The sequence below is a fragment of the Paenibacillus sp. B2(2019) genome (assembly GCF_008370385.1).
Classification (GTDB): Bacteria; Bacillota; Bacilli; order Paenibacillales; family Paenibacillaceae; genus Paenibacillus_AQ.
In genome coordinates, this window is record NZ_VTZR01000028.1 from 1 (window position 1) to 115,343 (window position 115,343).

Sequence of the window (115,343 nt, forward strand, 5' to 3'; positions counted from 1 at the left end):
CTTTACGGCCCGACAAAAGAGCAGTGGGCCGAGTACGGAGCGCTATCTCCAGTAATTTAGAGTAAGATTATATCCGCTTTGGCCGTTTGGCTATAGTGGGATTTATAAGTATTTTATCATAGGATTGAAAGTGGTGGCTTGAATCATAGACAAGAGGATACCATCGGACTGAAACTGTTGATTCTATTGAACTAACGGGTAAGTTGCCTCTGTATAATTGATGGCATATGTTTCCTTGCCTGAGATGTTTAATCGTCTTTCTACGGCCGTTGACAGAATTGAAAATGAACTTAATAAATTCGCAGAAAAGCAGCTTGAACCTGTGGAATAGAAGTCTCGTTAGCAAATCGGTTAGCAAGCTCCAAAATATGACCTTTCCCCACTCTCACCCGTTTGCTTCAGCGAGCCTATAGACAGCAAAAAACCCTTACAAAGTAAGGGTTTTTGATAAGTGGGCCCTGAGGGACTCGAACCCCCGACCAATCGGTTATGAGCCGACCGCTCTAACCAACTGAGCTAAGGGCCCGGATCTAAAAATATCCGAATGTAGAATTGCTGTTGTAAATAAATTGGTTGCGGGGGCAGGATTTGAACCTGCGGCCTTCGGGTTATGAGCCCGACGAGCTACCGGGCTGCTCCACCCCGCGTCAGAAAAAATATTCAAACAGCGACAATAAATAATATACAGTACAAATTGGGTCTACGTCAAGGAAGAATTTATAAAAGTTCTCAAGGCAGAAATCTAACCCCGTACCTTCCCTTACGGGATCGATAAATTTCTACAAAACGTGGGTCATGATAACCGTAAATCCAGCCATCTTGCTCCAATCTTTTAGCCAAACAACCTGCTTGAAATCTGGTCCTGAACAGTTTCGCGAAGTATATCCAATTCATGATGCCCTCTTCTCCTTTTCGCAAATTTATGATACACCGCTCTGAACTTATCATGCCCAAGTTCCACAAAATAAGCCACCAGAAAACTGGTGGCTTAGGGCATATTCCAGAGTCATTCACCGATCGAGTTGAAATAGACCGTAGGATCTTTTTCAAGTGTATCCAGCATGGTATTCCCTTGCTTCTCCCAAGATTTGAGTGCATTCTCGACGGTTTTCTTCCCCTGATAAACATCAATGAATAGTTGTCGTCCAACATCCCCAATCTGGCTAATCCCAGGCTTCTGCATCTGTAAACTGATCAATAAAGGATCCGTTGCAGGTAAAGGCTTAAGCGTATAAAATGCCTCTAAATTTACAGAAGGGGTTTGAGCGATAATATAATCCTTACGGGAAGTCAGTTCACTCTTGTTATGGGCTTTAATTTTCGCAACCTCATTACTGTTGACGAACTTAATCAAATCCCAAGCATCTTCCTTATTAGTAGCCGTAGAAGTAATAGCCATCATATTACCAAGCCATGTTCCAATCGCAACATCCGGTTTTTCCTGAAAGGTAGGTACAGTAACCACGCCCCATTTGATGGGACTGTAATTTTTGATCTTAGCAGCATTACGAGCCACTCCCGCCAGTTCATTGAGATAACCATATTCTCCAACGACCATTGCTGCTTTACCTGTGAGGAACAGATCACCTTGGATTGGACTATAGGTATTCCCTTCTGTTCCTGCAAAATCCAACCCATTTAACTCAGGTACAATTTGTTTCTTAACCAACTGGCTGTAAGTAGTCCAAGCCTGATTCCACTGCGTAGTATTTACAGTCATGTGCTGACCCTTATTATCGTACATCTTAAGTTCTAGCGGTGCGACATAGCTCTGCATATCCCAGAATGGATCACTTAAGTAACGATTCATCGAGAACCCGTATATCCGTGTTTCTTTATTAGATGACTTCTTCGTCACCTTATCTGCCAGCGTAAACAGTTCATTCCAAGTCATCTTGTCCGTTGGATAGCCCACACCAGCAGCATCAAAGATTCCCTTGTTATAAAAAAGTGCGCTAGACGAGAAGATCGGCGCCAACGCAAAAAGACTTCCTCTACCCAGCTCACGAACTCCATTCAGCATTGTAGGCGCCATATTGCTTAAATCATATTGATCACGCGCTATAAGCGGCTCCAGCGATTGGACAAGATTATGATCTACTAAACTCTTCACTAATGCGCTATCACCGATGATCACATCAACAGGCTTATCCCCGCCCATAATCGCTCGGATATATTCCAAATTGTCAGAGCTTGCGTCTGAGGGGGTGTTATTGTACCGAAGGTCATTCGTATCTATAGCCGGAATAATCTCCAATTTGATTTCTGGATGCTGCAATTCATACATATCCGTAAACTGCTGACGAAAAAACCAATCGTCCTCCCCAGACCATAGACTCCCAATACGCAATACACGTTGCTCCACTGAAGCCTTAGAAGGCTCAGCCCAAGCCGTATTCCACCCATCAGAGATTAAGGGTAGTATCAGCGCAGCGCATACCCCAAGGCTTAACCAGCGGCGCCACAGCCGTTTATTGTTGTTTTTATGATTCATTATTATATCCTCCCATAAAATACTTGATTCTTCTACATCTTATGGATAAATAATCCATAATCCTAGTAACAGTATAAAGCTTTAATCAAGAAGGGAAGTTACAGGACGTTTAAAGTTATACTACGATTTCTTCATATTATTCTCATAAAAATGTTACTAGGAGCTTTTGCAGATACACGATCTCCATCTTCCCACTCACACTTGCTCACTTGCTACATCTCCATTGAGCGACACAATCCTATCCTCTACAACTGGATAGTTTCACTTTCTGCAACTATTAGAGCCAAGTTTATTTTGTTTCTCCTTTTAATTGCACTCTGTACAGTTAAAAACCAAGTGCAACTATAGTGCCAATTCCTCTAAGAAAAGTTAGTTTAAGTGTACAAAATACAACTGTTCGTGTCTTGGATGACAGTTGAGTATGTTGTGTCTGTTAAAAAATAAAAGCCCCTCACTGAAAAGTGAGAGGCTCGCCTAAACTATACTCATTTATTTAAGCTTAAACACCAAATGATGAAGGATCTTTTCTCCAAGACTTCAGTACTTCTACGTCCGTCGATTCAATTTTACCTTGTGCAAGAGCCACATCAATCAATGTGCTGTAGTTGGACAAGCTTTGTAATGGCATTTCAGCTGCAGCAAAAGCATCCACTGCACGGTCCAGCTCATAGCTGAAGATTGCGAGTACAGCCAGCACTTCTGCGCCAGCTTCTTGCACGGCCTGAGCCGCTTTGATGGAGCTTCCACCTGTGGAGATCAGATCTTCAATAACAACAACCTTTTGTCCCGGTTTAATCAGACCTTCGATCTGATTCTGCTTGCCGTGGCCTTTAGCTTTATCACGGATATAAGCCATTGGCAGGTTCAGTTTATCTGCTACCCAAGCCGCGTGTGGAATACCCGCGGTTGCTGTACCTGCGATCACTTCAGCGTCCGGATACTCGCTCTTAATAAGCTGCGCGAAGGCATCTGCAATATAGTTACGAACTTCTGGGTAAGCCATAGTCAGACGATTGTCGCAATAGATCGGCGATTTGATACCAGAGGTCCATGTAAAAGGCTCCTGGGGACGCAGTGCTACTGCTCCAATCTCCAACAGATAACTTGCTACTTGTTCACTTCTATTTAATGAGCTCATGCTAGGGTCATCTCCTCAATAATGTTTAGTGCTGCTTGACGTGGATCTGGTGAAGCTGTAATCGGCCGTCCTACAACAAGGTAGTGACTACCCTGACGAATGGCTTTTCCAGGTGTCATAACCCGGGACTGATCGTCCAAGGAAGCACCTGCTGGCCGGATACCCGGTGTAACCGTGCAAAATGCTGGGCCGCAAGCTTCTGCGATAGCTGCGGACTCTTGTGGCGATGCTACTACACCATCTAGACCCGCATCGGCAGCCAGCTTGGCGTATCTTACCACAGTATCCGCTACCTCTCCAGCGATCCCAATTTCGTTATTCATCACTTCTTGACTCGTACTGGTTAGCTGGGTAACTGCAATAATCAAAGGCATCTTAAGGGCAGCATTAGCACTAACTGCTGAAGCCGCTCCATCGCGTGCTGCAGCCAACATGGCTGAGCCCCCTGCCGCGTGTACGTTAAACATATCAGCGCCAAGATTCGTAAGACTTTGAGCGCCACCTTTTACCGTGTTAGGGATATCATGCATTTTCACGTCAACGAACACAGAATAGCCACGAGATTTCAGCTCTTGAATAAATTCTGGTCCTGCCGCATAGAACAGCTGCATGCCTACCTTCATATAGCAAGGAATTCCTTCCAGCTTATCTATTAAGGCTCTTGCTCCAGTCACATCAGGATAATCCAAAGCGATCATCAGACGATTCGCCATTGCTTTCCACTCTACTTCTCCTACTCCCATAACCATGCTCCTATCCAGTGCAGACTACATCCACACCCTTTATTTATTAGACCCTAGGCATAGCGGAACGGTCTGCGTAAACGCAAACCGCCCTATGCATCTTTATGAGATTAGTTCAATTGTCCGACAAAAGCAGGCATGGACTGTGACGAGAAGTTAATCGTCTGCAGCATTCTGAGAAGTGCCGTCACTGTATCCAGTGAAGTCATACATACGACGCCATTCTCAACCGCTTCACGGCGGATTCGGAATCCGTCACGTTCTGGCGTTTTGCCTTTAGTCAGTGTATTAAAGACGAAGTTAGCTTGCCCACCACGAATCAAGTCGAGAATGTTTGGCGCACCTTCATCCAGCTTGTTTACATTCATTACGTTGAGGCCTGCTTCTTCAAGCGCTTGTGCCGTGCCTCCAGTTGCAATGATTTTGTAACCCATGGAGTGGAAGCCCTTCATAAGTTCCACAGCTTCTGCTTTATCTTTATCTGCCACCGTAACGATGATAGCGCCTGTGGCTGGAATTTTCATCCCTGCTCCGATCAGACCTTTGTATAAAGCTTTTGCGTACAATTTATCACGGCCCATAACCTCACCGGTTGATTTCATTTCAGGTCCGAGTGTAGGTTCTACTCTACGCAGTTTGGCAAAAGAGAACACTGGCACTTTAACCGATACATAATCGCTTTCCGGCCACAAACCTTCTGTATAACCGTCATCCTTCAGCTTGCTGCCGAGAATGATTTTGGTTGCCAAATGCGCCATTGGAATTCCTGTCACCTTACTCAGGAAAGGAACCGTACGCGAGGAGCGTGGATTTACTTCGATTACGTATACTTCGTTCTGATAGATAACAAACTGGATGTTGACCAGTCCAATCGTCTTCAGTTCCTTAGCGATTTTAATAGTGATCTCAGCGATTTTCTCTTTTAGACCTTCATCCAGATATTGCGGAGGATATACGGCGATAGAGTCACCGGAGTGAACACCTGCGCGTTCGACATGTTCCATGATGCCCGGAATAACTACTGTCTCACCATCACAAATCGCGTCTACCTCAACCTCTTTACCTAGCATGTAACGGTCAATCAATACCGGATGCTCCGGATTCACTTTCACCGCTTCTACCATGTAGCTAAGCAGTTCAGTATCGTTATATACGATTTCCATTGCACGTCCGCCTAGTACGTAGGAAGGACGTACCAGCACCGGATACCCAAGGGATTGTGCAGTTTCTACAGCTTGATCCACGTCGGTAACCGTTTTTCCTTTCGGTTGAGCGATATCAAGGCGTGCCAGCAAAGCTTCGAATTTCTTACGGTTCTCAGCTTCATCAATGCTATCAAGGCTAGTTCCAAGAATCTTCACACCAGCAGCACTTAGAGGTGCCGCAAGGTTAATCGCTGTTTGACCTCCGAATTGAACAATAACTCCAATCGGATTCTCTTGCGCAATTACGTTCATGACATCTTCGAAGAATAATGGTTCAAAGTACAACCGGTCCGAAGTATTAAAGTCTGTAGATACAGTCTCAGGGTTATTATTGATGATAACCGCTTCATATCCAGCCTTTTGAATGGCCCATACCGCATGGACTGTGGAGTAATCGAACTCAATCCCTTGACCGATCCGGATTGGACCAGATCCCAGCACGATAACCTTTTGCTTATCAGAATGAATGACCTCGTTCTCAGTCTCATAAGTCGAGTAGTAATAAGGTGTAGAAGCTTCGAACTCGGCCGCACAAGTATCTACCATTTTGAACACAGGTGTTAATCCTTGCTCCAAACGTAGCGCGCGCACATCAGCTTCTTTGGTGAATTTCCCGTTCGCTTGTCCTTCTGCACGAATCTCAGCAATCGCACGGTCTGTAAAGCCTTTACGTTTCGCTTGGTATAGAGTTTCCGCAGACAACGTTTCTTCGCCGCGAATAACCTCTTCAAAGTTAATCAAACCTTCAATTTTGGAGAGGAACCACCAGTCTACGTTCGTAATATCCTGGATTTCTTGCAAACCGTAACCACGGCGGAAAGCTTCAGCAATCAGGAACAGACGCTCATCGTCAGGCTTCGCAAGACGTTCACGCAGCACGCTCTCTTCCAGTGTCTCTGCACCTGGCAGACGGAACCGGTGAACACCAATTTCCAAGGAACGGATCGCTTTATGAATCGACTCTTCAAAAGTACGGCCGATCGCCATTACTTCGCCTGTCGCTTTCATTTGCGTACCCAGCTTACGGTTCGCATGAATGAACTTGTCGAACGGCCAGCGTGGAATTTTACTTACAATATAGTCAAGTGTTGGCTCGAAGCATGCATAAGTCTGTCCGGTTACCGGATTGACGATTTCATCCAGCGTGTAACCCATCGCGATTTTGGCAGCCATTTTGGCAATTGGATATCCAGTTGCTTTGGAAGCCAGAGCCGAGGAACGGCTGACACGCGGGTTTACTTCGATTACATAATATTGATAACTTTGCGGATCAAGTGCGAATTGTACGTTACATCCACCTTCAATATTCAGGGCGCGGATGATTTTGAGTGAAGCTGTGCGCAGCATTTGGTATTCGCGATCCGATAACGTCTGGCTAGGTGCCACAACGATACTGTCACCTGTATGTACGCCTACAGGATCAAAGTTTTCCATGTTGCAGACAACGATACAGTTGTCATTAGCATCACGCATAACCTCGTATTCAACTTCCTTCATGCCGGCAATACTCTTCTCAACCAGACATTGTCCGATCGGGCTGTAACGAATTCCTGCTTTGACGGTTTCACGCAGCTCTTCTTCGTTATCACAGATCCCGCCGCCTGTGCCGCCAAGTGTATAAGCTGGACGTACAATCAGAGGGAATCCAATTTCCTCAGCGAAATTCATTGCTTCATCTACAGTAGTGATAATGGTGCTATCCGGTACAGGTTGATCCAATTCACGCATTAGATCACGGAACAAATCGCGATCTTCTGCTTTCTCAATGGAATCAAGCTGTGTACCGAGAAGCTTAACATTCTCTTGCTCAAGTACACCTGCACGAGCCAATTCTACAGCCATATTTAGGCCAGTTTGACCGCCCAGCGTTGGAAGCAATCCATCTGGACGCTCTTGGCGAATAATCGCAGTTACGAATTCAAGCGTAATAGGCTCGATGTACACTTTATCTGCAATATTTGTATCTGTCATAATCGTTGCTGGATTGCTGTTAATCAGTACGACTTCCACGCCTTCTTCTTTAAGAGCTTGGCAAGCCTGAGTTCCTGCGTAGTCAAACTCCGCTGCTTGGCCGATGACGATCGGTCCGGAACCGATCACTAGTATTTTTTTAAGTTTATCGTTCTTTGGCATGTTATAGAGCTCCTTTCACGGCTTCAAGCTGTAAGTTAGTTTTTGGCGCCGTGATTCTGGCGTTTGCCGCAAGTTGTGCCTGACGTGAAACAACAGGTGTCTTTGCTTTATGATCGGCAATCAATTGGAGGAAGCGATCGAATAAGTAGCTGCTGTCATGTGGTCCTGGCGCCGCTTCTGGATGATATTGCACCGAAAATGCTGGGTAACGTGTATGTTTAATACCTTCAACAGTCTTATCATTATTATTAATGTGAGTAACTTCTAGTTCAGTGTTCTTCACAGATTCCTCATTCACGGTATAACCATGGTTCTGGGAAGTGATGAAGCAGCGTCCGCTTTCCAGTTCCTTCACAGGGTGATTCCCACCGCGGTGACCGAATTTCAGCTTCTCTGTATCCGCTCCACAAGCAAGTGCAAACAACTGATGACCAAGGCAGATGCCGAAGATCGGATATTCACCAAGCAATTCGGAAATCGTCTTGACAGCGTGAGGCACATCTTTCGGGTCCCCAGGGCCGTTGGACAGTAGGATACCATCTGGGTTCAGACGGCGAACTTCTTCCGCTTTTACATCATGTGGCACTACAACAACATCACAACCACGTTCGTTAAGCTCACGTAGAATACCAGCCTTCGCACCGTAATCCACAAGTACAATTCTTTCTTTGTTGCCTGGGCTGCTGTACGAACTTGCAGTTGATGTACGAGCTACCTGATTGCGCAATTCCTCAATCGTAGTATTTCCCATCATTTCCATCAGTTCCTCTACACGTTTGTTAGAGGTGGTCAGGATCGCTTTCATTGTTCCGTAGTGGCGAATAATCCGAGTCAACATCCGAGTATCAATCTCGCTGATCCCTGGAATATCGTATTCTTTCAACAAGTCGTCCACACTATATTCAGCACGCCAGTTACTAGGTACTTCTTCATGACGGCGCACTACAAAGCCGTGTACGAAAGGTCGAATAGATTCAAAGTCATCCCGAGTAATCCCGTAGTTCCCGATCAATGGGTAAGTCATTGTAACGATTTGTCCGCAATATGAAGGGTCAGACAGCACCTCTTGATATCCTGTAATTCCTGTATTAAAAACAACCTCGCCTGTCTTCTCGCCCTCAGCGCCAAATGCGGTACCTGTAAATAAAGTTCCGTCTTGCAGCAGCAATCTCGCCTGCATTCCATTCCACTCCTTCTTGTTTCTGTAGTCTAATGCTTATGCCTTACAAGCCTTCCGGAGTGAACGTGTACACAATCGCTGCATCCGTAAAGATTGCAACTCCGCCCCACCAGTCCGCTAGTTTTTCTCAGTCCATACGGCTTTGCCGTCTACCCATGTCATTACTGGCCAGCCCTTAAGCTTCCAGCCACCGAAAGGAGTATTCCGTCCTTTACTTGCGAAAGATCCTGGGTCTACTTCTTTCTCCTGCTCCAAATCAATCAGTGTCAAATCTGCAGGAGCTCCGATATCCATCACACCGGTGTTCAGTCTGAATACCCGTGCAGGATCAGCAGTCATTCTTTGTACTAGTAAGGATAAATCCCATTTCCCTGTTGCTACAAACGCTGTGTATAGTAGTGGGAAAGCTGTTTCGAATCCAACGATACCAAAAGGTGCAAGTTGCATGCCTTTAGCCTTCTCTTCCTCACTATGCGGCGCATGATCCGTAACAATCATATCTAGTGTGCCGTCAAGCAAACCTTCGATACATGCTTCAACATCGCGGCGGGAGCGAAGCGGCGGGTTCATTTTCCAATTGGCATCAAGGCCTGGAATATCTTCTTCAGAGAGCAGCAAGTGATGCGGACACACTTCAGCAGTTACTTTAATGCCGATTTCTTTCGCTTGGCGAATCAGTCGCACCGATTGTTCAGTACTTACATGGCACACATGGTAATGAACGCCTGTCGCTTCAGCCAGCAAAATATCGCGTCCAACATGGATGGCTTCTGACTCATTTGGAATTCCTTTCAGGCCATGCTTTCTTGCGAACTCACCTTCGGCTACACAGCAGCCTTCAACCAGTGAATTATCCTCGCAGTGAGCAATGACTGGCATATCCAGTGCTGCGGCGATGTTCATAGCATCTTTCATCATTTGAGCACTTTGCACGCCCACGCCGTCGTCGGTATAACCAATAGCTCCAGCTTCTTTAAGCGCTGCAAAATCAGTCAGCTCACGTCCGAGCTCATTTTTTGTAATGGCTGCATAAGGAAGTACTTTAACGAGTCCTGCTTCACGCGCTTTGTCTTTGACAAATTGTACAATTTCCGGGGTATCTGTTACTGGACGGGTATTAGGCATACAAGCGATGGTTGTAAATCCGCCTTTGGCAGCCGAACGACTTCCGGTTTCCACTGTTTCCTTGTGTTCAAATCCCGGTTCGCGTAAGTGCACATGCATATCAATGAGTCCTGGAATGAGCAGCTTGCCTTCAGCATCAATGATCTCTCCAGCTTCTGGAGCAGCTTCATTTCCATCGATTAAGGCCGAGATAACACCTTCTTCAAGTACAATATGTTTCCGCTCTAACAAGCCTTCCTTATTCAATACGCTGGCGTTTCTAATAATCACTGTCATGATTCTACCTTTACCCACAGATCCCGGCTGCGGGCCCTCTCGTTATTATATAATAAAAATTCATGTTTGTGTATATTTATTAGTCCTTATTCATCATCATTCTTTTAACTTTATAGTAAAGCTCTTTCGAGAACTGCCATCCGAACCGGAACCCCATTAGACATTTGCGGGAAAATCCTTGATTGACTGCTCTCTACAACTGCATCATCAATCTCGACATTCCGGTTAACCGGAGCTGGGTGCATAATGATTGTATCTTTTGCGAGCTTAGCTGCGCGTTCTTCCGTTAAACCATAATGTCTGCGGTAATCTTCCGCGGAAAGTACGATGCCAGAAGAATGACGTTCCAGCTGCACACGAAGCATCATGACTACATCTGCTTTAAGAGCTTCTTCTATGGTTACATAAGGTGCGTATTCCATAAGCTCAGGAGCCTTCATATTCTCCGGTGCACAGAATTGCACTTTAGCCCCTAGCTTTGTAAGACCCCACAGATTGGAGCGTGCTACCCGGCTATGCATGATGTCCCCGATAATAGAAACCGTGAGACCCTTTAAATCTCCAAACGTTTTGGTCATGGTGTAAAGATCAAGCAGCGCTTGTGTTGGATGTTCATTGTTGCCGTCACCCGCATTAATAAGCGGTATGGACACCTTCTCAGCTAATTGCTGCAGCACACCTGCAGGCTTCAAACGCACAACTCCGGCATCGATCCCCATCGATTCCAGTGTGCGTACTGTATCGTAGATCGACTCCCCTTTTTCTACACTAGAAGCTGCAGCTGTAAAATTCAGTACTTGTGCACCCAATCGTTTCTCTGCCATTTCAAAGGAGAAACGTGTGCGTGTGCTGTTCTCAAAGAACATGTTAGAAATAAAATGCGAGTTCAAAATGGGAGTTAGCTTCTTACTTTGATTGTCCCAGTACGCTGTTCTGTCCAGCAGCCCAGTGATTTCCGACCGATCAAGCTCTTTTATTCCCAGCAGACTACGTTCCTTTACCTTGGTAAGTGTCATGATGTTATCGTTCCTCCCGGTTTGAAATAATGTAGACCTCGTCTTTGCCGTCGTATTCCTTCAGCGCCACTTCAATCTGCTCATGCTTTGAGGTAGGTACATTCTTACCGATGTAGTCTGGTCGGATCGGCAGCTCACGGTGTCCGCGGTCAGCCAGTACTGCCAGTTGAATCATTCGTGGGCGTCCACAATCCATCAAAGCGTCCATCGCCGCGCGGATGGTGCGTCCGGTGTAAAGCACATCGTCGAACAAAATGACCTTCTTATCATGGATGCCATCATTGCCGGAAGTAATAATGACGTTACTCTTCACTACTGCTTCACTGCCTCCTACTTCACGGTCATCTCGATAATGCGTGATGTCGAGTTCGCCGTAAGGAATCTCGACGCCTTCAATTTCCTTGATCCGCTCAGCGATGCGCTGTGCTAGGTATACGCCACGTGTCCGGATACCGACCAGCAGACAATTCTCAATCCCTTTGTTCTTCTCCAAAATCTCATGAGCAATACGCGATAATGCCCGGCGGATCGCCGTTTCGTCCATAATTACATTTTTCTCAGTAACCATAATCTTGTCACCCTCCACTTGTTTCGCCTGTTCAAGTTCCTGGAAATCAAAAAACTCCTTGCCTATAACAGGCAAGGAGTGAAATCCGCAGATGAAGAAGATGGTGGCCGCGCGCATAAAAAGACAGTCCGGTGTATACACACGGATACCTTTCTAAGAGTCGCGAACCTCGATTCACGTTACCTTGCCAGCCTCACAGGACTGAATTAAAGGCGCTATTCATTTAATCAGAATTATGACAGAACAAACCCTGCATGTCAACTTTATCTGCCTAAACTACAACGCTTTCCAAGCCTGCTTCTATTAACAACAAAAGGAAGGCGGTATTATAGGGAAAACCTCCCTATAATTAGGCCATAATAGTCATTATGATCAGGTTATGCGGAATTCCTCCCTATAAATTGAAAGATTTCCTTGAATACAACCAAATATGCTGAAATAGAGGGGGAAATTCCCTATATTCTAGCGGATTGAAGCTAAAACACAAAATTAGAGGGAAGAATTCCCTATCTTACAGTAGCTCTATTCTACAGTAGTCTAATCCACAGTAGACTAGCCACTACATAAAGAAAAGCCACCCAAGGTTTCCCTTAGGCGGCTTCAATGTCTAACTAATGTTTAAAATTCAAACTCCACATCGCTTAAGCGTCTTTGGATTTCAGAGATGACACGTCTTTCTTCCTCTTCCCCTTTAGCAATAAAGGTAACAGAGAAACGTACAAACGGACCTGCATCATCCCAAGGCACGGTGGAGATTAGCTTTTCACGGATCAGGAATTGCGAGAAATCCTCACCGGATTCGAAACGGCGACCACCTTTGACCCCCTTAGGTGCTGCAACATAAAGGAAGAAGGAGCCCTTTGGTTTCTCAGCTTGGAAGCCCAGGCTGTTCAGTGCATCTACCAACAGGTTGTGACGACGAGAATACTTGGCAGCAATCGCTTCAGTAATCTCTGGATGAGCAAGACCGTAAGCCGCAGCTTTTTGAATTGCGATAAATTGACCGGAATCATTATTATCCTTCACATCACTGAAGGCTTTAACAACTAAAGGATTCCCAGCAACAAAGCCGATTCTCCAGCCTGTCATATTGTAGGACTTGGACAAGGAATGCAGCTCCACGCCAACATCCTTAGCACCCGGAACTGACAAGAAGCTAAGCGGCTTCAAACCGTCATAGGTCAAGGCAGCATATGGTGCATCGTGGATAACGACTACATCATATTTTTTAGCCCATGCAACTACCTCAGCAAAAAACTCAGGAGTCGCACTAGCGCCCGTCGGATTGTTTGGATAGTTCAAGTAAAGAAGCTTGGCTTTATGAGCAACTTCTTCTGGAATTTCGTTCAGATCTGGAAGGAAGTTATTCTCTTTCTTCAGCTCTACTGTAAACACTTGTCCACCCAAGTATTTAGTGTGTGTACCCAGCACTGGATAACCCGGCACCGTCATGATCGTAATATCTCCTGGGTTAATGAAGCAAGAAGGCAACATCGCCAGTGCAGGCTTAGAACCGATAGAGTGAACTACCTCCGTAACGGGATCAATGCCTTCAACACGGAATACTTCCCGCAAATAATCAGCAGCAGCTGTCTTAAACTCAGCAATTCCATTGTCCGCATAACCACGGTTCTCTTCCTTAGCTGCTTCTTCAGCAAGCTTAGCCACGATACCTGCATCAGCCATCTCATCTGGCTCGCCTACGCCCATATCGATCAATTCAATATCAGGAAAATCCTGTTTTGCGGATGCTTTAGCACGTTTGATTTTCTCGAATTTATAAATCGAAGTGTCCTTGCCGTAGTTCGCACCGCCGATGCGGTCTGCAAAATTAGTCTGAATGAAGCTGTCTTGGTATTGTTCAATACTCATACTTTCATCTCATCTCCTGGATATCTATTCTAATTTTAGAAGAAACGGCTTCGCCGTCCCTTGGATGGCTTATGTTTCTAGAGATCCGTTTCTGTGATAAAAAATAAGGATAAAGAATAAGGCATAACCTTCTCTTTATCCTTATGTTATTAAATATGATGGAAAGCAGAGTTCAATACCATAGACTAATTATCACTTCATTTGTACTTATCTGCTGCGCAATGTGAACAGAACATCTTCCATGTCTTCCGGAATAGGTCTGCTGAATTCTTTATATTCACCTGTCGTAGGATGAATAAATCCAAGCACCGCCGCATGTAACGCCTGTCCATTCATAGCTGTTCCTTTACTGCGTCCATAAATCGGATCACCCACAAGCGGATGACCAATGAATTTCATATGCACTCTGATCTGATGCGTGCGGCCAGTCTCCAGCTGCAGCTCCAGTAGTGTACAGTCACCGAAACGTTCCATCACCGTAAAATGGGTCACAGATTTCTTGCTGTTCTTTTCCGTTACAGTATATAGCTTGCGATCATGTGGATCTCTACCGATCGGAGCGTCAACCGTTCCTTTGTCATGCGACAAATTGCCGTGTACAACTGCTATATAGCGGCGTGTTACACTGTGCTCTTTAAGCTGTGCTGCGAGCGACGCGTGACTGGCATCATTTTTAGCCACCATAATAAGACCAGAGGTATCCTTATCAATACGGTGTACAATACCTGGACGAATCTCACCATTAATACCGGACAGATCCTTGCAGTGATACATCAGTGCATTTACCAAGGTGCCTGACGGGTGCCCGGCAGCCGGATGTACAACCATACCACGCGGCTTATTTATAACAATGACATCGCTGTCTTCGTATACAACTTCAAGAGGAATATTCTCTGGGATCAAGTCCGTAACTTCCGCTTCTGGTACGACAATGGAAACTTTATCGCCTTCTGAGAGCTTATAGTTAGCTTTAACCGGTGCCCCATTAACCGTAACATGGCCACCACTGATCCACAGCTGCACCTGAGAACGAGAAATATCCTCTTCCCAAGATTCCGTTATATATTTATCGATTCGCTCCCGCGCGTTCTCTGCTGAAACGGTCCACTCCGTGACGTCCCTCTCTTCTTCGCTCGTAGATGCCGCTTGGTGATTGACGTCTTTACTCAAATCATTCATTCCCTTCTTTTACTTCCTTTGCTTCTTTTACTTCTTTGATTTCCGTGATTTCTTCACCATTCTTAAGATCGCGGAAGGAGTCCAAAAGAATCAACCCAACCCCAATGACGATACATGAATCCGCAACGTTAAAAATCGGGAAGCTATAGCTTCCAAAATTAAACAGAAGGAAATCGACAACCTCACCACTGATCATCCGGTCTAGGAAGTTACCTATCGCTCCACCCAGAACAAGTCCAAGGGCAACCGATAGCATCTTCCGCGAATGTCTAGTTTTGTTCAAGTACCAAACGATACCTGCAACCACTACAACCGTAACTAAAAAGAAGAACCATTGCTGACCTTGTAGAATCCCAAAAGCAGCCCCGCGATTACGATGTGAGGTAATTAGGAAGAAATTCCCGATCACCGGAATCTGTTCCCCAAGCTCCAGACGTGTGGCAATGAGATACTTCGTTCCCTGATCCACCAAAAATACAATAAGAGCAATCAAATAGTACACCACAGAAGTTGTCACTCCGTTCTTATTTTTCCCGCCAAATGCGGTACGAATACTGTTATAAGACTTGTATATTGTAGCACAGCCCTTAGAAGATCGTCTATTGCGTGACACCTCTCGGGCGCTTAATCTTGGGGACTATTTTCCATCGCTAAAATAACGCCTCTCAGGTCAACCTAACAAAGAACCATCCGGTGCAAATCGGTTTGTCGGAAGGATTCTTAATAAAGTACAGAAAGGAGCTTACTCATCATGACGCACCTGACAGTACAGCAGCTCTCAGAGCTACGCGCCCGATTAGAAAAAGACCGTGATACTATTCAGCACAGGCTTCAGAATAATGAAAATTACGGCTTACAGGAATCCATGCGGGATGGCACCGGAGAACTTTCCGAGAATGACAACCATCCAGGCGATGCAGCCACCGATTTGTATAATCGCTCCATGGATATTTCACTGCTAGAGCGGGACGAGCATGAGCTGGATGATATTGAAGCTGCTCTCAACGCTATGGATGAAGGCACCTATGGGATATGTAAAGCTAGCGGTAAACCGATCCCTTTTGAGCGTCTATCCGCTATTCCCTCCACGCTTTATTGTAAAGAGCATGCCCCACGTCAAAATGCACCTTTTACTCGGCCAATTGAAGAAGAATTTTTGTCTCCTCCATTTGGGCGTACGAGTCTCGATGAACGAGAGGATCAAAACGGCTTTGACGGTGAGGATGCCTGGCAGATTGTAGAAAGCTATGGAAACTCCGATTCCCCCGCCATGGCGGAGGGCAGCAACATTGACTCCTATAATGATATGGAGATTGAAGCCGATGAGCTTGAAGGCTGCGTAGAGCCTTGGGAGAACTTTATCGCCACCGATATTACAGGCAACAATGTAGTTGTAGTACCGGGACGTAGCTACGAGCGTTACAAGGATAGTGGCGAGGGAAGTTACATGCTTGATCCGCTCGAAGGCGAGGAGTAAAAGCATCGTCCCCACAAAAAAATGAACAGCGTGCGGTTCCAGTTTCATTGTGGAATGGCCCGCTGTTTTTTTATTTTTTCTGCGCTATGTCATTTTGTTAAGAAAATGTTCAGATTCAGCTGGTAAACTGATCTAACGCATGCTGAAATCGACATACAAGGAGTGTAACGTAAGTGAATCACGACTATTTTAAAAATGTACAACAACTCAGTCATGAAGATGACCGACGATATTTATTATTAATGAGAGGCTTACGCATCTTACACGAGGAAAAAAAGCAGCGCAGCCCTCTCCAAAGATTAAAGAAGGAATGGTACGGACTCGGGAGAAACATAGAAGCCCAAGGCTGGATAAATCCACCAAAGAAGATTGACCGAACCCCACTCTCTCCTACAAACCAAGTAAAGATAGCTACGCCTTAAAAAGCTATTTGAATTCCAGCTGACGCTGAACAATTCGTACAATATCCGCAATATAATCTCCGATGATCGGTAGATTCAAGGCTCCAAGAACCTGAAGAACATAGATGATCGTTGCCGCAAAAAAAGTAAAGCCCAGCGCGATCCCTACTCCACGAGCCGCTCCATATAAAATATTTTTCCAAATTAGTGTCCAAGGTGAATATAACAGCTCCGTATACTGATAAATTCGTGATTTCTCTAAGATATGGGCCCATTCAAAGGTTAATCGATACATTGTATTCATTTTTTCTTCCAGTGGAATGTCTTCTGGATTGCGATGATCTGCTGTTAAACGCTCAGGGTTTTCCTCAGGAATAACCTTTTTCTCCACTCCCTTATCTGGGCTGTTCTTGTTGCCGGATGTCTTGACGGAGATTCTGTTCTTCTGATCCTCCACAGCCACAGCTCCTCTCATACGTCTATATTCGCCACAAAGTAAACGAGCCCGGTCAAAGAGAATACATCTCCTTGAGCACGAGGCTCGTTATTTTCGCGGGCGAAATATAAAGACTATATTTCCCGCATAAACAGAAGTTCTCTGTTTACACTTGTGCCGCTAGTATATGCTGTTTTGGGACAGGTAATGCAGATTTACACTTCAATATGGATACCGATGGATTTACCACCGACATCTACCGTTTCAAAAGCGTGTTCTCCGTCAAAATCAACCGTAGTCACAAGTACATTGTCTCGCAATACATTCTCAAAGGCTGTAACTGCTGCTTTAAGCTCATCGTCTACACTCAGCGTGAGTGCGATCCGTTTCTCGATCGGCAGATCCAAACGTTTACGGTAATCTTGAACCGCACGAATGATCTCACGAACCCAGCCTTCTTGTTCAAGCTCAGGTGTGATTTCGGTATTGAGCGCAACCGTAATTCCATATCCGGAAGCTGCGGCGAAACCTGCTTTAGCTTCTTTTTCAACGAGTAGCTCTTCAGAAGTGATCACCAGCTCTTCTCCCTCTGGCGTCGCAATCGCGATTGAGCCATCTTGCACCGCTTTGCGGGTAGAGTTACTGTCCAAAGCTTTTAGGAAGCCTTGCAGGAAGCCGACGTTTTTACCGTATTTTTTACCGGCAACTTTAAGATTCAGCTTGAGTGTGAAGTCAACAAATCCACTGTCGCTAGTCTCTAGCACGATGTTCTTGATGTTGATCTCGTCTTTGATGATCTCTTCATACTCAGCCAAATGGAAGTCACGGTTCATCGAAACGATCAGCTCAGACAGCGGTTGACGATTCTTAATGCCTGTTTCGTTACGCACATTACGCGCCAGCTCAACGATTTGTCTCGCACTTTCCATATCCTCTTCCAGCTCTTTATCGATCAAGCTCTCATCAGCAACCGGATAATCTGCTAAATGCACACTTTCTCCACCGCCAAGATTCGTGAAGATATCTTCAGACAACATCGGTGTAAATGGAGCCATCAAAGACGCTGTCTTCAAAAGCACATGGGTCAGTGTACGGTAAGCATCCAGCTTATCTTCACCTAGACCACTACCCCAGAAACGATCACGGGAACGACGGATATACCAGTTACTCAGCTCATCTATAAAGTTCTCAATACCTTTGGATGTATTCACGAAGTCATTAACTGCAAGTCCTTTGTCTACCAAAAGAATCAAGCTGTTCAGACGGGACAAAATCCAGCGGTCCAACTTATGTTCCGATACTTTAAAAGGATGATCGGCAGGATCATAACCATCGATGCCTGCATAAAGCGTCAAGAACGCATGCGTATTCACCAGTGTATCTACAACTTTGGATTTGGTTTCACCTACAAGGCCACGAGAGAAACGTTTGTTATTCCACGGTGCACTATCGGATAGAATCGCCCAACGGAAAGCATCCGTGCCGTAATCGTTCATGATATCCCAAGGATCAATAACATTGCCTTTTGATTTGGACATTTTTTGACCATTCTCATCAAGGATATGACCGTGAGCAATAACAGCTTTATATGGAGCTTTACCTTTAAACAAGGTAGATACAGCTAGTAAGCTGTAGAACCATCCACGTGTCTGGTCGATCCCTTCACAGATCATATCCGCTGGATATTGATCATTCAGCTTATCCTCGTTCTCAAATGGATAATGACTTTGCGCAAATGGCATCGAACCACTATCGAACCAAACATCGATAACTTCTGGTGTGCGAACCATCTCTGCCCCTTCGCTGAAAGGACTGCGTAGCTTGATCTTATCTACAAAAGGCTTATGCAGCTCGATATCCTCAGGTACATCGCCAATCGCCATCGCTCTCAGTTCTTCAATGCTGTGTGGAGCGAACTCTTTGCCCGTTTCTTGACATACCCAAACATTAAGCGGTGTGCCCCAGTAACGATTACGGCTGATATTCCAGTCCACCAGTTCATCCAGGAACTTCCCGAAACGGCCTTCACGTACATGATCAGGATACCAATCTACACTGTTGTTGTTAGCAATCAGCTGATCTTTGATCGCTGTAGTGTTTATGAACCAGCTGTCTGTTGCGTAGTACAAGAGTGGTGTATCACAACGCCAGCAGAACGGATAGCTGTGCTCGTATTTTTCTTTGCCGTAAAGCAGTCCTTTTTCAGACAAAGCTTTAACGATATCCAAATCGCAATCTTTCACGAAGCGTCCAGCAAAATCAGACACTACATCCGTATACTTACCGGAATTATCAACCACGTTCACGAAGCTGATGCCGTTCTCGCGGCAAGTCTTATAGTCATCTTCACCATGCGCTGGTGCCATGTGTACGATCCCAGTACCACTGGAATCTGTAACGAAGGAAGCACCTACGATGACATTGCTTTTCTCTGCCTTGATGTATCCGAATGGAGGAGCGTAGGTTTTGCCGATAAACTCGGAACCTTTATGTGTAGAAAGGACTGTGTGCTCGCCTTTCATTACTTCCTCCACCAAATTTTTGGCAACAATGTAGATACCGTCTTCTTGTTGTACACGTACATAATCCATGTCAGGGTTCATGGCTAACGCCATATGTGCTGGCAGCGTCCAAGGTGTAGTCGTCCAAGCTAGTACGTAGTCTCCACTGTCATCCAGTTTGAACTTTGCAGTCGCACTGAGATCCTTGACAGTCTTGTAGCCTTGGGCTACTTCATGGGAGCTTAGGGTAGTCTGACAGCTTGGGCAGTAAGGACTAACCCGATGTCCGCGGTAGAGCAACCCTTTGTCATGTACAGTAGCCAAGATGTTCCACACGCTCTCGATATACGTGTTATCCAAAGTTACGTAAGGATTATCTAGATCCGTCCAGTATCCGATACCCTCTGTAAACTCGCGCCATTGCTTCTCATAACCGAAGACGCTGTCTTTACATTCCTGAATGAATTTTTCTACGCCATATTCCTCGATCTCTTGTTTGCCGGAGATGCCAAGCTTCTTTTGTACGCCTAGTTCTACTGGCAAACCGTGTGTATCCCAGCCCGCTTTACGTACCACGCGGTAACCTTTCATCGTTTGGTAACGACCGATGAAATCCTTGATTACACGGCCCAGCACGTGCCCGATATGCGGTGCACCGTTCGCTGTTGGAGGACCTTCGTAAAATACATAGTTCGGACGTCCTTCACGATTCTCCATCGATTTACGGAACGTATTTTCGTCGCTCCATTTCTTGAGTATGCGGACATCTCTTGCCCGCGCTTTTTCTTTGACATCTACTTTTTGCATGTGTTGGTCAATCCTTTCATGGTTTAGTCTGTAAAGCTCTTTTCGATCCTTGGGCAGTCTGGTTCAGCTCTTGCCTTCGGTACCCGAGCCGCGATCCCGCAGGGCAGCACTGGCTCGGGGTGCCACTGGGACCGGCGAGTGAAACGCCGGTCTGCTCTAGCAGTGAAGGCCCCGCAGGCGAACCCGCCAGGGGAGCCTAAGAAGGGCCGCTCCTTCAGCCACCTGAGTCCGTTCGCTTCCACCACCGTACCCGTTTGCACAAGCCTTTACATTACGGGTGTCCAGAGGGCGGCAGCCCTTTGGGGTCCCCCTTAGAAAGAGGGATGGCCACCCCGGAACAACAAAATAAGCGTCATCTCACCCCCAAAGGGGCGAGACAACGCTCGCGATACCACCCTAATTCTGCGCATGAGCACATCCTTAAGGGGAGTGTATTCAGCACAATCTCAGTCCTGCGCGTAAATCTCATGCACAGGTCCGGTGTAACGTCCGGCGGACGGCTAAGCTTACGCACGATCAACGCTTCAGCTTAACTTCTAGGGGAAGATCTTCCGGCAGGGTTCGAACAATCGGCTCTCAGCAATCGCCGACTCTCTGGAGAACGTTACCTTGTCGTACTTGTCCCGTCATCGAATACATATAAACATTATACAGATATGTTCTATTTATAGACTTTTTAAGTCTAAATGTCAACAACCGCTAGCCAAATCCGCAATTAGGAGTATACATGTGCAGGCGGAATACTTTATTATGATCGATTTTAGCGGAAAATAAAAATAGAGGGAATAACTCCCTCTATTTAGCCGATTATAGCATGAAATTATAAATTAGAGGGAATTCCCCCCTATAAATTCAATCAGCATTCATTCATCATAATGCATTAGATACGATGTAGAACATCATCCTTAAAGGTTACGTTCTCGCTTGCCTCACGACTCTCCAAGGCATTCCAGTCATCCTGTGACAACAGCTCGAGCTGTGCTTCCACCAATGTGCGGAAACGAGTGCGATAGATCGAAGCTTGCTTACGCAATTCTTCAGTCTCAATAGCAACCTTACGGGATTTGGATAACGCTTCGTTAATAATCCGATCCGCGTTCTTTTCCGCTTCCTTGATAATGAGCTGCGATTCCTTCTTGGAGTTGTTCTTCACATCATCCGCCGCTTCCTGAGCGACTAAGATCGTTTTCGATAAACTCTCTTCAATATTCACAAAATGATCTAAACGCTCTTGAATGGACAAAAGCTGATTCTGCAGCTCTTTGTTCTCACGGATGACACTTTCGTAATCCTTAATTACTTGATCCAGAAATTCGTTGACCTCGTCCTCATCATAACCGCGAAGTCTCCGAGAGAACTCCTTGTTATGTATATCGAGCGGTGTTAATGGCATGCTGTGCACCTCCTAGAAATTTCGGACCTTCTAAGTCTCTGAACCATACCTGCGCAGCAGACAAAGAAGAAAGACTGTACTTCAAGTAAAGGCAGAGGATGTATCGACGTTCCAACTGCCATTCATGGTTCGCCTCTTTTATAAAATATCGGCGTCCTGCTTTAAAAATGTTTGATTCCCTCGAAATAATCAATTTCGACAAGTAAAGCCGGATTCCTGCAAGGGATTCACACAAATTTACCAACCTGAACACGGTATCGGCCCTTTTTCGTCAAACTACCAACCTCTAGAACCTTGAATCGACCAAATCCTTGAATAGATACCATGTCACCATCTTTAAGTCCGCAGGAAGGGTCTTCTTCCACTTTCCAATTTACCCGAACGCGCCCAGCCTTGATGGGAGCAAGAATTTTGCTTCGACTAAGCCGTGTTACATCTGCGGCTATGCCATCCAATCGTAGGGACGCTACAGTCAAATCCATCATTTCCAGCTTCACCTCACTATTACGCAAGGCAGAAAGTGGCAATACCTCCGTGCTCACCTGTATTCGGTGTACTCCAGTTAAATTCATGTCTAAATAATCTGCAATATCTGCAGCTACTACCACATGACAACCATCGTCCAGAACATGAATATCACCGATTTTTCCACGTTTTACTCCAAGACCCAGAATAGAGCCCATGTAGTCCCCATGCTCTAACGCCAGAAACTTTTGCTCACCAGAGGTTATCGCAAGAACGCTCAGCTCCATGTCCTCATGATCCAGATCACGGTAATCAGGCGCAATGAGTGCTCGCTTCCGCTCTGCCTCAGGGTGGCCGCCTTCCCATCTAACGATAACATCTGGATGTCGATTGACCAGACTTTGCAGAATAAATCCTTGGCGCGGATCTAGAAATTCGGTCAGTTTCGTCTCATGATATTCTCCAGCATGGGTAACCCATTCCCAAGCCTTGTCCACAAATTGTCTTTCATCGGGATGAAAATGCCCGTAAACTTCTGTCTTCATCACTTCTGCCTAAAAAATTAAGTGCAAAATGGATTTGAGTCCACCTGCCGCAAATTCCAAGACGAATAGTGCAATGATCGGGGAAATATCAAGCGTACCAAAGAGTGGCGGAATAAACCGACGAAATGGTGTCAAATACGGCTCAACAAGCTTGCTCAGCAGTTCTCCGATAAAGTTCTCACGAACGTTTGGTAACCACGACATCAGTACGTAGAAAATAATCATGTAAAAATAAATATTAAACAGCATATCAATAATGTAATCAATTTGGGGCAAAGCTCATTCACCTCATTCTGTTATAGTCTGGATCGTCACCTAGGATTTCCGTAATGGCACCTTGAATTTCAACGGTATCTGGCGTGCACATAAATATATTGCCCCCAATTTTAGAGATTCCTCCCCCAAGGGCATAAACGGTTCCACTTAAAAAATCAATAATTCTCATTGCCTGATCATTACGGACACGCTGAAGATTGATCACTACCGTCCGGTGAGAACGGAGATGGTCCGCAATTTCCTGAGCCTCATCGTACGAACGTGGCTCATAAAGTACAACTTTTACATTCTTCTGCGAATGGATACTGACAACGTTGCCCCTTTGATTTTTGCGGGTTTCGACAGGGGCTGGCTCATACTCATCCTCTTCGTGGATTTGCTCCCGCTCCACAACTTCTTCTTCCTCCTGCAAGCCCAAAAAACTCATAAATCGGTTCATAACGCTCATCACGATCCCTCCTAATGGCCTACTAACACCGTACCTAGGCGTACCCAGGTGGCTCCTTCCTGTATCGCCACTTCAAAATCATTCGACATTCCCATTGATAGCTCCGTAATCGGTTCAGGTGTCAAAGCAAGTTGATTGAGCTCATCGCGCAGCTCACGAAGTCCGCGAAATACAGGGCGGGTAAGCTCCGGATCACCTTCTAAAGGTGCCATCGTCATTAGTCCAATTACTTTTACACGGTCTAGACTAGCAATTTCACGCAAAAATCCAGGTACCGCCTCAGGCGACAGACCAAATTTCGTATCTTCTCCAGAGATGTTTACTTGAAGAAAGACATTCACTTCTTGATCTGCGGCAATCGCCTTTTTGTGTAATTCTTGTGCCAGAGATATCCGGTCCAAAGAGTGTATATATTGAAACTTGCCAATAACGTCTTTAACCTTATTGGTCTGCAAATGCCCGATAAAATGCCATGTCCCTTGGTCCCCTAAAACCTTCCATTTGTGCTCAGCATCCTGCCAGCGACTCTCGGCAATATGCTCCAGGCCTGCCTCCAATACGGAGGACACCATTTCCAGAGAAACATATTTCGTCACTGCAATTACCTTGACGTCATTTCGATCCCGGCCGCTTGCCGCGCAGGCACGTGCTACACGTTCCTCTACCTCAGCAATTCTCTCCTGCAGTGTTAAAGCCAACTTTCAACTCTCCTTTATTCCGATCCAGCTCGTCATCCTGCCTGTAACCCCATCTTCTTTACGATAAGAAAAGAACAAATCTTGATTACAGCTTGTACACCAAGATGTACATTCGATATGAGTCGGCAATATTCCTGCTTTAATCATAATGCGTCGATTCATTTCTTTCAAGTTTAGCATGTATTTGTTCTCATCTGTGTCAGATGTTCTGTACAGCTCCACAGTACTGGCTGTTTCTGTTGGCTTACTCAGATCACCTTCCAGTCGATGAACATGCTCCATCACATAATCGTCCACCTCATAACAGCAGTCACCAATGGATGGTCCGATCGCTGCAATAATGTCCTGCGCATGGCTTCCGTAAATGGTCTCCATTTTACTCACCATAGCGGCTGCAATCTGGGCCACAGTTCCCTTCCAGCCAGCATGGGCAAGACCGACGACTTGGTGCACAGGATCATAAAAATAAAGGGGTACACAATCCGCATAAAAAGAAGTCAGCAAAACTCCCGGTACATCTGTAAGCAAACCATCGGTTGCCTGAAATGCCGAGGTTCTATCCTTTTGACCCCGCCCACGATCGTCTTCCCTTACCACTGCTATTTCTGCTCCATGGGTTTGTTCCCCACAGGTCCAAGCTTCCGGCTTGAAATCAAGAGCTTCCGCAAGCACCCTACGATTCGTTAAGACATCTTCCGGAGCATCCCCAACATGAAATGCACAATTCAGGCTGTCATAAGGCTTTTTGCTAGCCCCTCCCTGTCTACCCGTAAAACCCGCTGTAATTTCTCTATGCTCCACACGCCAAGGCTCCAGATGGAGCAGCATAAGTGTTTCCTTCCCCTGCACAAACGGTTCCATATCCTCACCTCCGCCTTAGTGTACCACATGTAAATACCCCTACAAAATGCCGCTTAAGCTAGAACATCAAATTTACTAACTTTTAAGTCATGCCATTTCGAATCATTTTATAAAAAACAAAAAACGCACCTAATTAATAAGTGCGCCGTTCGCCTCGGTCCCCTCGTTCCAAATACATCGTTTCTCGCTCGTCCTGCCCTTGAGGCATTCTTGATTCTTCAATCTTCACAAGCACTACATCAGATCCGATTTTGACAATATTTCGCCATGGAATAATCAGATCGGTTCCGCCTCCGAACAACCCCATAAACCGAGTGTATCCGGGAATTACGATTGCATCAATGACACCTCGGCGTAAATCAAGCTCTAAGTCACTGATTTGGCCCAGCCGCTTGCCGTCCACAATGTTAATAACGTCCTTAGTCTGAAAATCAGAGATTTTCATTTTTTTGGCTGATCCTAAATAATCCTCGTTCATCTCACCACCCCTGTACAATCAGACCTATAGTCCAATATATGTTATGAAAGCTTGGCCACATGCATGAAATATCCCCACAAAGTGAGGCTATGCTTAGATGCTTACCAAGGTACTTTTCGTGGGGCTCAATATATACTTCCTGAAACATTAAAAAGAGGAGATCACCCAAAATCCTTATCACGGATTCTGGATATCTCCTCATTTCAGACGATTTAAGACTTCACATGCTTTTGCATTTGCTGAATCGCAGATTTCTCTAGACGTGAGACCTGTGCCTGTGAGATGCCAATCTCATCTGCGACCTCCATCTGTGTTTTCCCTTCGAAAAACCGCATGGATAAAATTCGTTTCTCCCTTTGACCTAACTTACGCATCGCTTCACGTAAGGCGATTTCTTCGATCCACGACACATCCTTATTCTTATCATCGCTAATCTGGTCCATTACATAAATAGGATCGCCACCGTCATGATAGATCGGTTCGAATAAGGACACTGGATCCTGAATAGCATCAAGGGCAAAGACTACATCTTCCTTCGGTACGCCAAGTGCTTCAGAGATTTCGAATATCGTCGGTTCCCGCGAATTCTGATTGGTCAGACTATCGCGTACCTGCAGCGCCTTATAAGCAATGTCTCTGAGTGAACGCGATACTCGAATCGGATTGTTATCACGCAAGTAACGGCGGATCTCACCAATAATCATCGGAACCGCATATGTGGAGAACTTAACGTTTTGTGATAAATCGAAATTATCGATGGCTTTCATCAGACCGATGCAGCCCACCTGGAACAAATCGTCAACAAATTCTCCCCTATTATTGAACCTCTGGATAACACTTAGAACGAGCCTAAGATTACCATTTACCAATTTCTCTCTGGCGGATCGCTCGCCCAGCTGCTGCAGCGAAGTGAACAGTTGCCGCATTTCCACATTCGTTAGAACAGGCAGCTTAGCAGTATCCACACCGCAAATCTCGACTTTATTTCGGGTCATGATGATTTACCTCCCAAGGAGAAACATTACTGTACATTATCTCCCGGGTTGGCCATTTTATTCCTTGCTAATTTCACCTTACACCATCTTGTTAAACTCCTTACGCAGCCGCTTAATAATTCGTTTCTCCAGACGAGAAATGTAGGATTGGGAAATTCCGAGCAGATCCGCCACATCTTTTTGCGTCTTTTCTTCGCCCCCACGCAGTCCGAAACGCAGCTCCATAATGAGTCTTTCCCGTTCGCTCAGCTTTTCCAGCGCCTTTTGCAGCAGCTTGCGATCGACCTGTTCTTCAATGTTCCGATAGATGGTATCATTTTCCGTCCCTAAAACATCTGAGAGCAGCAACTCATTACCATCCCAATCGATATTAAGAGGCTCATCAAAAGAAACCTCACTCCGTGTCTTGCTATTACGCCGCAGATACATCAAAATTTCATTCTCTATGCAACGTGATGCATATGTTGCTAGTTTTATTTTTTTCTCGGGATCAAAAGTGTTAACCGCCTTAATTAATCCGATAGCCCCTATCGAAACCAGGTCTTCAATATTGATTCCGGTATTCTCAAATTTACGAGCGATATACACTACGAGGCGCAGGTTACGCTCAATCAGCATCGCACGAACAGCAGCATCGCCGCTAGATAGCCGCTGAAGCAGATACTCTTCTTCTTCCCGTGTCAGGGGTGGAGGTAGAGCCTCGCTCCCGCCGATATAATAGATTTCCTGACTCTTCAGCCCCAGTAGAAACAGCATGCGGTAATATTGCAGCTGCAGAGCAATTTTCCATTTGACCATTATTGTTCCTCCTCCAAGAAGTACACGGTTAGCGTATGAAGCTTTTAATTCCCGCTTTCAGCCATCAGAAGTTTGGTTCAGCTAGCTTTAAAGATTAGGAAGGTAGTGCTGCATCAGTGGCGCTCTCTTTTTGAGTTAAATCCGGATGTATGACCGCCCGATAGGCTCCATCTCCTGAGAGTGTCCCGCCATCCAGCCCAATTAAGACTCTTTTACTATAAAAGATATCTTCACCGAGCTTTATCGTCACAAGGTCTGGCTTCAGTGCGAGCATAAATGATGCCCCTCGGTTAATCCCCCTGTAAGGTACTAGTCGCATCCTATCCTGCCAAGCAAACGACTGCCCGTCCGTTTCTAGCAAAAGTCTGTCCGCACCATCCTGAGTGAGTCTCCCTTTCCATGCAGCAGGCAGATGCCCCTCCCAGAGCGTCGATTCCATCACCATCACCGGTATGCGGGTCAAAGGATCACAGAGACGATTACCTGTGTCTAACAGGCCAGGACAGGAAACACTTACACCATCAATTTCAACAACCACCTCACCGATATAGGTTTCAAGCTGCTCCCTTCTGATTCGTGAAGAATGCACTGCCTTGAAGCAGATTAACACCAGGGGGAATACTGCAATGACAAACCAAAAGCCGATCTTTAAGCCGTAGGCATGCCCTCCTGAAGCAGTGAACATAATACCATTCCAAATGTCGCTGGAGCTCTGCAGCAAATAGTGAATACCAACAATTCCACCTGCGGCTGCAAAATTGATAATATAGAAAGCTCCCATAGTGCGAAGGTAGCTTTGCAGACTCCCAAAACCAAAGGCAATCCATAACATAACCACCGACAATCCAAACTTGATAAGGAAGGTATACATGAAAGACAGCTCCGGTACAAACATCATCACTACATACAGTGCGCCAACGAGAGCTGAGAGGATTAAACGCCACCATGAGATTCTCAGCTTAACCATCCAGCCTGTCAGCCACAAAAGAATTCCGTCGATCACTAGATTGGCGGCGAATATCAAGTCAATATAAACAACCAGTGCATTCACCTGCTTAATGGCGGAATCTATCCTCTAGCCAAATTGGATCAGGCTCTGTTTTTGGACGATATGATTAGTATAGAAAGTCTCGCATTCAAAGTCTGTCTAAACTTGGGGGGCATTCTTACGGTTTTTTTGTCGAGTTATAGCGCGTGGGGATTTATTCCTTCTTTATGGAATTTCTTATATCTTTTATTCACTGCGTCATTCGCTCCATCATTCGCTGGATCATTTAATGGAATAGAGGAATCCTGCAAATATACAACTTTTTGTGCAAAACTCCGCTTCATGAAGTCCAAAAACTGCAAATATACAGGATTATCCACACTTTTGGCTAGAAATCTTTATTTGGCGCAGGAATTACTGCAGATTCGCAGGAATCAACGCTTCAACCATCTACTTATTATTAAATACTGTATTTTTGCAGGATTATCCGATGGTTAATGGTTGCCGCTTTCCGCTCTCCGACTACCAGTTACCACCTACTGTAACTACTTAGTCAACCATCACCCCCTTGGAGCTACACAGTCCCGTTCATAGTCTTGCTTGATCCTTATTACATTTACGCAAAAAAACACCGTACCGCTATAGCTAATCAGCTAAGCGATACGGTGTTCTCGTATAATCTTGATTCTATTTAATTAGTCATTGTTGCCCCGAGTACGATTACGCAGGAACGTCGGAATATCGAGCTGGTCAGAAGAACTCTGATTGCCGAAAGGACGTAAATTAGCTGAACTCTTATCCGGTGCTGCCGCAGGCTCGTTATTCGTCGAGACCGGACGACGTCCTGGAGTTTCAGGCGATGGTTTATGTTCAAAGCCAGTAGCAATTACTGTTACTTTGATATCATCCTTCAGGCCTTCATCAATAATCGCACCAAAGATCATATTCACTTCAGGATCAGAGGCGGATGTAACGATCTCAGCCGCTTCATTAACTTCATATAGAGAGAGGTTGGATCCTCCCGTAATGTTCATGATTACGCCGCGGGCGCCTTCAATAGACGTTTCCAAGAGTGGGCTCATGATGGCTTTACGTGCTGCTTCAGACGCACGGTTCTCACCATTTGCAATACCAATACCCATAAGCGCTGAACCGCGCTCTGTCATGATCGTCTTTACATCCGCAAAGTCAAGGTTAATCAGACCAGGAACCTTAATTAGGTCAGAGATACCTTGAACAGCCTGCCGGAGAACATTATCTGCTTCACGGAAAGCTTCCAACATCGGTGTTTTCTTATCAACGATCTCAAGCAAACGGTCATTTGGAATGACGATTAGCGTGTCGACTTTTTCTTTCAAAGCTTCGATTCCAAGCATTGCCTGGTTATAACGTTTTCTTCCTTCAAAAGTGAACGGGCGAGTAACTACCCCCACAGTCAAGGCTCCACACTCTCTAGCAATCTCAGCTATAACTGGTGCTGCACCTGTTCCTGTACCGCCACCCATCCCTGCAGTAACAAACACCATATCTGCGCCCTTAAGGGTATTAGAGATCAAGTCACGGGATTCTTCCGCTGCTTTCTTACCGACTTCAGGATTAGCTCCTGCACCCAACCCGCGGGTCAGCTTGTCCCCGATTTGCAGCTTGTGCTCCGATTTGGCCATATGCAACGCTTGGGCGTCTGTATTAACCGTAATAAATTCTACACCCTGAACGCCATTTTCAATCATCCGGTTGACAGCATTACTACCTCCGCCGCCTACGCCGATGACTTTTATTTGCGCCAAGCTCTCCATTTCAAAATCAAATTCTAACATATTGTTCCATCTCCCCCTCAATGTGCTTGGATGGCCGGTCCAAGTATATCTGGACTTACACTTATATAAACTCGCTGAACATGTTCTTTAGACGCTCGACAAACCCGGTCTTCTGAACCGTTTCCTGATTTGGAGTGGCGTTCTGCTTACTCCGGTTGACCGTCTTTTTGTTGCTGCTTCCACCACTGCTTCTTCCACGGAAGCTACGGACAACATTATGCAGGATACCAACACCTCCGGTAAACCCAGGGTCCCGTACACCGATATAATCCGGTACAGCGATGCGTACAGATGCAGCCAGTTCAGTCTGAGCCGCCTTTAATACGCCAGGCATCGAAACAGTTCCACCCGTTAATATATAACCTCCAGGTAGTTCACTGTAACCAAGCCGTTTCACTTCCTGTTTAATCAGATGGAAGATTTCTTGCACCCGTGGTTCGATAATTGCCGCTAAATCCTCTTGGTTAAATTCCTTCTCTACATTACTGCCAATGCGCAGCACCTTGAAGACAACGTCAGAGGCTGCATCGTCAATCCATGCGCAACCATACTTTAGCTTTACTTTCTCCGCTTGATCAGTAAGTGTACGTAGTCCGTATGCAATGTCATTAGTTACAAATTCTCCGCCGATCGGAATCGTAGAGGTTGCACAAAGGGAACTTTCTTCGTATATGGCTATCGTTGTCGACCCGGCCCCGATATCAACCAGAACAGATCCCATCGATTTCTCGTCTTTGGACAGCGCCAATCCACCAGCACCAAGAGACATCAGCACAAGATCCTTCACTTTCAGCCCTGATTTCTCAACACATCGTAGTAGATTATGTATTGGCGTCTTAGCACCCGTAATGATGGTTGCGTCCACTTCTAGTCGAACACCAATCATCCCGCGCGGGTCCTGAATACCTTCGAGACCATCGACGATAAATTGTTTAGGAACAACATCAATCACTTCTCGCTCCGGAGGCATAGCGATGACTTCCGCAGCTTTAATAACGCGATCGATATCATCCTCACCGATTTCACGATCCTCATTCTGAACGGCCACGACACCGTGGCTGGATTGCAGGCCAATATGATTACCGGAAATGCCTACATAAACTTCTGATATTTGAATACCCACCATTTGCTCTGCATGATCTATAGCACTTTTGATCGATTGCACAGTTTGGTCGATATCTACAATCGCGCCTTTACGTATTCCTTCCGAATCAGCAGATCCAACGCCAATAATATTAAAGGTTCCATTGGTAACTTCCCCAATTATTGCCCGAACTTTGGATGTACCGATGTCCAAACTAACAATGATGTCATTGTTGCTCAAGTCCTATGGCACCTCCTGTTATAATCGAAATAATTTGCATAACCTTTTCCCGGTCCCGGGAAACTTCTCTGTACATATTCAACATACCTAACCCTTTCCCTCTTTTTTCTACAAATTTTTTGAACGGAATAATATTCCAACATCCCTAAATGTGATTAGTTACTCATAATTTTTATAAGAATGATAATTATCACAAGAAATATATACCTATTTGGTTATTACTAACCATATAAAAGATTATATTTCAAAAAAATCGAAGAAAAAAGAGGGATATAGCTTCTTGCCCGTAACTCCGATTGTAGCATTTTTTGAACTCTATTAGTAGGGACTATTTACCTCTACTCTACTCTTGCACATCTTTTTGCTCATCGCCCTTTTGCTCCTCACTTTCGACCTGAAAAGGAACATACGAGTCGGCTTCAAGCATCGTGATAAGTCCAGGCTCCTTTGTCTCTATTACCTGATTCAAGTATGACACTTTGCTCTTCAATAAAGAGATGGAAGTGATCACCTCGAAACGGGATCTAGTATAGAGCTTGATACGATCCGGAAATGACAAGGTTGGCGAGGGAACAATCTCAGAGATATCACTTGTCAATTCATTAGAAATGCTTCCAAGCGTTTGGCATAGGATAGCCTTATTAGGATCAGCTGGATCCCAGTTGGTTAATATAGGTTTCTCTACAGCAATACCAGTCTCATTAACAGTCACCGCTGCTCCACTCGACAGAATCGCCTTCAAGATGCCGCCCTGTTCCAGTTCATAGGCCACCGCAGGGAATTCTTCAATCTTCACTGTGATTACCCCGGGGAAATCCTTCTTTACGGCCACAGCCTTAACCGTCTTAAGCTCCAGCAGAGATTGTTCCACAGACTTCGTAGAAACGGCAAAGAATTGTCCACCTATATGAATTCCACTTTGCGAGAGTAATTCCTCACTAGTAGAATACTTGCTTCCCTGAAAATCTATCACTGTAATGTGACTAATAGACGATCTGAAAAAAATCACAGCAAGAAGCGCAGTGAACAGTAGCAGCAGGATCGCCGTAATCTTACGGCTCATTTTTTTCTTAGGCTTGTCCTCTTTAAGAAGAGGTAATCGGGTTGTTGTCATTCTCATATCTCCGTAATAAGGCCCTGTCTCCTTCCTTGGTAGAACTGAAGGAGACAGGGAGCTTTAATTGGCCAAATCAAGTGGATCCGGTACGGGTACCTTGCGGCTTATGCGCGCGCCAAGCTTCTGAAACAGCTTCTCTATTCCATCATACCCGCGGTCAATATGGTGTGCTTGCTCAACGACTGTAGTCCCTTGTGCAGCAAGCCCAGCAATGACCAGAGCCGCACCTGCACGCAAGTCAGTAGCTTCCACAGTAGCACCATACAATCTCTGAACGCCGCGAATAAACGCACGATTCAAATCAATAGAAATATCAGCGCCCATCCGCGCCATTTCTTCAACATGCTTGAATCGTCCCTCAAACACCGTCTCCTTGATTACACTGAAGCCATCAGCGAGAGACAACAGCACCATGACCTGAGATTGCAGATCGGTTGGGAAAGAAGGATAAGGAGAAGTCACAATTCTCTCAACAGCACGTGGACGCCCCATACAACTGATATTAATTATATCATTGCACACTGTGATTTGAACACCAGCCCGCTTGAGCACATGAATAAGCGAAGTCAGATGCCCCGCATTGGCATGTGTCAAAGTCACATTTCCTCGTGTAGCTGCCGCAGCAATCATTACGGTTCCAGCCACAATCCGATCAGGTATCACCTCGTACGTACAGGGATATAGGTTTTTCACCCCTTGAATTGTGATGGTGTCCGTACCTGCACCGATAATCTGAGCACCCATGCTATTTAGAAACTGCTGTAGGTCCTGTATCTCCGGCTCTCTCGCTGCCCCCGATATTGTTGTTGTTCCCTCTGCCTTTGCGGCAGCCATCATAATATTCTCCGTTGCTCCTACACTTGGATAGTCGAGATGAATATCACTCCCTATAAGCTTAGAACCCCGACAGAATATTCTTCCGTTGCTTTCCTCGATCTCCGCCCCTAACGCCTTAAGTCCCTGTAGATGAAGATCGATTTTACGCTCTCCGATCGCACAGCCCCCAGGCTGATAGATCGTTACCTCTCCAAATCTGGATAACAGCGGTCCCATTAGAAAAATGGAAGATCTCATCTGCCGCATTAAATCCTCAGGGATATGAGATGTCCCGACGGCAGACGTATCTATCGTCACCGTATCCTCTTGATGCACGCACCTGCAGCCCAGCCGATCTAGGATGTCTAGCATAGTCTCGATGTCCAGCAGCTTCGGCACATTATGCAGTGAGTGAACTCCTTCGGCCAGCAGGCTTGCCGCTAGAATCGGCAGCGCCGCATTTTTTGCTCCATGGATACGAATGGTGCCTGACAGGGGACTTCCACCCTCAATCACCAATTTGTCCAATGTATCACCTCCGAGATTACCGCTCACCCACCACAAACACTTCCGTTACAAGCTCATATGAAATGTACAAGAATATCCTGCACTACATCTCAGGTTTGGAAGTGTCCTGGGTGATTGTCACGATTATAGGATTATCCTATGTTCGTTCCTCCAAGTGTGTGACAGAGAGCTGCCAATAAGGAAAACCCGTATGGAAAACGATGATATCTTAAGACTTCTTACCCGCAAGTCTTCGGAGCTCGCTTGTGATTACTGCCGCAGAATCTCTTTTGCCGAGTCGTTTGGAGGCCACGGACATCTGCTCACGCACGGCTTCAGTTCCGATGATTTTTTGAACCGCCTCATATAGTGCCGTGCCGTTTAAATCTTTCTCAAGCAGCACCACAGCAGCACCTTCACGCTCCAACTGTCTTGCATTCGCCTCCTGATGGTTATTCGTCACATTAGGAGATGGAATGAGTACAGAGGGAATACCCAGCGCTGTAATCTCAGCGAGAAAAGAGGCTCCCGCCCGATTAACGATCAAGGAGGTACAAGCCAACACCTCTGGCATATTATGAACGTAAGGAAGGACATGCAACCAGTTTGGTATGCTACCCAGCTTTTGACGCAATTCCGCCCGAGTCTCTTCGAAATAAGGTTCACCTGTAACATACACATAATGAACACCATTACCCTTACCCACTTTTGGGGCCATTTCAATCATGGCTCTATTAATAGCCTTAGCTCCCTGACTGCCACCAACCACCAAAACAACAGTACTGCCATCCGAAATCCCCAGCGATGCGAATCCTCGTTGCGGACTTGCTGTAGTAACTGTTGTGGCACGTGGATTGCCAGTATAGATCACATTTTTGCTGCCCGGAAAAGAGGACTCTGTTCCTTCAAAGCTAACGGCGACTGTACTCGCATACCGACTCAGAAAGCGATTGGTTAGACCTGGTATGGCATTTTGTTCATGGATCAAAGTAGGGATGCCCAACCGGGATGCAGCATAAACGACTGGACCACACACATAACCGCCTGTTCCAATCACAACATCTGGTTTGAATTCTCTTAACATTTCTTTGGAAGCCTTAACACCCTTCAAGAAACGCATCACGGTCTTGACATTGTCTATGGATAGCTTGCGCCGAAAACCAGTGATGTCGATAGATTTGAAAGGGATATTCTCTTGAGGAACAAGCTTGCTCTCTAAGCCACGCGTTCCACCAATATACAGGAAGGTAGATTTGCTATCTTCCAACTCCATTTGCCTAGCAACAGCGACCGCAGGATAGATATGTCCACCCGTGCCTCCGCCGCTTAATACGATACGCATCTCTTTCACCTCGCAAAACGGGATAAGTTCAATAGAATGCCAAGGGATGTTAGCATCAGTGTAAGTGAAGATCCGCCATAGCTAATCAGAGGAAGCGTGATGCCCGTTACAGGCATTAGACCAATAACAACACCAATATTAATAATGACTTGCACAGCCACCATACAGACGATGCCAACGGCCAGATAGCTCCCAAAACGGTCAGGCAGACTCATCGCCACCTTCATCCCGCGCCAGATTAGAATAAGAAATAGGATCAACACAGCCAAACCACCGATAAACCCCAGCTCCTCGGCCAATATAGAAAAAATAAAATCTGTTTGTGGCTCAGGTACATAGCTGTACTTCTGCCGACTCATTCCTAATCCAAGGCCACCGAGCCCACCAGGACCAATCGCATATAACGACTGAATGATCTGGTAGCCTGCACCAAGGGGGTCGGACCAAGGATCAAGAAAAGCGGTAATCCGCTGCAACCGGTAAGGCGCTGCTGCAATCAAAGCAACAAACCCTGCCGCACCAGCTACTCCAAGTGAAAGTAAATGCTTCATTCTAGCCCCTGCTGTGAAGACCATCATCAAGGCTGCACCAAACATGACGGTACCTGTACCCAAATCCGGCTGGAGCATGATCAGCGCGAAAGCTGACCCAATAAGCGCAAGTGGTGGGAGCAAGCCGCGTGTGAAGGAAGTGATGTCGTATTCCTCTTTTCCTAGCCAATTGGCTAAGAATAGAATCATACCCATCTTCATGAATTCGGAAGGCTGGATCCCGAAGGAGCTAATTCCTAGCCAGCTGCGCGCTCCCCCGCGTACTACACCAATACCAGGGATAAGCACAATAACAAGTAAGAAAAAGCAGATCAGAAGTGCCGGCTTAGCCAGCTTTTTCAGCACCCTGTAATCGGTATTCGCCGTAACGAACATTGCGACTAGTCCCAGTCCTGCAAACAAAAGCTGTCTTTTTACAAAGTAAAACGAATCTCCATAATTGCGGAAGCCCAGAACGGACCCGGCGCTGTATACCATCACCATGCCGATCACCAGCAAAGATAGAATAGGAATCAGCAACCAAATATCGGGAGCATGACGAGTTTTGTTCATCAGGAGCACACCTCTTGCATCCGTAGTAGGGATGGGGCTTATCCACCCCCCTACTTAAAGGTTATGCACCGCCTCTTTAAAAATACGCCCGCGCTCTTCATAGGATGTAAACATATCCCAACTTGCACAGGCAGGAGACAAAAGAACGATATCTCCTTCTTCCGCCAGAGCGGAAGCTTCCTGCACAGCTTGCTCAAGCACGGCAGCGGCACTCTCCCCATTATCGACGGAGATAATCTGCTTTAATCCTGCCAGCTGCGCTACATTCGTTAGCTTGTCCTTAGTTTCCCCTAACGCCACTAGCGCTTTAACACGACCGCTCAGGACAGGCAGCAGCTCCAAATAATCGGAACCACGGTCTAATCCACCAGCGATCAGCACTACAGGGCGCTCAAAGGACGTTAATGCCATAATCGTCGCTTTGGAGTTCGTTGCTTTGGAGTTATTATAATAAGTGGCTCCAGCCTTATCAGCCACATACTCCAGCCGGTGCTCCACACCGCGAAATGAAGCAAGCACTTCACCCAATAAAGAGGGGTCAGCTCCAGCAGCAATGGCAATTCCACATGCAGCCAGTGCATTTCCCACGTTGAACCGTCCCGGAATGCTAATGGAATCTACATCAGCAATGATTGTTTCTTGGTCTGCAGATTCGCGATAGATGATGCGGCGCTTCAGATCGTCATCTTGACCCGTAATATAGGATGGGCTAACAAACACACCATGAGTGAGCTCCTCGGACATAGAGAACGGAAGAATAGTAGCTTTCATATACGGCACAAGTTCCCGGCAAAAAGGATCGTCCCAGTTCAGCACAGCCGTATCCGTATCTACTTGATTGGCGAACAGCTTTGCTTTGGAATCGACATAATCCTTCATGCTCCCATGATAATCCAGGTGGGTCTCCGCAATATTCAACAAACAACCTATTTTGGGGCGGAAAGTCTCCGTACCTTTGAGCTGGAAGCTGCTGAGTTCGACCACCATCCAGTTATCCTCTGTAGCTTCTTGCGCAGCCTCACAGAGAGGCGTGCCAATGTTACCTGCAACAATCGGATTCATACCTGCAGCGTCCAGCATTTGACCTACCCAGGTCGTCGTTGTCGTCTTGCCATTGGATCCCGTGATGCCAATCATCGGCGCTGCACAAAGACGGTAAGCAACCTCTACCTCTGTAACTACTTCAATGCCAAGCTCAAGAGCCTTTTGCACAGGAGGCGCAGAATAAGGAATGCCTGGATTCTTAATGACCAGACTTACACCTTCATGAATCAGTCCATCCGGATGCCCACCGCTTATAACACAAATTCCCAAAGATTCCAATTCGGAAGCTTCGGGACTTTGATCTCTTTCCTTTTTATCGTTCACCGTAACTACAGCGCCTCGATCATGCAGCACTTTAGCAACCTGGACACCGCTTTTTGCGAGCCCAAGAACCACAACTTCTTCACCACGATACATATCTGGATGTTTCATTCGCTACAACCCCTTGCTAATAAATAGTCCAACAGCGGCTAATATCAAGCTTACCGCCCAGAACGAAATTACCACACGCCATTCCGACCAGCCACCAAGTTCAAAATGATGGTGAATCGGGCTCATTCTGAATACACGTTTGCCACGGGTTTTGAAAGAAACCACCTGTATCACGACAGATAACATTTCCACCACAAACACACCGCCAATAATTAAAAACAGCAGTTCGCTCTTTGTGACAATCGCAATCGCACCTATCGCGCCGCCAATACCAAATGAACCGGTATCCCCCATGAACACCTTAGCTGGATGGGCATTAAAGACCAGAAATCCAAGAACGGCCCCGATCATTGCCGCTGCACACACGCCAGCTGCAATTGACGTAGCCTGCATCGCTACAACAGCATAAGCGGCCAAAGCAATAGCACTTACTCCAGACAGCAAACCATCTACTCCATCGGTAAAGTTAACAGCATTCGTTACTGCCATCATCATAATAATAATGAATGGATAGTAGAAAAATCCTCCCCAGTCAAAGCTGAAGTCAGTACCCGGAACGCTGATACTTGTGCTATGTCCTGCAGAAATCAGCAGACCGCACATCACAGCACCTACCAACAGCTGCCCGAACAATTTTTGACGCGCCGTAAGGCCCAAAGAACGCTTGAATACGATTTTGATATAATCATCCAAAAATCCGATCAGTCCAAAACCAAGCGTAGCCACTAGTAGTACGTAGAAATCGTTATTCACCACGGAAAATTTCAGATAAGCCAATGTAAAAGCCACGATGATTACGATACCACCCATCGTCGGCGTTCCCGCTTTCTTTAAATGGGATTGCGGTCCGTCATCTCGCACCTGCTGTCCGAATTTCATCCTGCGCAGTAGCGGAATGAAGAGCGGAGCGGCAATGACCGCAAGGATAAAGGAAACAGCAATAGTCAATAACAATAGTTGATAATCCATGGGTGCACCCCCTCCATTTTTTTAGGTCTCTTTAATCTCTTTATTAAGGCTCTGAAGCACTTCCTCAAGCCTCATCCCTCTAGATCCTTTGAATAGTACAATATCCTTGGAGCTGCTTTTCTCGATAAGGACGGCTGTTAATTCTGACTTATCCGTAAAAGCCAGCACACGCTCGTTTCCGAATCTTTCCTTTGCAGCTTCTGCAATATGGACTGACAATGGACCATAGGTATATACAAAATCAGTCACTGCGGGGTCTAGGTAGTAGCCAATTTCTTTATGAAACTGTATTTCATCCGGCCCAAGTTCCAGCATGTCCCCCAGTACTGCGATTTTTTTGCCACTGCATTTCATAGTTTGAAGCACATCAATGGCCGCCTTCATAGAAGTCGGACTGGCATTATAAGCATCATTCAAAAGTGTAAGCCCGGAAGAAGTCCGAATCACTTCAATCCGCATGCCCGTCAACTTAAGATTACTTAACCCATTCCCTACATTTTGTTCTGTAATTCCAAAATGGCGAGCAACCGCTAGTGCAGCCAACGCGTTAACAACGTTATGCTGGCCTGGCAGCGGTAATGTAAAAGCATGTTCCTTATGAAGGCTTGACGTAAACGTCATACCACCACTATGGGACATCATCCCAGTTGGATAATCATCATTATCTCCATTCAGACCGAAACGGAAGGACACCATCCCCTCCGGAGCTTCAAAAGTGGACTCTTGCATTACCTCAGTCAGCAGCGGTTCATCACCGTTATAAATTAGCAGTCCACCTGGCTTTAGCCCTTCGACTATTTCCAGCTTGGCACGGGCGATTTCTTTGCGGGATCCCAGTTGCAGCAGATGTGACTCACCTACATTAGTAATGACTGCAACATCTGGTGCAGCCAAAGAAGCCAGCAGAGCAATTTCTCCCCGCGAGCTCATACCCATTTCAAGCACTGCAATCTCTGTATCCTCAGCCATGGATAGAATCGTGAGCGGAAGACCAATATGATTATTGAAGTTTCCCTCTGTCTTGTGCACCTTGTACTGCATTTCGAGCAAGGCCATAATGATATCTTTTGTCGTAGTTTTGCCATTACTGCCCGTAACAGCGACAACCTTCGGAGCGACCTCATTTAAATACGCAGCGGACAGCTTCTGAAGCGCCTCTAGCGTATCTTCAACAATTATGACTCCGCCACCCTCAGGCGCAGGACCTTTATCACGTTGCCATAAGGTCCCTGCAGCACCAGCAGCCATAGCTGTAGCTGCATAATGATGACCGTCAAATTTGTCTCCCGTTAGAGGAACAAACAGGCAACCTGTAGTTATCTTACGGGAGTCAGTAACGACGCCCGTAAGTGGTATATTCATAGCTTCGGCAGCAGGAAGTTCCCCTGCGCACATCACAGCAATTTGTCCCAGTGTTCTTGTAATCAATAGCTTCGACCCCTTATAACTTCTTTAGCGACGATGCGGTCATCGAAATCGTGAACCACTCCGCCAATCAGTTGATAGGTCTCATGACCTTTCCCCGCAATCAATACTACATCGCCAGAGCTTGCCATTTCAATAGCCTTCCCAATTGCTTCTCGGCGATCAACAATCATATGATACCGGTCAGAGGTGACTCCATCCTCTACTAGTCCTGCTTCTATATCCTTCAGAATTAGCCCAGGGTCCTCCGTCCGAGGGTTGTCAGAGGTTACGAATATCATGTCGCTATATTTTGCAGCTATCTTACCCATTAAAGGACGTTTCGTGCGGTCTCTGTCTCCTCCGCAGCCAAACACAGTAAGCACTTTACCTGTAGCAAATTCGCAGACCGTTCTTAATACATTTTCCAGCCCGTCTGGTGTATGTGCATAGTCAACGATAACGGCATATTCTTGCCCCTCATCTACTGACTCCACCCGTCCAGCTACCCCATCAATCGCCTCAAGACTAGTCTTGATATCTGACAGTGACACATCTTCCAACAACGCTGCCGTAATCGCCGCAAGTGCATTATAGACATTGAACTTACCAACCATACGAAGCGAAATGTCCGTCTCACCCTTAAACGTATCTACATGGAAAAAAGTTCCTTTTGCAGTGATCGAGATTTGCGAAGCTCGGACATTAGCGTTGTTATCAATGCCATATGTAATCACTTCCGCTGCAGTTTGGGTTGCAAAATAGTGGCTTGCCTCATCATCAGCATTAAGCACCGCATATTTGCGTTCTTCTTTCCAAGGAGAGATCACATTTCCCAGTCTAGAGAAGAATAGACCTTTAACCGCCCGATACTCCTCCATTGTATGATGATAATCCAGATGATCCTGGGTTAAGTTCGTAAATATTGCTGTACGGAAGTCCGCACCCTTCACTCGTCCTTGCTGAAGCGCATGGGAGGAGACTTCCATTACGCAACATTCCACACCTTTGGAAGCCATATCATGAAGCGAGCGCTGCAGATCTAGCGATTCTGGAGTAGTCCCTGACATAGGGTAGCTTTTGCCGTCATAGCGCATTTGAATGGTCCCAATCAGACCCGTCTTCATATTCTGGTCTTGCATAATTCGCTCAATAAGATAAGTCGTTGTTGTCTTCCCATTTGTACCCGTAACCCCGATCATTCTCATTCGGCTGCTAGGTGAGCCAAAGAATGCATTCGACATGACAGACATCGCAAAACGGCAGTCATCCACAACGATCTGTGGGATATCAAGCTCTAGCTTATGCTCACATACGATAGCAGATGCTCCAGAGGCTACGGCTTGCGGCGCAAATTTATGTCCGTCTACGGTGTGACCCGGTAAACAGATAAACAGATCACCCGGACTTACACGGCGGGAATCCGTTTGAAGATCAGTAATCTCCACTTCCCCGTTCCCATATAGACGCGAAGTGGCAAGACAAGCAGATAATTCATTAACTTTCATAGTAATCCCTCACTCTACATTTTCGGATACAAACTGAACCCTTATACCTTTATCATTATTCACTAGAAGCTCCCATATAAATCCTGATGGTTGAGCCCTGTTCTACTCTTGCCCCAGCTTTCGGAGCCTGATTGATGACCGTATTGCCAGAGCCTGAACGCGCCAGATTAAAATTCATATTTAAATCCTCATAGATATCTTGTACGGTTGCACCTGTAAGGTCAGGCACGGTCACAATCGGAGTTTCACCATACTTATAAGTTTTTGGAAGCTGATCACTGCGCTCAGGAACCTTCATATAGTGCAGTGAGTCTTCCAAAATATTTTGCACGATTGGAGCTGCAACTACACCCCCAAATTGAATCCCTTTCGGATTATCCACTGCAGTGTAGACAACGATCTGTGGATCATCTGCCGGCGCAAAACCAATAAAAGAAACAATATGCTCTGTCGGAGAATAACGTCCATTTACAACCTTCTGTGCAGTACCCGTCTTGCCACCTACACGATAGCCGTCGATAAAAGCCGGCCGTCCCGTGCCTTTGGCAACCACGCTCTCAAGTGCTGCCCGCACCTTCTTGGATGTCTCCTCCGAAATGACCTGCCGCACAAGCTCAGGCTTCACCTCTGATACAGTCTCTCCCGTTTCAGGATTAACCCATGATTTTGTTACATGTGGTTTATAGAGATTGCCACCATTGATAGCCGCGGATACCGCAGCAATCTGCTGGATAGGTGTAACCGAGACCCCTTGGCCGAAGGCCGTAGTCGAAAGCTCCACCGGACCTACTTGACTAAGCTTGAACAGAATCCCATTAGATTCTCCGTTTAGATCAATTCCTGTTTTGCTGCCGAAACCAAAATCACGAATATATTTGAAGAGGGTTTCTTTGCCCAGCCGTTGCCCAAGAGCAACAAAACCAGGGTTACAGGAGTTCTCAACTACCTGAAGGAAGGTCTGGCTGCCATGGCCGCCTTTTTTCCAACAGCGCAGCTTGGCACCCGCCACTTCGATAAACCCAGGATCATAGAAATGATCATTTTGCAGGTCTACCTTACCTTCTTGCAGTGCTGCAGCAAGTGTGATGATTTTGAACGTCGAACCAGGCTCGTAAGTCATCCAAATGGGCAAATTCCGATTATAGATCTGCGGATCATATTCCTTATATAAACCCGGTTCATAACCCGGTCTACTAGCCATGGCCAGAATTTCACCATTCTTCGGATTCATCGCTATAGCCCAAGCACCCTGCGCCTGATATTTTACCATAGCTTGATCCAGCTCACGTTCCATAATGGATTGAATCTGTTTATCAATCGTCAATTGCAGATTAAGTCCATCCTGAGGGGCAGAATACTTCTCCGATGATCCAGGCATGAGTCTTCCACCTGCGTCAGACAAATACGAAATATTGCCTGCTATTCCTTTAAGTAAATTATCGTATATGTTCTCGACCCCGGTAATTCCTTGGTTATCAATACCTGTAAAGCCTAGTATATGCGCGGCAAGATCGCCGTACGGATAATATCTTTTGCTATCCTCAGCGACAACGATGCCCGGCAACTGCAAATCACGGATGCTCGCGGCAAGTTCCATCGTAATTTTGCGGCCGCCGGGCTGTAGTTTCACCGACATTGATTTTTTAGTCAGCAAGCTCATCAGCTTCTCCTCGGTCATCCCAAGCAGAGGCGCCAATTGCTGCGCTGTCTTTTGCTTCTCCTTCACCTGCACAGGCACCGCATAAACCGTAGGCGTACTGATATTATAGGCCAGCGGTATACCTTCACGATCCAAAATTTCACCACGCTTGGCTGTAAAAGGAATATTGCGGCGCAAGGAATCTTCTACCTTGTCACTTAATTTCTCGCCTTGGGATAATTGCACAAAGCCAAGACGCACGACCAGCGAACCGAATAACACTGCCAGTCCCAGCAGCGTCCACAACATTCTCCGCCGTGTTACGACCTTCGAAACCTTCATTCCGTTCTCCCCCGCTTTCACCTATAGACATGAGCTCTTATCTTCATGACTATTCGGGACAAACAGGGGTTAGAACAAGCCTATGGCCCACTCTCCGATTCCGTACCCTCATCAGCAGTCGAAGTTGCAGGATCATCTTCACTCTTATCATTTAATGGTTTCAGCTTCAAAGTAACCAATGTTTTGCCGTTCTTTGTTCCTTCAATCTGTTCCGAGACATATCCTTCGCCTTCTACCGCAATCTCCACTTTTAGAAGTGTTAGAATCTCAAGCGCATCACGCAGCGACTCTCTTTGTAAATTTGGAATGGTAGGCTTGTCCCCTTGCTTGCTTAATAGGTATATACGCTGACCTTGAGCAAGCTTCGTTCCAGCCTCTGGATATTGGGTTTCCACAGAAGCTTCTTCACCGACAACTTCAAAATCAAATCCTTGATCCAGAAGCGTCTCTCTTGCTTCCTTCATCGTTTTGCCCATCAGATCAGGTGTGGTCCGGAGCACAGGCGCTTCAGATTCAACTGTTTTTTTACTATCCTTATCGCTAGTTTCAGTCGCTAACTTTGGAACTCCCATGTATTGCAGAGACTGAGATACGATTTCTTTAAATACAGGAGCTGCAGCTTTACCGCCGCCAACCTCAACGTTCGGTTCATCAATAATAACAATAACAGCGATCTTTGGATCATTCACAGGCGCATAACCAATAAAGGAGACCAGTACTTTGGACTTCACGTAGTCCTTACCTTCAACCTTGATAGCCGTTCCTGTCTTACCTGCGACACGGTAACCTTCTATGTGAGCGTTGCGTCCTGTACCTTTGACTTGGTCGGCAACTACCTGCTCCAAGTATTCACCGGTTTTCTTGGCGCTTGCCTCATCAATCACCTGACGCACTACACTAGGCTGAGTAACCTTAGTGTCACCGGTGTTTGGGTCCGTAACCTCTTTTACCACATATGGAGTCATCAGTTTCCCACCATTGGCGATAGCAGATACAGCAACCAATTGTTGAAGCGGGGTAACTAGCACTTTACCATGCCCATATGCAAGTGTAGCAATTTCGATAGGACGTCCAAGGTTAGGGTTAACGACCCCACTGGCTTCCCCTGGCAAATCGATTCCTGTCTTCCCATTAAAGCCAAAATCATCAATATACTGTAAAAGTCTATCTTGTCCGAGCATTTCATAAAGTTTTACAAAAAGAACGTTACTAGACCGCTTCACACCTTCCAGGAAACTGATTTGCCCCCAGCCGGCACGATTAATATCATGCAATGCCTTACTGTATCCCTTAATTCTGATAGATCCTGACAGAAATGTAGCTACGGGATCAAAAAGCTTCTCTTCTACAGCTGCAGCAAGTGTTACAATTTTGAAGGTCGAACCGGGCTCATAAGTTGATTTGATAGCATGATTGTAGAAACCCGCTGCATCAGCACCCGTATCCATATATTTATTAGGATCAAAGGTAGGCATATTCGCCATCCCCAAAATCTCCATCGTATTCGGATCAGCAGCAATGACACTCATACTTTTCGGCTTATATTGCGCATATGCCTTTTCCATGGCCGCTTGTATATATTGCTGGATTGTACTGTCGATTGTAAGTTTGAAATTACTGCCATTTACTACAGGTTTATAAGTATCTTTTGAATCCGGCAGCTTAACCCCTTGACCGTCACTTTGATAAAGCAGCTTGCCATCGGCACCCTTAAGCTGTTCATCTAGGGATTTTTCCAGACCCATAATCGCCTTGCCATCTCGATCTGTATAGCCTAATATATGCGCAGCAAGCGAACCCTTAGGGTAATATCGTTTCTGCTCTCTAACAAGACCAATCCCAGTCTCTTGAATTTTATGCTCTTTACCTAGGGCTACATAAAATTCTTTCACCTTATCCGCAAGTTCCTGATCGATCTTCCAGCCTTCGTTACGAACCTCACGATTCTTGAGGTATTTACCGTTCTCGTCTTTCGCTTCAACCAGTTTCCGCAGCTCATCTTCTGGCTTGCCGAGCAGCTCATGCAATCCCTTGACGACCTCATCACCAATTCCCTTTTCAGCAATGACTGCCGGGTTTACAACCACAGTATAAGCAGGGACATCACTTGCGAGCACACTCCCATTACGGTCAGAAATCGTTCCTCGCTCTGCTTTGATAGTCGAAGTGTGCGCCCAAAGTGTAGCAGCCTTTTCTTGCCATTCTGAGCCCTCCATAACTTGAATCCAGAACACTCTAGCTATCAAAACAAGAAAAAAGAGGGTAATACACCCTCCTATAAACAGCGTGCGAAGTTTTATTCTCTTTACCATAAGCGAACCTCACAATTTTTTTATTGCGATCTTGCCAATCGCTCACTAATTATCGCCTTCTGTCGATATCGGATTCGCCGGAATAAAGATTGTAGCATTTTCATCCGGTGCTACGTATCCAAGATCCTTTGCCTTTTGGGCAACCTTCTGCTCCAAGTTCTGCTTCTCCATCTCAAACGTGGAAATTTGCTTCTTAGCAGTCGCTATATCCTTATCTAATTTCTGGGCCTGCAAGTTCAAATCATAAATATGAACGTAACGTGAAATCAGGGTGATAGCCACCAAAACGCATACTCCTAGCGTCAGCATATACAAAAGTTTCTCTTGCAGCGGAAGTACTCTTCGTTTAGTAACTACTTTTGTCTTCTCGCGGTAAAGGGGGTTTACCTCTTCTTTTCTTTTGGGCTGAACTGCTAAATTGCCGCGGGTATAGGCCATCTCTGACTCTCCTTTATCGTCAATTACAATTTTTCTGCAATGCGCAGCTTAGCTGAACGGGCTCGAGTATTAAGCTCAAGCTCTTCTTCAGAAGGCACAAGCGGTTTGCGGTTGATTAACTTAAGCGTGCCTTTCGCGCCACATACACAAAACGGAAAGTCAGGCGGGCATGTACATCTGCTTAAATAGCTGCTTAGTATTTGCTTGCAAATTCGGTCCTCGAGTGAATGAAAAGTGATAACGGATACTCTACCTTCTGGTGCAAGGCAACGTACTGCGCTATGTAATCCTTCTTCAAAAGCACCCAACTCGTCGTTTACAGCAATCCGTAAACCTTGGAAGCTACGTTTAGCGGGGTGTCCTCCCGTTCTTCGTGCAGCCGCCGGAATACCTTCCTTGATAAGCTCAGCTAATTCTCCTGTGGTCTCCACAGGACTTTCTTCTCTTCTGTCTACAATTTTCTTAGCGATTCTCCGCGAGAACTTCTCTTCTCCATATTGGAAAAGCACACGGGCAATCTCCTGCTCAGACCACGTATTCACAATATCAGCAGCCGTTAATAGCGCTGTCTGATCCATCCGCATGTCCAGCGGAGCATCATGATTGTAACTAAATCCGCGTTCTCCCTCATCAAACTGGGGAGAGGATACGCCAAGATCAAAGAGGACTCCATCCACTTGGGGAATGCCATCTTTTTGTGGTACAAAGGGCACATCCTTAAGTACACTCTCCAGATCACGGAAATTGGTCTTAATGAGTACAACCTTGTCTCCGTATTCAGCTAGTCTTTCTTTTGCGTTCTCCAGAGCCCAATCATCTTGATCCAAACAGATTAATCGGCCTTCGCCGCTAAGTTTGGAAGCAATTAGTGCGCTGTGGCCTGCTCCACCGAGAGTGCAATCTACATAGATTCCGTCTTTTTTGATGTGCAGCCCTTCTGTCGCTTCTTCTTTAAGCACCGTGATGTGGTGAAACAAGCTGCATCCCTCCAGGACAGTATTCGATATTGTGTTTTATAGATCAAAATTGAAATCCACCAATTTTTCGGCAATTTCGTTGAACGATTCCTCGGACTGTTCGAAGTACTGCTCCCATAGCTCTTTGTTCCAGATTTCCACCCGGTTCGAAACGCCCAGAATAACACAGTCTTTGTCCAGTTTGGCATACTGCCTTAAATTGGCCGGCAGATTTACCCTTCCCTGCTTATCCCATACACATTCTGTTGCGCCTGAGAAAAAAAAGCGACTGAATGCACGGGCATCTGATTTCATCAGTGAAAGGCTTTTTAGCTTTTGTTCCATGATTGCCCATTCTTCCATGGGATAAACAAATAAACAGGAGTCTAGACCACGGGTCGTCACAAAGGAGGTTCCAAGCAATTCACGGAGTTTAGCCGGAATAATAATTCGGCCTTTGTCGTCAATGCTGTGTTGATACTCTCCCATGAACATCCTTTTTCCCACCCCTAATCCCCGAATCCCCACTTTACCCCACTTTTCACCACTTAAGCATAATAGATTCGCCATTAAAAATCAAAAACCTTTTTCTGGTGAAAGGAATTTTTTGCTAAATCAGATGGATCGTTACCCAAAAAACATTTCGCCACAGAAAAAAGCCATACAATCGGAATCTTGTCCGCTGCATGGCTTTTCAAGCATAAACGTCTTCGGTGTCCTTATAAGGACGCCGAAGCGTTTAAGCGAGAAATATAAGGATAATGTATAGCGTAAAACTTATACTCTCTTATATTTTACAAAAGTTGCTTCAGTTCAAGGTACACTTGGTTAATATACTTTATTGTTGTGCGTTCCGTAATTAATCGTTCAGATTCCAGCTGTCCAAATAATCCACTTGTGCTGGAGTCAGACTATCAATGTTAATGCCCAGACTTTGCAGCTTGTAGCGTGCTACCTGCTCATCCAGCTCATAAGGAACATTCTCAACTTTTACGCCAATGCTCTTATAATTATCATTTACATATTTCAACGACAGCGCTTGTAGCGCAAAGGTCGTATCCATAATTTCGGCAGGGTGTCCATCCGCAGCACCCAGATTTACAAGTCTGCCTTCTGCAAGCAGATAAAGTTTACGTCCGTCGCGAAGCTGGTACTCTTCGATATTTTTGCGAACAGTACGCTGAGATACGGATCTTTCAGACAATTCAGGCTTATTCACTTCAACATCGAAATGGCCTGCATTGCACATAATTGCGCCATCCTTCATCACATCATAATGTTCACCGCGAATGACATAACGATTACCAGTTACTGTAACGAAGAAATCACCAACCTTAGCAGCTTCCAGCATAGGCATAACTTCGAAACCGTCCATATGTGCTTCAACGGCTTTAATAGCATCCACTTCTGTGACAACCACTTTTGCGCCCAAACCTTTGGCACGCATAGCAACACCTTTACCGCACCAGCCGTATCCGACAACAACTACGGTTTTGCCCGCAACGATCAGGTTGGTTGTTCGAATAATTCCATCCCATGCGGATTGGCCCGTGCCATAGCGGTTATCAAACAAATATTTGCAATAAGCATCATTTACTGCGACCATTGGGAACTTCAACACACCTTGCTTTTGAAGAGCTTTTAGACGAATGATGCCGGTTGTTGTTTCTTCAGCACCCCCACGAATATTCTCCATTAGATCAGGACGCTCCGAATGTAGCAATGTAGCAAAATCCCCACCATCATCAATAATCAAATCCGGTTTGCTTTCCAGCGCCTTGATATTAAGAGCTTTGAACTCTTCAGGTGACGGGTTGTATTTAGCAAATACGGTAATTCCGTCCTCTACAAGCGCCGCACATACATCATCCTGTGTAGACAGTGGATTCGATCCAGTAATGGTTACTTCTGCACCGCCTGCTTTGACTACCTTCGCCAGATAAGCGGTTTTAGCTTCCAAATGAAGTGTAATAGATACTTTTAGTCCTTTGAATGGCTGTTCAGCTTCGAACTGCTCACGGATACGGTTCAATACCGGCATATGTTGACGAACCCAGTCGATTTTCAAATGACCTTCGGGTGCGAGTGACATATCAGCCACGATACTATTTTGTTTTGATGAACTCATAATGAAACCTCCTAAAAGTTTTGTGAGCGTTACTACATTGAATCTACTTCGTACAAAACTTGCATCGTAAGCATACGCTTTGTTTTATGGAGCAATACTTCTATGTTTTATGGAGCAATACTTCTCTACATATAAATGATACGATGCGTCCCACTATAATCCGGTTCAATAGCCATCAGCTCATCTAACCATGGAAGTCCGTAGCGGTTCAAGTAATACATGATATTGTACACTCTTTCTTGCAGTTTACCCAGTGGCATTAACGACAGCTCGATTCGCTCCCATTGACGGATTGCAGCTTCATTCTGTTTTGCCATTGCATCTTGGGCTTTCGCTTGTAAAAAAGTGATCTGATCTAAAATCTTATCTTTATTGTTATTCCCTAGTTTTAGCAGACCTGCCTGAATGGTTCCAAGCTGCTCAATCAGTGGTTCGTACATGGCGGAGAAAGTAGCTTTAGTTTCTTCGAAACGTTGTTCAATCCCCAGCTCATCCTGTGCAGCCAACCACTCATGTCTTTTACGATCTAGTCCCTGTCTTACATCCTCAAAGCTTAGTTGATATTTATCCATATGCTTATGAAGCGTACCTTCCACCACAGTGAAAGACATTCTCGGGATGATCAGGGGCATTTGTCCCCCAATGGTCTCAAACGCACGATGCGGAATGGCCCAATAAGCAATCTCACCTTGACCTAGCACCGTTGCTAGAACCGGCAACACATAATCCTGCATAAGCGGACGTGTCAGCACGTTGTTACTGAATAGTTCCGGATGAACCTTCACTTCCTCCAGTAGTTCATCCCGGGTGAACGATACCTGGCCCTTGCGATCGGCAAAAACGCCATCTTTCTTATGAAGCAATAATCGTACACCTTCATGTATATAAAAGAGATTGGCATTGCCTGCCGTAACGTCAGCTTGAAGCTCATACCCAGCGTTCACGATATCAGAAGCAGAATTCATGTACGCTGTTTCCAGTGCATCATTCTGCATAATTAGCGAAGTAAAGAAAGGCTCTTCTAACTTACGAAGGTTAGGATCAGCAGAATCAAGCAGGATCAGACCAAATTTACCAAATAAAGAACCCATCAGTTTGGCAAAAGCATCCGTCATACTATCTGCTCTAAACGAAGAAGATCGAATAAATTCCATAATTTGCGGTTTAAAGTCACTATCTTGAAGTAGCGCATCCAGCTGTTCCACTACTTGCTGCCAGCTTTCATCTTCTACACGAATATTACTCACCGAGGAACGTTTCTCCTCTGATTTCTCTATCTTAATCTTTGTAATCTCTTGCGTACGATTCAATACATACGTATGATTCACTTCATCCCAGTCATGATCCTCTCCTGCAATCCAGAATAATGGGACTACAGGTCGACCGAGCTGTTCTGCTGCTTCTTTTGCTGCCATAATGGTTGTCATTGCTTTATATACTACAAGTAGTGGTCCTGTAAATAATCCGCTTTGCTGTCCGCCAGTAACCACTAACGTTCCCGGCTGTTCTAAAAGTGCCAGGGAAGACATCACCGCATCATGTGAATTATGCTTTTCATTATATTGCCGTAGACATGCAGCAACTTGTGTCCGGTCTGCACGGAGACCCTCACTACGATCCAGCCATTCTGCCCGAATGCTTCTACTCTCTTTGCTTCGGAAATCCCCACCATACAAATGATTAACCTTCTCAAAATTTTCTATATAGTCGCGCGCGAGTGCAGATCCACCCGGGAGCGGTTCCTTAACAATATTCATTTGCTAGTGCCTCCAGTTCTACTGAGCAGTTATATGTAAATCCAAGTTCGTAAACTCTATATGATTGTATCCAAAGTCAGGGGCCGCGTCAAAAGAATTACATACCTGCAAAAAAGCAATGCAAGAGCAGCCGTTTTATTTTCTTATCCATTAAAATGATTATTAAATATCCCCACTACATACAAGAGGCGAGAGCATAACGCTCCCGCCTGTCTAATACTCGCTATAGATTTAAGCAAATTTTTTGCTTACCCAGTGTCCTTTGGATACTTCTACTAATTCAAAGTCACTATCATTGCTCTTTTCGTTAGCAGAATAAATAGGACTACCAAGCTCATCATGCAAGTGAATACGTTTCTTGTTCACTTCAATTTCCGGATCCGGAATTGGAATAGCTGACAAGAGAGATTTGGTATAAGGGTGGATAGGATTTGCATAAAGCTCTTCACTTTCCGCCAATTCTACCATTTTACCCAAATACATAACTGCTACGCGATCACTGATATGTTTAACCATGGACAGATCATGCGCGATGAAAAGATAAGTCAATCCCAGACGATCTTGCAATTCTTTAAGCAAGTTTACGACCTGAGCCTGAATGGATACGTCAAGCGCGGAAATCGGCTCATCACAAACGATGAACTTAGGATTTACCGCTAACGAACGGGCAATCCCAATACGTTGGCGTTGTCCACCAGAGAATTCATGCGGATAACGAGTAGCGTGATCATGGTTAAGACCAACCATATCGAGCAGCTCTTCGATCCGTTTTTTACGTTCTGCACGACTCCCAGCCATTCCGTGAATGTCCAGTGCCTCGCCGATGATATCAGAAACCGTAAAACGCGGGTTAAGTGATGCGTACGGATCTTGGAAAATCATCTGCATGTCACGGCGCATTGCTTTCATTTTGTTAGAAGGCAATTTATAAATGTCTGTACCATTATATTTCACACTTCCGGCAGTTGGCTCATACAAGCGAAGAATTGTACGTCCAGCAGTAGTCTTACCACAACCGGATTCTCCTACCATTCCAAGCGTCTCGCCCTCACGGATGGAGAAGTTAATATTATCAACAGCCTTAAGAACCTTGCCTTGACCTACATTAAAATATTTCTTAAGACCTTCTACCTCTATTAGGTTCTTACTCAAGAGTACTGCACCTCCTTGGCCATCGAATGCAGATTCCAGCAACGCGCCATATGCGTTTCGCTGAATTCTGTGGCGCCGGGATCGATTTGTTCGCAAACATGCATTGCTTCATTGCAACGCGCGGTGAACGGACAGCCGATCGGCGGCTTGATCAGATCTGGCGGTGTGCCGATGATCGGAATGAGCGGCTCGCCCTTCTTTTGGTCCAGACGCGGCATCGAGCGCAGCAGACCTTTGGTATATGGATGCTGTGGATTCTTAAAGATTTCCCATCTTGTTCCGGTCTCCACAACTTCACCTGCATACATTACAATAACCCGATCACACATACCGGCAACGACGCCAAGATCATGGGTAATCAAAATGATGGAGGTACCTAGTTTTTGCTGCATCTCTCTCATAACTTCCATGATCTGCGCCTGAATGGTTACGTCAAGAGCCGTTGTAGGCTCGTCCGCTATGAGTAAAGCCGGACGGCAGGCTAGCGCGATTGCAATCATTACACGCTGGCGCATACCGCCTGAAAACTCGTGGGGATATTGGTTAAAGCGAGCCTCAGCATTTGTGATGCCAACTAATTTGAGCATCTCAATACCTTGCTTTTTCGCTTCGGCCGCTGACATTTTCTGATGTTTAATCAAAACTTCAGTGATCTGTTTGCCCACTTTGATGGTTGGGTTCAAAGAAGTCATCGGGTCTTGAAAAATCATGCCAATATCTTTACCGCGAATGGATTCCATTTCTTTCATGCTTTTGTCTAGCAGATTTTGTCCTTGGAAAATAATTTCTCCCTTTTTCACTTTAGAGGGTGGGGAAGGGATCAACCGCATAATCGATTGTGCAGTTACACTCTTACCGCTGCCGGACTCACCGACGATGGCAACCGTTTCACCTTTGCCAATTTCAAAATTCATACCACGGACAGCTTGCACTTCTCCGCCTTTAACAAAAAACGAAACATGCAAATCTTTGACTTGTAAAATAGGTTCCATCCATAACCCTCCTATTTTTTCAGCTTAGGATCAAGCGCGTCACGAAGACCATCACCGAAAATGTTGAAAGAAAGCATGGTTAAACTGATCAGAATGGCAGGGAACAGGAAGCGCCATGGATAGTACAACCAACCGGTGAGTGAATCGTTAATCATAGATCCAAGTGAAGCGATAGGAGCTTGTACACCAAGACCCAAGAAGCTTAGGAAAGCCTCAGCAAAAATTGCATTTGGTACAGAAAGTGTAATCGTTACAATAATCGGACCCACTGCGTTCGGCAGAAGGTGTTTGAACAACAGTCTCGCAGAACCTGCACCCATGGAACGAGAAGCCAATACGAACTCGCGATTCTTGAGCTGCATAATTTCACCGCGTACAATCCACGACATCGTAATCCAACCCGTAATGGTTAAGGCCAGGATGATGGTACCAAGACTTGGTTCAAGCACAACCAAAAGCAAAATTACAACAAGCAGATAAGGAATGGAGTACAAAATTTCAGAGAATTTGTTCATGATATTATCTACACGGCCGCCGAAGAAGCCCATAATACCTCCATAGATAACACCGATAAACAAGTCGATGGCTGCCGCAGCTAGACCAACGATCAAGGAGATCCGTGCGCCGTACCAAGTACGAACGAAAATATCACGTCCAAGATCATCCGTTCCAAACCAGTGATCGGAGGAAGGGGGCTTATTGGTATTCATCAAGTCATTGGAGTAATAGTTATATTTCGAGAATAAGGGAGCGATAATCGCTGCAAGCACGATCAAGCCTAGAATCCCAAGCGCGGTCATCGCCATTTTGTTTTGACGCAACCGTTGCCAAGAATCTTTCCAGGCAGAGAGACTCTCCCGCTGAATAACCTCGGCTTCTTTTTCATCTACACCGACTTTTTGAAAGTCTTCCGGTTTTAGATTCATGTTCTTTAACAAGTTATTATCAGATGCCACTCTTTAGCCCTCCTTTCCTCCACTTAATTTCATACGTGGGTCAATCAATACATAAGCAATATCAGTAATGAAACGGGCCACCATGAGTAGTACACCATAGAAAATGGTTATCCCCATAATAACGGTATAGTCACGGACACCAATCGCTTCCACGAACTGTTTACCAATACCCCCAACACCAAAGATCTGCTCGATAACAACCGAACCAGTTACGATGTTAGCTGTCATAGGTCCCATGTAAGTAACAACCGGCAGGATACCATTACGAAGTACGTGACGGCTTAGAATAGCCATCCAGCTTAATCCCTTAGCCTTAGCCGTTTTGATATAATCCGCATTCAGAACTTCAAGCATACTTGAACGTGTCAAGCGCGCTATAAATGCTATTGGCTGAGCCGAGAGCGCTGCTACAGGAAGGAAATAATAGATTGGCCCTTTAAAACCTGAAACCGGTACCCAACCCAATTTGAAAGCGAACACATACTGTAATAATGACGCGACTACAAAGCTCGGAACCGCAATCCCCAGAACTGCCAACACCATCGCGGCGCTGTCAAGAAACTTTCTGTGATAGAGTGCCGCTAACATGCCGAGAAGAACCCCAACAATAACCGCCACAACAATTGCGACGAGTCCCAGCTTCAGCGACGCTGAAAAGGTTTGACCGATCAAATGTGATACATCTTGATTCAGGCGTTTCATGGATACACCCAGATCACCTTGGATAATATCACCTAAATACTTAAAATACTGATGAGAGAGCGGCTTGTCCAGACCATATTGCTCCATCAAACGCGCTTTAATTTCTGGCGGTACTTTTTTCTCAGAAGTAAACGGATCCCCTGGAATAGCTTTCATCAAGAAAAAAGTTGCTGAAATCAGTACAAATAATGAAACCAACATATAGAAGAATTTATTTGCGACATAACGAACCATCCCCATCACACCTCCTCCGACAAATTTTTTGAGAGCATTATATTGATTTTATGAAAAAAACGGATTTTTGTCCATTTTCTAAATATGTTATAAATAACAATAAATAACAAATAGACGGAAATACAAAAAAAAGGGATATATATGGAGTTCCACATATATATCCCGAAGTATTGTGTTACTTCAGTCAACTAACTATTCTGTTTAAATTACATGAGCTAAATCTTAGTGCTCAAGCAAGTATCCACGAGTCAAGTCAATTGCACCACTGAAGTCAAGAGTAACACCTTTGAGGTACTCTTTAGTCAGGGAGTTGTTAGTGTAGTAGTACAATGGAATCAAGACCATGTCTTGTTCAATAAGCAATTTTTCAGCTGCTGCAAACTTGTCTTGACGTACTTTCAAGTCAGAAGTTGCTTTAGCTTCTTCGATCAGTTTGTCATACTCAGGGTTAGCGTAACCAGTATCATTGTTACCGCCACCTGTCACCCACATATCAAGGAAAGTCATTGGATCATTGTAATCCGCAGTCCAACCAGCACGTGCAACTTGGTAGTTCAGGTTTTGACGGTTTTCAATAAATACAGCCCACTCTTGGTTAACGGTTTGTACATCGACACCAAGATTGTTTTTCCACATATCAGCAATCGCTAAAGCGATTTTCTTGTGGCCTTCACTTGTGTTGTAAGTCAAAGAGAATGTAGGCAGTTTATCAAGACCTTCTTCTTTCAGACCTTCAGCAAGCAAAGTTTTAGCTTGTTCTAGATCTTCAGTGAAGTAACTATCTTTAACTGCTGTACGGTATTCACCATCAGCACCAGCGATACCCGGAGGTACATAACCGAATGCTGGGAATTGTCCACCTTGTACTACATTGTCAATCAAAGCTTGACGGTTAATGGACATTGCAAGAGCTTTACGGATTTTAGCGTTTGTGAAAGGTTTTTCAGTGATATTGAATTCGTAGTAGTATACTGAAGCAATACCTTTACGGCTGAATTCTTTAGGAAGTTCTTTTTGCACGATTGGAATTTGTTCTGATGGAATTTCACCAGTTGGTCCACCGGCACGATCGTATTCACCGTTCTTGTAGCTGAGCAGTTCAGTTGCACCGCTGTTTACAAGGGAGAAGTCGATTTTGCTAAGTTTAATGGAATCTTTATCCCAATATTTATCATTTTTAGTTACAACAAGAGTTTGTCCAGTAGTCCACTCAGTAAGAGTGAAAGCACCGTTAACGATCATAGATTCTTTCTTGGTTGCCCATTTAGGATTACCCTCAATAGATTTGTGTACAGGGTAATAAGTATAGAAGGAAAGCAATCCAAGGAAGTAAGGAGTTGGCGCTTCTAGAGTAACTTCTAGAGTTTTCTCATCAACCGCTTTGACACCTACTTGACTGAAATCAGTAATTTCCTTTTTGAAGTAATTCTTAGCATTTTTGATGTAATACAATTGACCAGCGTAAGGTGCAATAGATGCAGCATTAGGATCAAGCACGCGTTTCCAAGCGCGAACGAAGTCTTCTGATGTTACAGGATCACCATTGCTCCATTGTGAGTCACGCAGTTTGAAAGTATATACCAGACCGTCAGCGGAAATATCCCAGCTTTCAGCAACACCTGGTTCAGCCTGACCTGTTTCTGCATTCATGCGAGTCAAACCTTCGTACATTGTTGTCAGGACAGTGTGTGCTTGGCTATCTTGTGCCAATCCTGGGTCAAATGTTGGAGGCTCAGCACTTAAGTTGATTCTCAACGTTTGATCTGCAGCCAATTTCTCTTCTGTAGCCGCATTACCAGTTCCTGTGTTACCAGCGTTACCTTTATTGCCGCTGTTTGCGTTGTTTCCACCGCAGCCAGCAAGCACTGTGCCGATAACAAGTACTAATGCAAGCATAAGCAATAGACTTTTACTCTTCTTCATCTAGCAGTTCCCCCTAAATAGAATGTGGTATATGGTTTATGATTATACAACCAGTGGTCAAAAAAATCTAGTGGTATGTTTTCAGAAAATTCTTTTTTTATTAAAACTTTAAACTTTTGTGACGTTGCCGCTTCACCGGAGCAGTGGAACATTACATCGCTTGTGATATGTACTTAATTAGCCCTACAAACATAAATAATAAATATCCGACGCTCATAAAAAAGAAGGAAAGTCTCCAAACTGCCCGAAATAACCGCTTCCCATCTACTTTTCCTTTCAGTCGATTCTGAGCGCCGCCAATCAATCCAGTGGATATTAATACAATAAGTAGTATAAGATAAAACCCAAAACCGTTATTAAACAAGTTGTTAAATAATGCGGAGACCGATAATAATAAAAAAAATGTAGTCACGTCCATAGCGAGCATAAAAGTTTTCTTTTTATCTTTTTTCAAGCCTCTTCCAATGAAATAAACAATTAAAAACGGTATTATTGGAATCAAACTTAAAGTACCGACCGAATTCATCAGCAATCCCATAGCTTCACCTCTCCTCCGAGATCATACCTATATTCCCTCTACTAATTGGCAGATCAAGCGATGTAAAGGAACCAATGTTCCAGTGCGTTCTGCCATTTCCACAAGACTTCCATTGATCCAATGAATTTCTGTGCTTCTTGAAGCTAGAACATCTGCCAGCATGGATGAAGTATTGCCAGCCGTTGTCCTGCACACTTTAAGGATGTTATCCCACGCATCATGGTCATAAGTAATTCCGCAGGCATCATATACCATAGTAGCTTCTCTAAAAAGTTCTCTCATTAACTGCAGGCGCTCTTCTGAAGCAAGCAGTTCACCATTTGGAATACGCCAAATCGCTGTGAGCGGATTAATAACGGCATTGATTAGGAGCTTCCGGTAAATCATGGTATCCACTTCATTCGACAAAAAGGCTGAGAATCCTGCCATAATGAGAACTTCTATTAAATAATTCACTTGTAAATCAGTATGTATACTATGGGCTTGTCCATTCTTTAAGCTCCATTTCCCTATCCATACGTCCCCCGCACCTGCATGAATGACCTCAGTTAAAGACTTTCGCTTCGCAGCTTCTGTTGTTACGGCAGCATATAAATTTGCTTTCGGCAGCAAGTTACTGAGCATCTCCATATGTCCAATGCCATTTTGAAAACAAATGATGTGTACCTGTTGTTCCCTAAGAGGGGATAGAAATTCAGGTAAAACATTATGTAGTATGTCCTGTTTAACCGTTACTATGATCCAATCACTGGGCTCACGGAGATAGGCATCTGCAAATCCCTCTATTGGTGCGGACACAAATCGATCCCCCGAAATCGAAATTGGATCGCGCCCATCCTCATAGCTCACAGTTAAGCCCTCATCTTTTAATTTCCGGTACTGCTCTACCCCTCGACACCACAATCTCACTTCATTCCCGGACTGGGTCAGCCTCCCTGCCAAAAGCAGCCCAAGTGAACCCGCACCGATTATATCGATTTTCATCTGATCCTCCTGTTGATCTCAAACGCAAATTTTCTAAGTATAGCCTTAATATACCAAGAAGAACCGCCGTTGTCGTCCTCCATAAATGACAATACAAAACCAAAACGCCCGCAAATGGCGCTAATAAAGCGAACCACTTACGGGTGTTTTAGTTTGCCTATCTTTTATTCAATACGTTCTAAATTTCCATTCCCATCCATTTTGAAACGAGTCTTCATTTCTTCTTCTTCTTCGTTTAAGAAAGCTAGCCTACGCGCACGATCCATAATCTGAATTAAAGCTTTGTAATCATCATTGACTACCCGGTAGTCACTTTGAGCAAGATTAACCTCTTTTGACAACCGCTCATTCTCAGATCTTAATTCTGTTAATTCATCTTCCTTCTCGCGCAAATCTCTCTCCAGCATTTTCAGCTGGCGTCCTGCCTCCTGGATCGTACCTTTCCATTGTCTCAGGAAACGTATAACCGCATCAATGGATAATGTGTTTTCACTTAATCCTTCGCCTCGTCCGAATTCCTCATCGGTATCCCCGAGAATCAGACCCGCTACCTGCGCACCTCTTACCGACGGTTGCTTTTTCAGGTAACTTCTCTTTTGACGTTGCCCTTTAGCGATTCCAATTGCACTTTCATAGCTTTTTCGAACACAGCTGTTCCAGCGGAATCCGCAAGCAGCCGACGTTCTGCCGATTTTCTCACCCACTTCTTCAAAAGCAGCAAGTTGTGTACTGCCCTCCCGAATGTGGCGCAAGGTTACTTCTGCCAGTATTAGATCATCTTCTGCACTCCAAGCATCCTGTCTAACGGCTGTCATCCAACCAAACCTCCTAACAACATCTTGAAATAACCATCTCCATAACCGACAGCTCTGCCGGGTAGTGAATAGGGATAAAAGCTGCTTACTCCATTTCTATGCTTCTCATAGAGTTCATAGAATCTATTTGATACTAAATTGTATTTCCATTATCTGCCCACATCATACGCTTTAAGTAATAAATTCTCTTTTTTCAAGCACTAATCACTTCAGTCAATTATAAAAATCACATTTTTTCAAGATTAGTGTATTTTTTTCAATGAATTCGTTTACACATTTTTACTGAACGGGTATAATAAGTCGAAGGAATATTCGTGAGATACATACTGGAAGGGGGACTCTCTCTTGGACCGCATGTTTCGGGTATTAGGTTTTTTTACATTGGCTATTGGATTGATGGCTTTCGCCGGAGGTCTGACAGAAATGGCCTTGCTTTTCTTTTTGCAAACCGCTTTTTTCGTGATTCTCGGTTATTTGAAGTTTACTGAAAAAACTTATGTCCTACTTTTCTGGGCATACATGATTTTGACTTTCACCGGTTTCAGCTATTGGACGATCTTTCAAATGGGTCTTCCACTATAAATTGCAGTGCTCTCTTGAAGCGGATGAGGTCCTTATCTAATAAGGATCACTTCCGTTTTTTTGTTTATCAGATAATATATTATATATGAGGTCCCCCAAATACCTGTGTACGCATTGAAGGATAGCCTCACTTTGTGGGGATTTTTTGTATGTATGCTATTTTAGAAGGGTTAAACATATTATTAGTACATACATATATCCATTCAAGATGAACCGGTTCTGCCGTCTTTTACGGACAGTTTCCGTTTCTACGAGAAATAGAAGGATGATTTATGGAGTGAAACAGATAAATTCTTATCTTAAATTTCAAAAAAAGGTGGTGGTGTGGTGCGCTCCCGCAATGCCCAAAGCCGCATGATGGCAACCATACTAATTCTCTTCTGCTGTACATTGTTTCCGTTACAATCTACGATGTACCTGTCTGCCGATCCTAGCGGTTCTTTTTTCAATTCCTCTATACCAGATAATGAAGAAACCCGTAAACTTCTGGAGCAGACCTTATCTTCCGCAGAAATCGAACGGGAGATCATCAAGATTACAGCCGAACAAAAAGCGCTTGAAGAAAAGGTAGATTACCTAGAAGAGCAAGCTATCCAGAAAAAATCTGCCATCGCAAACCAACAAGAGCGTGCAGGCGCGGTCCTTCGTTCTTATTATATGGGGGATAGAGACGGTCTCTTAGCCGCATTTCTATCCGCGAAGAGCATTAGCAGATTCCTGGCACTATTCGATTATTATGAAATTATTATCGGAAATGACCGCAACATTCTCACACAATACGAGGACCAATATAAGGATCTAAAGAAGACCCTCCAGACTGCACAGCGCAGCTCGAAGGATCTTGCACAGCTGCGAACCGCTCTGGAGGAACAGAAAATTCGGGTAGCCGCGCTCAATAAAGAAATTGAAGGTGGGATTAAAGACAGTAGTGATCCTGATAATATGAGCGCTCTACTTCAAGAATTCACATTATATTGGGAGAATATTGGTTTGCGCGAGGTAAAGACCTACTTCAAAGCATTGTCTTCCGCAATGAATAAATTACCGCAGTTTGTCCAGAATCGAGAGGGAGTTCTCACTCGTAAGGGGATGACTTATGTTCTGAATCTGAAGGAAGAGGATCTAAACGAATTCCTTCAGTCCCAGAATAAGCTATTTAACGATTTCGCATTTCATTTTAATGACGGAACGATTACTGCCACAGGAAAAAGTGGAGCTTTAGCCCTTTCATTAACCGGTCACTACATCATACAGGAAGAACCCATCAACGGACTTATATTCCAAGTAGATCATGTTGTATTTAATGGTCTCGAATTACCTGACACCACTAGAAGAACACTTGAGGAGGAATTTGATTTAGGCTTCTACCCTGGAAAAATTGTTTCTTTCCTCCGCGCCACAGAAGTAGATAGTAAAGAAGGCGTCCTCCAAGTTAAACTTTCTATCTCATTCTAAGCCTTCCTTGATGAAATCTTTGTACCCGGCCGCATCCATTTTTCCTGTAAGCAGTAAGGATACTGCTTCAACAATCTTACTCCAGCCGCCTTGGAATTCAACCTCCGGGGCGGTTTCTTCTGTCAGTAGTAATTCGACTCCAAAAGGAAGCCTATATTTGAAATCATGTTCTGAACGATATAGGACATCCAGCGCAGGCAAGCTTCCCGTGTTCTCCAGCCAATCCATTTGAGAATCCTCAGAAGTGATAAACGTCAGCCAATTCACGGCTTCCTTTGGATTTGGGGATTGAGCTGGAAGTGCAAAGGAACGGCTGTAATAAGATTCAAGTCCTCTCCCGTTACTTGCGGTCAGTGGTGCTTCAGCAACTAAAGACGAATTTCCATGTTTTTTCCACTCAGATAGCGGTAGAGCAGCAACAGCAACGCTTCCGCTCTGAATCATATCCCAAACATCTTTGTTATATCGACTGGTAAGGTAAAAATAACTGCGAGCATTCTGAGTCCAATTTATCACTTCTTGGTTATCCGATAGCAAGCTGCTGTTCATACTCTCCATAACAGCGGACAATCCATATGGATTACGTGTATCCATTGCGAGCAAATATTTTCCTTGCTCTTTAAGCACATTCTGAAGCAATGTGTTCCACTGTTCCAGACTTCTTGGTAAGGTAGTGAATCCCAGTTCCGCAAGACGCTGTGGTGAATAAACAAGTACATAAGGATCAATATCCAGCGGCACTCCCCAATTATATCCGTTCCATTGCATCCATGGGATTAACTGAGTTAACGGTGCAGTTCCCGGAATGCTCTGATACACATCCACCGGCAATAAATATCCACGTGTAGCCCAGTCGAGAATACTTCGTCCATCCGCCATAACGATATCCGGGCTATCCCCGATGGTTAGATCATGCTTCAAAACTTCGTCTGCATCCTCGCTATCAATATTTCTTAATATTACCTTTACTCCACTTTCTAAAGTATAACGATTGCTTAAAAGCTCCAGTTCATTGAATTCCTCACTATTTAACGATACTGTTATGCGCAGGCTATCTATAGTTCCCTCTTCCCCTGAAGAGGGGTTTGTCGACTGACTTTGTGGTTTTTTCATAGGATGTGGGTCGTTATTGGTATTCAATTCCATACTGGGTGACAAGCTTGTCAGCGATAGTAGTAAAATTGCAAAAAGCAGCCAATAATTTTTGCGTTTCAGCACAATTCCCCACCTTCCCCATGATTCGTCACCCCTATTTTACCAAACCCGCAGCTGCTTGTCTTTAGAATGTGAAAACGTTCTCTTTCTATTATATAGGGGGAAACGACGAAGACAATTAAAAGCTTAGGGTGATCCATCCGCCATTACAAGAAAGCTTTGGACTTCCGATCGCTGTTATCCTCAGATTTCCTGATTTAATTACGCCATATTGCGGCTGAAATCCGAGGATAAAGGCGAACGCTTCGCTTCTACAGTTCCAAACTTTCTTTCCATGGCTCAAATCACCAACACAACCTTTTATTCCTCCGCCGTTTCTGGGCGGGCAGGAAAAAGCCGGGAGTGTATGCTTCTCCCGGCTGAAAAGAGGATTGAAGGTTAGAGTAGGTCTGCTGCCAATTGGGCCAGGCGGGAACGCTCGCCTTTTTCCAAAGTAATATGTCCGCTAATCCCTTGCTGCTTAAACTTCTCAACAATATAGCTAAGTCCGTTACTCGCAGCATCCAAATATGGATGATCGATTTGCTCCGGATCCCCCATAAGAATCACTTTGCTTCCTTCACCCGCTCTGGAGACGATTGTCTTCACCTCATGACGGGAAAGGTTCTGAGCTTCATCAATAATAATGAACTGCGAAGGGATTGAACGGCCACGAATATAAGTTAAGGCTTCTACCTGTATGCTGCCTAAGCCCATTAAGATTTTATCGATATCACCAGCTTTTTTGGTGTCAAACAGAAACTCCAGATTATCATAAATAGGCTGCATCCAGGGTCTGAGCTTCTCATCCTTCTCTCCGGGTAAATAACCAATGTCTTTACCCATAGGAACTACTGGACGAGCAATAAGCAGTTTTTTGTATTTATGCTCATCCTCAACTTTGAATAGTCCGGCAGCAAGCGCCAATAATGTCTTCCCTGTACCAGCCTTACCCGTAATGGTTACAAGCGGGATTTCATCATTGAGAAGCAGCTCCAATGCCATTCGTTGCTGAGCATTTCGGGCACTGATCCCCCAAACTGAATCATTGCCCAGATAAAGCGGCTCCAGACGGGTCGCATCACTATTCACTTTGAGAAGAGCTGATTTGCCCGTGCCTATCTCATCCTTGAGGATCACAAATTCATGAGGGTACAAGGGATACGACAACCCGAGCTGTTTAACCGTTAAAGAGCGGTGACTGTAATATTCATCAATCAATGCCGGATGTACCTGCAGAGATTGGTAACCAGTGTAAAGTTCATTTAAATCTCCAGTGCGATCTGACAAGTAATCCTCTGGCGTAATTCCTAGCACATCCGCTTTAATACGAACCAGCACATCCTTACTCACAAGCACTACGGGACGCGGATCAGGCTTCTCTTTCTCTTCGATTAAATAGTTGAGAGCTACAGCCAAAATCCGATTGTCGTTAGATACCTCACCAAACATTTCCTGTACCTTCACAAAACTGCGATGGTTAAGTTCTACCTTCAGCTTGCCTCCATGCTCCAGCTCCACACCACTATGCAAATGACCTAGCTCACGAAGTCCATCGAGCAATCGGGAAACCGTGCGGGCATTTCGACCGATTTCGTCAGCGTTGCGCTTTTTGGAGTCGATTTCTTCCAGCACAACCGCCGGAATAACCACCTCATGCTCCTTGAAAGAGAAAATCGAATTGGGGTCGTGCAAAAGCACGTTGGTATCTAGCACAAATATCTTGTTCATATTATCCCCTCCACAGCGCCTGGTTTGATTGATCATACATAACTCTTTCCGCCAAGGGAAAAGATAAGGTACAGAAACGATCTTGGCTGAAAGGAGTAATCACATATGAGAAAATCAATGTGTCTGTTGCTGGTACTGCTGCTATTGACAAGCTGCGGTATCGCTAATAAAAAGACATCACCCTCTCCTCAGAATAAACAATCTGCGAATGCTGTAAAGGGTACGGGAAACCATGAGGTTCGGCAATTGGCCAACGATGGTGCAACTAATCCTAAGGCCACCTCAAAAGCTGGTCACACCGTCAGTGTTAAGGGCGAAAGTGAAATTGCACTTAAGGACCATTTTGAACAGTTGGCCAAAAGAGTTCCTGGTGTGAATGGTGCACACTGTGTAGTCATGAACAAGGTAGCCATTGTAGGTCTTGACGTAGAAGGTTCTCTAGACCGATCACGTGTTGGAAGCATTAAATATTCTGTAGCGGAAGCTATCCGCAAAGACCCGAGAAGCGTACGTGCACTTGTCACTGCCGATATGGATCTCTCCAGCCGCTTAGCGGACATGAGCCGTCATATCTCTCAGGGACATCCAATTTCCGGATTCTCATCCGAACTGGCTGATATCATCGGTCGAATCATGCCGCAGCTGCCAGAGGATACTAAGCCGATTAAAAATGCACAGTAGAGGACAAAAAAAGCCCAGTGATATTCTCACTAGGCTTTTTTCATGGCAGCAAATACTTGTCCGTCCAGCTTCTCAGCGGCACGTCCATCATAAACCTTTGCATATCTTGGGGCGGATTCAAGCTGCGCTCCATAAAAAAGCGCGTTACGCACCGCCATAATTTCAACATCAAAGCAGCACATCTTGAAAGGTACATCCTGAAGTGGATCCTGCTTTACAACGGCACTGCCGTTAATAGCATAGACAGTACCCTCACCGAACACAGTGACGGTTACTAACGGGTTGACCTTCATGTTGTTCACGAGTCTGGAACGATGATCTACAGCCAGACGCACAGTACTAGGACTAACTGCATAAATCCACGAAATGGCCGTGGACGTTGGACCTCCTGATTCCGCATCAACTGTGTTGAGAAGAACAAAAGTTTCCGATTGCAGCATCGATAACAAGGTTTCGTTCAGCTGAGCAACGGCTTCGGACATAAGTACTGGCCCCCTATGCGGCGTAAATTCATTCAATTTATTATATTATAGCACAGGCTGAAACTTGCATTCAATTTTAGGGCGAAGTGTTATTAAGGACTTTAAGGCGCCTCAGTGGATTCTGAAGTGGAATTAGCAGAAACTCCTGCTAATCGATCCTGCAAGCTTTTCTTGGCAGCCTCAAGCTCCTCATCATTAATATATACATACGGACTTCGCCACGTTCCAGTCACGGGCTTGAATTCGATATCATCTTTGGAAATCTTCCAATAAGTCGCAATCATATCTTTAATCTGCGAATTTTCGATATCAGTCTTCATATTACTATCCACTGCGTCAAGCACCTTGCCTATCTTTAATACTCCACCAAGCGATTGCATCTGATCCACCAGTGAATGAAGGACCTCATTCTGACGTTTGTTCCGATCAAAATCGTCTGAACCCTTAGTCTTAGGCTTGCAATTAGATTTACGGTATCGCACATAATCTAGCGCTTTATCTCCATCAAGCTCCGCCGGACCTTTTTTCAAATTGATATTCGTACCGTCAACGCTGTCTGTATAACACATATTATCGCTAATGTTGACTTTGACTCCACCAAGCTCGTCCACCACATCGCGGAAGCCTTGAAAATCCAGAATCGTTGTATAATCTACGTCAATATCTAGATATTTGCCCATCATTGTCTTCATCTCATCTTCTGCCAAAATGCCAGAAGAATCTTCTTTCCCCTTAAAGCGAGCATAGAATTCGTTAATCTTCGTTTGCTTGTATCCATTGAGCTCAACTAAGGTATCGCGTGGAAGAGAGACAATGGTTGCTGATTTCGTCTTAGGATTAAGCGCTGCAACCATAATAACATCTGTCAATCTAGATTGATGTTTTGGTCTATTATCCGTACCCAGGATAAGCATCGTCAGTGGTTTTTCTGTAGCCGAATGTCCTGGGGCAACCGTTCCTTTACTACCTGCATTAAAGACCCCATTTTCAAGTTTCCAATACAGATAGCCCCCGTAGCCCAATACGCCAAGAATCGCAATAATGAGTAAGGTTAACAGGATTCTAACTAATCTGCCAAAAAAGCCTCTCTTTTGCGGTTTCTTCTTTTTTTTCTTAGGAGCACCCTTCACAGGCTGTTTTCTATTATTCGGTTGTTGACCACTTGCTCGTGGAGGTAAACTGCTGTTTCGTGTACTCATAGTAGAATAAAGTCCTCTTCATTTCATTTGGAATTAAAATTGCTACACTTAAATAGACGTTGCATAAGCAGTAAAAGTTTCGATTACTGTCTTTTTGCTGCAGCTGCAGCCTTTCTCTTCTGTCGAGCTTCTACGATATAACGTATCCGTACCATCAGCATTAATCCGACGGCGACCAGCAGACACTGAATGATCGGTAGCTTATCATGTTGAAAAATGAGGAGCATGCCGGAGCCGATTGCCATCATTATGTACAGCATAATCTCTTTGCCAATCGATAACTTTTGATTCACACGAAATACCTGATTATACACAAATGTAAGCAATATAAAAATAACAATATAAGCGACGATTGGATGCTCAGCAAACCAGACTTGCATAGATACCGCACTCCTCCCAAATTTAAGATACGTTTACATTATATCATCAGTAAGGGAAGTTTTTGTTATAAAAAAAACCGCCGAAAGTTACACCTCCGACGGCTCTTTACTATAATAAGCTGATCTTACGCGTTTGCTTGTGCCATTTTACGTTGCTTCTCTACACGTTCGCGTTCGCCTTTGTTCAGAATCTTTTTACGCAAGCGAATGGATTTAGGTGTGATTTCACAATATTCATCATCATTCAAATATTCAAGTGCGCCTTCCAAAGAGAAGGTACGTGGTGTCTTCATTTTTACAGTATCGTCCTTACCTGAGGTACGCATGTTGGTAAGTGCTTTTTCTCTACAGATGTTAACGATAATATCGTTATCACGGGTATGCTCGCCTACGATCATACCTTCATAAATTTCTGTACCTGCATCCAAGAAGAGAATACCACGATCCTCAACGCCCACTATTCCATATTGTGTTGTTGATCCAGTCTCACTGGCTACAAGCACACCTTGATGACGTCCGCCAACTTGACCAGCAACCAGTGGAGCGTAGCTGTCAAAAGCATGGTTCATAACGCCGTAACCACGTGTCAAAGTCAAGAAGTAAGTGTTGTAACCAATCAAACCACGTGCAGGAATCAGGAACTCCAGACGTACTTGACCCGTACCGTTGTTAATCATGTTGACCATTTCGGCTTTGCGAGTGCCCAGACTTTCCATAACAGAGCCCATGCTTTCTTCAGGAATGTCAATCATAAGACGCTCAAGTGGCTCCGATTTAACACCATCGATTTCTTTAATGATTACTTGTGGTTTAGAAACTTGCATTTCATAACCTTCACGACGCATATTCTCGATCAGAATACCAAGGTGAAGCTCACCGCGTCCAGAAACGATAAATGCATCAGGACTATCCGTTTCATCCACACGCAAACTTACATCTGTCTCAAGTTCTTTAAAGAGACGCTCACGCAGTTTACGGGAAGTTACCCATTTACCTTCTTTACCAGCAAAAGGACTGTTATTCACAAGGAAAGTCATTTGCATCGTAGGCTCGTCGATCTTAAGAACAGGCAGTGCTTCTGGATTCGCTGGATCAGCAATGGTCTCACCAATGTTAATGTCCTTGATCCCTGCGATAGCAACGATATCCCCTGCGCCCGCTTCTTCTGTTTCAATACGTTTTAAACCTTGGAACCCGAACAATTTCTCAATACGTGCGGTTTTACTCTTACCGTCACGCATAATTACAGTTACAGATTGACCTTGTTTGATCACACCGCGGTTTACACGGCCAATAGCAATACGACCCAAGTATTCGTTATAATCCATCAACGTTACGAGGAATTGAAGCGGGTCTTCTACACTTTCAGTTGGAGCTGGGATATGCTCAACGATTGTTTCGTAAAGTGAAAGCATTGTCTCATCTTGCTTCTCAGGAACCATGCTTGATGTACCATTAAGAGCAGATGCATAGACAACCGGGAATTCCAATTGTTCGTCATTTGCTTCAAGTTCGATGAACAAATCGAGCACTTCATCAATAACTTCCTTAGGACGAGCAGCTGGACGGTCAATCTTGTTCACGACAACGATCGGTGTAAGTTTTTGTTCCAATGCTTTACGCAGAACGAATTTCGTTTGCGGCATGCAGCCTTCATAAGCATCAACAACCAGCAATACACCGTCAACCATTTTCATAATCCGTTCTACTTCGCCACCGAAGTCAGCGTGTCCAGGTGTATCCACAATATTGATCAAAAACTCTTTATAAGTAATTGCTGTATTTTTAGCTAGGATTGTAATTCCGCGTTCCCGCTCGATATCGTTAGAGTCCATAGCGCGTTCTTGTACGTGTTCGTGTGCGCTGAAGATCCCCGATTGCTGAAGAAGCTGATCGACGAGTGTTGTTTTGCCATGGTCAACGTGGGCAATGATCGCAATGTTGCGAATATCTTTTCTTGAATGCATGATTTGTATCCAAATCCTCTCATTTATCAAATTAAAACTGTTAAAATTCTTAGCATGTCACGGCAGTCTCACAAAAGAAGCGCCAGGCAGAAAGCCGACGCTTCAACATAACATTAATATTATAGTGAAAGCACTATGAAAAGCAAGTCTTTTTATGAAAAAAACAGTTGGCAAATTCCGTTTTTTTTCACAAGATCCAACATTAATTAACTTCGATACCATCTATTTCGGCCACGAGTTCTACCCCGACCTGTAATCAGCCAAATTCCTGCCACGATGAATACAATACCAATTAGATAGATCACACCCGTACCCATAAGACTGAAAATACAAAGCGCTATGCTTAGAACGCCTAATATTACAGCAATTGCAGATAGTCCCCCTGACCGTCTTGGAGAATTTATGGAATATTCATACAGACCTACGGCAATGCCGAGCAGAAGCACTGGCCATAAATATTTCATAAGCCCCCATCCCCATATATTGCAAAGACCAAACAATAAACCATATACCGTTAATATTCCCGCGGGAATCAATACTGTTGCCGAAGCGCGGCGGCTAAAAAATAACATATGTAGAACCAATCCTGGAAGTAGAATCACTAGCGGCCAAAGGGCTCGTCCCAAAAATCCGAAGACCCCCAGCTTACCGAATAAAATCAAGACGCCCGCAGCTACAATGAATAAACCTAGTCTCATGTCATTCTTGGAAGACATCCTTCACCCATCCCTTCAAATTCACGTCTACCTCATTACCTTGCCGTCTCATACCCAGAAAACGACAGGATTCTTATTCATATATTATCTGAAACATACACAAAATGCCATCACTGACCATGCAAAATATCCCCACAAAGTGGCGCTTTGCTTCGATGCGTACTCAGGTACTTTGCGGGGGCCCCAAATATATACTTTCTGATACGTCAAAAAAGGACGATTCCAATTTATGGAGATGTCCTTGTAGTATTGCCTTTTATTGCAATTTATTAACCTACTGATGTTGTTCTTCGTTTAATTGCTCCTGTAACAACTACTAATATTCCTAAAGCGATCGGCAGTATGTAATGCGTGGATGGGAGCAAAAAGGAGAGCATTGTCCCTAATTTTGCATCCTGAAGCATCATATCACCTGCTGTAAAGGCTAAAATATAAGCGCCGATAAATACGAGTATCGGAAATCTATGCAGCCACCCCACAATGAGGCCACTTCCCCATACTACAATCGGAATGCTGAGCGCAATCCCGATGACAATTAAAGCCAAATCCCCTTTGGCTAGACCGGCAATTGCCAGGACATTATCAAGACTCATAATAAAATCAGCCACGAGAATCGTTCGGATGGATTTCCATACGGAGGATGTTTCCGCGACTCTAAGGTCCTCCTCTTCTTCCAGCAGCAGCTTGAACGCAATCCATAGCAGCAGAATTCCTCCTCCAGCCTGGATATAAGGGATTTTCAACAGTAATACCGCAGCAAAAGTTAGCAAGCAGCGCAGAATAACAGCTCCCGCAGCTCCCCACCATACCGCAATCTTCCGGTGCTTCTCCGGAAGGTCCTTACTGGCCATCGCGATGACCATAGCATTATCTCCACTCAGCACAAGATTGATCATCAATATTTCACCAAGGAGCAATAATGATTCCATTCGCTTTTACCTCCCCGAATCACATGTAACTACATGTATGTTCGGAAGTGACAAGCTATGCTTCCTGTCCAACTTTTTTTTGAGGATGAAAGCATGTATGCCCCTTTTTTTGCGTATACAAAACTAAGCATATCTTAGTGCTCATCTTAACTAACTTTAGGGGTGACTATGCCTTGAATACATCCATATGGGAGTTTGTATTATCACTGCTCAATATTATTTTTCTAGATCTCATTCTGGCGGGAGACAATGCCATAGTCATCGGACTTGCTGCGCGTAATTTGCCGAACAGCACTCAAAAAAAAGCAATTGTGCTTGGAACAGCAGGTGCCGTCGTATTACGGATTTTCGCAACGGTTCTGGTCGTATGGTTATTAAAAATCCCTTGGTTACTGCTGGCAGGCGGGATATTACTTATTCTAATTGCCTATAAGCTGTTAACAGATGAGAACAATTCAACGAATATCAAGGCTGGTCAAAGCTTAGGGGCCGCTGTGGGTACAATCATTCTAGCCGATGCTGCGATGGGACTGGATAATGTCATCGCCATTGCGGGAGTCGCTAAGCACAATATCTCTCTAGTTGTCATAGGACTGTTAATCAGCGTTCCAATTGTGGTCTGGGGAAGCACTCTCTTTATTAAATTAATCAACAAATATCCATGGATTATTTATATTGGCTCAGCAGTCCTAGGGTTTACAGCCTCAAGCATGATTACAGATGAGCAGCAGCTATCCCCATTTTTTGAGCAGCATCCACTATTGAGAGCTCTGTTTATATTTGTGATCATTGTTGGCATCTTAATTGGAGGACACTGGAGACGCCAATCAAGCCATAATAATTCAAAAAAGCTGCCTCAACCGTAGATGTTGCTACGAATGAGACAGCCTTTTGTTTATAATATTAGAACCATTCTTCCTGTAATCCAGCTTGAGCACTTACTACATCTTTAGGCTTCTCATCTCCATACGGAGTGATCAGCACGGTCTCCGTGGCTTCAATCGCTGCGTCCAGTAATGCAGAGTAACCTGGGAGCGTAGCTTCAATCTTATCTACAATCCGTAAATTCGGATTCGTTGTAGGTGATTTAGGTACAAATAATGTACAGCAATCCTCATAAGGAAGAATCGACAGGTCATAGGTGCCGATATTCTTAGACAGCTCCACAATATCACTTTTGTCCATCATTACCAGCGGACGTAAAAGAGGAAGTTCTGTCGCACGACCGATCACATTCATACTTGGTAACGTCTGGCTAGCAACCTGTCCAAGACTTTCACCGGTTACGATCGCGAGGGCTCCCTCTCGTTCAGCAAGCTGTGTAGTAATTCTCAGCATAGCTCGACGCATCAACGTAATAATCAGATTATCCTGACCTATTCCGGTAAAAGATGTCTGCACCTCTGTAAAAGGTACTAAGTGTAGCTTGATGACTCCCGCATATCGTGACAATACCCGCGTAAGATCAACCACCTTTTGCCGGGCAAGCTCACTCGTATAAGGATAACTATAGAAATGTACGCACTCCACTTCGAGTCCACGACGCATGGATGACCAACCGGCTACAGGACTATCAATGCCTCCGGACAGCAATAACATCGCTTTTCCATTCGTACCAAGCGGAAATCCACCAACACCAGCAATATTTTCGCAAAATATAAAAGTATGACCTTGACGAATTTCGACTTTCAGCTCCAATTGAGGTGACTTTACATCCACAGTAAGTCCGGAATAGCCTTGCAGCAGTGGTGTCGAGACTAGCTTATTCATCTCCATGGAGCCATATGGGAACTCTTTCCACACCCGGCGTGCATTAACTTTAAATGTAGTTCCCGGTGCAGGAGCGATGATCTCCAAAAAATGACGGCTGACAGCCACAATATCCTCGAGATCTGACTTGGCCACCTTTACCGGACTGACAGAAGCGATTCCGAATACATTCTTCAATGCTTCTACCAATGGGGCAGCAGTTTCTCCATTCAGTTCCACGTAAATTCTTCCAAATTCTTTGGTTAGAACCACCTTTGGATATGGCTTAATCATTTCTTTCACATGACGTAGTACCGTTTTCTCAAATCTGGCACGGTTTTTGCCCTTTAATGTAAACTCCCCGAAACGCAAAAGCAGCATATCGGCATAATCAATACTATTGGCACTGCCTTTAGCAGATTCTTGATTCATCACACTCATTAGTTACTTCATACCTCCTTCAGCAATCTTTAAAGCTCGTACCGCAGTAATTAGTGCTTTCTCAAGCGCTGCGACATCTTCTTCAGTGTGACTATCACCGAAACTGATGCGGATGCCTCCTGAAGCTACAGAGACATCTTTCCCCATAGATAATAGAACACGACTAGGTTCTGCCAGCCGGGAGGAGCAAGCCGATCGAGTAGAAACAGCCATCCCTAGTTCCTCCAGCTTACGGGCGAACACTTCCCCTTTCATGCCAGGGTATGAGAAATGCACAATATGAGGGGCTCCATCCTCTCTGCTGTTTATAACAAATTCAGGAACGCTGTGCAAGAAGCGTAACAGCCGATCCCGAAGTGGGAGCAATCGGGCATAGAAGGTTTCGCGCTGCTCAACACCCATCCGCACGGCTTTGGAAGAAGCAACAATTGCAGGTACATTCTCAGTTCCAGCACGTAGTCCCTCTTCATGAGAACCACCTGAAAGTAAGGGGAACAGTTGGATTCCTTCTTTAATATAGAGAAGCCCCGCTCCGCGAGGACCTCGAATTTTATGAGGAGACAAGCTGTAAAGATCCGCTTTCCATCCTTTAAGCTCAACAGCAAGCTTACCATATCCCTGAACGCCATCCACATGAAATAAGGTTCGTGGATTTACGGATTTAATCAGCCTGCCAATCTCCATCAGCGGCTGTATTGTTCCAATTTCATTATTTACATGCATCACACTTACGAGTACGGTATCACGCCGTACTGCAGCAGCCACTCGCTCTGGATCAATCATTCCAGTGCTGTCAGGCGCTACAAAAGTAATCTCCCAGCCATTTTGCTGCAGCTGCAGACAACTTTCATACACAGAGGGATGTTCTATTTCCGTAGTTATCAGATGACGTCCTCTTGACTGATATTGCAAAGCGGCACCTTTAATGGCTAAATTGTTACTCTCCGTAGCCCCAGATGTAAATAGGATCTCCTTTGGTTGTACAGATAACGCAGCCGCGCATACTTCTCGTGAACGCCTGATCAGCTTTGCCGCTTCACTACCGGCACGGTGTAAGGAGGACGGGTTAGCATAATGCAGCTTCATAATTTGTTCCATCGTCTTCACCACGTCTTCATAGGGTGGTGTGGCGGCGGCATAATCCCAGTAAAGCATATATCGATTGTCTCCTTTACTTCTTTAAAGTACAGAATCATTCTTTTTTAAATTTCGAAAAAGGATCAAACGGTGATCCCAAATACCAGCATGTGGTTTAAGGGAAATACCCGTTTGATCCTTTTTATTATACAGCGTATTCCGCGCGAGCGCGTTCTATTTTAGTGAGATAAGACTGCGTCTCTTTAGGGAGCAGTGTAAGTTTCTCCAATAATTCCTGATCATTGCTTACCCCAAGGTTAATTACCCTTGCAGGCCCTGCATTGTAAGCCGCTAATGCCATCTTTTCCTGTCCGTCAAAGCGTTTCAATTGATAAGACAGATAGCGTACACCACCATCAATATTTTGAGCAGGATTGAATGAATCAGAAACCCCTAACCCACGCGCTGTTCCATCCATTAATTGCATTAATCCTTTAGCACCAGCCGAAGAGACAACGTTTGGATTAAAGGAAGATTCTGTATCAATCACAGCTTTTATCAAATCGACTGGCACCCCGTACTTAGCACTCGCCGTTTGAATCAGATCATCATAGCTTGTTGGTTTAGTATCCGTTATTTCCCCGGAAATTACACTATCGATGCTTTCAGCTGTTCCGCCTATCTGTTGCCATAACAAGCTACTAACTGATGAAGCATCCGGAAGTGACGTCAAGAAGTTTGTATCCCCGCCATTAGACGAGTTAGAAGATAAAGCTTGAAGCATTGCTGCAAATTGAGAGGCTGACGCGCCTGATCTTTCAGTTTCATTTGCTGAGCTACTCTTGTCGGTTGCACTCTTTAAGCTTACCCATTTAAGCTGCCCTAACCCATTGGTTACAGCGGGATTAATCTCCATACCGGCGCACTCCTTTGATCCTGTTGAATCATATCTATTGGTCTAACCTTAGATTCCGATGAATTACGGCTTAATATTACAATTTATCAGAGATTATTGCTATATGCTGGAATGAAAAACAGACTTCAGACCCTGATATTTAGGTCTAAAGCCTGTTATAATTCAAACTTACCAGTTCATTTTTAGCGAGCAAAGGGTATCATCACAAAGTAACTAAGTGTGGATACAATCCCTAACCCCATCGCCCATGCCCCAAGCGTTTTTTGCTCCTTGGCATATGCATAATAACCAATCACAACTGAAATGGGCCCAAGTATGATGGACCAGAGAAACAAGGAGGCAATACCCATAGCTAGCCCAGTATAACCCACCGCTTTGCTTCCACTATAATCCTCTTCATGCTCCTTAGTTTCACTCGCCACGCGTGGTGTTGTATCCCGGATCGGCATCGAAACCGGATTCACCTCTGCGGCATATTCCTCTTGATGTTCTCTGTCCCGGCGTGGATAGTCTACTCTGCGTGGACGCAAAATAACTTTTCTCGGACCGGATTGTCCATTTGATGAACCTGATTCATGTTCCTTTTCTCTGTCCATTAGGGCGGCCTCCTAGGAGTTCGGCTTAAATGTTAAACAGCATGTTGCAGACGATGTTGCGACTTGATCGTGGTGGCCTTCATTCGTCATTTCTTCAGCATATTCTTCTTTAAATCCACTGCCTGCGTGCTTGTCGATCTCAATAATAATTTCTTCTGCCCGGCATAAATTATGCTCGCCCCAATAATGACAATTGCTTACACTGCATTTGACTAATGGCTTTACACTCGACATATTTATCACCTCGGCTTCATTATGTCCGCACGATTCACCCCCTATTCGACAGGACGGTTTCCAGTTGATGTAACGACCACGCAAAAAAGGATCAGCCCTCGTCATTATGACGAAGTGCTGATCCTTTACACGAACGAGTTAACTGTTAAACCTGATTTTGCATACGTTTCTCAGTCAAATAGTCGTTCTCATAATAAGTAAGGTCATCGCGTAGCTCTTCATAGGTCTTGGTAATTTCTAGAATGATATCACGCGCCGGACGAACTGGCTTTTTACGGAAACGGATAGCATCCTGTCCAGTATAAGCATAACGTCCATCTTCAGAATAGCTTTCGTTCTTTGGATAGAAGAAGTTATTCACGCCATAGTGATATACATTATAAAGCGCTTTCTGCGCAAAAGATTCATCGAATGTAGCACGACGCAGCGCAACTCCCAGCTTCTCATAAGACATTTCCGAGAACACTAACAGATGACGGACATCGGACAGAAATCCTTGATAAAATTGTACAGTTTCTTCATCATCTTCTGTTACAAGCTGAGGCAATGCATGCTCGTTCAGAAAAATTTCCATCTTATCAATTACATCTTTAAGTTTGTCTCTCGTCGATTCACATAATTTCTGCACATTGGCTGCTGACATGGCGGTTGCTCCCCCTTATTATTCCCTGCTCTTGTAGTCAATAAAGTTAATCTTATGAAGAAATAGTCTTTAGACATATCTCTTTATTCTTGCAATATCAGGATGCAAACACAGAGAAGTCTAGCCTTCTGAAAATTAAAAGAACATCTATCGACGTATCTCCTGCAATATCAGGATGCGAACTCAAGATGCTTATTCTCTCTGATATTATCATAAAAAACGTTAGGAAGGTATCCTTTTCTAAGATGCATAAAACATACGCTCTCTTCTAAACCTATAGGCATTACAATGCGTAGAGGAGCGGAAATCATGTCACGTAAAAATCTAACGGTTGCAGGTTTGGTAACAGCTGCGTTCACAGCTGTATTACTTACCTTTGCGCTACGTCCTGCCACTAATGGGACGACGACCAGAGAAGTCGCTAATGTTGCTGTACCAAATCCTGCTCCAACTTCAGCCCTACATTCAGCACCAAACCCTTCACAGGAAAAATCATTGAAGAAAAGCTCCTTATCTCAAGATGTTGATGCGACGGATCATCTGAATAGAGTGGATGTCAGCAGACATTTGACTAAGCTCCTCTCTGAAACGGAAGGAATGACTTCGCTTCATGATAAATCAGTGTATGCAAAACGTTTGCAGCAGAACCACGGATTTATCACTATGCTTATGTGGATTGATTTTCGCAAGCATAAAACGGAAACCTTTAAGTCCTCTTCATTTCCTCAAGGAACCGAACAGGAGAATCAGCAGCTGCATAAATATCTTAAGACGGCGAAATCAGCGATCCATGGTCATCAATCCTATGAATCTCCAACGTTTACAATCGGTAAAGAGAAATATTACTTTATCGCTCAGCGGAACAAAGAAAAAAATGTAGGCATCATTGCACTTATTAACCAAAAGGTGCTTGGTCGTGTGGCAGACCATCAGCTGAAGAACCTGCGTCTCATTCCTTATCCGAAGGAAGGTAAGTACCGTGTAGAATCCGTTCATACCGATAATTTAAAAGATATCACCGTTAAGACCGGTCATGATAACGAAAACGCCAGCCATTTTTATGAGAATGAAATTGTCGTCCGTTTCCGCAACAACTCACCTACTCCGGGGCAGCTTCAAACGATAACCGCTGATATCAACGGCAAGAAGCCACGTAAGCTTGGGTATGCCTATATTTTCCGTTCGGAGAAGATGACTTATTATGAGCTCAAAGACTATTTCACCAATAAATGGCACCCCGAATATACGGAGCCTCACTATATGTATTTAACCAATGATACGATATCTAAAAACGCAGAGGGAACAGTTACTCCAAATGACATGTTATTCTCCACCTATCAATGGAATCTGCCAGCGATCGAAACGGAGCTGGGCTGGAATCTTTCTAAGGGAAGTAAAGAAGTGATCGTAGCCGTAGTGGATACGGGAGTCCAGATCAATCATCCGGATTTGAAGGGTAAGCTTTTGACAGGGTATAACGCGATCACCAATGGTTCCACTCCTGAAGATGATGTAGGACATGGCACACATGTATCTGGAATTATAGGCGCCCTGGTCAATAATGGAGAGGGAGTAGCTGGAATCAGCTGGTACAACAAGATCCTTCCGGTAAAAGCACTCGATAATTCAGGAGCAGGCACCACTTATTCTGTTGCAGAAGGAATCATATGGGCTGCGGACAACGGTGCGAAAGTCATAAACTTAAGTTTAGGTAACTATGCGGATTCCCAGTTTCTTCATGACGCGATCAAATATGCCTACGACCGAGATATCGTCCTCGTATCTGCTGCAGGCAACGATAATACAGAACGACCAGGTTTTCCTGCTGCGTATCCCGAAGTGATTGCAGTAGCTGCAACAAATGCTTCAGGGGAAAAAGCTTCCTTCTCCAACTACGGCGATTATATTGATGTCGCAGCACCCGGAGAAAGCATAGCAAGCACTTACCCAGATAGCCAGTATGCCGCGTTATCCGGTACATCGATGGCCAGTCCTCATGTCGCTGCGCTGGCGGGTCTGGTGCGTTCACTAAATCCGAATCTAACAAATACGGAAGTTATGGATCTTATGACCAAAAATGCTGTTGATTTAGGCACTCCCGGGCATGACAAATATTTTGGCTGGGGTCAGGTCGATATCTATAAAACATTGCAAGCCGCTAGCGGCAATCAAGTTCCACTACAGCTATGGCCACAGCATGTACGCGAGCAAATGAATCAATTAAAAAAGAGAATAAACAATACCCCTTAACTGCTCATCTGCAAAAACCGTCCAAGCAAACGGAGAAATAATCGTAAGCCTTCCTCCATATCCGTTTCATTCATTTGTGAATAACACAAACGGATATGCCGGGAAGGGGTCTCCGCAGAGTAACAAACATCACCCGGTAAAAAAGAAATGCTCTCCTGTTCGGCCAGCTCATGTAGCCTTCCGATATCAGGTGAAGCCGGCAACTCCAGCCAGAGATTAAGACCACCCTCTGGGAGAATGTATTTTACTCCAGGCGGCGCGTAAAGCTTCAGAAGCTTCGCCGCCTTTTCCATGCGACCACGGAGTGTAACTCGTAACTGAGCAGCATAGGTTTCATACTTGCCCGCTATGAATGGCAGTACCGCCCTTTGTGTAAGCAGCGGACTCCCTAAATCACTTGCGGACTTGGCGGCGATAAGCCGTGACAGAATATTCCCACCAGCGGCTACACAGGCAATTCTGCAGCCGGGTGCAATAACTTTACTGAAACTCTTCATATATACTACATGCCCTTCGGAATCCATCGATTTGATCGTAGGCGGCGGAGGCGCATGGAAGTATAAATCACTAAATGGATCATCCTCAACAATAAGGCAACGGTAACTGCGGGCTAATTCCAGCAGACGTTGTCTTCTTGCTATGCTCATGGTTACTCCACTTGGATTCTGAAAAGTAGGGATGGTATAAATTAGCTTAGGCGGTCTTTGATCACACAATCTTGTGAGAATATCCACCCGCATCCCTTCACCGTCCGTAGGTACAAAAATCATCTCTGCACCTCGTCCTGCAAAAACATCTATAGCCCCTGTATAACTAGGAGCCTCAAGATACACTGTGTCCCCTGGTCCGACAAAGGTACGCGCCACCAGATCAATGCCTTGCTGAGTTCCGCTTGTGATCATTACATCAGAGGAAGTAAGTGCAATTCCACGTGTTTTTAAATGATCTCTCATAATTCCTCGCAGCTCCAGATCACCTTGGAAGTTCCCATAGGTTGCCATAAGCTCCGGCTGCTGAGTAACTAATGATGCGAAGGAGTCACCAATATTTTTTAGAGGAAGTAACTCACTATGAATTGCAGCTATATGAAAGGGATACTTAACTTCAGAGTAATCAAAATTGCGCCAAAGCTGAGCTCGCGGCAAATAATCATCATATACATCCTGCCAGCGACCATCTTCCTGACGTCTGGTGTGTTCAGGGTCGGCTACAAAGCAGCCTTTTCCTTGTCTGCAATAAATAAGTCCCCGCTTCTCAAGCACATCGTATGCCTTGCTTACTGTAACCTGGCTTACTCTCAAAGCTGTAGCCAAACTTCTTACGGAGGGCAGCCGGACACCTTGCTGGAGCAGTCCTGATGAGATCCGCTGACTTAGGGTTTCACTGATTTGATGAGGCAAAGATTTACTGCCGCTGCGAATCAAATCGATATGCATGAACCCCTCACCTCCACTGTTATATTCAACGCTTTACTGTTATACAGTACTCCTATTATGATAGCACCAAATCGAAAGGTGGAGAACTCATTTATGGATATCAAATACTCAACAGCAGCCAATCATCTAGGATCATCAGCCGTTCGTGAGATTCTAAAGGTTACACAGGGCAATGACATCATTTCACTTGCAGGCGGGCTGCCTGGGGAGGATTTGTTTCCCTTGGAGGCAGTACGAGACGCTTATAACCGTGTACTCTCCAGCGATACCTCAGTGCTTCAATACGGACTAACCGAGGGCTTTACTCCACTACGTGACAAAATCGCTGAAAGACTTACTCGGCAAGGAATCCCTGTTACAGCGTCTGAGATGATTCTGACCACAGGTTCCCAGCAAGCCATAGATCTACTATGTAAAATACTGCTTGATCCCGGTGATGCTGTCCTTGTTGAAGCTCCTACTTATCTGGCAGCCTTACAAGTACTTGGCTCTTACCGAGCTGATATTCATACGATAAATAACGACGAGCAAGGCATTCTGCCTGATCACCTGGAAGATCAAATTCAGAAACTACGGCCCAAACTCCTATATGCAGTTCCGACCTTCAACAATCCTTCAGGAGCAACCTGGAGTAAGGAACGCCGTGAGAAAGTGGTGGAAATTTGCCGCCGCTACAATGTTCTTATCTTAGAGGACAATCCCTATGGTGAAATAACCTTTGAAGAAAATAAAGATCTTTATCCACCCTCACTAGCGTCCATCGACAGAAGTTATGACGGCGGTTATTGTGTCGCTTACACTGGAACCTTCTCCAAAATCGTAGCCCCTGCCTTGCGTACAGGCTGGATTATCGGCGATTCTAATCTAATCAAGACCATCGCGAAGGCAAAACAAGCAGCTGATCTGCATTCTAGCACCATTGACCAGCGCGCTTTAGATGAACTGCTGCTACATTTCGATATTGAGCAGCATATCCGTGTCATCTCACGAGAATATTATTCCCGAATGAAGCTCTTATCCGCGGAACTCCGATCGCAGAACTGGGAAGGAGCTCATTTTCTGGAGCCACGAGGCGGTATGTTCCTTTGGCTAACGCTTTCCCAAGAGATCAACACGAAGGAATTACTTCCTCTAGCAGTAGAGAACGGTGTTGCTTTTGTTCCAGGTGAAGTGTTCTATTCATCACAGCCCCATAAGAATAAGATGCGTCTGAATTTCACACATACGCCACCTGAGCTTGTACCCGTTGCTGTTCAGCGTCTGGAGAAGGCGTTGGTACAATGGGAAAGTCAGACCGGCATTCGATCATGAGCATGACAAAACCCGTCTTCTTCATCCTTTATGGGATGAGGAAGACGGGTTTTTTTATTTTCCAGCCATGCTTAGAATAATTTACTTCTTAAATACTTCTATGCTATCTTTATTGAGCCTAAAATATCCATTTTCAACGAAAGACATGATTCGACTGACACTTACCCCTGTCTGAAGGGATATATTTAATACCATCGTGTCGGGTGAAGTCTCTACGATACGCCTGATTCTCTGATACATCTCATCACAACTATTGCACATCCTCTTATTGTTTCGTTCATATAAATGTCCGCAGAACCCGCAAATCTGATAATTACCCATGCTACACGTTTCCCACTTTCTACATATCTTCTTGCCACGAGCATAAACACCTTCGGCGTCTTTATAAGGATGGTAAGCGTTGCGAGAAATATAAGGATAATGTATAAAGTGAAACTTATACTTTCTTATATTTTAAAAAAGCGACGTGATCCGGTTTCCCGAGATACGCCGCCGCTTGTATGGTTGTTGTTGTTATCATAACGTTGCAGTTAGGAAAGTTTGCCGTAAGCCGGGTTCTGTGCTCGTCGTGGTTCAATCGGGAACTACCCTCCCACCATAAGCGACAATCATCTATCTAGGCCGTACATTACTGCACAGCTCCAGCGACCAACCTAGACGCGCCTCAGGCTAAGGCTGCCTATTCCAATAAAGGAATCTGCTGCGTCTCATTAGGTCTTGCTCCAGATGGGGTTTACCAGGAACGAAGTCACCAGCGTTCCTCGGGGTCTCTTACACCTCGGTTCCATCCTTGCCTGTGCCGCCCTAAGGCGGCCATCGGCGGTCCATTTCTGTGGCACTATCCTTCGACTCGCGCCGACTGGACGTTATCCAGCATCCTGCCTTATGGAGCCCGGACTTTCCTCCCGTGACGTCTTCACGTCACCGGCGATTGTCTGTCAAACTTTCCGAACAACATTATATATTATACAGACATCACCTGTCTGGCACAAGCATTATTAAATGGCAATTTTATAGGAACTTAAATGGCTCCGTATTCACCTGCGAAGCATGTACAGCTGTATCGTACTTATGCTCCACCAGTTTCCCAGTCATCCACTCTGCTACTTTCTCTTTCATGATCTTCTCTGCATTATGTCCTGGATCAATCAGAGTGATCCCAGCGAGCACGGCATCCTGTGCTGTATGGTAATCAAGATCTCCCGTAACCAACACATCCGCACCGCGGAAAATAGCACTGTTATAATACTTTCCACCCGAACCGCCGAGAACAGCCGCTTTACGAATTGGACGATCCAAATCACCCACAACACGTACATGGTCAACTTTCAGACCTTTTTTTACCGTCTCAACGAATTGCCCAAGTGTGGTAGGCTCTTTGAGCTTTCCAACCCGCCCAAGCCCTAAACTGCGGCCTTTAAGATCCATCGTGTACAAATCATAGGCAACCTCTTCATAAGGATGAGCCTTGAGCATAGCCTGTACCACTTTATTGCGGATATTGTGTGGCACGATTGTCTCAATACGGATCTCCTCAGCACGCTCCAGCTTCCCTTTTTCCCCGATATAAGGATCTGTGCCTTCTCCCGGAATAAAAGTCCCGTATCCCTCGATATTGAAGCTGCAATGACTGTAGTTGCCGATTGCCCCTGCTCCTGCATTCAAAATGGCATCCAGTACCTTCTGATGATGATCCTTCGGCACAAACACAACCAGCTTTGACAATTGCTCGGAATGAATGTCTTTAATAGGCACTCCGTTCTCTATACCAAGAGCTTCCGCCATCCAATCGTTCATTCCACCTTCGGTAACATCCAGATTAGTATGACTGATGTATACCGCGATGTCATTTTTAATCAATTTTTCATACATTCGGCCCATTGGAGTGTCTGTTTGAATCCCTTGCAGCGGACGAAAAATAATCGCATGGTGGGCAATGATAAGATTACAGCCGAGACTAATTGCCTCTTCAACGACTTCATCGTTCACATCCAGTGCAACCAGTACATTGGTTATTTCTTTCTGTAAGGAACCTAGTTGCAGACCGACTTTGTCCCAATCTTCAGCTAAATGCTTTGGAGCCAGCTGCTCCATATATTGAATTACTGTTTGTCCTTTGGCAAGCATTGCAGCACCTCCGTAATCTCCTTGATCTGTTCTCGAATTAATTTCCGTTTATTCTCCGCAGATTCGAGTTCTGAACGTGACAATGATGTCAGGATGCCTTCCAATTTCTGAATCTCTCCCTGCCACTTGGCAAAAAACACTTCATTCGGTGCTTGGATCAGAAAAGGCCCCATCTGCAGCAAGGTATCCTGACCACGAACCATAGCAGAATTACCTAGCGTTACCTCTCGATATACATTGGCATTCGTAATTCCAGCATTAGTATCCTCTGGAACAGCTGTTAACACCTCATATAGCTTGCCGTCTTCTTCCAGAATACTTTCAGCAATAAGAACCCAATTATTATTTAACAGCCAGCGACGCAAAATATCCTCGCCCACATTCGGCTGAAGTACCAGTGTTGTAACATCCTTTAGCTTACCTTGACTCTGACCACGGTCTAAAATCGAGGCAATTAAAGCCCCTCCCATGCCAGCGATCGTGATACAATTAACTTCACTAGGTTCCAGTACCTCAAGGCCATCTCCTCGACGCACCGAGATTATCTTCCCTAGTCCGGCCTCTGCAACGCCCTTACAAGCAGCATCAAAGGGACCCGGGTTTACCTCACCTGCTACTGCGAATACAGCCTTACCGCTTTCTACAGCAGCCACAGGAAGCAGAGCATGATCAGAGCCGATGTCTGCCAACCTGCTTCCTTGCGGAATTTGTTCCAGCAATTGCTGAAGTCGATCTGATAATTTCACATTGTTCATGTTGCCACCCACGTTATCCATTTTTTTCGAAACAAGAACAGTAGGGCCAAGCCTACCGCAATTTTTAAAATTAGCATAAACGAAATCCACTGTGGATAATCCTGCCTCAATAAAAGAGCATCGAGTTCCGGCATCATCCATAGTGATACTCCCACTGCAAAAAAAACACTGGTAACGCCTTTAACTTTGTGATGTAATAGCCAGCTTAGCCACACCATCATTACACAGAGTGGAAGCCATAAGAGCTCAAGCTCTAGCATCGAAGCCTCAGGGCGTTTTCCACCGAAGAATCCCGCATATAATAAGGCCCAAAAAGCATAACCGCAATACTGCAGCAAGCCTATACGGAGCACAAATCCCAGAATGCACCATAACAAGCCACAAGCCCCAATCAGAATCGGTCTCCAGAGCTGAGGATCAAGATCATGCAAAGCAATCAGCCATAGCCCAAAACCAAGCGATAACACACTGCCCAGCCCCGCCAGGATAAGACTAATAACATGATTTCGGTTCCTGTAAACCGCTGAGTATCCATAACAAATAATTAATACGGATAGTGCTGTTGCAAGTTGCAAAGGCCAGGGAAAAACGCTAAAATAAAGACTAATCAAGAAAATCAAGGAAATAATTCCAAAACCAAACAGCCAAATTTTGATGTTTCCCTGCTGTAGATTCTTCAGCGAAATCGGATTGTTATCCTTCGCCGCAGCTTCATCATCATACAGGTTGGTTAAGAAGTCACAATATTGCTCTGGCAGCAATTTGTTATTTCTCCAATACTGTATCTCTTTTATAATAATTTCGCGTTTTTCCAAATTCACTGGCTCATCCTTCTTTCCAGATATACACAAGGTCAGCACTTTTAGGGTCGTAATTCAAATAAAAGAACCTCCTGCTACTGAGCAGCAGAAGGTCCAGTTCATGAAATACTATTCAAGGAAATCCTTAAGCCGTTTACTGCGGCTAGGGTGACGAAGCTTACGTAATGCTTTAGCTTCAATCTGGCGAATCCGTTCGCGGGTAACACCGAACACTTTGCCCACTTCTTCAAGTGTTCTCGTCCGGCCATCATCTAGGCCAAAACGCAGACGAAGTACATTCTCTTCACGCTCCGTGAGCGTGTCCAGTACATCCTCCAGCTGTTCCTTCAGCAGTTCATAAGCTGCTGCATCCGCAGGAGCCAAGGCTTCCTGATCCTCAATGAAATCTCCCAGATGTGAATCGTCTTCTTCACCGATCGGTGTTTCGAGCGATACTGGTTCTTGGGCAATTTTCATGATTTCTCTAACTTTCTCAACCGTCAGCTCCATCTCAGCCGCAATTTCCTCTGGCGAAGGTTCACGTCCCAGTTCTTGCAGCAATTGACGAGAGACACGAATCAGCTTGTTGATCGTCTCCACCATGTGTACAGGAATACGAATCGTACGTGCCTGATCCGCAATCGCGCGGGTAATGGCCTGACGAATCCACCAAGTTGCATACGTACTAAATTTGAACCCTTTGTTATGGTCAAATTTCTCTACCGCTTTGATCAGACCCATATTACCTTCCTGAATCAAATCAAGGAACAGCATACCGCGTCCAACATAACGTTTAGCAATACTTACTACAAGACGTAGGTTCGCTTCAGCGAGACGACGTTTGGCTTCCTCGTCACCATTCTTAATACGCATAGCAAGCTCTACTTCATCGTCAGCCGACAACAGCGGAACGCGTCCAATTTCTTTTAGATACATACGGACAGGGTCATTAATCTTAATCCCTGGCGGCAGTGACAAATCATCATCAAAGCTGAACTCATCGCCCTCTTTGTCTTCATTGTCCTCATTTGGCCGGAGGCTGTTAACCTCCTCATCGTTCTCGTTTACAACTTCAATCCCCAAATCACTGAGTTGTTCATAGAACTCCTCCATTTGCTCGGGGTCTTGATCAAACGGCGATAATTTCTCCATAATATCTTTGTATAGCAATGATGATCTTTTCTTGCCTTGCTCAATAAGCTGATCCTTAACCTGATCCAAAGTAAATTCTGCTTCCAATTCAGTATGCTGATCGTTCGCCATAATTCGACTCCCTCCTCCCTAGGTACATCCTGTCAACATTTCATTGTCTCTCTAGGGCTATAATCTCACTTGCTATTTGTGCCGCACGCAAAAAGTCACCTGACTTTTCCGCCTGAATCATCTCTTCACGCTTCTGATCCATCTTGCGCTGCAGTGGGTATTTCCGTACTTCACGGATACAATCATCCAGCACCTGCATATTCCAGTCTGGAGGTGTATCCATCATGGAAATTGATGTTGCAGTTTTCTCTAGACGATCATCCTGAAGCGATGATAGAAACCGACTAATGCCGGGTGGTTTGCCTTGCGCGTAATAGGCATATAGATAAGCGGCAATTGCCGCATGATCATCGATGTTGAAATCTTCTCCGAGGCGTTCGCCCACATACGTGGCAGCTTCCGGGTCCTGGATCATAAAGGACAGTAGACGCCGTTCCGCGACATGATAAGCGGGCAGCAAAGTTGGTGTCTGCACTTGCCCTTTTTTATGCCTACCATTATTCCACCTTTTGTCGTTATTATCCCCTTCAGGGATGTTTTTTTGCATCGATGCCCTAAGTAAATTACAATCCTGCTTCAAACTATCATATGAAAGTTCCAGCTCAGAAGCGATTTCCCTTAGGTAAACCTCTCTCTCTGTCGAGGAATGTAACGAAGCAATGACCTCCAAAGCTTCTTTGACGTAGGCAATTTTGCCATCTTCCTCTAGGAGTATATGGTTTTTTTTCAGATATATAAGCTTAAATTTTATGGATGAAACCGCTGAATCAATAACCTGATCCATAAACCTTTCTCCACCATGCATTGAGATGAATTCATCTGGATCGAGCCCGCTTGGCAGTAAGGCGATCTTTACACGCAAGCCACTGCCTTCAAGCATTGGAATGGACTTCATAGCAGCTGCTTGTCCTGCCCGGTCACCGTCATAAGACAGTACAATTTCATCGGCTAGACTCTTCATCAGTGCTACATGACTTTCAGTTAAAGATGTTCCCATTGTTGCTACACCGTTATGCACACCTGCTTCCCAGGCCGAAATGACATCTCCGTATCCTTCAAAGAGGACGATTTGCCGCGTTTTGCGGATGGATGCTTTGGACTGGTGCAAATTGTATAAAATCCGGCTTTTGTTAAACAATCTACTCTCTGGAGAATTAAGATACTTGGGTTGTCCTTCACCAAAAATTCTTCCGGCAAACGCAATCACCTTGCCTGTGCGGTTCGCAATCGGAAAAATAATCCGACCACGGAAACGGTCTATATAGCCTTTACCCTCACCTCGGGCAGACAAGAGTCCACCTTTCTCCATCTCAGCAAGGTCAAAATTCCGTTTCTCCAAAAATTGTAGCAAAGTATCCCAGCGGTCCGGAGCATATCCGATCTGAAACTGGTCAATCATTTTATCGCTGAAGTTCCGGGCTCTTAAATACTCCATTGCGGCTTTGCCGTGTTCCGTATTCTTCAGCAAGTAATGATAAAACTTTGCAGACCATTCATAAGCTTGAATCAACCGATCGCGTTCCGGATCAGGAGGAGACATTAGGCCTCCCTTACCTTCAGGAACGGGAATATCACTTTCTTCAGCCATTATTTTGACGGCTTCGGGGAAGGTTAATCCTTCGATTTCCATCCTAAATTTGATGGCATTTCCACCCATGCCGCAGCCAAAGCAATGAAATACTCCCCGGTCGGGGGTAACTGTAAAGGAAGGGGTTTTCTCCGAATGGAACGGGCAGAGGCCCCATAAATATTTCCCCTGCTTGGACAAATGGACTACCTTACCGACTGTATCGACAATATCATGACGTGCAAGCACGCTTTCGATAACTTCTTCCGGAATATTCCCGTGTCCGCTAGCCACTTCAACCACCTTCAATTCTTAACAAATAAATATAATTCGCTATTGCTCCACATTCTCCTGCAAAAGTATTAAAAGTTTTGTCATTTTATGTTGAAAATATATTTTTTCTTCTGCCGTTATAGGTTTTGGACCCTTAGAATAATGTCCCCGTCTTCGTTCCACGGCCCTGGCATGCCTGCCTTCCAACATAAAATCCATTTTGGAATCGTCATATTCCTGGCCACGAAAAGAAAGAACACTGCAACGTTTCCCGAGCGCAAGTGCTGCGAGACCATAGTCTTGAGTCAATACCACATCTCCAGCAGAAATATGATTGGCAATATATAGATCGGCGCTCTGATCTCCCCGGTCCACCTGCACAACCGTTACACCCTCTTCAGCTTTCAGTGCATGGTCATAAGAAGATACCATCAGTACCGGCACACCAAAGGCGCGGCCAACTTCAGCAATCTCTTTTTTGACCGGACAAGCATCCCCATCCACGACTATAGTTCTAGACCGGGACTTCTTCTCCATGATCATCACCAATTTCCCGTGTAATATATATACGCCCTTACCGCAAGAAATCCTTCTTTCTATGCATAAATACGGAACGGATGTCAAATGACGCATTGGCACCGTTCCGTATATTTATACCCCAAACCAACATTCTATACCATAAGACACAAACTTTTCTTATAGATGTTGTTCAAAAAGCTGTCCTTTGATCAAATGTCGAATCTTGAATTCAGCCGGGAACTCCGGTGCTCAGTCGTTTACCAAACGAGCTTGCCAAAATCAGCAAACGCCTTGGAGTCAGCATCAATACCAGCTAGCAAAGCTAAACGGTTAGCACGTACCTGCTCATCCTCTGCCATAACCATAACGGAATCGAAAAATGCTGTAACAGCATCTTTTAGACCCGAGAGAATACGGAGTGCTTCTTCGGCATTATTCGCGGACATCGCTTCAAGATACGGTGTGTGTAATTCCTGCCATGTACTGTACAGCTTCAGCTCAGCATCTTCTTTAAGTAAAGAAGGATCAATCACTTCGCTGGTTGCTTTAGCTGCCAAATTACTGACACGAGTGAGTGAATCTACTGTAATTTTAAAGTCTGCTTGGTCTAACACAGCACCCATAAGCGCACGGCTTCTGCCCACAACATCTACCACGTTGTCAAAGCCAGCTGCTGTAACAGCGTCCACAACATCATAGCGTACATTGTCGGATAAAAGTCGTTTAACACGCAGACCGAAGAACTCGTACAGGTTTATACGTAGTTCATCGTCAGAATGTTTCGAATTCCCTGAATTTTTATGAATTTCAATCGCTGCTTCAAAAATCTCGCGCAGCGTAATCGGCAATTTATGCTCCAGCACGATTTGAACAATCCCTGCAGCCTGGCGACGCAGTGCGTAAGGATCCTGTGAGCCTGTTGGGATAATACCGATAGAGAAGCAACCTACAATCGTATCGATCTTGTCCGCAATGCTGACAACTGAACCGGCATCTGTCGATGGTACTGCATCACCCGCGAACCTTGGCTGATAATGCTCGAAGATTGCTTTTGCCACAGTTTCAGGTTCTCCTGCTTTGCGTGCATAATCTTCACCCATGGTGCCTTGAAGTTCTGGGAATTCATAAACCATTTGAGTCACAAGGTCGAATTTGCAAATATCAGCAGTCCGACTTACTTCAGAAAGGGTTATATCAGACAATCCCAACTTTACAGCAAGACGATCGGAGATTTGGCGAATACGACGCACTTTATCTCCAACACTGCCAAGCTCTTCATGGTAGACGATATTCTCCAATTTGGCTAGTGCATCATCAATCTTCATCTTTTGATCTTCTTGATAGAAGAATTTGGCATCTGATAGACGAGCACGGAGTACCTTCTCATTACCCTTAGCAATAACATCCAAAGATACTGCATTCCCGTTACGCACCGTTACGAAGAAAGGTAGAAGTTTGCCCGCTGCATCAAATACCGGGAAATACCGCTGATGCTCACGCATCGAAGTAATCAGCACATCCTGTGGAATGTTCAAGAAAGATGGGTCGAAGGTTCCGAACAACACGGTTGGTGTTTCAACTAGGAACAGTACTTCCTCCAAAAGATCCTCTTTGATCGCAATCGTCCAGCTTTTTTCTTCAGCCAATTGATTGATTTGTTTCAGGATCAATTCTTCCCGTTCCTTCACGTCTACAAGGACATGCTGCGCACGCATGATCTCAACATATTGTGCAGGCTCCGAAATTACAGTCTCTGTACCCAGAAAACGATGTCCACGGCTCACATTACCCGCTTTTACATCCGTAATTTCCAAATCAATAATATCTTTCCCGAAAAGAGCAACTAACCAGCGGATCGGACGCACGAATTTAAAATCGTAAGCTCCCCAACGCATGTTTTTCGGAAAAGTCATCGCATTTACAATCCCTAAAAGCCCTTCTGAAAGAAGCGAAGCTGTCTCTACCCCAGCACTATTTCTAGTAGCATATATATACTCTACTCCAGCTAGCTCTTTGAACGTAAATTGCTCCGGAGATACACCCTGACTACGGGCAAATCCTAAAGCAGCTTTGCTCCAGTCTCCGTTTGCATCCAGTGCGATTTTGCGTGATGGTCCTTTGACTTCTTCGCTGATATCCTCTTGCTTCTCAGCCGCATCCTTAACAAAAACAGCGAGACGACGTGGCGTTGCATATGCAGTAACTCCAGCATGGGTAATCCGTGCAGAATCCAACCACTTGGATGTTCTATCTTGCAGCTGTTCCATCGCAGCGCGGATAAAACGTGCAGGAATTTCCTCCAGACCGATCTCAAACAGGATATCTTTAGACACGGTCAGCACCTTCTTTCTTCAGCAGCGGGAAGCCAAGCTTCTCGCGTTCCTCAAGATATGTTGCCGCTACAGAGCGGGCAAGATTACGCACTCGGGTAATAAATCCAGTCCGTTCAGTAACACTGATGGCTCCACGTGCATCCAGCAAATTAAAGCTATGTGAGCATTTCAACACGTAATCGTAGGCAGGGAACACAAGATGCTGCTCCATCGCTCTACGCGCTTCTTCTTCGTACATGTTGAACAGTGAAAATAGCATTTTTACATCAGATACTTCAAAGGTGTAAGTAGAATGTTCAAACTCCGGTTGATGAAAAACATCACCATAAGTCATGCCGCTAACCCATTCAAGATCAAATACATTTTCTTTATCTTGAATGTAGGATGCTAGCCGCTCCATTCCGTAAGTAATTTCTACGGCAACTGGATTGGCCTCAATTCCACCGACCTGTTGGAAGTACGTAAACTGAGTGATTTCCATACCATCTAGCCACACTTCCCATCCTAGACCTGCACAACCCAGTGAAGGGTTCTCCCAGTTATCCTCAACAAAACGGATATCATGCAAGAGCGGATCAATGCCGAGTGCTTTCAAGCTATCCAAGTAAATCTCTTGAATGTTATCAGGCGATGGTTTGATAATGACTTGAAATTGATGATGCTGATACAGACGGTTCGGATTCTCCCCATAACGTCCATCGGATGGGCGACGTGAAGGCTCTACGTACGCAACTCTCCATGGTTCAGGACCTAGTGAGCGTAAAAATGTCATAGGGTTCATCGTGCCGGCGCCTTTTTCAGTGTCATAAGGCTGTACGATAATACAGTTCTGTTCAGCCCAGAACTGCTGCAGCGTCAAAATCATCTGCTGAAAGTTCATAATACCGTCTCCTTCGCTTTACAAGTTTTTAGTTCATCTTGCTTAAAACTTCTTACCATGGAGGCGGCATTTTTCGCTCCTGACAGCAACAAAAAACCCCCGCCCCCATGCCTGATTAACAGACATAGGGACGAGAGCTTAACTTATTCTCCCGCGGTTCCACCCTACTTGATTCCATTCCTTGATTCAGCAATATCACTTGCTAAAGACAAGAACGAAATCCACTTTCATTCGCCATATCCGTACTCCCGGGTGCCATGTTCATGAACATTGTCCCGCCAGGCTCTCACTACCCCCAGCTCGCTGAATCGCGACAATATCGCTCATTACTTTCCCGATCAATGCACGTTCTCCCGAAGTAGAGCAAAACGGCGACAATCTTATAATTAAACTGTTCCTATAGTAACGGAAAAATCAGATTTCGTCAAATCTTGTACTTGTCGAGCTGATCCAGGAAATTCTGTGATTTTAGCTTTAATCCAAGCTGCACATCCATAAAGGCACGCATAATTTTTTTTAGCTCATCACGGCTGCTTTCTTTGACATCCACATTCCCTAATCTAGTTAGATCAAGTCTGGCGAATAAGCGTAGTAATTTCAACGCACGAGCAGAGACCTCCATTGCTGGAGGATCATTATGTTTACAGCTGCGGCAGAGTGCTCCACCAAGGCGAGGGCTTATCAGCAGTTGTTCATCAGGCTTTTCAGCTCCACATATCACACAGGTGTCGAACTCTGGACCATAACCGGCTGCTTGCAAAATCTTCATTTCATAAACATTTATGATAACTCCAGGTTCCTTATCTTCTTCAAGTGCGTTCAAGCAGGCCGTAAGCTGGCGAAACCAGAAGCTCCCCGTCTCCTCATCATGCAGGACTTTATCAAGCAGTTCACAAGCGTATGATGCATATGCTGCTTTAATCAAATCCTCACGCAGAGGATGGTGAGACTTCGTGATCTCGCCGGAATTCAGCGTCCCAAGACCTCCGTTATTTCTAAAAAAAACAAATTCCCCGACGGTGAACAGCTGGATCAGGGCAGCATGGCGGCTCTTAACCTTCTTAGCACCTCGTACCAGAACTCCTACTTTCCCGGCGTTCTCGGTGCAAAGCGTAATAATTGCGTTCCCCTCGCCGTAGTCCATGCTGCGGATGACGATCCCTTCCACCCTGTGTAGCATGCCTCTTCCCCCAACCATTCGGCAAGCAACCAGTCCTTATTGCGCTTCTTCATCACAGACCTTCTCTTCTTCCACTAGCTGTAATCCACTGTCTTCAAGTGGATAGCCAGCTTCCTTGTATAGCAGGTAAGCATCGACGTCTCCTGTCATTGCAAAATACTTCCACGAAAAGTTTCGCATTCGTATTCATCCTTTCTTGGGAAAGACGATGTCTCTTCAAGAATTAGGATGTGCGATGAGCCAGGTTCTATCCTTGCAATTCCTGCCAAACGAGGAATGACGGATAAAGATCTTAAAGGTCTTTATGGAAGCCCAAATCCCGCAGAACGCGGTCCTGATTACGCCAGTCTTTTTTCACTTTTACCCATAGCTCCAGAAAAATCTTCGAACCCAAAAGGTTCTCAATGTCTGTCCGAGCGCGTCTTCCAACCTCTTTCAGCAGCGCACCTTGCTTACCGATAATGATCCCCTTCTGAGAATCACGTTCAACAAAAATAACGGCAGACACATGCACCACACCATTCGGCTCAACCCTCATATCTTCGATAGCCACAGCAATGGAATGCGGTACTTCTTCGCGCGTCAAATGCAGAATCTTCTCACGAATTAGTTCTGCGCACACAAATTGCTCAGGGTGATCGGTAATTTGATCTTCCGGGTAGTATTGCGGACCTTCTGGTAAATACTTAGCGACTTGCTCTAACAGCGTGTTAACATTGCTACCCATCTTAGCAGAAATTGGAATGATTTCAGCAAAGTTATGCAGCTTGTTGTACTGAGCCATAAGTGGGAGCAATGCTTCCGGCTCTATTTTATCGATCTTGTTGAGTACAAGAATAACTGGCGTCTTAAGTCCATTTAATTGCTCAGCAATGTATCGGTCTCCACCGCCCAAACCATCTGCAGCATCCACAAGGAACAGCACAGCCTCAACTTCACCCAGCGTGCTCATTGCAGTTTGGTTCATGTAGTCGCCTAGCTTGGACTGTCTTTTATGAATACCTGGTGTATCCAGGAACACGATTTGCGAATTATTCGTTGTATAGACCCCATGGATTTTATTTCTAGTGGTCTGTGGCTTATCCGACATGATTGCAATCTTCTGTCCAATAACCTGGTTCATGAGTGTCGATTTGCCTACGTTCGGTCTGCCGATAATTGCGACAAAGCCTGATTTGAATTTCATATTATCTTCCTTCCATACTTTCCTTCTAAATTCATGTTCAAAAATCTTCCAAGATCTTTTTCGATCCCCCTAAATCCCCCTTAGCCAAGGGGGACCCCAAGGGCCCCGGCCCTCTGGACACCCGGAAATGGCGTACCTGCATCGTTCGGCGGGATTAGATGGTTGATCGCGCATGAGCGCTTTCGTCCCCTGTTAGGGACAAGCCTCACTCTCGTTTATTAACACGGTTCGCATTAAGCTCACCATGGATAAAGATTACTGTGATGCAGCTTACAGGCAGGGTTTCAAGTTACGATGTGCAAAGAATCGCTAGCGGCTTCGCCGCGGCGCTTACCTCGTAATGTTACTCTAACAACACATAATTTGCATCATTCTAGCTTAATTGATGATGACTGCACACTTTTAATTGTACTTTGTACAACTAATTTGAGTTTGAGTTTATGTTTTGGTGTTTTAGTTGTATTCTGTGCAATTAAATCCTGTCTTAAGAGCCAAATATGGACTATAGCATAAATTTAATTGCACTATCTGCAACTAAACTCATTTTTGTGCGAAAGAGTAGCATTTAACTGTACATTGTGCAATTAAAGTAGCAACCTTCGTCTAACTATACCTGATTTACCTTTAAACAGGCATTAAATCAAACTCTCATTTTACTCTGGAGCTTGTCCTTGCTTCAGATCTACGGGACCAAAAGCGCCAGGAAGTAATTCTCCCACCGTCGTCTCAACAATATCGCCCTTCATGTTTCCAAGGATAACCTTCATGTCTGGTGAACACAACTCAATCAGAACTTGGCGGCATACACCACAAGGAGATACGGGGCCATCGGAATCGGCAACAACGGCAATTGCCTTGAAAGAACCGATAGCATGACCGTCGGCAATGGCACGGAATAACGCGGTGCGCTCTGCACAATTGGTTGGGCCAAATGCAGCATTTTCTACATTACATCCGTGATGAATATGACCATCCTGATCAAGAAGGGCGGCTCCAACTCCGAATCGGGAGTAAGGAATATATGCCTTAGCACGTGCTTTAATCGCTTCTTGCATAAGAAGAGCGGAATCCATATTTGGGTCCTCCTAAAGTTTTGTTAGCATTACTTCACTGATTTGCTTCGTACAAAACTTGCTTCGAAAGCATCCACTTAGTTTTGTTAGCATTATTTCACTGAATTTTCTTCGTACAAAACTCGCTTCCTAAACATCCAGTAACCAAAGAGGCGGAATCGCAAAACGCGGGTCCGCCTCTCCCCTGAATTGAATTGTAACCTGATTATGACATAAGTCCGGTAATCCAGTCCATCACCGGGTGGTAAAAAACATAGACCCCGACTAAGACAGCAAACACCGCCGTAAGCAGCACAGCTCCTGCGGCGGTATCTTTTGCCCTCTTAGCCAGTGGGTGAATCTCCGGCGAGATCAGGTCTACCGTCGCTTCAATTGCTGTATTGAGCAACTCGGCGGTTAAGACAAGCGTGATGGAGAAGAGCAGCAACATCCAACTGGCCAGCGGAAGTCTGAACACGGCAGCGGCAACAAGTACAACCACAGCCAAACAGCAATGCACCTTCATGTTAAGCTCGGATTTGAATGCCGACACGATGCCTTGCGATGCAAACCGAAAAGAGTGCCAGAACTTCTTATGTCCTACCGCCGTGTTCTTCACCATTAGCGAGTCAACCCAACCTGAGCTAGTACTTTCTCTTGCTTAGACATCATTTCAGCCTCTGAAGCTTCATCCTGATGATCATATCCTAACAAATGCAGAAATCCGTGCACAAAGAGGAAACCAAGCTCACGCTCCAGCGAATGACCATATTCCTGCGCCTGCTCCTGAGCACGAGTTACGGAAATGATGATATCTCCCAGTACATCCGGAACATCTTCCAGCGCTTCGCCTTCTTCTACTTCGTATATAATGTCCAGCTCGTCCTCTCCGCTTTCATTCATCGCAAAAGAAAGTACGTCCGTCGGACGGTCAATTCCCCGGTATTCCAAGTTCAACTCATGAATACGAGTGTTATCGACAAAAGTAAGCGCAACCTCTCCCTGATCGATCCCTTCCGCTTCACCTGCTTTTTGCAAAATGCTCTCCAGCAGTGCTATGAGATCGTCCTTTATCTCGTATTCTTCTTGCTCGTTATCCCAAACGATCTCCAAACTCATGGGTTAGCTGCCCCTTCCTCTTTTTTCGGCTTACGCACATCTTCTGGGTATTCGATCCGTGAATGGAAAATCCCCATGACCGTTTCTTTCAGCGTCCGTGCAATAATGTCCAATTCTTTAATCGTTAAATCACATTCGTCAAACTGATGATCATCCAATCGACTTTTAATAATTTTCTCAATCATCGTTTCCACCTGAAGAACGGTTGGTTTGCGCAAGGATCGCACCGCAGCTTCAACACTGTCGGCAATTCCTACAACAGCCGATTCCTTCGACTGAGCTTTCGGGCCAGGATAACGGAAATCTTCCTCGGTAAAATCAGGCTCTACACCTTTTTCTTCCGCCAGCTTCAGGGCCTTATGGTAAAAATAATGCAGGAACGTCGTCCCATGATGCTGCTCAGCAATATCACGAATCGGTTTGGGCAGCTTATATTCTCGTTGCATTTCCACCCCATCGCGGGCGTGAGCTACAATGATAGATTTACTAAGCTTCGGTTCAATAGAATCATGTGGGTTTTCCATATTATTCTGATTTTCAATAAAATAAAACGGACGTTTTGTTTTACCAATATCATGATAATACGATCCTACCCGGCACAATAGGCCATCTGCTCCAATCGCTTCTGCGGCCGCTTCTGACAGGTTACCTACCATTACGCTATGGTGATAGGTTCCTGGTGTTTCCGTAAGAAGCTTGCGCAATAAGGGATGGTTCGGATTAGACAACTCTACCAGCTTCAGGGCAGATAGAATGCCAAAGGTAGCTTCAAAGAAAGGCATCAGACCAATCACAAGCACTGCAGTCAAAAGTCCACTCGCAAAAGCAAAACCAACGGCATACAGCGTGCTTACATCTTTCCATTCGCCACCAGCTAAGAGAGTCAGCATAAAGACGGTCACACAGCCAAAAAGGGATACCATAATCCCGCCTTTTAATAATGTGGAACGCTGGCCTGCACGATGAGTGGCAAAAATAGCTACATAACAAACAACAATTGAAAAGAAGCCAAAGGTAAAATCAAACACCGAATTCTGCTGAACATTCAAAATGATACTGGCGAGTATACTGATCAGAATAGAACAGAAATACGCTAATGTCATATCCAGAAGCATGGTAATCAGCATAGCACCAATGGCTACTGGAGCCAGATACCCGAGATAGGAATGGACATCCGTCTGCAAAATTGCGGTCAACCGCATGGAGATGATCGTAATAACAAACACAAGCACCAGCATTAATAACTGGGAATTATTATACTTGAAGCCCGCAGTTCCGCCAGAGTAACGGATAAACACCATCAGACCCGCAGATAGCATGGTAGCAAGTAATAGCAATCCAACCTGAGGCCAATAGTTGACCTCATTGCTTAGCAGGCCATTCTCATCCAATAGGGCGTACAGCTCAGGGGTGATTTTTTGCCCTTTAGCGACAAGAACCTCCCCTTGCTCAATAAACACATCAGGTGTGTTCTCACGAGCCTGTACCTTCGCTTCCTTCGTTGCATCTTCGTCATAGAACTTATTGCTTGTAATAACGAGCCGGACTAACTCTTGCACAACCTCACGCGCCGTACGCTGACTCAGAGAGCTGATACTGACCTGCTCCGCCACTTTGGCGCGCGCAGTCTGGGCGTCCGTGATTTGATCGTTCATCAGCCTAGTCACAATATCACGAGCGACAGGCTTCATTTCGATAATGTCCTGAGAGGTCAGTCGCGGAATCTTAATGTAAGTTTCATCTGGAATGACATAGGTCTGCTCTTTTATGACAGATTGCATTTCCTCCAAAAGATGATCGGAATAAGTGCCTCCACCCCGATTTGAGGCTATGAAATTCAAAATAAAATCATTGGCTCTCTGCGGGATCTCATCACGATAAATCTCAGTCTTATCGCTTTGCGAAATCAAATCATCCTGATTCAGGCGATCAATCCGGTCCAGTAGCGATGTCACAAGATTATCGGCCCTCATCGGGATGATTTTATACTTTGGAGATACACCTTCGGCCGCTTCTTCCGCCGCCTTTAGTGTTGCCTTCTTGTCCAAAATTTGCTTAGGCGCTGTTATCTCCTTCGCGCTGAGCGTATTCTCTTTAATATCGTACCGCTTAGGTAGTAGATCGGGCGACAGGCTGAAGTAGAACACAAGTCCGAGTAACAGGAAAAGAGCATAGCGTGTCGCCGCGCTATACTTCCATCCGTTGTTCGTATATACAAATCCGCTTAATTTAGATGGTTGCTTTGAAGCCATGAAGACAATCCCCTTTATTGGAGGTTTTCGGCAGAGCGGTCATAGGCAACGATAATTTTCTGCACCAGGGAATGCCGTACTACATCCTGCTCCGCAAAATAAACAAAACCGAGTTCTTCTATGCCGGATAAAATCGCTTTAGCCTCAATCAAACCGGATTTCTTGCCGCGAGGCAGGTCAATCTGGGTAACGTCACCCGTAATCACCATTTTGGACCCGAAGCCGAGTCGAGTCAAAAACATTTTCATTTGCTCAGGCGTTGTATTCTGGGCTTCATCCAAAATAATAAATGAATCATCCAGCGTACGACCACGCATATAAGCGAGCGGAGCAATTTCAATCAATCCCCGTTCAAGTGCCTTAGCCACCTGATCGGGCCCCATAACGTCGTATAAGGCATCATATAACGGACGGAGGTATGGATCTACCTTTTCTTGCAAATCCCCTGGGAGGAACCCTAGACTCTCTCCTGCTTCTACTGCTGGGCGCGTAAGAATGATACGCTTAACAGAACCTTCTTTAAGTGCCGTAACTGCAAGCACTACCGCCAAGTAGGTCTTACCCGTTCCTGCAGGACCGATTCCGAATACAATATCACGCTTCTTGATCGTTGTCACATAATGCTTCTGGCCAATCGTTTTGACACGGATAGGCTTTCCACGAAAAGTTGTTGTAATTTCTCCCTTGAACAAATCGAGCAATTGATCGACTCGAAAGTCTTTCGCCAGCTCCACAGCGTACTGCACATCACGTTCAGTAAGTATGTAACCGCTCCGAATGAGGGACAGCAACACATTAAACAATTGTCCCAGCATGTCTACTTCCCGCTCCGCACCACGTATCGTTAACTCTGCTTCACGGGAATCAATAATAGCAGGAATTTCACTCTCGATGATTTTTAGGAATCCATCTTGCGGGCCGAACAGCGATTGCGCTTCTCCCGCATTTTGCAAAGTAATACGAATGCTTGCAGTCTGTTCTGACAAGTAGCCTCATTCTCCTCAATTGTTTACTATTGGCAGTTCTTCGGAAATTTTTTCTTCTACTTCAAAGATCACTTTCATATAAACTTTACCATTCTCTTTCTTCTCATGCAAAACTTTTTGACTTTTGATGACGCTATCAACGCCATAACGCGCCAAAATATCATTCTTCGCTCGCTCTATTCCCTTTTCAAATCCAGCCTCTGGAGTTAATGTCTCACTTGTTTCACTAATCTCCATTTCTTTCTCAGTCATTAGGCCCAGCGGCAGCTTAATGGACCGCCAGGACAGCGGATCGTGCTCAGTAAGTGTTCGTGATTTCTCAAAAGGAGAATCGCCATAACCCCATAGCTGGATAGCCCATTTACCAAGCACCAGATAGGTTCGATCTTTACGCTCCCCTGTATATGAGCTATTTGTTGTTGTAAGAGGCACTTCTATATTGTATTCATGCCACACTAGACCCTTAACCTCACCTTTAGCCACCACGTACTGTACATTCTCTTCGTCGCCTAAAGCACCCGAGATCAGGATATCCCCTTTTTTAACCCGTGAGTTACGCGCTACAACCGGTCTGCCCTGCTCCGCATATATTTCAGTTACCACCGCATCTGTTCTGCTAATCAAATGCCGCTGACTAAGTAGAGGTTTGATATCCGGCTGTTTAGATTCTACCACCTGAATTTTAATGCTCGTCCCCGTCCGCTGCACCCCTATCCATGAAACGCCGGGTAATTGGGCTAGGAGCCCCTTAGAGAGCTTGTCCGGCTCATCCAGACGCCATATCCATTGAAAAGGATACACCCCCTCCTGGCGAGCAGCTGCCAATATATCCTCAGAGGCAATTTTTTCATTCCCCTCGACTCTAATGCTCCATACCATCGTGGATAACATAAAGAGCATAATCCCGAATACCAATATTCCCATGCCAAAAAATTTACGTTTCCAAAGCCGCGCCATCAAAAAAGGCAGTCCGCTTCTTCCTGTAACGTGCATCCGACAGCCTGTCTTCTTTAAAATCGGACGGAGGACATAAAAATCATTCAGAAGCAGCTTAAGGGAAGCGCCGCCCTCCGCGGGCCTCACATCCCAAATCACTATACCTGCTTCAGAAATGACATTAATGAATCTCTCCACCTGAGGCCCCGTCACATGCAGTGTAACGAATCCCCGCAGTGATGAAAGAGGTGGTTCCTTCATGATTTCCCCTCGCTTTCTTTATATCTGATCTCTCCGATAATGCCTTCTACCGCCAGCTCCTGACCAAGAATATTACGAATGACAAGATCCTCGCCTGTGATTTCAAGCGATCCTTTAGCTAACGCGAGCTTAAGCTGGCCTGAGGAAAAATGCAGCACGCCGCGATGATTCTCGATATACAGTTCCTTATTGCCGATCAGGGTGATCCGGGGCATTTCCTGTAGTAAGTCCTGTGGTAAATCCAACACCCCGTTTGTCCATCCCCGCAGCCTGCGGCCAATACGGGTCATAAGTAGACGTTCCCCCTTCCTGCCTTCTGTACACCTTATGCGACAACGCTTTTGTTTATGAGAAGAAGTGATAAAGGAGCACCTTTCAGGTAAAAAAAACATAAAAAAAGCCTCAGCTTTCCTATCGTTAAGATAAGAAAGCTAAGGCTTAATTGTTACTTTGACCTAAAATTACGATCTTCGGGTGGAATGCGGCTGGCGCGCGCGCGGAGGTCCTAGAATCTCCGCCCAAACCACACCATTGCGCAGCTCATCCCTATTCACTGTTCTATTTGACTGAACAGCAATGTCAGAGGATGAGCTCTTCGTCTTCATCGATTTGGAATCTGCTCCCGCGATTCCATCAAAAGCAGCTTGAAGACGCCGTACCTCTTCCTGCATTCTTTGTGTGCGCAATTCAACTCCGTCATCAGCATACTCCGAAGACATTCCTTCTCCAGTAGAATAATCTGGCGTTGGGATGTACGCAGGCTCTGGAAAGGCAGGTGATGCGTCATACTCGCGGGAGGATGTAGTCACAGGAGTTGGAAACCCACTCCTAGACTGCTCTGGTTGGTCTCCGTTCCCATCTACATCCTTATTACGACGTAAAGGGTTCTCTTCTCCTCCACCAAAAGTCGGCATTCCTCCGCGTGTAGCACCTTTAGGTTTGTTCTTCGCGGCCTTGTTCACATTGGATACAATCGCGAAGATAATAACCGCAACAATATAGATCCAGCTCATGGAGATTCACATCCCCTTTTATTTATTATTGTTAGGACGGTTATTATCGTCCTGATCATTCATTTTGCCGAGGGAGCCTCGCATTTGTGTATCCGCCTCGATATTTTTGATGTTCATGTAATCCATCACACCGATTTGACCATTTCTGAGCGCCTCAGCCATCGCCATAGGTACCTGAGATTCAGCTTCCACAACAAGCGCCTTCATTTCAACTACGCGCGCCTTCATCTCTTGCTCATGAGCGACAGCCATTGCTCTGCGCTCTTCAGCCTTGGCTTGTGCAATACGTTTATCCGCTTCTGCTTGTTCAGTTTGAAGATAAGCACCGATGTTCTTGCCTACATCGATATCCGCAATATCAATGGAGAGGATCTCAAAAGCTGTACCAGAATCCAATCCTTTGGCCAAAACCGTACGTGAGATCGAATCCGGATTCTCCAAAACATCTTTATGCGAATCACTCGAACCTACCGTAGTTACAATCCCTTCACCAACCCGGGCAATAATCGTTTCTTCACCTGCACCACCAACGAGGCGATCAATATTAGCACGAACAGTAACCCGCGCTTTTACTTTAACTTCAATACCATTCTTAGCTACAGCCGCTACAATAGGTGTTTCGATCACTCGTGGATTTACACTCATCTGAACGGCCAGAAGCACGTCACGTCCTGCGAGGTCAATTGCTGCTGCGCGTGTAAATTCCAAAGGAATATCTGCACGTTGTGCTGCAATAAGCGCATTAACCACCCGGTCTACGTTACCACCTGCGAGATAGTGGCTCTCCAGTTGATTAATATTTAGTCCAAGACCTGCCTTAGTCGCTTTAATCATTGGATTAACGATTCGACTTGGTGTTACACGACGCAGTCTCATCGCTACTAGGGTAATAATACTAATCCTAACCCCTGACGCCAATGCAGAAATCCAGAGCATGACCGGGAAGAAGCTTAAAAAGACACTCAACAAAATGACTACAACTACCGCAATCAACAAAAAAGTAATTAAAGATGCTTCCATAACTTTACAACCTCCAGTAAATTATTGTGGAGCTACTATTCGCCATACCCTTTATCTTTTACCTTATTCCTTAATTTCCTTCACCACAATCCGTCCGCCCTCAACTTTTACAACAGAGACCGGTGCATTAACGCTAATAAAGCTGCCTTCAGTAACGACATCTACTCGCTCGCCGCCAATCATAGCCGTTCCGGATGGACGAAGTGGAGTAATACTGTTTCCTATAGCTCCAACTAAGCTTAACTTCTCTTCAACAGGTACAAATCCCTGATCTTTAGAGAGCGTATCCTTTAAAATAAACCTATTCCAAATTCCACGTTCTTTAAATGCGACAGCCACAATCACAATGACTACTGTTGCAGCCGCGAATGCGATACCGAGACTAAACAATGCATGTGTGAAGCTGTATGCTGCGCGTACGACACCTGCCACAAGGCTCACGGAACCAAGTATCCCCAATATCCCAAAGCTCGGCACGAATAGCTCCAGCACAAGCATGACAAGTCCGATTATGAACAAAAGCCAAGTCTCTGATCCAGCAAACCCTGCTACAGAATTTCCGAAAAAATATAAAACAAAGGCTAATGTCCCAATAATCCCAGGTGCACCGAAGCCCGGAACGATCAACTCAATCACAATGCCTGTGATCCCGATGAATAGCAAAATCGTCATAATAATCGGATTCGTCAGAAATTGCGACATTTTCTCGGCACCCGTATGCTCCACACGAAAAATGTCATCTGTAGTATAACCTAACCAAGTAATTGCCTCTTCTGGAGTGGTTGTAATTTGATCAGCATAACCAGCTTTTAAAGCTTCGTCACTAGACAAGGCAATAATTTCGCCCTGCGCTTTAGATACGCCAAGATCTGGCTTATCCACAACCAAATTACTATCGACCATTCCCGCAGCAATATCAGGATCACGCTCATTTAGAGCAGCGGCTCCAATCATTTTTGATTTCCAGTAGGACACCATCTTCGCGTCATCTACTTTCTGGCCGCTACTATCTACTAGAGATGCAGAACCGATCATGCTACCCGGCTTCATGATGATTGCACCTGCGTTAAGTGCTATGTAACTGCCTGCGGAAGCGGCATCACCTTTAATAAAAGCAGCCGTAGGTATGTCACTATCTCTTACCATCGTCCCAATCTGTTCTGCTGAACTCACCAGTCCACCCGGTGTATCGACCTCCAGTACAATTAGAACCGCTCCATAATTAGCAGCTTCTGCGAACCCTCTTTCCAAAAAGCTTTGCAGACCTCTTTCAATTTTCTGATCAACCGGAATAATAAACACAGGGCCTTTCTTCATCTCACCATTCGCAGCCTTCGGTGCTTTTGGTACTGTTACATCAGCGCTGACATTCGGGATAAACGGCGTTAAGAGCAGTAGCAGTAAAACAACTGGAATGCTGGCTAACATAATTTTCCGTAATCTTTTCAATGTTTTTACCTCCCTTCTTCAACTTGACCCGGGACACATAAACTTTATTACGTTGTAAGCGTAATTACGTTTCAAAACAAAGAAAAGCACCCCTTTTACAAGGGGTGCTGGCGCTATATTATTGCAGAAATTGCTGAACCGCTTGGTTCACGAGTTTACCATCGGCGCGACCTTTGACCTTAGGCATCAGTGCGCTCATGACCTTACCCATTTCGCTTTTCGAAGAAGCACCGGTTTCCTGGATGGTCTGCTGTACAATTGCTTTAATTTCTTCTTCGGAAAGTTGCTCGGGAAGATACTTAATAATAATCTCGATTTCTGCCTTCGTACTCGCGGCAAGCTCGTCGCGACCCGCTGATTCAAATTCTTGGAGGGCATCTTTGCGCTGTTTGATTTCACGACTAAGGATATCAAGCACTTCGTTGTCGTCCAATGTTCTCTTCAAATCTATTTCAAGATACTTTATTGTAGAACGAACCATTCGAATCGTGGAGAGCGTGAACTTGTCCTTACTCTTCATCGCTTGCTTCATATCTTCGTTCAATCTCTCGCTAAGATTCATGCGTGGGTAATCCTCCTAAAACTTTCTCTTACGAGCAGCCTCAGACTTCAGCTTTTTCTTAACGCTTGGCTTTTCGTAATGTTTGCGTTTCTTCACCTCAGCCAAGACACCATCTTTTGCGATGGAACGTTTAAAGCGACGAAGTGCAGCATCAATTGTCTCGTTTTTGCGAACTTTCGTTTCAGACACAGTTTCCCCTCCCTCCGACCATACCGTCCAAGAGCATAACACGGTTTATCAAATTCCATTATAGGTCAAACGGAAATAGGGTGTCAACCTTCGTGTTATTCTTTTTTTCTGGCAAGTTCTTCAACATTTAATGTTTGTACTATGCGTGAGAAGCTGAGTTTCCTGTGAGAGCTCCCAGCTTGGCCCCACCAAGCAAGTGATAATGAAGATGAGGCACAGCTTGTCCACTATCTGGACCACAATTATTGATCAAACGATAACCAGATTCGGCAATCCCAAGGTCGATAGCGATCTGTTGCGCTACACTGTGAATTTCTGCAATTAGCGGAAGATCCTCAGGTGTGACATCATTCATGGAAGCAATGAACTTCTTTGGAATGATCAACACATGTACCGGTGCAGCCGGCTCGATGTCGTAGAATGCAAGAATACGTTCGTTCTCAAATACTTTTTTGGAAGGAATAGTACCCTCAATAATTTTGCTAAACACGGTCTCCATAGAGTGCTTGCCTCCTAAAAATTGGTGAAATTTCACTTCATCATAAGATAATCATACAGGATAATCACCAATTACGAAAGACGCTAGAAGATTCAACATCCACACTCTAAAACTGTATCTATTACAGAATGAAATCCGTTTACAAATGAAGTTGAGCTATATATATACCCGTAGGGCCTAAAAAGGCAAAAAAAAGAGAAACACCCTTCACAGCTTATAAAGCTGATTCGGCGGCGGACGTATGAAAAGGAGTACATTCCCGGTCATACGTCCGCCGAGGTGTTTCTAAAGTAATGTCGGCTTAGCTGTATTATAACAGCGCGTTGATGCTGTATCTGTGATATCGATCACACAGTTTAAAATGCTTCACATTTTTTCCAAAAGGATACGAGACCCCCCTCCACCTTGTTCAGCAGGAACTACCACCAGCTTGCGCGGCAACCTTGCACGAAGCTCTGGAACGTGGCTGATAATACCGACAGACAGCTGGTCATTATGCAACCTTTCAAGTGAAGTAATCACTGTATCCAGAAGCTCTGGGTCGAGAGTACCAAACCCTTCATCCAGGAAGAAAAATTGCAACGGATATTGCCCACGCAGCTGGATCTGAGCTGAAAGAGCAAGTGCCAGCGAAAGGGATGTTAGGAAGGTCTCTCCACCAGACAGGGTTGAGACAGGTCTTCTCACCCCGCCGTTCCCGTCATCACGGATCACAAAGCCGCCACCCGAATCAACCTCCAATGCATAACGCTGCTTACTCAGGAATCGAAGCCGCTGGGAAGCGGACTGACATACCTGCATCAATTGTTCCTCAGCAATGTACTCAACAAAGGCGTTCCCACGTAAGACCGTCTGTAGTTTGGAGAGTTGATCTTGCATAGATGCGTGCTCAATCCGCTTTGCTTCGAGCTCCATCCAGCGAATATGTCGATGCCGCAGGTCCTCCAGATCACGCTCTGCACGTGCTCTTGCCTGAAGAGATACTTCATCCTCAGCCTTGCTTCCTCTTAAGATCCCCTGACTTTCTTGCCATTCTTCTTCACTTAAGCTGGCTCCGTCAAGCTTCTCTTCAATATTACGCAGTTGCAACGAGACCTCAGCTTCTTCGGCACGATGAGCACGTACGCGGGAATAAGCCATTTCCCTTGCTTCGGATGTGAGCGCTGCTCCTTCAACCTCAGTGGCTGAACTAAACGGTGAAGAAGCCAAGCTTTGTTCCCAATGACTGGTAGCTGCTACGTAATGTTCACGCGCAGATTCCGCAGCCTGGCGAGTAATCGCTGCTTCCTTAACCTCATGCTGAGCCTTCTCCGCCGCTGCGAGATGTGTCTGCTTGCTTGTCTCCAGAGCAGTTAACAATTCCTGCAGACGTCCTTCACATTCCGCTAGAAGAGGAGCAGCAGCACGACCATTCGTCCACTCCAGTAGACGCTGTTCTTTTTCACGCTGCAATTCTTCCTTGCCTTCGATCTGTGTGATCCACTGAGCCAGCTCTTTATCCAGCCCCGTTATGGTCTCTTGAAGGTTCTGCACTGAAGCACTTTTCTCCTCCAGAAACTTGACACTGATATCAAGTCGAGATCTAATTTCTTCAGCTTGTGCATCCTTAGCTAACAGATCACGGTAAGCTTGTTCCACTTCTCCAGGTGCCAGATCCGGGAACTGCTGTGTCCAGTTCTGCCGTAGAGCCTTTAGCTGGGCGCTGAGTTCCTCAGCTTTGGCAGCAATTCCTTCTACCCAGCTCCGTTCACCTGCGACAGCTGCCGCTTCTTTGAGGCACAGCTGCTGGACCTCCTGCATCGATTGCTGCCACTGTACCGCAGTTCGGCGTACTTCACCTGACTGTCCTTTTAATCCCAAATGTGCAGCTTCAAGTTCTGCCAAGGCTTTTTCATCTGGAATGATTAAATCGGTGGAAGTAACTGCACTACTTACTTCTGAACCTGCAGCTGCAGGGTGATTTGCCGCTTCGATGACTTCATTTCCAAATACCTGCTCCAGCCATACTTGATCCTGTTCGCGAAGACCACGGAACAGATGACGAGCTTCCAAAGCCCGTCTAGACAATGTTCGAACTTGCTGAAGCTTCATTTCCAGTTCTTGTTGCTCTAAGCTATCCTGCAATAATGCAGGTGCAGGATGATGCTCGCTGCCGCATACAGGGCAAGGTTGTCCTTCTTCCAGCTCCTTAGCTAGTGCTAACGACAATCTGTGAAGCTCTTGATCCTTCATAGCCGTTTCCAAAGTGCTGACATGTTGCTCCAGGCGCTCCGCTGCGGCGCGCGCAGCTTCTTCTGTCGCCAGCAGCTTCTCTTGATGCAGCGCCGCCTCGCGGATCAGTTGCCCGCGAGCAGCTTCCTGCAGCTCGCGACGGCCCTCGGCCTCCGCGAGTCGCGCCTGCGCAGCCGCGAGTGCAGCGGCACGCTCGCGGCGCTCCTTCTCCGCCTTATCCCACTGGGATTCGGCGGAGTGCAGCCCTTGCAGTCTCTGCATCGCTTCTTGCAGAGACTGCCGCTCCTGGGAGCGGACACCGAGCGGCTGCAAGCTTTGCTGCAGCTCTTGCTGGCGCTTTTGGCCCTTGGCCAAAAGCTCACGCTCCCGGGCCATGCCCTCCCGCAGCTCCGCTAGCTTGCGGGAGGCCTCTTCGCGGCGCTCGCGCAGAGCCGCGAGTTCGCGCCGCAGGCCGCCGAGCTCGGACTCGAGCTCGAGCGCGCGGCGGTAGATGCCGGCCCCCTCCCGGAGGGCCGGCTCTTCCGCCGCAAGTGCGGCCTGCGCAGCAGCCGCGACGGCAGCGGCACGCGCCGCTTCCTGCTCGGCGGCGGCGGCCAGCACCTCTTGGCCCTCCGCGCGGGCCAATCGGCTCTTAAAGGCTTCTTCCGCGCTGCGCCATGCTTTCAGCGCGGGAAGCCTTGCCTCGGCCTCGTCAGCTTGGCCGAGCTTCTGTTCAAGGAGGAGAATCTCCTCCTCCTTGGCGAGCAGCCCCTGCCGCTGTAACTCGCGGCGGGTCCGTTCCTCTTGGAGCTCGCGTATACGCGCGAAACGCTCCGAGACCTGCAGCGCCGCCTCCAGTTTGCGGCGGCACTCTGCAGCATAAAGGGTGGCCTGCTCGAGGCGCTCCGCCGCTGCCTCTACATCCCCTTTGCCTGCGCTGCCAAGACCCTGCTGCTCAGCGATGAGCGCGCGGAGCGCAGCCTCATTCTCCTTCACCCGGCGACTAAGCTTAATTGCCAGCTGATCGCCGTACTGTTCCAGATGGAACAGGCGTTGCAGCATTTGCCGACGATCTACGCCACGAAGTGATAAAAATTCGGCAAATTTCCCCTGCGGCAATACAACCGCTCGCGTGAAGTCATCCATTTTTAGACCGATATGCTCCTCCACACAGCGCGTAACATCTGCGAGCTTATCCGCCATAACATTATCTCCGTCAGATGTAATTTCGATGAAACGGCTAATCGTGTTGCTGACGGTTTGCTCTCCTGTACGTTTGAATTTACGTTCAACCCGATAACGACGTGCCCCCGCGGAAGAAGTGAGCTCAAAGGTAAACGCTACGCTGAGTGAATCTTCAGAGTGGTTCATAATCCCCTGTGTTCCATTAACGGCACGTTCCACTTTCCCGTACATCGCCAAAGTAATAGCATCCAGCAAGCTAGACTTGCCGCTGCCCGTAGGTCCAAAAATCCCAAACAGACCCGTCTCACACAGACTTTCAAAATCTATTTCTTGCATTTCCCTATAACTCTGTAATCCTGCTACTTTTAATAGAATAGGTTTCACCTTAGTTCTCCTCTCCTTCCTCTGGCTGACGCCGTTCTTCTTCGGTTAGCTGTAAGAACAGCTCTATCAAGCTATCTTCCGGTTCTGCTCCACCTGTCTGACGCTGATAGAATTTACGGAACAATTCTTGCACCGGCATACGTGAACGGGAAGTCTGTTCAAGCTCCATCTCCATTTGCGGGTAAATTGGACGAATATGAATAATTCCCTCGCGTGACTTGCGCAGGCGCTGTATATCATTCATCGACATGGCTTCATTAAGCCGAATCTCCAAATCTATAAAAGCAGAAGCATCTCTACCTTCATCCAGCCAGTTATATACCTCCTGCAATCCACCTGTGGAGCTCCATCTTACAAGCGGACGCCCACAGCGAAGGTAAATTTCTTCGAAGATTGGCTCACCGCCCGGCGCAACATCAATCAGCGTTACCGATTTGGCCTGTCCTGCTTCAGAAAAACTGTATGCCAACGGGGATCCACTGTAACGGATCATTCCTTCCCCTTTGACACGCTGAGCGCGATGAAGATGTCCTAGTGCAGTATATTGCGCTCCACAAGCCAAAGCAGAAGGATCAACGGTATACGCTCCACCCACTTGAATCGGACGTTCCGAATCACTTTCCACACCACCAAGCACATAAATATGGCTCATCGCTAAATTTACGGTCTGCGGCGTAAATTCCCGTCCCAATAGCTGCATGAGCTTGCCTACCCGTGCGCTATAAGCCAATCGAAGCTCCTCTTCTCCGCTATCTCCTGCAAGTAGTTCACCAAGACGTGCCTCGGAGGGATAAGGTAGAGCTGCGATTTTGGCGATCTCACCCGTGCGTGTAGCATGAACAGTCACTGGCTCTGAGGTAGGAAGCCCCACTAATGTAATCCCCTGACTTAATACAAGCGGTGAAACTGAAGATACGCGCTCCGGTTGATCATGGTTTCCGGCGATCACAACAAGGGGCCTACCCCCTGCAGTCAGCCTTGCGGCAGCCTCATAGAATAGTTGTTCTGAAGCCGCTGGTGGATTAACGGAATCGTACACATCTCCCGCCATCATTATCAAATCCACTTTATGAAAATCGGCGATCTCCACCAATTCATCTATGAACTGCTCTTGCTCCTTCTGCCGGCTTCTTCCTTCCAGCGTTCGGCCGAGGTGCCAATCTCCCGTATGCAATATCCGCATCTTCGTCCTCTTTCCCCGCTCCTACGCGGTAATGAATAGATTTATAATTTCACAGCATGTCCGCCATCAAAAAAGTACAGCCAAATCTCGCTGATCGGTTCTCCCAAAATATCATGTAATGCCTTGCTGTATAACTCTAGCTGAAAACGATATTTTTCCTTAAGCGCTTCTAACCCACCCTGATGTTCTAAAACAGAATCCGTCTTATAGTCTAACAGAACAATCCGGTCCTCTTCGCGGAACAGGCAGTCAATGACCCCTTGGATCAGCACTCCTTCACTAAAGCCTTCATTATTATTTCCATGGCTTAGCTCTGTGACGGCTTTATTCATATAATCGAGCCCTCCATAAGCCTCGCCTGCGGGAAGCATATAACTGAACGGCATTTCTCTAAGCTTCCAAGAAGAATCTATTAATCTACGACCAAGTTCATTCGTATAAAAAGTCTCTATCTGATCGGGGAATACCGTCTCCACCTGCTCAGCAGTTAGAATAGCTAATCTCTGCAAACGGGCTAATGTTTCTTCCACAACTTTAGGATCAACAGAACCCTCCAGCGGAATATGCTGCATAACCGTATGGTAGGCTGTCCCGCGCTCCGCTGGGGTTAGACTGCGCTTTTCCATAAATTTCGGACGCCGCAAGTGCAGACTGTCTGCTCCTGCCACATCTGTACGTTTATTGTTTTCTGTTGAGGTGACAGGATAGCCACCTTCCTCTAGGAGATCATAAGAAGGCTGGTCCTGCATCGACAACAAAGATTTTAACTCTGTAACAGAGGTTTTGGCAGGAATACCAGAGGCAGCCGCAAACGGATAGGGCCATTCTAGTCTTCTAGCAATTTCATCGCTATTCACTGATCCATAGACACTTACAGATTCACCTTTTTGCAGCGCCTTGAGTACAGATTGACGTTCTTCTGCTTTGTCCTCTGAGTTATCCGAAGGAAGGAACGCCCCGGAATTCAGTTCGGAAGCATTCTGCACACTGATGCTCCAGTTCGAGACATCGCTGTGCAGCACTGTCGAGACTGTGCCTTCAGAGCCGCCTAGCTTCCGAAGAATAGCCGCCGCCGGATGCCGGATCAATGCCGGTCCAACCCAGTCCAGATAGCTGCGTCCCCGGGCTAGTAAATGATCCGCAAGCAACAGCTCATCCCGATTCTGCACACTGCTCCAGCTAGCGATTTTGCGTGGCAAATCTCTTACGGTGCCTACTAGAATCATCTTATCTCTCGGACGAGTTAAAGCTACATATAATACCCGCATTTCCTCCGCCAACAATTCAAGTCGTGTACGACGATTAATAGCCAAATAAGGAAGCGTAGGGTAGCTGACCCGTGTTTCCCGCTCCACAAAACGTGGCCCGAAGCCAAGCTCTTTGTGCATCAGGAAAGGAGAATGCAAATCCTGTCGATTAAACTGCTTCGCCATACCCGCTATAAAAACAACAGGAAACTCTAAGCCTTTGGATTTATGGATGGTCATAATTCTGACCCCATTGCCCTCTTCGCCGCCACCACCAGCTACACCAAGATCTCCGCCATTCTCACGAAGCCGTGAAATGAACACCAGAAAACGGAACAACCCACGCGCCGCAGTATCATTCTCAAATTGAACAGCCCGATCATACAAAGCTTTAAGATTGTTCTGTCGCTGTGACCCTCCAGGCAAGCCTCCAACCCATTCCAGGTAGCCGCTCTCACCATAAATACGCCAGATCAGGTCACTGAGACTGCCTTGTCTAGCCGCATCTCTCCAGCTTTCAAGCCGTTCTAGAAAATTCTTAAGCTTATGCTTCAGCTTTAGGCTGATTTGCGGTAAAGCTCCACTTCCAGATTCCACCTCATTAATGATTTCATCATTATTATCTGAGGTAACTTTCTCTTCCGCTGCACTTGCTGTTTCTATCACATGAGCCGAGAAAAGATCGTATTCTTCCTCAGCTTCGTTTGCATCTTGCATGTTCGCTGCCATTTGTACAGCATGATAGAAAGAACCATGGCTGTACATCCGAACTTTAGCCAGTTCCTCTTCAGTTAAACCAACAACAGGTGAACGAAGCACACCAGCGAGTGGAATATCCTGCTGAGGATTATCGACTATTTTTAAGAGTGAGAGTGCAATTTCTACTTCTGTAGCTTCAAAATAGCCTTTATTCAGATCCCCGTAAGCAGGGATTCCCTCCATCCGAAGCTCTTCAATAATTAAAGGGGTCCATATTCTCGCCGAACGAAGCAAAATCACGATATCACCATAAATCACTGGGCGCATAATCTTAAGCCCTTTATCATAAATCAGCAGCGGAGATCCGCCATTCAGGCCAGTCATCTGTGAAATGCGGCGAGCAATCGCCCGTGCTTCCAGTTGCGCAGTCTCACTTTCAATAGCTTCGCTTTCCTGAAGTGGAGTCTCACCGTCCTCAGTCTCCTCTACTTTACCTGCTGCCGCTCCGCGATCGATCAATAATAGCTCTGGTGCAAAAAAAGTATCTGGCCCCTTCTCTGCTGCACCCGGGAAATTCGCTCCATACACAAGCTCAGCACGTTCGTCATAATTAATCTCCGCCACTGTCTCGTTCATAATCTGCCGAAAAATCATATTTACGGCATTTACAACCTCCATACGACTACGGAAATTACGGGCTAGATCGATAACCGAACCGCGGGACGATTCATTAGGCTTCTCAGATAACTCACTTAACTCGGATTCGCCAACTGTATTGCTGCCACCTCCGGCATTCTTAGAGCCAAAGCTACGGTATTTATCCAGGAACAGCCCCGGCTCTGCCAGACGGAACCGATAAATACTTTGCTTCATATCTCCGACCATAAATCGGTTACCAGGTGTTTCGCGGGAGATAAGCCGCACAATCTCTTCTTGCACACTATTCGTATCCTGATATTCATCTAACAGAACCTCATCGAATTGGGCACGGTACTCCATCGCTGCATCAGAAGGCAGGGAATGGCCTGGTAGAGAATCTGGATGGCGCAAAATTTGCAAACAATAATGCTCCAAATCACTAAAGTCGACGAGACCCCGTCCTGCTTTTTCGATTCGATAACGTTCACCGAACGCTATCACCGTCTCAGCAAGCTCTGCCATAAGAGGAGCCGCCTCGTTCAGTTCTCTCAAAAAAACATCTGCAGGACGGCCAAACAATGCCTTCTGAAGATCTAAAATACTCTTCTTCACACTATCGCGCAGTTCTTTAACCATTTCCTGCAGTCCAGGATCTGTCGAATCCTTCTTACAAGCTTTCAATTTTCCAAAGTATACTTCCATGAAAATATCATATAATTCTGCCCATGGCCGTTCATTCACAGCCTCCTGCAATGCATTTACCATCTCAAGGTCAGTCGTCAAATTCTCGGCATAAGGCGCCGGACCACCCGGCTGTAGCGCGATCTCCCGGCCTTGGATAAGCTGACTGGCTGCACCCGCAAGGGTCAGCTTCGCTTCTTCAAGAATACTTAGCACCCAAGGAGTTCGACCTAAGCTATCTGTGTCTGGTAATGAGAAATCAGCTGCGGTATCACGAAGCCACTGCTCTGGCCAAGGATGGCTGCGGGCATAATCATGCAGTCGCTGTATGAGCGCATGTACCGCATCATCGCTGCGTTCACCACTGAACCAGTCAGCAAGCTGTACAAATACGCTATCCGCGCCATCTTCACCTACTTCACCGTATTTTTCCTCCAGCAGCTCTTGAAGCAGCTCCTGCCGCATCATCTCTGCTTCATGTTCGTTCAGGATACGGAAACCAGGGTCTATAGGAATAATCTGATAGTAACGCCGGATCACTTCCAGACAGAAGGAGTGTAGTGTTGTAATCGAGGCTTTCCCGAGCAACGACAGCTGACGGCGTAAATGGTCATTCTCTCCATTCTCCTCCAGCTCCCGATCTAGTGCTTCCCTAATCCGCTGGCGCATCTCGGCAGCAGCAGCTTTGGTAAACGTAGCTACCAGCAATCTATCTACGCTAAAGCCATTCTCTTCCTTGCTGATTTTGCGAATAATCCGTTCTACAAGTACCGCTGTCTTACCGGAACCTGCCGCCGCGGCAACGAGGATATCATCACCGCTCTCAGCGATGGCGCGCCACTGGTCATCACTCCATATGCTTCCTTCCGGTTTCGCTTCTATTTCAGACTTCATACTCACGGTGTAGTTCCTCCTTTTCGGGACAGCAGATCCCAAATAACGTCCTTCCCTGGCTTACCCAGATTGTTGTAGCCATTGCCTTCCACGGCTTCATCGAACTGGCAGACGGGTCTAAAGGAACAGAATGTGCAGGCTGTCTCTTGCCCAATCCGGTATGGCTCAATCGCCACATCACCTTCCGTAATGCGTGTCCCGATATCCGAGATCGTTCCCCGAACGGATGATAATAAGTGTCCCCATTGCTCTGGTGTAGCTACAGAAGCACTACTATAAAAAC

At 45.5% G+C, this 115,343-nt stretch carries 101 protein-coding genes, 2 tRNA genes, 1 other RNA gene and 1 other annotated feature (1 of these 105 running past the window's edge); of the genes, 7 read left to right on the forward strand and 97 right to left on the reverse strand.

The window, feature by feature from the left end:
• Nucleotides 1-452 precede the first annotated feature (452 nt).
• From PAENI_RS28295 to lspA, 14 genes are all read right to left on the reverse strand, one after another.
• A tRNA-Ile gene (locus tag PAENI_RS28295) sits at nt 453-526 on the reverse strand.
• A gap of 44 nt (nt 527-570) precedes the next feature.
• Nucleotides 571-647 (reverse strand) — tRNA-Met (locus PAENI_RS28300).
• 82 nt (nt 648-729) lie between these two features.
• Nucleotides 730-894, reverse strand: coding sequence for a hypothetical protein (locus PAENI_RS32090; protein ID WP_019909365.1), 165 nt, complete (start codon nt 892-894; stop codon nt 730-732).
• A gap of 112 nt (nt 895-1,006) precedes the next feature.
• Nucleotides 1,007-2,494: an ABC transporter substrate-binding protein gene (locus tag PAENI_RS28305; RefSeq protein ID WP_149647585.1), complete on the reverse strand. Its 1,488-nt coding sequence runs from the start codon at nt 2,492-2,494 to the stop codon at nt 1,007-1,009.
• A gap of 499 nt (nt 2,495-2,993) precedes the next feature.
• Complete coding sequence (gene pyrE / locus PAENI_RS28310) at nt 2,994-3,632, reverse strand: orotate phosphoribosyltransferase (RefSeq protein WP_042190802.1); 639 nt, start codon at nt 3,630-3,632, stop codon at nt 2,994-2,996.
• Nucleotides 3,629-4,375: an orotidine-5'-phosphate decarboxylase gene (gene pyrF, locus PAENI_RS28315; protein WP_149647586.1), complete on the reverse strand. Its 747-nt coding sequence runs from the start codon at nt 4,373-4,375 to the stop codon at nt 3,629-3,631. Before pyrF ends, pyrE begins: the two co-directional genes overlap by 4 nt.
• Before the next feature lie 110 nt (nt 4,376-4,485).
• Nucleotides 4,486-7,713, reverse strand: a complete 3,228-nt coding sequence (carB, locus tag PAENI_RS28320) for a carbamoyl-phosphate synthase large subunit (RefSeq protein WP_149647587.1) — start codon at nt 7,711-7,713, stop codon at nt 4,486-4,488.
• 1 nt (nt 7,714) lies between these two features.
• Nucleotides 7,715-8,893, reverse strand: coding sequence for a glutamine-hydrolyzing carbamoyl-phosphate synthase small subunit (carA, locus tag PAENI_RS28325; protein ID WP_149647588.1), 1,179 nt, complete (start codon nt 8,891-8,893; stop codon nt 7,715-7,717).
• Nucleotides 8,894-9,010: 117 nt separating this feature from the next.
• Nucleotides 9,011-10,294, reverse strand: a complete 1,284-nt coding sequence (locus tag PAENI_RS28330; protein WP_188114730.1) for a dihydroorotase — start codon at nt 10,292-10,294, stop codon at nt 9,011-9,013.
• A 110-nt stretch (nt 10,295-10,404) separates the two neighbouring features.
• Nucleotides 10,405-11,310 carry an aspartate carbamoyltransferase catalytic subunit gene (locus tag PAENI_RS28335; protein ID WP_149647589.1) on the reverse strand — a complete coding sequence of 302 codons (906 nt, stop codon included), beginning with the start codon at nt 11,308-11,310 and terminating at the stop codon, nt 10,405-10,407.
• Between the two features lie 4 nt (nt 11,311-11,314).
• The gene (gene pyrR / locus PAENI_RS28340) at nt 11,315-11,878 is read right to left on the reverse strand and encodes a bifunctional pyr operon transcriptional regulator/uracil phosphoribosyltransferase PyrR (RefSeq protein WP_149647673.1); all 564 of its coding nucleotides are present in this window, start codon (nt 11,876-11,878) and stop codon (nt 11,315-11,317) included.
• Between the two features lie 618 nt (nt 11,879-12,496).
• On the reverse strand, nt 12,497-13,750 hold the full coding sequence (locus PAENI_RS28345; protein ID WP_076299647.1) for an LL-diaminopimelate aminotransferase: 1,254 nt from the start codon (nt 13,748-13,750) through the stop codon (nt 12,497-12,499).
• A gap of 207 nt (nt 13,751-13,957) precedes the next feature.
• On the reverse strand, nt 13,958-14,929 hold the full coding sequence (locus PAENI_RS28350) for an RluA family pseudouridine synthase (RefSeq protein WP_042190820.1): 972 nt from the start codon (nt 14,927-14,929) through the stop codon (nt 13,958-13,960).
• The gene (gene lspA / locus PAENI_RS28355) at nt 14,922-15,434 is read right to left on the reverse strand and encodes a signal peptidase II (RefSeq protein ID WP_042190823.1); all 513 of its coding nucleotides are present in this window, start codon (nt 15,432-15,434) and stop codon (nt 14,922-14,924) included. Before lspA ends, PAENI_RS28350 begins: the two co-directional genes overlap by 8 nt.
• A gap of 246 nt (nt 15,435-15,680) precedes the next feature.
• Here lspA and PAENI_RS28360 point away from each other — a divergent pair, with 246 nt between their 5' ends.
• A complete protein-coding gene (locus PAENI_RS28360) occupies nt 15,681-16,406 on the forward strand; it encodes a TraR/DksA C4-type zinc finger protein (protein ID WP_042190825.1) in 726 nt (241 codons plus the stop codon).
• A gap of 426 nt (nt 16,407-16,832) precedes the next feature.
• Here the strand turns inward: PAENI_RS28360 and PAENI_RS28365 are convergent, their stop codons facing one another.
• From PAENI_RS28365 to PAENI_RS28545, 38 genes are all read right to left on the reverse strand, one after another.
• The gene (locus PAENI_RS28365) at nt 16,833-17,123 is read right to left on the reverse strand and encodes a DUF5665 domain-containing protein (protein WP_371915735.1); all 291 of its coding nucleotides are present in this window, start codon (nt 17,121-17,123) and stop codon (nt 16,833-16,835) included.
• Nucleotides 17,124-17,458: 335 nt separating this feature from the next.
• Nucleotides 17,459-20,551: an isoleucine--tRNA ligase gene (gene ileS / locus PAENI_RS28370; protein ID WP_149647590.1), complete on the reverse strand. Its 3,093-nt coding sequence runs from the start codon at nt 20,549-20,551 to the stop codon at nt 17,459-17,461.
• Between the two features lie 364 nt (nt 20,552-20,915).
• Nucleotides 20,916-21,190 (reverse strand) — a binding site (T-box leader).
• 241 nt (nt 21,191-21,431) lie between these two features.
• Complete coding sequence (locus tag PAENI_RS28375; protein WP_042130215.1) at nt 21,432-21,944, reverse strand: DivIVA domain-containing protein; 513 nt, start codon at nt 21,942-21,944, stop codon at nt 21,432-21,434.
• Nucleotides 21,945-22,171: 227 nt separating this feature from the next.
• The gene (locus tag PAENI_RS28380) at nt 22,172-22,954 is read right to left on the reverse strand and encodes a YlmH family RNA-binding protein (protein WP_042190831.1); all 783 of its coding nucleotides are present in this window, start codon (nt 22,952-22,954) and stop codon (nt 22,172-22,174) included.
• Between the two features lie 9 nt (nt 22,955-22,963).
• Nucleotides 22,964-23,203, reverse strand: a complete 240-nt coding sequence (locus PAENI_RS28385) for a YggT family protein (RefSeq protein ID WP_042194359.1) — start codon at nt 23,201-23,203, stop codon at nt 22,964-22,966.
• A 34-nt stretch (nt 23,204-23,237) separates the two neighbouring features.
• Nucleotides 23,238-23,678, reverse strand: coding sequence for a cell division protein SepF (locus tag PAENI_RS28390; protein ID WP_042190833.1), 441 nt, complete (start codon nt 23,676-23,678; stop codon nt 23,238-23,240).
• A gap of 11 nt (nt 23,679-23,689) precedes the next feature.
• Nucleotides 23,690-24,376 carry a YggS family pyridoxal phosphate-dependent enzyme gene (locus PAENI_RS28395; protein ID WP_042190837.1) on the reverse strand — a complete coding sequence of 229 codons (687 nt, stop codon included), beginning with the start codon at nt 24,374-24,376 and terminating at the stop codon, nt 23,690-23,692.
• Between the two features lie 3 nt (nt 24,377-24,379).
• A complete protein-coding gene (gene pgeF, locus PAENI_RS28400) occupies nt 24,380-25,237 on the reverse strand; it encodes a peptidoglycan editing factor PgeF (RefSeq protein ID WP_149647591.1) in 858 nt (285 codons plus the stop codon).
• A 133-nt stretch (nt 25,238-25,370) separates the two neighbouring features.
• Complete coding sequence (locus tag PAENI_RS28405) at nt 25,371-25,715, reverse strand: YlmC/YmxH family sporulation protein (protein WP_076284758.1); 345 nt, start codon at nt 25,713-25,715, stop codon at nt 25,371-25,373.
• 212 nt (nt 25,716-25,927) lie between these two features.
• Nucleotides 25,928-26,710, reverse strand: coding sequence for an RNA polymerase sporulation sigma factor SigG (sigG, locus tag PAENI_RS28410; protein ID WP_149647592.1), 783 nt, complete (start codon nt 26,708-26,710; stop codon nt 25,928-25,930).
• 78 nt (nt 26,711-26,788) lie between these two features.
• On the reverse strand, nt 26,789-27,511 hold the full coding sequence (gene sigE / locus PAENI_RS28415; RefSeq protein WP_028530613.1) for an RNA polymerase sporulation sigma factor SigE: 723 nt from the start codon (nt 27,509-27,511) through the stop codon (nt 26,789-26,791).
• A gap of 91 nt (nt 27,512-27,602) precedes the next feature.
• Nucleotides 27,603-28,550, reverse strand: coding sequence for a sigma-E processing peptidase SpoIIGA (gene spoIIGA, locus PAENI_RS28420; RefSeq protein WP_042194361.1), 948 nt, complete (start codon nt 28,548-28,550; stop codon nt 27,603-27,605).
• Nucleotides 28,551-28,693: 143 nt separating this feature from the next.
• A complete protein-coding gene (locus tag PAENI_RS32390) occupies nt 28,694-28,840 on the reverse strand; it encodes a hypothetical protein (RefSeq protein ID WP_223179028.1) in 147 nt (48 codons plus the stop codon).
• Between the two features lie 351 nt (nt 28,841-29,191).
• Nucleotides 29,192-30,313, reverse strand: a complete 1,122-nt coding sequence (gene ftsZ / locus PAENI_RS28425; RefSeq protein ID WP_042130228.1) for a cell division protein FtsZ — start codon at nt 30,311-30,313, stop codon at nt 29,192-29,194.
• 61 nt (nt 30,314-30,374) lie between these two features.
• On the reverse strand, nt 30,375-31,637 hold the full coding sequence (ftsA, locus tag PAENI_RS28430; RefSeq protein ID WP_042190844.1) for a cell division protein FtsA: 1,263 nt from the start codon (nt 31,635-31,637) through the stop codon (nt 30,375-30,377).
• A 343-nt stretch (nt 31,638-31,980) separates the two neighbouring features.
• The gene (locus tag PAENI_RS28435; protein WP_042190846.1) at nt 31,981-32,751 is read right to left on the reverse strand and encodes a cell division protein FtsQ/DivIB; all 771 of its coding nucleotides are present in this window, start codon (nt 32,749-32,751) and stop codon (nt 31,981-31,983) included.
• A gap of 63 nt (nt 32,752-32,814) precedes the next feature.
• Nucleotides 32,815-34,098, reverse strand: a complete 1,284-nt coding sequence (gene murA / locus PAENI_RS28440) for a UDP-N-acetylglucosamine 1-carboxyvinyltransferase (RefSeq protein WP_042190848.1) — start codon at nt 34,096-34,098, stop codon at nt 32,815-32,817.
• A gap of 208 nt (nt 34,099-34,306) precedes the next feature.
• Nucleotides 34,307-35,419, reverse strand: coding sequence for an undecaprenyldiphospho-muramoylpentapeptide beta-N-acetylglucosaminyltransferase (gene murG, locus PAENI_RS28445; protein ID WP_042190850.1), 1,113 nt, complete (start codon nt 35,417-35,419; stop codon nt 34,307-34,309).
• 5 nt (nt 35,420-35,424) lie between these two features.
• Nucleotides 35,425-36,522: a stage V sporulation protein E gene (spoVE, locus tag PAENI_RS28450; RefSeq protein WP_042130238.1), complete on the reverse strand. Its 1,098-nt coding sequence runs from the start codon at nt 36,520-36,522 to the stop codon at nt 35,425-35,427.
• A gap of 54 nt (nt 36,523-36,576) precedes the next feature.
• A complete protein-coding gene (gene murD, locus PAENI_RS28455) occupies nt 36,577-37,998 on the reverse strand; it encodes a UDP-N-acetylmuramoyl-L-alanine--D-glutamate ligase (RefSeq protein ID WP_149647593.1) in 1,422 nt (473 codons plus the stop codon).
• A 3-nt stretch (nt 37,999-38,001) separates the two neighbouring features.
• Entirely contained in the window at nt 38,002-38,967 is a 966-nt protein-coding gene (gene mraY, locus PAENI_RS28460; RefSeq protein WP_042190854.1) for a phospho-N-acetylmuramoyl-pentapeptide-transferase, read from the reverse strand.
• Between the two features lie 21 nt (nt 38,968-38,988).
• Nucleotides 38,989-40,392: a UDP-N-acetylmuramoyl-tripeptide--D-alanyl-D-alanine ligase gene (locus tag PAENI_RS28465; protein WP_316502988.1), complete on the reverse strand. Its 1,404-nt coding sequence runs from the start codon at nt 40,390-40,392 to the stop codon at nt 38,989-38,991.
• The gene (locus PAENI_RS28470) at nt 40,392-41,879 is read right to left on the reverse strand and encodes a UDP-N-acetylmuramoyl-L-alanyl-D-glutamate--2,6-diaminopimelate ligase (RefSeq protein WP_149647595.1); all 1,488 of its coding nucleotides are present in this window, start codon (nt 41,877-41,879) and stop codon (nt 40,392-40,394) included. The genes PAENI_RS28465 and PAENI_RS28470 overlap by 1 nt, the downstream gene beginning before the upstream one ends.
• A gap of 55 nt (nt 41,880-41,934) precedes the next feature.
• A complete protein-coding gene (locus tag PAENI_RS28475) occupies nt 41,935-43,860 on the reverse strand; it encodes a stage V sporulation protein D (RefSeq protein ID WP_076299654.1) in 1,926 nt (641 codons plus the stop codon).
• Nucleotides 43,861-43,940: 80 nt separating this feature from the next.
• Entirely contained in the window at nt 43,941-46,172 is a 2,232-nt protein-coding gene (locus PAENI_RS28480) for a penicillin-binding transpeptidase domain-containing protein (protein WP_076284764.1), read from the reverse strand.
• A gap of 45 nt (nt 46,173-46,217) precedes the next feature.
• A complete protein-coding gene (locus PAENI_RS28485; protein ID WP_076284765.1) occupies nt 46,218-46,610 on the reverse strand; it encodes a septum formation initiator family protein in 393 nt (130 codons plus the stop codon).
• 23 nt (nt 46,611-46,633) lie between these two features.
• Complete coding sequence (rsmH, locus tag PAENI_RS28490) at nt 46,634-47,587, reverse strand: 16S rRNA (cytosine(1402)-N(4))-methyltransferase RsmH (protein ID WP_042190866.1); 954 nt, start codon at nt 47,585-47,587, stop codon at nt 46,634-46,636.
• 36 nt (nt 47,588-47,623) lie between these two features.
• Complete coding sequence (gene mraZ / locus PAENI_RS28495) at nt 47,624-48,061, reverse strand: division/cell wall cluster transcriptional repressor MraZ (protein WP_036683674.1); 438 nt, start codon at nt 48,059-48,061, stop codon at nt 47,624-47,626.
• A gap of 364 nt (nt 48,062-48,425) precedes the next feature.
• The gene (locus PAENI_RS28500) at nt 48,426-49,697 is read right to left on the reverse strand and encodes an adenosylhomocysteinase (RefSeq protein WP_188114736.1); all 1,272 of its coding nucleotides are present in this window, start codon (nt 49,695-49,697) and stop codon (nt 48,426-48,428) included.
• 122 nt (nt 49,698-49,819) lie between these two features.
• Nucleotides 49,820-51,451: a bacillithiol biosynthesis cysteine-adding enzyme BshC gene (bshC, locus tag PAENI_RS28505; protein WP_149647596.1), complete on the reverse strand. Its 1,632-nt coding sequence runs from the start codon at nt 51,449-51,451 to the stop codon at nt 49,820-49,822.
• A 231-nt stretch (nt 51,452-51,682) separates the two neighbouring features.
• Nucleotides 51,683-52,603: an ABC transporter ATP-binding protein gene (locus PAENI_RS28510; protein WP_042190873.1), complete on the reverse strand. Its 921-nt coding sequence runs from the start codon at nt 52,601-52,603 to the stop codon at nt 51,683-51,685.
• Nucleotides 52,600-53,595 (reverse strand): ABC transporter ATP-binding protein, encoded by a 996-nt coding sequence (locus PAENI_RS28515; RefSeq protein ID WP_042190876.1) that lies wholly within the window; start codon nt 53,593-53,595, stop codon nt 52,600-52,602. The genes PAENI_RS28510 and PAENI_RS28515 overlap by 4 nt, the downstream gene beginning before the upstream one ends.
• Nucleotides 53,596-53,606: 11 nt before the next feature.
• Entirely contained in the window at nt 53,607-54,521 is a 915-nt protein-coding gene (locus tag PAENI_RS28520; RefSeq protein WP_042194363.1) for an ABC transporter permease, read from the reverse strand.
• Nucleotides 54,522-54,554: 33 nt separating this feature from the next.
• A complete protein-coding gene (locus PAENI_RS28525; protein WP_042190878.1) occupies nt 54,555-55,487 on the reverse strand; it encodes an ABC transporter permease in 933 nt (310 codons plus the stop codon).
• Between the two features lie 222 nt (nt 55,488-55,709).
• On the reverse strand, nt 55,710-57,410 hold the full coding sequence (locus PAENI_RS28530) for a peptide ABC transporter substrate-binding protein (RefSeq protein ID WP_149647597.1): 1,701 nt from the start codon (nt 57,408-57,410) through the stop codon (nt 55,710-55,712).
• A gap of 151 nt (nt 57,411-57,561) precedes the next feature.
• Entirely contained in the window at nt 57,562-57,948 is a 387-nt protein-coding gene (locus PAENI_RS28535; RefSeq protein ID WP_042190883.1) for a DUF3397 domain-containing protein, read from the reverse strand.
• 27 nt (nt 57,949-57,975) lie between these two features.
• Nucleotides 57,976-58,932: a ketopantoate reductase family protein gene (locus PAENI_RS28540; RefSeq protein ID WP_149647598.1), complete on the reverse strand. Its 957-nt coding sequence runs from the start codon at nt 58,930-58,932 to the stop codon at nt 57,976-57,978.
• A 164-nt stretch (nt 58,933-59,096) separates the two neighbouring features.
• The gene (locus PAENI_RS28545) at nt 59,097-59,747 is read right to left on the reverse strand and encodes an RsfA family transcriptional regulator (protein WP_149647599.1); all 651 of its coding nucleotides are present in this window, start codon (nt 59,745-59,747) and stop codon (nt 59,097-59,099) included.
• Between the two features lie 345 nt (nt 59,748-60,092).
• Here PAENI_RS28545 and PAENI_RS28550 point away from each other — a divergent pair, with 345 nt between their 5' ends.
• Together PAENI_RS28550 and PAENI_RS28555 are read left to right on the forward strand one after the other, a co-directional pair.
• On the forward strand, nt 60,093-60,329 hold the full coding sequence (locus tag PAENI_RS28550) for a DUF2626 family protein (RefSeq protein ID WP_042130273.1): 237 nt from the start codon (nt 60,093-60,095) through the stop codon (nt 60,327-60,329).
• A 327-nt stretch (nt 60,330-60,656) separates the two neighbouring features.
• Nucleotides 60,657-61,784, forward strand: coding sequence for a coiled-coil domain-containing protein (locus PAENI_RS28555; protein WP_262495767.1), 1,128 nt, complete (start codon nt 60,657-60,659; stop codon nt 61,782-61,784).
• Here the strand turns inward: PAENI_RS28555 and PAENI_RS28560 are convergent.
• The 3 genes from PAENI_RS28560 to PAENI_RS28565 all read right to left on the reverse strand — a co-directional run bounded on the left by PAENI_RS28560 (nt 61,776) and on the right by PAENI_RS28565 (nt 64,709).
• Nucleotides 61,776-63,002 carry an extracellular solute-binding protein gene (locus tag PAENI_RS28560; protein ID WP_149647600.1) on the reverse strand — a complete coding sequence of 409 codons (1,227 nt, stop codon included), beginning with the start codon at nt 63,000-63,002 and terminating at the stop codon, nt 61,776-61,778. The two genes, PAENI_RS28555 and PAENI_RS28560, sit on opposite strands and share 9 nt — an antisense overlap.
• Nucleotides 63,003-63,117: 115 nt before the next feature.
• Entirely contained in the window at nt 63,118-63,282 is a 165-nt protein-coding gene (locus tag PAENI_RS32395; protein ID WP_223179029.1) for a hypothetical protein, read from the reverse strand.
• Nucleotides 63,283-63,377: 95 nt separating this feature from the next.
• Nucleotides 63,378-64,709: a PhoH family protein gene (locus PAENI_RS28565; protein WP_149647601.1), complete on the reverse strand. Its 1,332-nt coding sequence runs from the start codon at nt 64,707-64,709 to the stop codon at nt 63,378-63,380.
• A 105-nt stretch (nt 64,710-64,814) separates the two neighbouring features.
• Here PAENI_RS28565 and PAENI_RS28570 point away from each other — a divergent pair, with 105 nt between their 5' ends.
• The gene (locus PAENI_RS28570; protein WP_042190892.1) at nt 64,815-65,390 is read left to right on the forward strand and encodes a YhcN/YlaJ family sporulation lipoprotein; all 576 of its coding nucleotides are present in this window, start codon (nt 64,815-64,817) and stop codon (nt 65,388-65,390) included.
• A 29-nt stretch (nt 65,391-65,419) separates the two neighbouring features.
• Here PAENI_RS28570 and PAENI_RS28575 read toward each other — a convergent pair whose 3' ends face one another.
• The 6 genes from PAENI_RS28575 to PAENI_RS28600 all read right to left on the reverse strand — a co-directional run bounded on the left by PAENI_RS28575 (nt 65,420) and on the right by PAENI_RS28600 (nt 71,063).
• A complete protein-coding gene (locus PAENI_RS28575; RefSeq protein ID WP_076299659.1) occupies nt 65,420-65,872 on the reverse strand; it encodes a PNPOx family protein in 453 nt (150 codons plus the stop codon).
• 101 nt (nt 65,873-65,973) lie between these two features.
• The gene (locus PAENI_RS28580) at nt 65,974-67,071 is read right to left on the reverse strand and encodes an LCP family protein (RefSeq protein WP_042190896.1); all 1,098 of its coding nucleotides are present in this window, start codon (nt 67,069-67,071) and stop codon (nt 65,974-65,976) included.
• An 83-nt stretch (nt 67,072-67,154) separates the two neighbouring features.
• On the reverse strand, nt 67,155-67,451 hold the full coding sequence (locus PAENI_RS28585) for a YlaH-like family protein (RefSeq protein WP_042190898.1): 297 nt from the start codon (nt 67,449-67,451) through the stop codon (nt 67,155-67,157).
• Between the two features lie 125 nt (nt 67,452-67,576).
• The gene (gene typA / locus PAENI_RS28590; protein WP_042190900.1) at nt 67,577-69,418 is read right to left on the reverse strand and encodes a translational GTPase TypA; all 1,842 of its coding nucleotides are present in this window, start codon (nt 69,416-69,418) and stop codon (nt 67,577-67,579) included.
• Nucleotides 69,419-69,624: 206 nt separating this feature from the next.
• The gene (locus PAENI_RS28595) at nt 69,625-70,134 is read right to left on the reverse strand and encodes a hypothetical protein (protein ID WP_149647602.1); all 510 of its coding nucleotides are present in this window, start codon (nt 70,132-70,134) and stop codon (nt 69,625-69,627) included.
• Nucleotides 70,135-70,403: 269 nt separating this feature from the next.
• Nucleotides 70,404-71,063, reverse strand: coding sequence for a TerC family protein (locus PAENI_RS28600; RefSeq protein ID WP_149647603.1), 660 nt, complete (start codon nt 71,061-71,063; stop codon nt 70,404-70,406).
• A gap of 173 nt (nt 71,064-71,236) precedes the next feature.
• Between PAENI_RS28600 and PAENI_RS28605 the strand changes: the two genes are divergently transcribed.
• A complete protein-coding gene (locus PAENI_RS28605; protein ID WP_042190906.1) occupies nt 71,237-71,929 on the forward strand; it encodes a TerC family protein in 693 nt (230 codons plus the stop codon).
• A 37-nt stretch (nt 71,930-71,966) separates the two neighbouring features.
• Here the strand turns inward: PAENI_RS28605 and thiI are convergent, their stop codons facing one another.
• The 6 genes from thiI to PAENI_RS28635 all read right to left on the reverse strand — a co-directional run bounded on the left by thiI (nt 71,967) and on the right by PAENI_RS28635 (nt 76,719).
• Nucleotides 71,967-73,253: a tRNA uracil 4-sulfurtransferase ThiI gene (gene thiI / locus PAENI_RS28610; protein WP_231573334.1), complete on the reverse strand. Its 1,287-nt coding sequence runs from the start codon at nt 73,251-73,253 to the stop codon at nt 71,967-71,969.
• Between the two features lie 3 nt (nt 73,254-73,256).
• Entirely contained in the window at nt 73,257-74,408 is a 1,152-nt protein-coding gene (locus PAENI_RS28615; protein WP_149647604.1) for a cysteine desulfurase family protein, read from the reverse strand.
• A 127-nt stretch (nt 74,409-74,535) separates the two neighbouring features.
• Nucleotides 74,536-75,246 (reverse strand): lytic transglycosylase domain-containing protein, encoded by a 711-nt coding sequence (locus PAENI_RS28620; protein WP_149647605.1) that lies wholly within the window; start codon nt 75,244-75,246, stop codon nt 74,536-74,538.
• Nucleotides 75,247-75,428: 182 nt separating this feature from the next.
• The gene (locus PAENI_RS28625) at nt 75,429-75,842 is read right to left on the reverse strand and encodes a DUF5353 domain-containing protein (RefSeq protein WP_262495768.1); all 414 of its coding nucleotides are present in this window, start codon (nt 75,840-75,842) and stop codon (nt 75,429-75,431) included.
• 12 nt (nt 75,843-75,854) lie between these two features.
• On the reverse strand, nt 75,855-76,076 hold the full coding sequence (locus tag PAENI_RS28630) for a DUF1540 domain-containing protein (protein ID WP_042190912.1): 222 nt from the start codon (nt 76,074-76,076) through the stop codon (nt 75,855-75,857).
• A 145-nt stretch (nt 76,077-76,221) separates the two neighbouring features.
• Nucleotides 76,222-76,719, reverse strand: a complete 498-nt coding sequence (locus tag PAENI_RS28635; RefSeq protein WP_042190914.1) for a YpuI family protein — start codon at nt 76,717-76,719, stop codon at nt 76,222-76,224.
• A 309-nt stretch (nt 76,720-77,028) separates the two neighbouring features.
• Here PAENI_RS28635 and PAENI_RS28640 point away from each other — a divergent pair, with 309 nt between their 5' ends.
• Complete coding sequence (locus PAENI_RS28640) at nt 77,029-78,969, forward strand: S8 family peptidase (RefSeq protein ID WP_149647606.1); 1,941 nt, start codon at nt 77,029-77,031, stop codon at nt 78,967-78,969.
• Here the strand turns inward: PAENI_RS28640 and pdxR are convergent.
• Nucleotides 78,966-80,405 carry a MocR-like pyridoxine biosynthesis transcription factor PdxR gene (pdxR, locus tag PAENI_RS28645; protein WP_149647607.1) on the reverse strand — a complete coding sequence of 480 codons (1,440 nt, stop codon included), beginning with the start codon at nt 80,403-80,405 and terminating at the stop codon, nt 78,966-78,968. The two genes, PAENI_RS28640 and pdxR, sit on opposite strands and share 4 nt — an antisense overlap.
• 93 nt (nt 80,406-80,498) lie before the next feature.
• Here pdxR and PAENI_RS28650 point away from each other — a divergent pair, with 93 nt between their 5' ends.
• The gene (locus PAENI_RS28650; protein WP_149647608.1) at nt 80,499-81,716 is read left to right on the forward strand and encodes an aminotransferase-like domain-containing protein; all 1,218 of its coding nucleotides are present in this window, start codon (nt 80,499-80,501) and stop codon (nt 81,714-81,716) included.
• Nucleotides 81,717-82,247: 531 nt separating this feature from the next.
• Here the strand turns inward: PAENI_RS28650 and rnpB are convergent.
• The 29 genes from rnpB to addB all read right to left on the reverse strand — a co-directional run.
• Nucleotides 82,248-82,663, reverse strand: an RNA gene (gene rnpB, locus PAENI_RS28655) — RNase P RNA component class A.
• Between the two features lie 64 nt (nt 82,664-82,727).
• A complete protein-coding gene (locus tag PAENI_RS28660) occupies nt 82,728-83,843 on the reverse strand; it encodes a Nif3-like dinuclear metal center hexameric protein (RefSeq protein WP_149647609.1) in 1,116 nt (371 codons plus the stop codon).
• Nucleotides 83,819-84,589: a tRNA (adenine(22)-N(1))-methyltransferase gene (locus PAENI_RS28665; RefSeq protein WP_149647676.1), complete on the reverse strand. Its 771-nt coding sequence runs from the start codon at nt 84,587-84,589 to the stop codon at nt 83,819-83,821. The genes PAENI_RS28660 and PAENI_RS28665 overlap by 25 nt, the downstream gene beginning before the upstream one ends.
• 5 nt (nt 84,590-84,594) lie before the next feature.
• Entirely contained in the window at nt 84,595-85,419 is an 825-nt protein-coding gene (locus PAENI_RS28670) for a hypothetical protein (RefSeq protein ID WP_149647610.1), read from the reverse strand.
• A gap of 108 nt (nt 85,420-85,527) precedes the next feature.
• Nucleotides 85,528-86,661, reverse strand: coding sequence for an RNA polymerase sigma factor RpoD (gene rpoD, locus PAENI_RS28675; protein WP_042130309.1), 1,134 nt, complete (start codon nt 86,659-86,661; stop codon nt 85,528-85,530).
• A gap of 40 nt (nt 86,662-86,701) precedes the next feature.
• Nucleotides 86,702-88,522, reverse strand: coding sequence for a DNA primase (gene dnaG / locus PAENI_RS28680; protein ID WP_042190927.1), 1,821 nt, complete (start codon nt 88,520-88,522; stop codon nt 86,702-86,704).
• Between the two features lie 39 nt (nt 88,523-88,561).
• On the reverse strand, nt 88,562-89,038 hold the full coding sequence (locus PAENI_RS28685) for a YaiI/YqxD family protein (protein ID WP_149647611.1): 477 nt from the start codon (nt 89,036-89,038) through the stop codon (nt 88,562-88,564).
• A gap of 239 nt (nt 89,039-89,277) precedes the next feature.
• Nucleotides 89,278-91,353: a glycine--tRNA ligase subunit beta gene (glyS, locus tag PAENI_RS28690; RefSeq protein ID WP_149647612.1), complete on the reverse strand. Its 2,076-nt coding sequence runs from the start codon at nt 91,351-91,353 to the stop codon at nt 89,278-89,280.
• Nucleotides 91,346-92,233 carry a glycine--tRNA ligase subunit alpha gene (glyQ, locus tag PAENI_RS28695; protein ID WP_042130314.1) on the reverse strand — a complete coding sequence of 296 codons (888 nt, stop codon included), beginning with the start codon at nt 92,231-92,233 and terminating at the stop codon, nt 91,346-91,348. Before glyQ ends, glyS begins: the two co-directional genes overlap by 8 nt.
• A gap of 424 nt (nt 92,234-92,657) precedes the next feature.
• Entirely contained in the window at nt 92,658-93,413 is a 756-nt protein-coding gene (gene recO, locus PAENI_RS28700) for a DNA repair protein RecO (protein ID WP_042190931.1), read from the reverse strand.
• Between the two features lie 36 nt (nt 93,414-93,449).
• Nucleotides 93,450-93,593, reverse strand: coding sequence for a YqzL family protein (locus PAENI_RS28705; protein WP_076117313.1), 144 nt, complete (start codon nt 93,591-93,593; stop codon nt 93,450-93,452).
• Nucleotides 93,594-93,705: 112 nt separating this feature from the next.
• Nucleotides 93,706-94,599, reverse strand: a complete 894-nt coding sequence (gene era, locus PAENI_RS28710; protein ID WP_042190933.1) for a GTPase Era — start codon at nt 94,597-94,599, stop codon at nt 93,706-93,708.
• A 653-nt stretch (nt 94,600-95,252) separates the two neighbouring features.
• The gene (locus PAENI_RS28715; protein WP_149647613.1) at nt 95,253-95,672 is read right to left on the reverse strand and encodes a cytidine deaminase; all 420 of its coding nucleotides are present in this window, start codon (nt 95,670-95,672) and stop codon (nt 95,253-95,255) included.
• A gap of 205 nt (nt 95,673-95,877) precedes the next feature.
• Complete coding sequence (locus PAENI_RS28720) at nt 95,878-96,273, reverse strand: diacylglycerol kinase family protein (RefSeq protein WP_042190936.1); 396 nt, start codon at nt 96,271-96,273, stop codon at nt 95,878-95,880.
• Complete coding sequence (gene ybeY, locus PAENI_RS28725; RefSeq protein WP_076117315.1) at nt 96,273-96,770, reverse strand: rRNA maturation RNase YbeY; 498 nt, start codon at nt 96,768-96,770, stop codon at nt 96,273-96,275. Before ybeY ends, PAENI_RS28720 begins: the two co-directional genes overlap by 1 nt.
• Complete coding sequence (locus tag PAENI_RS28730) at nt 96,767-99,022, reverse strand: HD family phosphohydrolase (RefSeq protein ID WP_076299663.1); 2,256 nt, start codon at nt 99,020-99,022, stop codon at nt 96,767-96,769. The genes ybeY and PAENI_RS28730 overlap by 4 nt, the downstream gene beginning before the upstream one ends.
• 14 nt (nt 99,023-99,036) lie before the next feature.
• Nucleotides 99,037-100,008 carry a PhoH family protein gene (locus tag PAENI_RS28735; RefSeq protein ID WP_042190944.1) on the reverse strand — a complete coding sequence of 324 codons (972 nt, stop codon included), beginning with the start codon at nt 100,006-100,008 and terminating at the stop codon, nt 99,037-99,039.
• Between the two features lie 15 nt (nt 100,009-100,023).
• Complete coding sequence (gene yqfD / locus PAENI_RS28740) at nt 100,024-101,205, reverse strand: sporulation protein YqfD (protein WP_076284784.1); 1,182 nt, start codon at nt 101,203-101,205, stop codon at nt 100,024-100,026.
• On the reverse strand, nt 101,202-101,495 hold the full coding sequence (gene yqfC, locus PAENI_RS28745; RefSeq protein WP_060621997.1) for a sporulation protein YqfC: 294 nt from the start codon (nt 101,493-101,495) through the stop codon (nt 101,202-101,204). The genes yqfD and yqfC overlap by 4 nt, the downstream gene beginning before the upstream one ends.
• 171 nt (nt 101,496-101,666) lie before the next feature.
• Nucleotides 101,667-102,218: a hypothetical protein gene (locus tag PAENI_RS28750; RefSeq protein WP_149647614.1), complete on the reverse strand. Its 552-nt coding sequence runs from the start codon at nt 102,216-102,218 to the stop codon at nt 101,667-101,669.
• A gap of 18 nt (nt 102,219-102,236) precedes the next feature.
• Nucleotides 102,237-103,238, reverse strand: coding sequence for a flotillin-like protein FloA (gene floA, locus PAENI_RS28755; protein WP_060621995.1), 1,002 nt, complete (start codon nt 103,236-103,238; stop codon nt 102,237-102,239).
• Nucleotides 103,239-103,301: 63 nt separating this feature from the next.
• Nucleotides 103,302-104,666, reverse strand: coding sequence for an NfeD family protein (locus PAENI_RS28760; protein ID WP_149647677.1), 1,365 nt, complete (start codon nt 104,664-104,666; stop codon nt 103,302-103,304).
• Nucleotides 104,667-104,805: 139 nt separating this feature from the next.
• Nucleotides 104,806-105,249: a GatB/YqeY domain-containing protein gene (locus tag PAENI_RS28765; RefSeq protein ID WP_042190953.1), complete on the reverse strand. Its 444-nt coding sequence runs from the start codon at nt 105,247-105,249 to the stop codon at nt 104,806-104,808.
• Between the two features lie 15 nt (nt 105,250-105,264).
• Nucleotides 105,265-105,438, reverse strand: coding sequence for a 30S ribosomal protein S21 (gene rpsU, locus PAENI_RS28770; RefSeq protein ID WP_036657994.1), 174 nt, complete (start codon nt 105,436-105,438; stop codon nt 105,265-105,267).
• Between the two features lie 139 nt (nt 105,439-105,577).
• Nucleotides 105,578-105,937, reverse strand: coding sequence for a histidine triad nucleotide-binding protein (locus tag PAENI_RS28775; protein ID WP_042130338.1), 360 nt, complete (start codon nt 105,935-105,937; stop codon nt 105,578-105,580).
• A gap of 366 nt (nt 105,938-106,303) precedes the next feature.
• On the reverse strand, nt 106,304-109,717 hold the full coding sequence (locus PAENI_RS28780; RefSeq protein ID WP_149647615.1) for an AAA family ATPase: 3,414 nt from the start codon (nt 109,715-109,717) through the stop codon (nt 106,304-106,306).
• Between the two features lies 1 nt (nt 109,718).
• Nucleotides 109,719-110,900 (reverse strand): exonuclease SbcCD subunit D, encoded by a 1,182-nt coding sequence (locus tag PAENI_RS28785; RefSeq protein ID WP_149647616.1) that lies wholly within the window; start codon nt 110,898-110,900, stop codon nt 109,719-109,721.
• A 41-nt stretch (nt 110,901-110,941) separates the two neighbouring features.
• Nucleotides 110,942-115,060 carry a helicase-exonuclease AddAB subunit AddA gene (gene addA, locus PAENI_RS28790; protein ID WP_149647678.1) on the reverse strand — a complete coding sequence of 1,373 codons (4,119 nt, stop codon included), beginning with the start codon at nt 115,058-115,060 and terminating at the stop codon, nt 110,942-110,944.
• A gap of 2 nt (nt 115,061-115,062) precedes the next feature.
• On the reverse strand, nt 115,063-115,343 hold the end of the coding sequence (gene addB, locus PAENI_RS28795) for a helicase-exonuclease AddAB subunit AddB (RefSeq protein ID WP_149647617.1). It continues 3,232 nt past the right edge of the window; the window shows 281 of its 3,513 coding nt (coding positions 3,233-3,513); the start codon falls outside the window, past its right edge; its stop codon occupies nt 115,063-115,065.

Bases quoted from the DNA above. Each gene is read 5' to 3' on its own strand.
- pgeF (WP_149647591.1), bottom strand. From the start codon at position 25,237: ATGGAACCGTTTGTGCAGGGGAAGGAAACACTTATGCTGCTCCATCTG.
- PAENI_RS28705 (WP_076117313.1), bottom strand. From the start codon at position 93,593: ATGCGAAACTTTTCGTGGAAGTATTTTGCAATGACAGGAGACGTCGAT.
- PAENI_RS28760 (WP_149647677.1), bottom strand. From the start codon at position 104,666: ATGTTAGCCAGCATTCCAGTTGTTTTACTGCTACTGCTCTTAACGCCG.
- thiI (WP_231573334.1), bottom strand. From the start codon at position 73,253: ATGAGTGTGATGAATCAAGAATCTGCTAAAGGCAGTGCCAATAGTATT.
- murG (WP_042190850.1), bottom strand. From the start codon at position 35,419: ATGCGTATCGTATTAAGCGGCGGAGGCACGGGTGGACATATCTATCCT.
- PAENI_RS28660 (WP_149647609.1), bottom strand. From the start codon at position 83,843: ATGCTTGCCAAAGGACAAACAGTAATTCAATATATGGAGCAGCTGGCT.
- PAENI_RS28565 (WP_149647601.1), bottom strand. From the start codon at position 64,709: ATGAACAAGATATTTGTGCTAGATACCAACGTGCTTTTGCACGACCCC.
- PAENI_RS28750 (WP_149647614.1), bottom strand. From the start codon at position 102,218: ATGAGCTGGATCTATATTGTTGCGGTTATTATCTTCGCGATTGTATCC.
- PAENI_RS28375 (WP_042130215.1), bottom strand. From the start codon at position 21,944: ATGCCATTAACACCGCTCGATATACATAACAAGGAGTTCTCTCGGAGA.
- PAENI_RS32090 (WP_019909365.1), bottom strand. From the start codon at position 894: ATGAATTGGATATACTTCGCGAAACTGTTCAGGACCAGATTTCAAGCA.
- ileS (WP_149647590.1), bottom strand. From the start codon at position 20,551: ATGCAAAAAGTAGATGTCAAAGAAAAAGCGCGGGCAAGAGATGTCCGC.
- PAENI_RS28765 (WP_042190953.1), bottom strand. From the start codon at position 105,249: ATGAATCTTAGCGAGAGATTGAACGAAGATATGAAGCAAGCGATGAAG.
- PAENI_RS28685 (WP_149647611.1), bottom strand. From the start codon at position 89,038: ATGGAGAAGAAGTCCCGGTCTAGAACTATAGTCGTGGATGGGGATGCT.
- PAENI_RS28595 (WP_149647602.1), bottom strand. From the start codon at position 70,134: ATGTCTTCCAAGAATGACATGAGACTAGGTTTATTCATTGTAGCTGCG.
- era (WP_042190933.1), bottom strand. From the start codon at position 94,599: ATGAAATTCAAATCAGGCTTTGTCGCAATTATCGGCAGACCGAACGTA.
- PAENI_RS28640 (WP_149647606.1), top strand. From the start codon at position 77,029: ATGTCACGTAAAAATCTAACGGTTGCAGGTTTGGTAACAGCTGCGTTC.
- pdxR (WP_149647607.1), bottom strand. From the start codon at position 80,405: ATGCATATCGATTTGATTCGCAGCGGCAGTAAATCTTTGCCTCATCAA.
- PAENI_RS28720 (WP_042190936.1), bottom strand. From the start codon at position 96,273: ATGGTGAAGAACACGGCGGTAGGACATAAGAAGTTCTGGCACTCTTTT.
- pyrF (WP_149647586.1), bottom strand. From the start codon at position 4,375: ATGGGAGTAGGAGAAGTAGAGTGGAAAGCAATGGCGAATCGTCTGATG.
- PAENI_RS28360 (WP_042190825.1), top strand. From the start codon at position 15,681: ATGACGCACCTGACAGTACAGCAGCTCTCAGAGCTACGCGCCCGATTA.
- PAENI_RS28545 (WP_149647599.1), bottom strand. From the start codon at position 59,747: ATGACAGCCGTTAGACAGGATGCTTGGAGTGCAGAAGATGATCTAATA.
- carB (WP_149647587.1), bottom strand. From the start codon at position 7,713: ATGCCAAAGAACGATAAACTTAAAAAAATACTAGTGATCGGTTCCGGA.
- PAENI_RS28530 (WP_149647597.1), bottom strand. From the start codon at position 57,410: ATGAAGAAGAGTAAAAGTCTATTGCTTATGCTTGCATTAGTACTTGTT.
- PAENI_RS28730 (WP_076299663.1), bottom strand. From the start codon at position 99,022: ATGGCTTCAAAGCAACCATCTAAATTAAGCGGATTTGTATATACGAAC.
- PAENI_RS28785 (WP_149647616.1), bottom strand. From the start codon at position 110,900: ATGCGGATATTGCATACGGGAGATTGGCACCTCGGCCGAACGCTGGAA.
- murD (WP_149647593.1), bottom strand. From the start codon at position 37,998: ATGAAACATCCAGATATGTATCGTGGTGAAGAAGTTGTGGTTCTTGGG.
- PAENI_RS28620 (WP_149647605.1), bottom strand. From the start codon at position 75,246: ATGGAGATTAATCCCGCTGTAACCAATGGGTTAGGGCAGCTTAAATGG.
- PAENI_RS28775 (WP_042130338.1), bottom strand. From the start codon at position 105,937: ATGGAGACCGTGTTTAGCAAAATTATTGAGGGTACTATTCCTTCCAAA.
- mraZ (WP_036683674.1), bottom strand. From the start codon at position 48,061: ATGTTCATGGGAGAGTATCAACACAGCATTGACGACAAAGGCCGAATT.
- PAENI_RS28470 (WP_149647595.1), bottom strand. From the start codon at position 41,879: ATGAAAGTTAATGAATTATCTGCTTGTCTTGCCACTTCGCGTCTATAT.
- PAENI_RS28525 (WP_042190878.1), bottom strand. From the start codon at position 55,487: ATGGTTCGTTATGTCGCAAATAAATTCTTCTATATGTTGGTTTCATTA.
- PAENI_RS28570 (WP_042190892.1), top strand. From the start codon at position 64,815: ATGAGAAAATCAATGTGTCTGTTGCTGGTACTGCTGCTATTGACAAGC.
- PAENI_RS28330 (WP_188114730.1), bottom strand. From the start codon at position 10,294: ATGACAGTGATTATTAGAAACGCCAGCGTATTGAATAAGGAAGGCTTG.
- glyQ (WP_042130314.1), bottom strand. From the start codon at position 92,233: ATGAACTTTCAGCAGATGATTTTGACGCTGCAGCAGTTCTGGGCTGAA.
- PAENI_RS28350 (WP_042190820.1), bottom strand. From the start codon at position 14,929: ATGAATGATTTGAGTAAAGACGTCAATCACCAAGCGGCATCTACGAGC.
- PAENI_RS28585 (WP_042190898.1), bottom strand. From the start codon at position 67,451: ATGCAAGTCTGGTTTGCTGAGCATCCAATCGTCGCTTATATTGTTATT.
- PAENI_RS28480 (WP_076284764.1), bottom strand. From the start codon at position 46,172: ATGGTAAAGAGAATAAAACTTCGCACGCTGTTTATAGGAGGGTGTATT.
- mraY (WP_042190854.1), bottom strand. From the start codon at position 38,967: ATGGATTATCAACTATTGTTATTGACTATTGCTGTTTCCTTTATCCTT.
- yqfC (WP_060621997.1), bottom strand. From the start codon at position 101,495: ATGACCCGTATTGGCCGCAGGCTGCGGGGATGGACAAACGGGGTGTTG.
- PAENI_RS28475 (WP_076299654.1), bottom strand. From the start codon at position 43,860: ATGAAGGTTTCGAAGGTCGTAACACGGCGGAGAATGTTGTGGACGCTG.
- PAENI_RS28345 (WP_076299647.1), bottom strand. From the start codon at position 13,750: ATGAGTATTGAACAATACCAAGACAGCTTCATTCAGACTAATTTTGCA.
- PAENI_RS28485 (WP_076284765.1), bottom strand. From the start codon at position 46,610: ATGGCCTATACCCGCGGCAATTTAGCAGTTCAGCCCAAAAGAAAAGAA.
- rpoD (WP_042130309.1), bottom strand. From the start codon at position 86,661: ATGGCGAACGATCAGCATACTGAATTGGAAGCAGAATTTACTTTGGAT.
- PAENI_RS28575 (WP_076299659.1), bottom strand. From the start codon at position 65,872: ATGTCCGAAGCCGTTGCTCAGCTGAACGAAACCTTGTTATCGATGCTG.
- carA (WP_149647588.1), bottom strand. From the start codon at position 8,893: ATGCAGGCGAGATTGCTGCTGCAAGACGGAACTTTATTTACAGGTACC.
- yqfD (WP_076284784.1), bottom strand. From the start codon at position 101,205: ATGAAGGAACCACCTCTTTCATCACTGCGGGGATTCGTTACACTGCAT.
- bshC (WP_149647596.1), bottom strand. From the start codon at position 51,451: ATGAATATTGTTAAGGAACCGCTCCCGGGTGGATCTGCACTCGCGCGC.
- PAENI_RS28540 (WP_149647598.1), bottom strand. From the start codon at position 58,932: ATGAAAATCGATATAATCGGTGCGGGTTCACTTGGGCTGCTTTTGGCA.
- PAENI_RS28520 (WP_042194363.1), bottom strand. From the start codon at position 54,521: ATGAATCTAAAACCGGAAGACTTTCAAAAAGTCGGTGTAGATGAAAAA.
- typA (WP_042190900.1), bottom strand. From the start codon at position 69,418: ATGCATTCAAGAAAAGATATTCGCAACATTGCGATCATTGCCCACGTT.
- PAENI_RS28625 (WP_262495768.1), bottom strand. From the start codon at position 75,842: ATGGACAGAGAAAAGGAACATGAATCAGGTTCATCAAATGGACAATCC.
- recO (WP_042190931.1), bottom strand. From the start codon at position 93,413: ATGCTACACAGGGTGGAAGGGATCGTCATCCGCAGCATGGACTACGGC.
- PAENI_RS28385 (WP_042194359.1), bottom strand. From the start codon at position 23,203: ATGCTGTTTAATATTTATTTTTACATGATTATTTTCTACGTACTGATG.
- PAENI_RS28650 (WP_149647608.1), top strand. From the start codon at position 80,499: ATGGATATCAAATACTCAACAGCAGCCAATCATCTAGGATCATCAGCC.
- PAENI_RS28600 (WP_149647603.1), bottom strand. From the start codon at position 71,063: ATGGAATCATTATTGCTCCTTGGTGAAATATTGATGATCAATCTTGTG.
- PAENI_RS28635 (WP_042190914.1), bottom strand. From the start codon at position 76,719: ATGTCAGCAGCCAATGTGCAGAAATTATGTGAATCGACGAGAGACAAA.
- addA (WP_149647678.1), bottom strand. From the start codon at position 115,060: ATGAAGTCTGAAATAGAAGCGAAACCGGAAGGAAGCATATGGAGTGAT.
- pyrE (WP_042190802.1), bottom strand. From the start codon at position 3,632: ATGAGCTCATTAAATAGAAGTGAACAAGTAGCAAGTTATCTGTTGGAG.
- spoVE (WP_042130238.1), bottom strand. From the start codon at position 36,522: ATGAACAAAACTCGTCATGCTCCCGATATTTGGTTGCTGATTCCTATT.
- floA (WP_060621995.1), bottom strand. From the start codon at position 103,238: ATGGAAGCATCTTTAATTACTTTTTTGTTGATTGCGGTAGTTGTAGTC.
- PAENI_RS28515 (WP_042190876.1), bottom strand. From the start codon at position 53,595: ATGGAACCTATTTTACAAGTCAAAGATTTGCATGTTTCGTTTTTTGTT.
- PAENI_RS28535 (WP_042190883.1), bottom strand. From the start codon at position 57,948: ATGGGATTGCTGATGAATTCGGTCGGTACTTTAAGTTTGATTCCAATA.
- PAENI_RS28390 (WP_042190833.1), bottom strand. From the start codon at position 23,678: ATGAGCGTTATGAACCGATTTATGAGTTTTTTGGGCTTGCAGGAGGAA.
- PAENI_RS28630 (WP_042190912.1), bottom strand. From the start codon at position 76,076: ATGTCGAGTGTAAAGCCATTAGTCAAATGCAGTGTAAGCAATTGTCAT.
- PAENI_RS28435 (WP_042190846.1), bottom strand. From the start codon at position 32,751: ATGACAACAACCCGATTACCTCTTCTTAAAGAGGACAAGCCTAAGAAA.
- PAENI_RS28380 (WP_042190831.1), bottom strand. From the start codon at position 22,954: ATGAAGACAGAAGTTTACGGGCATTTTCATCCCGATGAAAGACAATTT.
- PAENI_RS28580 (WP_042190896.1), bottom strand. From the start codon at position 67,071: ATGAGTACACGAAACAGCAGTTTACCTCCACGAGCAAGTGGTCAACAA.
- PAENI_RS28335 (WP_149647589.1), bottom strand. From the start codon at position 11,310: ATGACACTTACCAAGGTAAAGGAACGTAGTCTGCTGGGAATAAAAGAG.
- PAENI_RS32390 (WP_223179028.1), bottom strand. From the start codon at position 28,840: ATGAAGCGGAGTTTTGCACAAAAAGTTGTATATTTGCAGGATTCCTCT.
- PAENI_RS28405 (WP_076284758.1), bottom strand. From the start codon at position 25,715: ATGAACGAGGATTATTTAGGATCAGCCAAAAAAATGAAAATCTCTGAT.
- PAENI_RS28615 (WP_149647604.1), bottom strand. From the start codon at position 74,408: ATGCTTTACTGGGATTATGCCGCCGCCACACCACCCTATGAAGACGTG.
- sigG (WP_149647592.1), bottom strand. From the start codon at position 26,710: ATGACCCGAAATAAAGTCGAGATTTGCGGTGTGGATACTGCTAAGCTG.
- ftsZ (WP_042130228.1), bottom strand. From the start codon at position 30,313: ATGTTAGAATTTGATTTTGAAATGGAGAGCTTGGCGCAAATAAAAGTC.
- pyrR (WP_149647673.1), bottom strand. From the start codon at position 11,878: ATGGTTACTGAGAAAAATGTAATTATGGACGAAACGGCGATCCGCCGG.
- ybeY (WP_076117315.1), bottom strand. From the start codon at position 96,770: ATGAGTTTGGAGATCGTTTGGGATAACGAGCAAGAAGAATACGAGATA.
- PAENI_RS28305 (WP_149647585.1), bottom strand. From the start codon at position 2,494: ATGAATCATAAAAACAACAATAAACGGCTGTGGCGCCGCTGGTTAAGC.
- PAENI_RS28715 (WP_149647613.1), bottom strand. From the start codon at position 95,672: ATGGATTCCGCTCTTCTTATGCAAGAAGCGATTAAAGCACGTGCTAAG.